The sequence below is a fragment of the Gordonia cholesterolivorans genome (genome assembly GCF_039531975.1).
GTDB lineage: Bacteria > Actinomycetota > Actinomycetes > Mycobacteriales > Mycobacteriaceae > Gordonia > Gordonia sihwensis.
Genome location: NZ_BAAARB010000007.1, coordinates 1 through 115343 on the forward strand (window position 1 = coordinate 1; position 115343 = coordinate 115343).

A 115343-nucleotide genomic window follows, 5' to 3' on the forward strand; every position below is an offset into this window, starting at 1 on the left:
TCTTCACCAGAAAGGTGCTCCTTGCCCTGCTTGTGATTGTCGTTTCGCAACAACAATTATTGCAGCTCAGAGCACCTTTCTTCATGAAAACGGCAGGTCAGGCGAATTCAGCGATGAAAGCCCGAGGCTAGGTCGACCGAATCTGCCGACGCAAGTTCGGCTGGGAGCTCATGCCCGATCGAAGGCTCGCCGCTAGCGTTGGTGAGGAGCGCAGCTTCGGACAAAGGAGTTGTGGGGCGAATTGAAGCTCGGTTTGTTAGGCCGGGATGCTCTGATTGGTAAATGCGGAGGAGCTGACGTGCAGGCTCCTCAACAGCGGCGCTCTCGGAGTCGAGACGACGGATGACGTCGTTGGCGGCATTCAACCGGTCCGATCGATCTTTGATCGCGGTGAGATGCCGGTAGACTACGTCGCTCACGTGCCGAGCGAGTAGATGCGGTTCGTCGACAGCATCGATGCGGGCTGTTTCGTAACGCCGTCCGCTGGACTCGAGTTCAGCGTGGAGCTCTTGGGTTACCAGCTGTTCGTAGATGCCTTCTTCCACTCGCACAGTGTTGCATCCGCCACCGACATTTCTCACGAACACCCCGGTTTGCGCTGTTAGCGACTACCCGAGGTCGGTCGGTGAAGGAGTCGCTGCGGGCAAACTGGTTTCTGGCGGCTCAGACGTGACGCCGCCCTCACCCACCTCCGGTCTCCGGACCACCTCGACACCCACTGCCACGACGACCAGCGCGACTACCAGCCAGGCCATCGCGGTGAATGTCACCGGCCGCGAGGCGAACAAGGCGGCCATGCCGAGTGCGAGGGCGATCCAGTAGATCACGGCGCGGTACTTGTCGACGGCTCGGCCGAAGCCACGGGTGTCGCCGCCGGCGCGGTCCAGCGCGCCACGCAGACCAGTGAACCCCGAGTCGAGGACCGACCGCACGGCGCGGGCGGGCCGCGCCGGGCCGGCGAACCAGCCGACCACCGCGATCAGCAGCCCGAGGAAGGTGAGGGCCCGCAGCGTCGACGCCATCATCGCGGTCACCTGGTCGAAGATCGCGTGCGCGACAGCGCTCGGCAACGGATTCGGGCTCATCGAGAAGACGAAGACGTTTCCACCGATCCAGACGCCAATCGACATCAGTGCGAAGATGACGGCCGCGGCCAACGACGACGCGACCGTCGCCCGTCGCCGGCGGTTGGCTACCAGGATCCCGCCGACGAGCAGTCCGACCGCCACCCACGACAGCCAGAGTCCGCCGATCACGGCCACCCGGTACGAGACGCGCGCCAGACCCAACGAGTCCGAGTGGAGGATCGTGACTGATCGGTTCGTCACCGGGATCCGGTTCACGAAGTCGAGGCCGCGGGCGGATAGACGCTGCTTCACCGCGTCGACCAGCGGGGCGAGCTGCAGGCTCAGGGTGCCGCTGTCGGAGAGCGCCAGCGCCGCGTCGGGCTGATCCTTGAGCAGCGCCGTCGCCTGTCTGTGGGTGACGCGCAGACTCTGCGCCCAGAGATCGGCGAACTGATCGGAGGCCACCAGCCGCTGGGCCGTCGACGCGACGAGCGACTGGATGCCGGCGACGGCGGGCCCCCGGAGAGACGAGATGGCAGCAGCGGCCCGCGGCGGAAGTCCGGACTCGGAGATTCCGTCGAAGGCCTGACCGATGATCTGGTCGAAATCGACCTGCTGGTTGATCTGATCGGTGATCTGGTCGGCGACGAAGTTCTGGACCGCCGGATCGTCCGCGAGCGGGGCGAAGGTCGCGACGAACTGGTCGCTGTCGACGAGCTGCAGGCGTACCCATGTCCCGACGGAGGCGACGGGCGCGAGGATCAAGGCGACGACGATCATGAGTGCGCTGACCACGGCGCGCAGCCTGGAGGTCGATCGGCCGGCGGCGGGTGAGGTCTCGTTCACCCGTCGATCCTCGCACCCGGGAGGGCCACCGATGATCGAAGTCGCCCCGGCCGGGCGAGGCGTCGATCGATCACACGACCGGCGGCTCAACCCGTGAGCGCAACCCGTCAGCTCAACCCGTCAGCCCAGCGGCGAGTCGAGCCAGCCGTAGTCGAGGCCGACCCAGCCCTGCGCCAAGTCGAGTGCCCCCGTCACCCACAGTGTCAGCAAGACGATGGCGCACGTACCGACGGCGAGCGCGAACTGCGCCAGCCGATTGCCGTCGATGTAATCGGAGTACATCGAGTTGAGTCTGGACATGATCCACTTGCGCAGGCGTGCCGCCCATTCCAGTTCCTGCGACAGAATGAGCAGTCCGAGGAAGACGATGGCCCATCCGGGCCCCGGATACGGGATCGTGATGACCCCGGCGGCGGTGACCAGAAAGCCGACCGCGATGGTGAGGTACCGCAGCACCCAGCCGAATCGAGACGTCCGACGGACGCGCGTGTACGCGGTTCCGAGTGATCTGATCCGGTCCATGGTCGTGGGCACGGCGGTGAGGTCCTTACGATTGTCCGGGGACGCTGCTACTTCTCGAACAGACGTTGTCCCCAGTATTCACCGGGACGCAGCCCCGGCGGGACGGCGAAGATCGCCGAACCGTTCGGTATCAGATATTCGGTCATCGCGTCCTTGCGTGACAACTGGTGCTGCATCGGCACGAACTGCTTGAAGCTGTCGCGGTTGAAGGCGACGAAGAAGAGTCCCGCGTCGAGATGGCCGAAACCGTCCGAGCCGTCGGTGAAGTTGTATCCGCGCCGCAGGATCTGCGCACCGTTGTTCATGTCGGGGTGAGCGAGACGGACGTGGGAGGTCAGCGGAATGATCGGCGTGCCGTATGAGGTGATCTGGAAATCGGGCTCGTCGAACTCGTCCTCGCCGCTGAGCGGCGCGCCGGACTGCTTGGTCCGGCCGATGATGTCCTCCTGCTCCTTCAGATTCGCTCGGTCCCAGGGTTCGATGTCCATCCGGATGCGCCGTGCGACGAGATAGGTGCCGCCGGTCATCCACTGTGCCGCCGGCGGGTTGTCGCCGGGAGCCACCCACACCCATTTATCGAGGGTCTCGGTGTCCTCGGCCCGGATGTTGGCGGTGCCGTCCTTGAAACCGAACATGTTGCGCGGCGTCTCCTGCGAGCGGGTCGTGGACGACGTGCGACCGAAACCGAGCTGCGACCACCGGACGGAGACGACGCCGACGCCGATACGCGCGAGGTTGCGGACGGCATGGACCGCGACCTGCGGATCGTCGGCGCACGCCTGGATGCAGATGTCGCCGAACGAGCGCGAGGGCTCGATCTTCTCCTGCGCGAACGCCGGCAGGTCGGCGAGGGCCGCGGGCTTGCGGTCGGCGATGCCGAACCGGTCCTTGCGGCCGGGGTCGGAGGCGCTCGGCCCGAACAGTCCGGGGCCGAAGCCGATGGTGAGGGTGAGGTGTGCGGGCGACAGGCCCAGTGCCTCGCCGGTGTCGGCGGGCGGGTGATACTCGCCCATGCCGGTGGCACCGCCGGGAACGGTCTCCTCACCGCGCGTCATCCGCTCGGCCGCGACAGTCCACTTCTTCAACATGTCGACCAGCGCTTCACGCGAGTCGGTGATGACGTCGAAGGCGGCGAAGTGCAGGCGGTCCTGAGCCTCGGTGACGATGCCGGCCTGCCTCTCGCCGCGGAATGCGACGACGCGGTCGGGCTCGGAGTCGCCACGACCTCCGACGGTCGCGCCGATCGCGGCTCCGCCGGCGAGACCGGCTGCGATGCCGACCCCCGCGGCACCGAGCACGGTGCGGCGGGACACACCGGGCTTGGGTGCGTCGGGTGCGGGGGTCTCGATACGCCCGTTGCTCGCTTCGCTCGCATCGGGCACTCGACCAGCCTCAGGGTCTCCGGTCGGCTGCGCTTCGCTGTCACTCACTTCGTATTCCCGCTCACTTCTGCAGAACCAGGCCGGGCACCTGCGACAGAGTCGCCGAGAGGGCGTCCACCTTGTCCGACAACTCCTTGCGCTGTGCCGGCGACACCTTGTCGTACGAGGCGTGGCCGTCGCCCTCGCGGAACTGGTCGATGAACGACCGGACGTCGGCGAACTGAGCGGTGATCTTGTCCATCAGCTTCGGGTCGCGCGCCGAGATCATCGGCTGCAGTTCCGCGATCAGCGTCTCGGAGCCGTCGATGTTGGCGGCGATGTCCCACAGGTCGGTGTGGCTGTAGCGATCCTCCTCGCCGGCCACCTTTGTCTTGGCGATCTCGTCGATCAGCGCCTGCGGGCCGTGGACGAACATCTGCGTCTCGAACTCGAAACCGGGGGCGGAGACCTCGTCGCGCAGTTGCGTCACGTCGGTCAGGAGCTGATCGGCGGCCTTGTCGATGGCGGCCTTGGAATCGGCGGTCTTCGCGGCGGCGGCGTCCGCGGGCGCCACCTGACCTTCGGCTTCGCCGACCTCATCGGCCTTCGGAGGGAAGAGGAAGCGCTCGATGCGGTGGAATCCGGTGAACTCCTGCTTGCCGTCCTCGGTGTCGTCCCAGCGCATGTCGATCTTGGGGTCGAGGTCGGGGAACGACTCGGCGACCGGCTCGATGCGCTCGTAGAACGTGCGAACCAGGCCGAAGCCGTTGCGAGCCGCATCCAGATCGCCGCTCTTGACGTCGCCGGTGAAGGTCTGCACCTGTGCGACCAATCCGTTGAGCTGGCCGCGGACGTACTCGAGGTAGCGCTGCTTGGCGGCCTCGACATCGGCCGGAGCCTGGCTCTTCTGCTTGGTCTCGCCGGTCACTTCGATCTTCTGTCGGATGCCGGTTCCGACCATGCCCGGTTTGCACGCGACGGTGTAGGTCCCCGGCTCGCTGAACTCCACGCTGAGCTTGCCCTTGAGGCCCGGACCGATGTTCTCCACCTCGGCGAGGACGCGATTGTTCTTGCCGTAGACGTAGAACTCGGTGACCTTGGATCCGGCGTTGCTGATCTCGAAGTTCGCGGTGCCGGTCTGCAGATCGGTGGTCGACAGTTCGCAGCCGTCGTTGGACGAGGTCACAGTCACCGCGCCGTCGCCGGACGATTTCGCCTCGCATGCGGCCAGTGCCAGCGGCGTGGCGGCCACAGCGCCGAGCACGACGACGTTCCGCAGAACGGGGGAGAGCTTGACCATGGTGTTCCTTTCACGGTGTCCACGCGGTGAGTCGGAGTCGGCGTGGTGGGGAGGACGGGAGTGCGCCCGGGCGATGCGGCTTATGAGGCCTCTTCCAGCGTGGCGGGGGCAGCCTCGGATCTGCGCGTCGACGACCGTCCGCGGGCGTAGAACAGCCCGCCCACGATGACGATGTATCCGGCCCAGGCGATCACCTGCAGGACGGTGGGCTCCGGGCGGAAGTTGAAGATGCCAGCCAGGATCACGCCGTACCAGGCGCTCTGGTCGTACCAGGACGAGATGTCGAAGGCGATTTCGCCGAGGCCGGGCAGCCAGCCGTACACCTGAAGCGCACCGACACCGTAGGCGAGGATGCCCGCGGCGACGACGATCAGGAAGTAGCCGGTGTAGGTGAAGAATCTGGCGAAGTCGATCGCGATGGCGCCCTTGTACAACAGCCACGTCAGCACCACCGCGACGAGCATGCCGAGCAACAGACCCACAAGCGGCCACACCCCGCCGGAGACGCTCTCGGCATACCCGACCATCAGCAAGGCGGTCTCGAAGCCCTCGCGTCCGACGGCCAGGAAGGCCAGTCCGAAGACAGCGGCGCCGCCGACCGCCAGAGCGTTGGTCAGCCCCGACTTCAGATCGCCCGATATATGTGCGGCGGCTTTGCGCATCCACAGAACCATGAACGTGACGATGGCGACGGCGACCAGGGACGCGATCCCTGCGAGCAGCTCGGCGCCCAGGGAGGAGATCGTCGACGAACCGAACTGAATGATGAGGAACGTCGCGATCATCATCGTGAGCGCCGCGGCGACGCCGAGCCAGATCCACTTGAGCGAGTCGCGGCGTTCGGACTTCACCGCGAAAGCGATGAGGACCATGACGACGATCCCGGCTTCCAGCCCCTCGCGCACACCGATCAGACCGCTCCCGACCATCTGGGTCACCACCGAGGGGGCGCCCTGTGCGATGAGCATCGTCACCGTCTTTTCCTTCCGCCGTGCGCCGCCGGTCAGGTTGGCCGGACAACCCGGTAAGGATAACCCACGTTGGGTGAGCCTCTCCTAATCGGATTCGTCCTCTAGCTGCATCGACGCCGGAAATGCGTAAACCGGATCAGCGGCGGGAACTCCCGCGGCGTTTTCGGAGTTGGTCTGGTGGTGTGCGAGGCTTGTGCGCGCCGTGACCCCCGGCCGTTCCGGCGAGCCGGTGCGGTGCGATCGAGTGGCAGTGACGAGAGATCCAGTGCAGTGACGAGAGATGAGGACCTGTGACCCGAGTTGTGCGATCGGTGACGACCAATCGGCGCCGGTGGTGGGTCGCTCCCATCGCGGTCGCCGTCGCGGTCTCGCTGTCGTCGTGCGGGATCCGGATGCCGTGGGACCGTCCGGACATCCCCGACGGGCTGCCGCCCGGGGTCGGAACCCAGCAGCCCTACATCGACATCAACTCGCCCGGCCGCACCGCGGACAAGATGCGTGAGTGGGCCATGCCCATCTCCGATGCGACGGCCATTCCGCTGACCGCTCTGGAGGCGTACGGCAACGCCGCCGAAATCCAGCGTCAACAGCATCCCGAGTGCGGGATCGGCTGGACCACGCTTGCCGGGATCGCCGCGGTGGAGACCAAGCACGGCAGGCACGGGGGCGCCACCGTCGCACCCAACGGCGACGTGCGCCCGGAGATCCGCGGTCCCGCTCTCGACGGCACCAAGGGCAACCGGGTGATCCGTGACACAGACAAAGGGCGGCTCGACGGAGACACGACCTACGACCGCGCGATGGGACCGTTCCAGTTCATTCCCGAGACGTGGATGCGCTACGGAGTGGACGCGAATGGCGACGGCGCGGCCGACCCGGACAACATCGACGACGCGGCGCTGTCGGCGGCGCGGTATCTCTGCGTGTACGCGGGCGGCGACATGACCACGCCCGAAGGCTGGGAAGCGGCCGTGCACGCCTACAACAATCACGACGAGTACGTGTTGAAGGTGCGCAACTACGCGAACGCCTACTCCGTGAACATCCGCTACTGATCTGCGTTTATCCTGGACCTCGGAATCTGTCGGCGTCTCCGCCGACCCGACGACATCGAACATCGAATTGGGGCTGACAAGTGGCAATTATCGAGCAGGTAGGCGCGCGCGAGATCCTCGACTCCCGCGGCAACCCGACCGTCGAGGTCGAGGTCGTCCTGGACGACGGCACCTTCTCGCGGGCAGCGGTTCCCTCGGGTGCCTCGACCGGTGAGCACGAGGCCGTCGAGCTGCGCGATGGCGGCGACCGCTACCTCGGCAAGGGCGTCAAGAAGGCCGTCGAGGCAGTCCTGGGCGATATCGCCCCCGAGGTCATCGGTATCGAGGCCGACGATCAGCGCGTCCTCGACCAGACCCTCGTCGATCTGGACGGCACCCCCGACAAGTCGCGCCTCGGCGCCAACGCTCTGCTCGGTGTGTCGCTGGCGGTCGCCAAGGCCGCGGCCGAGTCGGCCGGTCTGCCGCTGTTCCGCTACGTCGGCGGGCCGAACGCTCACATCCTGCCGGTCCCGATGATGAACATCATCAACGGCGGTGCGCACGCCGACAACGGCATCGACTTCCAGGAGTTCATGATCGCGCCGACGGGTGCGGCCACGTTCGCCGAGTCGCTCCGCTGGGGCGCCGAGGTGTACCACTCGCTCAAGTCGGTCCTGCACAAGCAGGGCATGAGCACGGCGCTGGGCGACGAGGGCGGCTTCGCTCCGGATCTGCCCAACACCGAGGCCGCGATCAGCGTGATCGCCGAGGCCGTCGAGAAGGCCGGTTACAAGTTCGGCAGCGACATCGTCATCGCGCTCGACTCGGCGTCGACCGAGTTCTACCGCGACGGTGCCTACCAGTTCCAGGGCAAGGCGCAGTCCGCCGACGAGATGATCTCGTTCTACGAGAAGCTGGTCACCGACTTCCCGATCGTGTCCATCGAAGACGGCCTCGCCGAGGACGACTGGACCGGATGGGCGTCGCTCACCGAGTCCATCGGCGACAAGGTGCAGCTGGTGGGCGACGATCTGTTCGTCACCAACCCGGAGCGCCTCGAAGAGGGCATCAGCAAGGGGATCGCCAACGCACTCCTGGTGAAGGTCAACCAGATCGGCACGCTCACCGAGACTCTCGACGCGGTCGCGCTGGCGCACAACAGCGGCTACAAGACCATGATGAGCCACCGATCGGGCGAGACCGAGGACACCACCATCGCCGATCTGGCGGTCGCGTGCAGCTCGGGCCAGATCAAGACCGGTGCGCCGGCACGCAGCGAGCGCGTCGCCAAGTACAACCAGTTGCTGCGTATCGAAGAGGGCCTCGGCGACGCCGCGCGCTACGCCGGTGACCTGGCGTTCCCGCGCTTTTCGTTCGGTGCGTGATTAGCTAGTAGGTATGGCAGAAGGCGAGACCGGGAGCGGGGGGAGCGGTGGCGCCGCCCGCCGGCGCAGCAGTCGCGGGCGATCCGATCGGCCGGCGAGTTCGTCGCGTCGATCGCGTCCCGACCAGCGGCGCACCCGGTCTCGCGACTCTGCTGTTCCGCCCCAGCCGACCGCGCCCCGCGAGTCGGCCGGTGACGGCGATCCGCGTGCTGATCTCGGCGGCGCGTCGGTAGGCGCCTCCCATGCCGGCGCTCGCCGTCGTCGCACCTCGGAGCGTCCTCGCGGCAATGCGTCCGGGGACCTCCCGGCGTCGCCGTCCCGGCTCGTCCTGTTCGCGCAGCGTCGCGGCGTCAGCGTGACGACAGTCGGCATCGCGGTCGGCATGGCGATCTTCCTGATGCTGACGCTCGCCGTCCCGGTGCGGACCTACATCGCCCAGCGCAACGAGTTCAACCAGCTGCAGGAGTCGAATGCGCAGCTGCGGCGGGAGACTCAGCAGTACAAGGACAAGCTGGCGCAGCAGAGCGATCCGGCGTACATCGAGGCGCAGGCGCGGCAGCGTCTGCAGTACGTGCCGAAGGGCGAGAAGCCGATCGTCATCATCAACCCGACGCGCCAGCAGCAAGAGGCGGAGCAGGCGGCGGAGCGTCAACGCAAAGCCACGCCGTGGTACGAGAATCTGATGGATGCGGTGTCGACGCCGCCGGAGACCCGAGGGTAAGTGAGCATCACCGAAGCCGACCTGCAACTGGTCGCGAAGCAGTTGGGACGTGAGCCGCGCGGGGTGCTGGAGATCAGTTACCGCACTCCGGACGGTCAGCCCGCGGTCGTGAAGACGGCACCCCGGTTGCCCGACGGCACCCCCTTTCCGACGCTCTACTATCTGACCGACCCGCGGTTGACGGGGGCCTGCAGCCGTCTGGAGTCGGGTGGCGTGATGCGCGAGATGACCTCGCGGCTGGCCGAGGACGCCGACCTCGCTGCCGGTTACCGCGCGGCGTACGAGAGCTACCTCGCCGAGCGTGACGCGATCGAATCGCTCGGCACCGACTTCGCCGGCGGCGGCATGCCCGATCGGGTGAAGTGCCTGCACGTGCTGGTGGCGCATTCACTGGCCAAGGGGCCGGGCGTCAACCCGCTGGGCGACGAGGCCGTCGCACTGCTCGCCGACATCGAGAAGCTCCGCGGCATCGCCGTGCCCGCCGACTGGCCGTTGCACGCACCGGATTCCGACGAGGCCGGCGCGTGACCCGGGTGGCCGCCGTCGACTGCGGCACCAACTCGATCCGGCTGCTGATCGCCGACGTCGACGAGAACGGAGCGCTCTCCGACGTCCGGCGCGACATGCTGGTGGTGCGGTTGGGGCAGGGCGTCGACGCGACCGGCCAGTTCGCCGACGAGGCGATCGAGCGCACCCGCGCGGCGCTGGCGGGCTACGTCGAGGCGATGGTCGCGGCCGGGGTGGAGCGAGTCCGCATGGTCGCGACGTCCGCGACACGGGACGCGGGCAACCGCGACGAGTTCTTCGCGATGACGGCCGAACTGCTCGGCAAGGTGCAGGAGGGCGCGGTGGCCGAAGTGATCTCCGGTGACGAGGAGGCACGGCTGTCGTTCCGGGGCGCCGTCGGCGGTCTGGACCCGGCGGACGGACCCTTCGTGGTCACCGACCTCGGCGGGGGCAGCACCGAAGTCGTCGTCGGCTCGGTGTCGCGAGGGCAGGCGGTCGTGGCCGGCGCATACTCCGCCGACATCGGCTGCGTGCGACTCACCGAACGAGCACTCGCGTCCGATCCGCCGACCCTGGACGAGCGCGCCCGTGCCGCGGCGATCGCGGCGGAGGAACTCTCAAAGGCGTTCGCCGCGGTCGATGTCGGCCCCGCGCGCACGTGGGTGGGGGTCGCCGGAACGTTGACGACGTTCGCGGCTCTTCACGCCGGTCTCACCGAGTACGACCCCGAGGTGATCCACCACTCGCGGATCCCGCTGGCGGAACTTCACGTTCTCTGCGGACGCATCGTCGCGATGACACGCGAGGAGCGGCTGGCGCTCGGACCGATGCATCCGGGGCGTGCCGACGTCATCGGCGGCGGCGCGCTCGTGACCCGTGAGCTGGCGCGACAGTTGGCCGACCGTGCCGCCATCACCGAGATGGTGGTCTCGGAGCACGACATCCTGGACGGGATCGCGTTGGGTCTGGCCGCTCGCTGAGGGAGGCGGCTCCAGAACCCCGCCTCTAGGCCCGATTGCGGCCGAAGTCGTTGCAGGCCTCGCAGACGCTGTCCGGAATGATTCCGGCGCGCTGGAGCAGTCCGAATCCGATGCAGCCGAGGCAGAGACCGAAGGCGAACTCGAGGAACGCCGCCACGATCAACAGCCCGACGACGATCTGTGCCGCGAGACCGAAACCGGCCGCTGACAGTACGAACGCGCAGCCGGAGAAGACCAGGCCGATGGTCTGAGCGAACCGCTTGGGCGGTCCGGGAACCATCTTCGTGCGTTTCCAGATGCGCGGCACGATGACATGCACGGCGAGCCTGCCGAACGGCGAGTACCGCGGGCCGCCCGCGACCCGCAGGGCGAAACCGAGGGCCAGGAGCCCGTACAGCCACGGCTTATCGACGGCGATGGCCACGATCGCGAGCGCGATGACGAGACCGGCGGTGGAGCGTGCCGCGTAGTCGTTGACCGGGTTGGGGAAGTCGAACACACCGCGGTGCCACGACGGCGTCTCCGCGACGGCGATCGACGAATCGACCTGGGTGAAGACGTCTGAGTCGGTCACGGGTACTCCAATCAAGCGATGACGCTTCACGATAAGGCCGGTGGACTTCGGATCCAAGATTTTGACTCACCGTGAGCCGAAGGCCTGCGGCGCGGTCGTGGCTCGACGACGGCGCGTGCCGGAACCGGTACGCGGGGGATCGCTGGTGCGTCTGCGGGCTGGGTGGTTCGCGCTCCCGGCTCACGACGAGAGGGCGGCTGCGGCGGTCCGTGACGGTGGAGTGCTCACCTGCGTCGACGCTCTCCGCTTTCACGAGTTGTGGGTGCCGCCGGGACACTGCGGTCTGCACTTGAGAAGGAGCACGAACCTGACCGGCGTCAACGTCGCCTGCCGGCCTTTCGGTGGCTCACTGCGGACGGCGACGCGGGCTGTCGATCCGGTTCCCGTCGCGTTGGCGTACGCCGCACGCTGCCTCTCCGACGAGGAATGGATCGCGGTCGGTGACTCGTACCTGAATCTCACGGGTAAGACGCGTGCGGATCTTCGATCCGAGCTGCGCGGAGCCGGGCGGACGGTGGAACGGCGGATAGCGAAGACTGATCGGCGGGCGCAGTCCGGGACGGAGAGCATCGCCCGTGTCCGGCTGCGGTCGGCGGGGTTCGATGTGACGGTCCAGCCGTATGTGGAGGGCGTCGGGTGGGCGGATCTGCGGATCGGGAGACTGTTGATCGAGTGCGACAGCGTGTTGCACCACGCCACCCGGACTGGGTACGCGAACGACCGCCGCCGCGACCGCCGCGCTCTGGTGGACGGGTGGCTCACGCTGCGCCTGACCTACGACGACGTGCTCTACGGCTGGGACGCGGTCCTCGCCGACATCAAAGCCGTCACCGCCAGGGACCGGCACCGGGCACGCTCGGCGAAGCACCGGGCGATGCTGCAAAGATCAGTACTTATGTCGACCGGCGAGGGAACATCGCCGGAGGACGGCAGTGACGGTACTGATCTCAGCACTGCGGTCGACTGACCGCTACGCGGACTCGAAATCGACCAGGACCTCCAGGACCTGGTCGCCGTACTTCTCGAGCTTGCTCTGCCCGATACCGGAGATCGCCAGCAGCTCTTCGTGATTGGACGGTTTCGCACGTGCGAGCTCTTCGAGGGTCTTGTTTCCGAGCACCGTGTAGGCGGGCAGCCCCGCGTCCTTCGCGACGGACGAGCGCCAGCGGCGCAGTGCCTCGAAGAGTCCGCGATCGGCGTCCGGCAGGTCCGGTGCGCTCGAGCGTGCGGCTTTCCGGGAGCGGGCCGGAGCCTTCGTGTCCTCGCGGAGCATCACCGTGGTCTCACCGCGCAGAACGGGGGCGGCCTTCTCGGTGAGGCGCAGCACTCCGTAATCGCCCTGCGGAGCGATGATTCCGAGAGCCACCAGCTGGCGGACCACGCTTCGCCATCCGCCGGCGTCGAGTTCGGTGCCGATGCCGTAGGTGGTGAGGCGATCGTGGCCCTGCTGCTGGATACGAGCGTTGTCCACACCCAGCAGGATGTCGATGAGATGACCGGCGCCATAGGCCGACCGGTTGAAGTCGCGGTCGAGCCGGAAGATGGTCGACAGGAGCTTCTGCGCCGGCACCGTGCCGTCCCAGGTCTTCGGCGGGTTCAGACAGGTGTCGCAGTTGCCGCAGGGTTCGATCCGCTGGTCGAAGTACCCCAGCAACTGCTGCCTCCGGCACGTCGCCGTCTCGCAGAGTGCGAGCATCGCGTCGAGCAGCTGCGACTGCACCCGGCGCCGTGCGGCGTCGCCGTCGGACTGGTCGATCAGGCGCCGCTGGTTCATGACGTCGGCGAGCCCGTAGGCCATCCACGCCACCGACGGCAGGCCGTCGCGGCCGGCGCGTCCGGTCTCCTGGTAGTAACCCTCGATGCTCTTCGGAAGATCGACGTGCGCCACGAAGCGCACATCGGGTTTGTCGATGCCCATGCCGAACGCGATGGTCGCGACCACCACGATCCCGTCCTCGCGCAGGAACCGGTGCAGCGTGTCCTCGCGCACCCGGCGGTCGAGTCCCGCGTGGTACGGCACCGCGTCGACGCCGTTCGCGCGGAGGAACTCGGCGATGTTCTCCACGCTGTTGCGGCTCAGCGCGTAGACGATGCCGGTCGCGGGCTCGCCGTCGACGACGCCTTCCGTTCGGATGAACTCCAGCAGTTGCCTGTTGGCTTGCGCCTTGGGCTCGATGCGGTAGGTGATGTTGGGCCGGTCGAAGCTGGAGACGAAGTGGCGTGCGCCCTCCAGGTGCAGCCGCGCGGTGAGCTCTTCGTGCGTGCGGCGGGTGGCGGTCGCGGTGAGCGCGATTCGCGGAACGTCCGGCCAGATGTCCGCCAGCTCTCCCAGCGCCAGATAGTCCGGCCGGAAGTCGTGGCCCCACTGCGAGACGCAGTGCGCCTCGTCGATCGCGATCAGCGACAGCGTGCCGCGCGCCAGGAACTCGCGAGTCCCCCGTTGGCTCAGCCGTTCGGGGGCGACGTAGATCAGGTCGAGTTCGCCTGCGAGGAATGCTCTTTCGACTTCCGCTCGCTCTTCGGGGAGCTGAGTGGAGTTCAGGTAGGCGGCGCGGACGCCCAGTTGGCGCAGAGCTCCCACCTGGTCGGCCATGAGCGCGATCAGCGGCGAGACGACGACGGCGCACCCCTCACGGACGAGCGCGGGCACCTGATAGCAGAGGCTCTTGCCGCCGCCGGTCGGCATGAGCACGACGGCGTCGCCTCCGCCGATCACGTGCGAGACGATCTGCTCCTGGTCGCCGCGGAACTCCGAGTAGCCGAAGACGTCCCGGAGGACTTGATACTGGTCGGGCACGATGTCGCTCAGTGGTCCTCTCGACCGGAGCCGCCGTCGTCGGCGTCCGCATCCTCGTCCGTGTCGTCGTCGTAGCCGTTCAGCGAGTCGAGTTCCTCCGGTGGGGTCTTCGGCTTCGCCTCCGGTTCGGAGTCGTTCCGTGCGGTTTTGGCCGCCTCGCGCATCTCGAACCCGTCGGTGACCAACTCGCCGATCTCTCGCGCGACGTCGGCGACGGCGGTGGTGATGATCGACGTGATGTTGCCGACCCGATGCGCGGCGCTCTCGACCACCTCCTGGATCAGATCCTTGTTCCGTTCTGCACGTCCGACCACTTCTCGTCCCTCCTGCCGGTGCCCTGCTGAAGACCAATGGTAAGCCTCACCGCCGAAGCGACTTCTCGACGAATGCCACGATCTCGCCTTCGACCTCGTCGCGGATCTCCGGCTCGTTGTGCACCTCGTGGCGGAAGCCGGTGTAGACGCGGGTGCGCACGTCGGCGTGGCCGGTCGCGACGAGCCGGTTGGCGACGTGATAGGCGCCCTCACCGTAGTCGGTGACGGGGTCCTGGTCGCCCGCGAGGATCAAGACGGGGAGGTCGCGGCGGATCTGCGGATACCACTCGTCGCTGTTCACCTGGTCGTAGAGGTCGATGAATCCCTGCAGGAACCGGACACTCATGGGCGCGCCGAAATTGTTGAACGGGTCCACCGAGTGATCGCGCACCACGTCGGGGTCGCGGGCCACCCAGTCGGTGGGACCGGCTCCGTCGCCGTAACGGGAGACGAATCCGTCGAACACGGCGCCGACGATCTCCGGGGAGGCGGCGGCGCTGCGGTCGGGCTCGGCGGCGAGCGCCCCGCGATCGACCACGGTCTCGATACCCCTGATCTGCGCGGCGATGCCGCAGAGGATCAGGGCGTCGAGATCGTCGCCGCGCTGTGCGGCCAGACCGCGGGCGATCATCGATCCCCACGAATGGCCGAACACCGCGTGCGGCAGGTCCGGATACTCGGCGCGTGCGATGTCCATGAGCGTGAGCTCGTCGGCGACGGCGGTCGCGGCCCCGTCGTCGCCGGTGTCGACCCAGAACCCCGACTCCATCGCGGTCTTGCCGTGTCCGGCGTGGTCGTCGGCGACCACTGCGAATCCGGCATCGAGGAGCCGGCCGATCAGATGCAGATACCGGCGGGAGTGCTCACCGAGACCGTGGATCAGCTGGACGACGGCCCGGGCCGGTCTGGTGGGCCGGTACATCCAGCCGTGCACGGTGTCGCGCCCGTTGTAGGAGGTGAAGGTCAATTCGGTGAGTGCCACGGGAGAGTCCTGACTGTCGGAGGACACCGGTCACGGCCGGTGGGGATGCGCCGAATGTATCCGCCGGCGACCGAAAACGTCCGGCAGACGGTGCACCGAGGGCATATTGCCCTCGGTGCACCGTCGACGGGACGATCTTAGGCGTGTCCGACCCTCAGGCGGCGTCGACGGCCTTCGAACGCTCGATGTTGACCACGATGTCGTTGTCGTCGCGGGTCATCCAGTTCGGCAGCGACAGCTTCGCGATCTTCATCCACGTGGAGCCGAGCTGCTTGCGGAGCGGACCGGTGTTGTACGGCAGACCGTACTTCTCGCAGATCGCGCGGACCTCGACCGCCATCTCCGGGTAGCGGTTGGCCGGGACGTCGGGGAACAGGTGGTGCTCGATCTGGTGGGAGAGGTTGCCGCTCATGATGTGGAAGAGCCGGCCGCCGGTGATGTTGGCCGACCCGAGCATCTGCCGCACGTACCACTGGCCCTTGGTCTCGTCGACGCATTCCTCAGCGGTGAAGGTCTGAGCGCCGGTGGGGAAGTGACCGCAGAAGATGATCGAGTACGCCCAGATGTTGCGGACCAGGTTGGCGCCGGCGTTGCCGACCAGGGTGGAGACGAAGAACGGTCCGGTGAGCGCGGGCCAGAGAATGTAGTCCTTGGCGACCTGCTTGCGTGCCTTGCGCCACATTCCGCCCAGCAGCCCCTTGACGTCGCTCCACTTGCGTTTGCCCTGGATGACGTTCTCGGCCTCGAGATCGTGGAGCATCACACCCCACTCGAACAGCACCATCAGCGCGGTGGCGTAGGCGAGGTTCCCGAGGAAGTACGGGTGCCACTTCTGGTCGCGTGCCATGCGGAGGATTCCGTAGCCGATGTCGCGGTCCTCGCCGAGCACATTGGTGAAGGTGTGGTGCAGGTAGTTGTGGCTGTGCTTCCACTGGTCACCGGGGCAGACGTTGTCCCAGTCGAATTCGCGCGAGTTGTAGGTGTCCTCCCGCATCCAGTCGTACTGGCCGTGCATCACGTTGTGGCCGATCTCCATGTTGTCCAGGATCTTCGCGATCCCGAGCGACGCGACGCCGGCGAGCCATACCGGCGGAAGGAACGGAACGAACATCGCCGCGCGGCCGGCGAACTCGAGCTTCCGCTGCGCGCGAATGATCGAGTAGATGTACTCGCGGTCGGACTCGCCGAGGTCGGCCACGATACGTGCGCGGAGTTCGTCGAGCTCCCGGCCCAACTGCTCCACCTGCTCGTAGCTGAGGTCGACTCGGGTGCCCGCCGCCGGGGCGGTCTCGGTGCGGAAGTAGTCGCTGATATTGATGGCCATTGCTGCTAAACCTCGATTTCCACGTCGCCGACGGGGGCGTTGACACAGATCTGGATGTGCTGATCGGGCTCGGAGTCGAGCTCTCCGGTCAGGATGTTTCGGGTGCACCCGGTCTTGCGGACCTTGGTGCAGGAGAAGCAGATGCCCATGCGGCATCCGTATTCGGGACGCAGCCCGGCCGCTTCGGCCTGTTCGAGCAGCGTGCGACCGTCGTTCGGTGTGGTGACGTCCGACGCGGTGTAAGTGACGTCGCCGGTGATCGGCTGGTCGGGGTCGAGCACCGGCGAGGTGTCGACGGTGAATGCTTCGGTGTGCAGTCGGTCGGCCAGGTCGCGCCGGTCCGCGTACTCGCGAACCGCGTTCATCAGGGCCGGGGGTCCGCACAGGAACACCTGTGCACCGTCGACGTCGGCGACGCCGTCCAAGTGGTCGTCGTGGAAGTGCTCGGGAGTATCCGTGCGGGTGTAGTGAAGTCGCACGTCAACGTGGTTCAGGGTGCGATCGAGCGCGTCGAGTTCCGCGCGGTAGGGAACGTCCTCCGGTGTGCGCGCATAGTGCACGAAGGTGACCGGGCGGTCGTGTCCTTCGACAATCAGTGTGCGCAGCATTGAGAGGACAGGTGTAATCCCGCTGCCGCCGCTGACGAGCACGGTCCGGTCGGGGCGGACGTCGGGGAGGACGAACTCTCCGGTGGCCGAACTCAGGGTGAGGACCGTCCCGGGGCGGGTCTGCTCGCGCAGGTAGCGGGAGATGAAGCCGCCGGAGTGCGCGGTCACGGTCAACTCGATCTCCGAGGCCTTCTGCTCGGCGTTGGCCGGGGAGAAGAACCGACGGTGGCGGACGCCGTCGACTACGACGCTGACCTCGATGTACTGCCCTGCGCGATGGCCTGACCACTGGCGGGTGGGGCGCAGGGTGAGGGTGACCGATCGGTCGGTCTGCAGGCGGACGTCGGTGACCTTGGCGCGTGTGTCGCGCCAGGTGATCATCGGATCGATCAGTTCCAGGTAACGATCGACGGGGTACGGGGTGGCGGTCGCCTCGACAATCGTCTCGACGAGGCGGGCGATCTTGCTGGCCATCGTTCCTCCTTTGAGGATCGTCGTTCACTTTCAGTGAACGTCTGTACACAAACGAGCATGACATATGACCGCGCCGGGGTGTCAAGGCATTGCCGGTGTGTCTGCCGTCACGTGCGCTCGCCCACCGCGGGACCGGGCGCCGATCCCGACCGCCTAGACTCGGGTTTGTGACTTCCTCTCCCGACTCACCAGGCACGACGCCGCGCAAGGTGCGCGCGAAGCGGTCGCGGCCGGGGTCCGGGGGCAGTCGTGCGGAGAAGAAGGAGCAGACCAGGCAGGCGCTGCTCGACACCACGATCGACTTGGTGGACGACCGTTCTTTCGGAAGCATCAGCCTGCGCGAGGTGGCGCGCGGGGCGGGCATCGTCCCCACCGCGTTCTATCGGCATTTCGCGTCGATGGAAGACCTCGGCGTGACACTCGTCGAAGACGCCATGCGGGTGCTGCGCGGCGCCTTGCGGGAGGCGAGACGGGATCTGGCCGGGCGAGGCATGCCGACCGCGCGCGAGTCGCTGTCGACCCTGCTGAAGAAGGTCCACGGCGACGAGGCGCAGTTCCGCTTCCTGGTGCGTGAACGCCACGGCGGCGTCGCCGAGGTGCGCCGGGCGATCGCGACCGAGCTGCGCTTGTTCTCGCGTGAACTGGCGATCGACCTGGCCCGTGTTCCCGCGCTCGCCGATTGGGGCGTGGACGATCTCGAAGTCGCCGCCGATCTGATCGTCACGATCATGATGACCACGGTGGCCGAGCTTCTCGACGGCGACGGCCGGGAGTCCACCGAGCGCGCGCTGGTCGAACGCGCCGAGAAACAACTGGTGATGGTCTTCCTCGGCATGTCGGCGTGGAGGCCCTCTCACTGAGATCCGGACCTTCCCGGCACGCCCTGTCGGAGGGATGAGGAAGGATGGTCCGCATGGCACAACAGGGTTCTCGGGTCGGCACGCAGTTCGGGCCCTACCGGCTCGACGCTCTTCTCGGGTACGGCGGCATGGGCGAGGTGTACCGGGCGTACGACACGGTGCGTGACCGCGAGGTGGCGGTGAAGCTGCTGCACGAGCGTTTCGCGGGCGACGAGACGTACGAGGAGCGCTTCCGGCGTGAGGCGCAGGCCGTCGCACGGCTCGGCGAGCCGCACATCATTCCGATTCACGACTACGGTGCCATCGACGGCGTCCTCTACCTGGACATGCGGCTCGTCGACGGCGAGGATCTGCGGTCACGGCTGCGTCGGACCGGCCCGATGGCGCCCGCCGACGCGGTGGGGCTGATCTCGCAGATCGCCGAGGCGCTCGACGCCGCTCACTCGGTCGGACTGGTGCACCGCGATGTGAAGCCGGAGAACATCCTCGTCACGGCCACCGACTTCGCCTACCTCGTCGACTTCGGCATCGCGCATCAGGCGGCGGACACGCGGCTCACTCAGGCCGGGACCGCGATCGGATCGCTCGCGTACATGGCGCCGGAGCAACTCGACGGTGTTCCGTCCGGTGCGATGTCGGATGTGTACTCGCTCGCCGCGGTGCTCTTCGAGACACTCACCGGCAAGCCGCCGTTCCCGGGGGCCACGGTCAGCCAGATCGTGCGGGCCACCGTGATGAACGAGGTGCCCTCGCCCCGGCAGTCGGCGCCTTCGGTGTCGCCGCAGCTCGACGCCGTGGTGGTTCGGGGTCTGGCGAAGGATCCCGCAGCGCGATTCGGTTCGGCGGGACAGATGGCCGCGGCCGCTCGGGCCGCGCTCGAGGGGCATTGGCCGGACAGTGCGTCCGCGCCGACCACGTCCGTGCAGACGGGTCCTCGAGCCTACGATCCGACGGTCCTCGGGGCCCGCCCGCAGACGGCGCCGCTGCCGGAATCGCAGGCCTACCCGGAGCCCCAGTTCTCCCAGCCCCAGTTCGCGCAGCCCCAGTTCTCCCAACCCCAGCAGTACTATCCGCCGCAGCCGAACGGCGACGGTCGCGCGCTGCCCGTCGTGCTCGGGGCGCTGATCGGTCTGCTGGTGCTGGCGTTGATCGGTCTGGGTGTCTACTGGTTCGGTTTCCGTGACTCCGGCGGCGCCGGCACGACCGCGACACCGTCGTCGACCACCATCACCACCACCGTGCCGCCGACCACTGTCGCGGCCACCCCTCCGCCGGGTACCACGAACTGCGATTCGGAGGTGGGCGTCGCCTCGAGCGTCACCAGCTGTGAGTTCGCGTTCAACGTGAAGTCGGCCTATCTCGCGGCCGGGCCGAAGGGACAGGCTCGCACCGTGGTGGCGGACAGCCCGGTGACCGGTCGCAGCTACACGATGTCGTGCAATCCAGAGGATGGAGTAGTGGTGTGCCGCGGAGGCAACAACGCAGTGGTGGTGATCTTCTGACTCGGCGGATCACGGTGACGAGGCGGACCGCGGTACGCCGGGCGGCCGCGGTGGCGGCTGCGGTGGCGTGCCTGGTCCCGACCGCGGCGTGCGGGACGTCCGACGGCGACGGACACGCGGTGGCCACCGTCGTGGTGACCGAGACCGCGGGCTCACCGGTTGCGTCGTCCGACCCGGTCGGCCCGGCGTCGCGCACCGAGGCGGCGACGACCGATGCGGCGTTGACCGCGAGCTTCGACGCGATGGCCAAGACGCTGGCCGCTCCCGTGGGGCTCGCTCTCGTTCCGGTCGGCGGCGGTGCGGCGATGACCTTCGGTGACCAGTCACCGCAGGTCGCGTGGTCGACGATCAAGGTGCCTCTGGCTGTTGCCGCGCAGCGGAAGAACGGGCCGAGTGACGCCGAGACGGCCGCGATCGTGGCCTCCGACAACGCCGCCGCTGAATCCCTGTGGGCGTCGCTGGGGTCGCCGGCGGAGGCCGCGGCGGCCGTGACGCGCGTACTGCGCGAAGGGGGCGACGAACACACCACGGTGCCCTCGCGCCGGTTGCGCCCGGAGTTCACGGTCTTCGGGCAGACCACGTGGCGTCTGGCGGATGCGGCGGTGTTCTCGGCGCATCTGCCGTGCCTGCCCGACACCGGGCGGATCGTCTCGTTGATGCGGAACGTCGCCGGTAACCAGCAATGGGGGCTCGAGTCCGTACCGGGCCGCCAGACCGCGGTGAAGGGCGGCTGGGGACCGAGTGTCTCCGGCGGCTACCTGGTCCGCCAGATCGGTCTGCTCACGCTGCGCGACGGCCGGCAGGTCGGGGTCGCGATGAGCACCCAGACGTCGGCGGGATCGATGGAGCCCGGAACCCAGGTGCTCGACGGTGTCGCCCAGTGGCTCTCGAAGCACCTCGGGGCGCTGCCCGGTGGACGGTGCCCCTCGTGACTTCCGCCGTCTGACACCGCCGCCCCGGTAACACGTCCGCAACGCTGCGATTGCGTCTGCGGTACGACGCTGTCGGTGGCGATTGCCCTGCACTAATGTGACTGAAGTTGTCAATGTTGCAAGAGGTGCTTGTGTTGCGAATGGTTCGATGGTGTGCGGCAGTCTGCGCGGCGGTTGCGGTGACGGCCGCGGGTAGCGGGGTGGCGCAGGCCGCACCGCCGCTGCCGTTGCCGAATGTGCTTCCGCCGTTGCCCGCGATTCCGGGGATTCCGAGTCCGCCGCCGCCGGTCGACCTGGGTAAGAGCTTCGACAAGCTCAGCAAGAGCATCGTCAAGGCGAATCCTGGGCGCGTGGGTCTCGCCGTCACCGCGACGGGAACCGGTGAGCCGCTGTTCTTCGGAACGGTGCGGACGGCGCGGGCGTGGTCGACGCTGAAGGCGCCGGTTGCGGTGGCCGCGGAACGGGCCCACGTCGCCGGCCTCGAGCCGATGGAGACCAAGTCGATCCGAGACTCGGATAACGCTTCGGCCGAGGCGATCTGGGACTCACTCGGCTCGACGCGACAGGCGATCGACGCCGTCAGTGCGGTCTTGCGCGAGGGCGGTGACTCTCGGACGCGGATCTCGTCCGAGCTGAGCCGCCCCGCGAGCTATCCCGGCGCCACCCAGTGGGCGACCACCGATCAATCGGTGTTCGCGGCGAATCTGCCCTGCCTGGCCGGATCAGATCCGCTCCTCGCCTATATGAGTTCGGTGGGACCGAATCAGCGGTGGGGGCTGGCGAACGGGAAGAAGGGCGTTCAGACGGCAGTGAAGGGCGGCTGGGGCCCGGTGTCGGACGCGACCGGCAAGTACGTCGTGCGGCAACTCGCGGTCGCGACCACGCCTCGTGGCCGGGTCGGCGTGAGCCTGGTGGCCGTCCCCGCGAGCGGACGTTTCGAGGACGGTGCCGCCATGCTGACTCGCCTGGGCGACTGGGTGCAGCGAAACCTGAAGAACATGCCGGCCGGGCAGTGCCCGCCGGCTGCGAATCCGGTGCGCTGAACCCGGCTGCGTCCCCGGCGTGTCCCCGGGCGGCTCAGCGACCGAACGAACTCAAGAGAATCGCCTCAGTGAGGGCCGTGCGACGGATCTCGCCGGGGTCGACGCTCTCGTTGGGAGCGTGGATCGCACACATCGGTTCCTCGACTCCGAGCAGCGCGATCTCTGCGCGCGGCACCGTTTCGGCGAGCACCGTGCACAGCGGAATCGATCCGCCCTGACCGGAGAACTGCACCGGCAGACCGTCGTACGCGGTCGACATCGCATCGATGAGTTGCCGGTAGCCCGGACCGGTCGGATCGGCGGAGAACGGACCCCCGAAGGCGTCCGGTTCGAACTCCACGCGCACACCCCACGGGATGTGCTTGCGCAGATGAGCGACGAGCAACTCGTACGACTCCCGCGGATCGGTGCCGGGCGGCACGCGCAGGTTGAGCATCGCCGCGGCGGTCGGCATGATCGCCGCAGCGCACTCGTCCGTGCTCGGAGCGTCGAGCCCGATCACGGTGACCGCGGGGCGGGCCCACGCCATGTCGGCAGGCGTGCCGCTGCCGAGGACCTCGGTGCCGGGCAGTGCGCCGACGGTCTCCTGGAACTGCTCGGGAGTGAATGCGAAGCCCTCCCACTTCTGGTCGCTGCGCAGACCGTCGATCGTGGTGTCGCCCGCAGCGTTGCGCAGCGACGCGAGTCCGGCGACGAGCGCCGCCATCGCGTCGGGCGCGGGGCCGCCCGCAGCTCCGGAGTGGACGCCGTTCTCCAGGGCGGAGACGGTCACCTTCACGTTCACGACGCCGCGCAGGCTGGTGGTGAGGGTCGGGACACCGACAGCGATGTTCCCGGTGTCGCCGATCAGAATCAGGTCGGCGTCGAACAGGTCCGGGCGGGTGCGGACGAGTTCATCGAGTCCCTCGCCCCCGGCCTCCTCCGAGCCCTCGATGATCAACCGCACGTTGCACGCGGCCCCGTCGCCGAGGGCGCGCAGCGCGGTGAGGTGAGCCACCACGTTTCCCTTGCAATCGGCGCTGCCGCGCCCGTACCACCGTCCACCGTCCTCGACGAGTTCGAAAGGCTTTGTCCGCCACAAGGATTCATCGCCCGCGGGCTGGACGTCGTGATGGCTGTAGAGGGCTACCGTGGGACTGCCTGCGGGGCCGGCGCGATGACCGACGATGGCGGGCGAGCCGTCGGAGGTCACAATGACCTCGGTGTCGAAGCCGAGCTCGGAGAAAGCCCGCGCCACCCATTCGGCGCTGGCCCGGCTCGCATCGGCGCGAGCGGGATCGATGTGGATCGAGGGGAACGCGACCAGTTGCGCCAGGTCGGCGCGAGCGCGATCCATCAGGTCGTCGACGCGGGAGGCCAGAGTTTCCGGGGTGAGGTCCACGAGGCTCATGTCCTCCAGGATGGCACGCGGGCCGTTCTCACGCCGGACGAGCCGCGTCGAAGCTCGCGTGCATCTCCCAGTACAGGATCTCGGCGTCGGTGCTCGCTTCCAGCGTGACCTCGCCGCCGTCGGTGAACCGCACGGCGTCGCCTTCGGCGATCGGGGCCCGGGGGAGCTCGCGGCTGCTCGTGGAGACCTCGCCGCGCACGACGAACAGGTGGGCGAACGGGGCGGCCGGCAGGGTGATCGCCCGTCCCGGACGCGGGCGCGCGACGTGCAGGGCGGCGTACCTGTTGGCGATCGTCAACGCGTCGGATCCGGCGTGCTGCGGTCGTCCGGACGCCACGACCACCGGGTCGCCCGCGGCAAGCCGGGAGCCGAAGTCGCGGTAGCCGTGGTCGGGTTCCAGTTCAGCGGCATGCGGTGGCACCCACATCTGGATCACCCGCAGGCGTCGCCCCGACGCGCGCGAGGCGGCGTTGCGCTCGGAGTGGGTGATGCCCCGCCCGGCCGTCATGGCTCCGGCCTGACCCGCTTCGAGAGTGACCGTGTGACCGTGCGAATCCCGATGGATGAGCGAGCCTTCGACCACCCAGGTCACGATCTCCATGTTCTGGTGATGATGGGCGTCGAGCCCTTCGCCGGGATCCACGACGTCGTCGTTGTGCATCGCGAGCACGCCGTGTGCGTTCGCGAAGATGTCGAAGTTGCCCGTTCCCGGGAACGACTGCCGGGAGCTGAGCCATTCGTTGGACCAGAAATGGCGATCGGCGGCGGGGATCACGGTGACAGTCATCGGTTCTCATTTCGGTCGAGGTGGTCGGCGAGACGGCGCATCACACCGGCGAGCGCGGCGGCGTCGCCGTCGCCGATGGCATGGAAGAACAGTTCGTCGACGTCGGCCGCGTGGACGCGGGCCGCGGCCTCGAATACCGCGGCACCGTCCTCGGTGAGGACCGCATAGCTGCCGCGACGGTCTTCGGCGGCGTTCTCCCGGCGCAGCCAGCCGCGACGGCAGAGGACGTCCACCTGATACGACAGCCGCGACGCGGAGAACACCATGCGCCGACCGAGTTCGTTCATCCGCAGTCGGCGGTCGGGAGATTCGTGCAGCAGGAGCAGCACGTGATAGTCGGCCAGACACATGCCCGCGGACGATCGCAGTCGCCGGTCGAGTTCGGTCTGCAGTCGAGCGGAGTTCTCGATGAACAGTCGCCACGCCGCCCGGGCGGCTGGATCGGTCATCGTGCGACGTGCGGCATCAGGGCGTTCGGCGGAATGAGGCCGAATCGTCCGGCCCGGTAGTCCTCCATCGCCTCGATCAGTTGCTGCCGGGTGTTCATGACGAACGGTCCGTATTGGACGACGGGTTCGCGGATGGGGCGACCGCCGAGCAGCAGGACCTCCAGAGCGGGGCGGTTCGAGTCCTGAGCGGCGTCCGCTGAGACGGCGATCCGATCGCCGGCGCCGAGCACCGCGAGTTGTCCGCCCTCGATGGGGCGTTGTTCGGCGCCGACCCGACCGCGCCCGGAGAGAACATAGACGAGCGCGTTGAAGTCGGTGCGCCAGGGCACCGACAGCCGAGCCCCGGGCTGGACGGTTGCGTGGGCGAAGGTGATCGGTGTGTGGGTGGACCCGGGACCGTGGTGGCCGTCGATCTCGCCGGCGATGATGCGCACCAGTGCGCCGCCGTCCGAGGAGGCGAGCAACTCGACTTGTCCGCCCTCGAGGTTCTGGTATTGCGGGGTCAGGAACTTGTCGGCTGCGGGTAGGTTCACCCAGAGCTGGATGCCGTGGAAGGCACCGCCGGACTCGACCAGCTCCGCCGGTGGGGTCTCGATGTGAAGGATGCCCGAGCCCGCCGTCATCCACTGGGTGGCGCCGTTCTCGATCAGCCCGCCGCCACCGGTGGAATCCTGGTGCTGGAAACGGCCGTCGATCATGTAGGTGACCGTCTCGAATCCCCGATGCGGATGCCAGTCGGTGCCGCGCGGCTCGCCCGGCTCGTACTCCACCTCGCCCATCTGGTCCATGTGAACGAACGGGTCGAGGCGATGCGCGGGCACTCCGGCGAAGGCGCGGACCACCGGGAAGCCCTCGCCCTCGTAGCCGCGGGGGCCGGTGGTGATGCCGGTGACGGTGCGGTCGGTGCTGGTCGGTGTGGTCTCCGAGAGTCGAGGCAGGGTCGAGGTGTCTGCGGTGACGGCGGGCATGGCGTCCTCCTGATCGGATGAGTAGTTCAGATTTGAACGACTTCACTCATCTGAAACGCCATCGTGCCGAGATTTGTTCCATCTCCGCGAAGAACCCGTCATACTCGCAGTCATGGCTATCAATCCGATCGTCGACCGCCCGTCCCGCGGCGGAGATCGTCAGCGCCTGCGGAAGTTGGCTCAGGCCGCTCTCAACGCAGATCAGACGGTGGATCAGGTAGAGGGCATCCTCGGCGATGTCGGGCCGGTGCTCGGCTCGATGGGCAAGACGATCGACGGTCTGGACTCCACGATCGAGAAGCTCAACGTGACCCTCGACGAGCTCAACACCACCCTCTCGAAGGTCGACGAGACCGTCGGCCGGATGGCCGCCGTGGTGGTGCGATTGGAGAAGGTCGTCGGACGTGTCGAGACCATCGTCGCCGTGGCGGAACCGGCGTTCCGGCCGATCGAGATGATCGAGAACGCGGGGCACACGATCGAGGCGATGGGCCGGGGCATCGCATCGCGAATTGGTCTCAGCTGAAACACGATTCGTCCGATTGTGGCCGAGATCTCGTAGTGTCGCCCGACAAGGGGACATCGAACGAGGAGGGCCCTATGACGGAATCCGTCTCCACTCCGGCCAAATGGCTGGCTGAACTGTTCGGAACATTCTGGCTCGTATTCGGCGGCGCGGGTACCGCGGTATTCGCCGCAAAACAGGTCGCGGACGCCACCAACGACAGCGGCGACGTGATGCAGATCCAGGTCGGCGTCGGCTTCCTCGGCGTCGCACTGGCCTTCGGTCTCACGGTCGTCACCATGGCGTACGCGGTGGGTCACATCTCCGGCGGGCACTTCAACCCCGCCGTCACTCTCGGGGCCGCAGTCGGCGGGCGACTTCCGTGGCGCGACGTCCCCGGATACTGGATCTCGCAGCTCGTCGGCGGTCTGATCGCGGGTGCCGCGATATTCGGTATCGCACAGGGCAAGCCCGGCTGGGACGCGACCGGAAACATGGCGGCGAACGGCTTCGGCGATCACTCTCCCGGCGGCTACTCTCTGGCCGCGGTCGCGATCGCGGAGGTGCTGCTCACCGCCTTCTTCATCATCGTCATCCTGGGCGCCACCGACGGTCGCGCGCCGAAGGGCTTCGGCCCGTTGGCGATCGGCCTCACGCTGACCCTGATCCACTTGATCTCGATCCCGATCTCGAATACCTCGGTGAATCCCGCGCGGTCGATGGGTGTGGCGTTCTTCAACGGCGACGGCGCGCCCGGCCAGCTGTGGGCGTTCTTCGTGTTTCCGCTGATCGGCGGCCTGATCGGCGGCGTGCTGTATCCGCTGCTGTTCGAGAACGGAAAGCTCGCGGTCGGCACTCGGCGTAACGCAGAATGATGGAGTGAGATCTCAAACGCTGTCCGTGGCAGGCGTCCACGGCGTCTCGATCGTCTACGACGTCCATCGTCCCGAGTCCGGGGCGGTGGGCGTCGTCATCATCTCGCACGGTCTCGGGGAGCACGCCGGACGTTATCGGCACGTCGCGCAAAGGCTCACCGACCTCGGCTACGTGGTCGTCGCTCCCGATCATGCGGGACACGGCAGATCGGGCGGGAGACGGCTCGGGGTGACGGACTTCCGCGACTTCACCAGCGACCTGCACACGGTCATCGAGCAGACCGACCGCGGCGACGGCCCCACCTTCCTGATCGGGCACAGCATGGGCGGCGCGATCGCACTCGACTACGCGCTCGAGCATCCCGGCGTTCTGGACGGGCTGGTGCTGTCGGGGGCCGCACTCGTGCCGGGCGACGATCTCCCCGGCTTCATGGTCAGGCTGGCCCCGGTGATCGGCAGGCTGGTGCCGCGACTGCCGGCTACCGCACTGCCCGCGTCGGCGGTCAGCCGCGATCCGAATGTGGTCGCAGCGTATGAGGCCGATCCGCTGGTATGGCACGGGAAGATCCCGGCGGGTCTCGGGGGCGCCCTCATCTCGACGATGGCCACATTCCCGGATCGGTTGCCGAGTCTGACGACGCCGACGCTCGCGCTGCACGGCGGCGGCGACAGGCTCGCGAATCCGGAGGGTACCCGAATGGTCGGGAGGCTCGCCGGCGGCGACGTCACAGTGAAGATCTACGACGGACTCGCACACGAGATCTTCAACGAGCCCGAGCACGACGCCGTTCTGCGCGATGTGACCGAGTGGATCGCAGCGCACCGTCCCGAGGGCCGGACGCCGCCCGACTGACCGACGCGGGCCGCGCGAGCCGTCAGATTCCGAGACCGGCGGTCAGCCGACCGGCCAGCCGCGGTGACACGGCGGCCACGGCGCGCAGCACCAGGGCGTACCGGGGATAGAGTTCCGCGGGCCGGGTGTCGGCGGCGCGGATCAGCCAGGCCGCTGCCTCATCGCTGGTCAGAGCGGGGGCGTCGGCGTAGTCGGCGGTCGGTGCGATCATCGGAGTGCGGACGAGCGGGAAACCGGCATTGGTGACAGCCACTCCGGTGCCCCGGCACTCGGCGTCGAGCGACCGGCCGAAGGCGGCCAGCGCGGCCTTCGACGCGTGGTACGCGCTGAACTTGGGCATCGCGCCGGCACTGACACCCCAGGTGACGACGTTGATGATGTGTCCGCGCCCGGCCTCGACCATCGCGGGCAGCAGACCGAGAACGAGTTGGACCGGCCCGAAGTAGTTGAGGGCCATCGTGCGCTGGTAGTCGTGGAAGCGCTCCACCGTGTCGAGGGCTGATCGGCGGATGGAGCGCCCCGCGTTGTTGATGAGGATGTCGGGGACGCCGAACCGCGCGAGGATCTCGTCGGCGAGGCGTTTGGCGTCGTCGGGATCCGAGAGGTCCGCGGTGACCGGGAAGGCCGTGCCGCCGTCGACGGTGATGGAGTCGCATACCGCGTCGAGAGCATCGGGCCGTCGTGCGACGGTGATCACCGTGGCGCCGCGCGCTGCGAACAGCCGCGCCGCGGATTCACCGATCCCGGAGGAAGCGCCGGTGATGACGACGGTGGCGCCGTGCAGGTCGCGCTGCCGCCCACCGAGCATGTGCCGGAGTTCATCGAGGGTCTGCGGCGGATTCAACAGGGCGCTACGGACGGCGTGCAACATCGGATTCACTTGTACTGCTTGATGACTCGGAGAGCTTCCTCGGCGTCGACATTCTTGGCCACGAGCTTGCCGTTCTTGACCTTTCGGATGCTGTAACGGTCACGTTTCTTCGCGTCGGCGACGTGGAGTCCGGCCTTCTTGGCCTTCTTGTTGAGATCTTCCAGCACAGCAGGATGGTAACGCCTCAAGGTGAACGCCTTCGACCGGTCGGCGACTCGAGTCGGGCCGGTGTGCATCGCCGCAGGTCGTGGCGGGTTCCGGTGAATCGGTGACGCGCTGACTCCTCAGCAGATGTCGGTACCGACGGGCGTCACGTCATCGAGACGTCGCGTGTATGCTCCGCCGCGCAGGCGCGAGGTGGTGGCGCATGCGGCGGCCGGTGACGAACCGGGGTAGTAGACGGCGTAGACGGGGTTCCCGTTCTCTGACTGTTTGAGCGATGCGCAGGAGTGATCGGTACGCAGATAGGAGGCACCCGGGTACCGGGCGAGCGCCGCGGCGATCTCAGCCGCATATGCACCCGGCGTGACCGCGTTGTAGACGACGGTGACGGCCTGCCCGTTGCACGACGGCCGGCTGATGGGTGTCGGCAGGCCCAGATCTCCGGCGCCGAGGCCGGGGACGGGACTGACTTCGTCGACCGGCGTCGGCTCCGCGTGAGCCGATTCGGTCAGTGTGGACTCCGATCGATCGCCCGTGCCGTCGACCGTCCCCGTGCCTCCGACCGTCCCCGTGCCTCCGACCGTCGCAGTCTGGGTGACCGGCGCGGGCTTGAGGGTGCTGGTCGCCGCGGCCGTATCGGGACCGCCGGTTCCAGACGAGTAGAGCCAGGCGATCGTCCCAGCGGCGAGGAGGACCACGGCGGCCACGCCGGCGGCGATGACGCCGTTTCGGGCGCGGTTCGATCGCGGTGCGGTCGTCGGTGTCGGCACCGGTTTCGGAGCGACCATTGTCGGCGCGTGCGCGGGAATGGGTGCCGCGGGAATCGGTGCCGCGGGGATCGGCGCCGCGGGGCGCTGCCCGGTCAGGGCCGCTCGGGCGGCAGCGGCGAACGCACCCGCGGACGCGATTCGGTCGGCCGGGTCTTTGGCGGTGCCCGCGGCGATGACGGCGTCGAACGGTGTGCCCGTCGGTGGCACCGGACGGCTCAGGTGGCCGGCGATGACCTGTTCGATGCTCGTCGACGGATAGGGCGTGGAACCGGTGAGGCACTCGTACAGGACACATGCCAAGGCGTACACGTCGCTGCGCGGGCTGACCGGAGTCTCGGAGCCGAACCGTTCGGGCGCCATGTATGCGAACGAACCGATCGCCATTCCCGTCGACGTGAGACGAGTCTGACCGGCGGCTTGGGCGAGTCCGAAATCGGCGAGGTACGCGAAGTCCCGGCCGTCGAGCAGGATGTTCTCGGGCTTCACGTCTCGATGCAGCAGACCGGAGGCGTGTGCGGCGTCGAGCGCCGCAGCGACCTGTTCGATCACATGGACGGCCAGGCCGGGATCGCGCAGACCGTCGTCGATCCGCGCGCGGAGGTGGCGACCGTGCACGATCCGCATGTCGAGGAAGAGCCGACCGTCGATCTCACCGAAGTCGTGGATCGGAATGATGTGCGGGTCGTTCAGCCTGGCGACGGTCTGTGATTCGCGCATGAAGCGCGCTCGGAAGGCGTCGTCGCCGGCGAGGCCGGGAGGTAGGAGTTTGAGTGCCACCGTCCGGTCCTTGACAGTGTCGATCGCCTCGTACACCTCGCCCATCCCGCCGCGGCCGAGGAGTCGGACGAGCCGATACGGCCCGATGGTCGAATCGGATCGGTCAGCACTGGTCATCGGCGTCCTCAACTGTCGGGGCGGGCCGGTCCCTCCAATGCGACGCGCAGCCGCTGCTCCAATTCCGCGGCGCCGGCCGCGGGGAGGTCGATCAGCCCGTCGAGTTCCCGCCGCGCCCGAGCATAAGCCTGCTGTCGTTCCTGCGGACTCGCAGCCTCGTCGCCCGCCAGATTCAGCAGCCGCTGGGCACGGGCGAGACGTTCCTGCTCGGCCGGATTGAAATCGCCGCGCCTGCGCCTGCGCGCCTCCTTCTCGGCCACGTCGAGTGCTGTCGCGTAATCGTGGACGGCGTCGCGATAGCGTTCGACGGCCTCGGGTGAGGTGTCGTCGGGAGACGGACGCAGCAGTTCGGCGCGGCTGCGCGCGCGATGGAACTCCGCGGTCAGCGGTTCGCGCAGGTCGACGAGCATCGGGTAGTCGAGGATGGTCGCCAGATCCGTCTCGTACCCGAACCATCGATCGTCGGTGGTCTGGTGCTCGGTGACCGCGCGACGCAGATCGCGCTCGAGCGATTCGGCATCCACCCGGGCCCGGCTCTGGGCCCGGGCGAGCGCGACCTTGGCCTCCTGCCGCAGGCGGTAGCGCTCGAGCCGTCGCTCGGCGCGACGCTCGTTCCATGCCCCGAGCGCACGTACGGCACCGCCGATCGTTCCGCCGAAGACGAAGATCAACCACCAGTAGTGTCCGATCGCACCCATCACGCCACCCACGGATTCAGCGTACTGCGGACGCGGCCGAGATACCGGTCTCGAGCGGGGCGCCGACCGCACCGGGTAGCCGGAGCCCCATCAGCCGACCCCCAGCCGACCCACAGCCGACCCGTCAGACCGGCAGCCCCTGCTCCATCAGGTCGAGGGCTGCGAGGCATTCGTCGAGTGAGGCCAGGCCGGTGCGGGTGATGTCGGTGAGATGGAACATCACTCCGGAGACTGCGGAGACGAACACGCGGAGCCGGAAATCGTCGTGCGCGACGCCGAGATAGTCGGCGAAGTAGTCGGTCGCCGCTGAGATCACGCGGTCGGACTCGAACTGGTACGTCGCGCGCAGGCTCGGCTCGCTGTGCAGAATCCGGAGCCGTTCGAGATTGGCCGCCCACTCGTCCTTCTCCGCGATCCGGTACATCCGCGTGATGAGTTCGCGGACGAGACCGAAGTGGCTCAGACCGGCGGGGATCTCCTGGAGGATCGCGTCGCGCTCGTCATCCAGGTCGTCGCTGATGATGACCTGTTCCTTCGACTGGAAGTAGCGGAAGAACGTGGTGTGCGAGACATTAGCCGCCTCGGCGATCTGCGCGACGGTGGTCGCCTCGTAGCCGTTCCGGTCGAAGAGCTCGAGTGCTGCCGCCCGGATGTCGGCCCGAGTCCGGGCCTTCTGGCGTTCGCGTAAACCGGGCCGCGGCCCCGAGGAGGTCCTCGGGGCCGCGGCGGTCGGATTGTCGTTCATGTCCGTACTCTATGCCGTCCCGCTCGGGCTCGGCTCGGGGCTGTTGCCGCCCACCGCCACCGGTGTCTCGGTCGAGGGCAGGCCGCGGTCGCGGACCTTCTCGCCTTCGATGTCGAAGTTGAGGACCAGCTTGTCGAGCCAGCGGGGCAGACCCCACGCGCGGTTGCCGAGCAACGCCAGCAGGCCCGGAACGATGACCATTCGGACGAGGAAGGCGTCGAAGAAGACGGCGATCGCGAGGGCGAAGCCCATCATCTTGGCGGTCGTGTCCGGCGACAGCATGAACGCGGCGAAGACGCTGATCATGATGACTGCGGCGGACACCACCACGCGGGCGCCGTGGCGGTAGCCGGCGACGATCGCGTCCTTCGCGCTCATGCCGTGAATGAACTCTTCACGCATGCGGGTCACCAGGAACACCTGGTAGTCCATCGCGAGGCCGAAGACGACGCCGATCAGGAAGATCGGCAGGAACGACAGCAGCGGCTTGGTGTGGTCGATCAGGCCGAAGGTGCCGTCGGTGAAGATGGCCGTGGTGATGCCGAACGTCGCCAGCATCGAGAACACGAAACCGATGGTGCCGATCAGCGGAACCCAGATGGAGCGGAAGACCCCGATCATGATCAGGAAGGCCAGACCCACCACGACGACGAGGTAGGGGATCAGTGCCTTGTCGAGCTTCGCCGAGAGATCGGACATGATCGCCGTCTGGCCGCCGACATGAATCTCCGCTCCCTGTGCCTCGACCGCCCCGGAGGTGTCGCGGATGGCCTCGACCAGGTCGTGGGTCTGCGGCGAGGACGGCGAACTGAGCGGCGTGACGATGATCATCGCCGAATCCGCGCCCGCGTTCGGGTTCTGCGGGGACGGGCCATTGCCGGTCCAGGACACCATTTCCGGCGCCGCGACGCCGGGCAGCGCCTTGATCTTGGCGACGGCGGTGTTCGCCGCCGCGTCGATGGTGCCCTCGTCGGTGTGCATCACCACCACCAGCGGACCTGCGACACCGGCGCCGAAGCCCTTCGCCATCAACTCCTGTCCGGCCACCTGGTCGTCGGTGACGGTGTCCATACCGAGGGTCATGTTCTTGATCGGGATGGCCGCGACGATCAGAATCGCGAGGCCGGCGACGACGAACGGAATCGGCTTGTTGACCAGAGTCCGGCCGAACTTGACTCCGAGGGAGTCGGAGTCCTTCGATTCCTCGGCGTGCCTGATCCACGGAATCCGGGGTGTGAAGGCGAAGCGACCGAAGGCGCCCAGCAGCGCCGGAATGAAGGTCAGCGCGGCCAGGACGGCGACGAGGATGGCCACGGCCGCGCCGAGGCCCATCTGGGTGATGATCGGGATACCGATGACCATCAGGGCGGCCACCGCGATGATCACCGTCAGGCCGGCGAAGACGACCGCAGATCCGGCGGTGCCGACGGCGCGGCCCGCGGCGTCGGCTCGGTCACCGCCTCGCGCGGCTTCGGACCGGTAGCGCGAGACGATGAACAGTGCGTAGTCGATCGAGACCGCGATTCCGAGCATGGTGATGATCGCCGTGGCGGCCTGATTGATGGAGAGGACCTCGGCTGAGAGAGTCACCAGCATCATCGTGAGTCCGACGCCGACGATGCCGGTCACCAACGGGATGAAGGCCGCGATGAGCGCGCCGAAGGCGATGATCATGATGACGAAGGCGATGGCGAAGCCGATCAGCTCGGCCTTGCCCGCGGGCTCCTGCGCCGACATGACGCCGCCGGTGGCCTCGACCTTCAGGCCGTCGCCGCGATGCTTCTCCAGCACGTCGAGCAGCTGATTCTTGGTCGCGACGTCCACGTCCATCAGATTGATCTTCTGGTGAACGCTGATCAGCCCGATCTTGCCGCCGTCGCCGATGACGGCGGAGGCCATCTCCGGTTTAGCGGCCGCGACGGCGAGCGGGTCGAAGACCGTCCCGGCGTCAACCTCGTCGAGCGTCTTGAGGTCGGCGACCAGCGACTGAATCTCGTCGGCATGGCGGGCGAGACCGTCGTCCGCCGCGACGACGACGATCGTCGACGGTTCCTCCTGCTGCTTGTTCTGCGCGGGGAAGTTCTCCTGCAGCTGCTCCATCGCGACGCCGCCGTCCGTGCCCGGCAGGTCGAAGTCCTGCGCGAACTTCGGCTGCAGTGCGCCGACGGCTCCCGCGACGATCACAAGCGCGGCCACCCAGGTGGCGAGCACCCACCATTTGTGCCGGAATGAGAACCGTCCGACGCGGTAGAGAATCGATGACATGCTAACGATTGTTAGTCAGTACCACTTTCCGTGCAAGGTGAACTCGTTCACTTCTCCGTTGCCTGTGCGCCCGGCCTCACAAGTGCGGCGGCGATCGCGGTGGTGAGCGGCACGCTGCCCGCGAGAGCGATGCCGCCGACGAAGGCGCGCGCCAGTTCGATCGCGACTTCCTCGCTGGTGATCAGTGAGCTGAAGGGCTGAGCCGCCACCGAGAACAACAGGAGCAGGGGCAGGGCGCTGCCCGCATAGGCGAAGACGAGCGTGTACACCGTCGAGGCGATGTGGTCCCGCCCGACGCGCATCGCCGAGCGGAATGCGCCGAGGCGGGTCTGTCCCGGAATCGCGGCGAGCTCGAAGGTCGCCGACGCCTGGGTGATCGTCACGTCGTTGAGGACTCCGATGGTGCCGATCACGAATCCGGCCAGCAGCAGTCCGTTGAGGGAGATGGTGCCCTGGTAGAACTGCAGATTGGCGGTTGATTCGGCAGACAGTCCGGTGAGACTCATCGTCGATATCGCCAGACGGCTCAGGACGGTCGCGAGGACGAGTGAGGCCAGCGTGCCGAGCAGAGCCGAACTGGTCCGCAGATTGAAGCCGTGCGCGAGATAGAGGACGGCGAACAGGATCGCGGCCGCCGAGACCACCGCCACGCCGACCACGGAATGCCCGTCGAGGATCGATGGCAGAGTGAAGAAGCCGAGGACCACGAAGGCCACGATCAGACCGACGATCGCGCGGGCGCCGCGCCACGTCGCGACGGCGATGATCGCGAGCACGAAGGCGATGGCCCAGACGATGATGCCGGTTCCCCGCTGGTAGTCGTAGAAGCCGTAGCGGGCGCGGCCGTCCGGGCCAGGCATCGCACTGACGCGGATCGCGTCGCCCTTCTCAAGCGTGGGCTGCCCGGGCTGTGGTTCGTCTGCGGTGGCTGGGTCGGCCGCCGGCGCACCGGGGACGTCCGCAGACTGAGCGGCGTTCGTCGCGATCATCAGGACCGTGTAGCGCCCGGAGTCAGGGCCCGACGTCAGCTTGAGGATCGACGCCCGGCACGGGCCACCGGTGGTCGGGACGGTGGGGAACTCCGCGGACGCCACGCCCGTCGCCGGTGACGAGCAGTCGGCCTTGATCTGCGAGATCACCTCGGCATCGGACACCTGGATCGGACCGCCCGTGGCGGATCGGAACTGCATGGGAATCGGGCGGTCGGCGTGGCCCGGCCACAGCACGATCATCCCGATGCCGACGGCGAGTGCGGCGACGGACAGCAGTCCGATCACCACCGGTTTCGCGTAGCGAGTCAGCTGGCCCGGGAGGTCGCCGCCGCCGTGATGATGGCCGTGCGAATGGCCGGAATGCGCCGCCGCGTGCGGAACGTCGGCCTTTCGGCGTCGCTCCGCACGCGGCGGTGGGTCGTCTCTCGGCTCCGGCTCGGGCAGTCGATGGCTCACGCGCCCGAGACTAGAGCGTCGGAGGTCGGATGTCCCCTTACAGACCCATGTCCTTGGCGATGATCGAGCGCATGACCTCGCTCGTACCGCCGTAGATCCGGTTGACTCGGTTGTCGGCGTACAGGCGGGCGATCGGGTACTCGTTCATGTAGCCGTAGCCGCCGTGCAGCTGCAGGCAGCGGTCGATCACGTCGGCCGCGGCTTCGGTGCAGAACAGCTTCGCGGACGCGGCATCGGCGGCGGTCAGCTCGTTCTTGTCGTAGGCCTCGAGTGCGCGGTCGACGACCGCTTCCATCGCGTCGACCTTCGCTTTGCACGCGGCCAGCTCGAACTTGGTGTTCTGGAACGCGGCGACGGGCTTGCCGAACACCTGACGCTCCTGCGTGTACTCCTTGGCGAAGCGGATCGCCGCCGCACCCTGCGCGTACGCGCCGACGGCGATCGAGAGGCGCTCGCGCGGCAGGTGCTGTCCGAGGTAGTAGAAGCCCTGGTTCTCCTCGCCGAGGAGGTCCTCCACGGGGACCTTGACGTCGGTGAACGACAGCTCCGCGGTGTCGGAGGTGCGCAGACCCAGCTTGTCGAGCTTGCGTCCGACGGCGTAGCCCTCCGACTTGGTGTCGACGACCAGGAGGGTGATGCCGAAGCGGCGATCGGTCTCGCTCGGAGCCGAGGTGCGTGCGCAGACGATCACGCGGTCGGCGTTGACGCCGCCGGTGATGAAGGTCTTGGCGCCGTTGAGGACGTAGTGGCTGCCGTCCTCGGAGAGCTTCGCGGTGGTGCGCATACCCGCGAGGTCGGAGCCGGTGCCGGGCTCGGTCATCGCGATGGCGAACATGGTCTCGCCGGACGCCATGCCGGGCAGCCAGCGCTTCTTCTGCTCCTCGTTGGCGTGCTTGAGGAGGTAAGGGAGACACAGCGGGATGTGTGCCGCGGAGCCGCCGAGGCTGACGCCGGCGCGGGCCATCTCCTCGGTCAGGACGGCCTCGTACTTGTACGAGTCCACGCCCGCGCCGCCGTACTCCTCGGGCACCTCGATGCCGAAGACGCCGAGCTCGCCGATCTTCAGGTAGAAGTCGCGCGGCACGATGCCGTTCTCGAGCCACTCGTCGTAGACGGGCACGATCTCGGATTCGATGAACGCCCGGATCGTCTCCCGGAAAGCTTCATGGTCCTCGGTGTAGATTTCGCGGCGCATCGCGCCACCTCCTTCTTCGATGGGTCACAGCGGGTAGGGCTGCGGGTGTTTCAGGACTTGGCTCCGGCTATGCGGAGTGCGGCGTCCGCGTAGAAGTCGGCCACCTGGGTCGTCGACCAGGTGCCGCCGTCGCGGAACCAACGGGCCACGTCGACGCTGCTGCCGACGATCGCAACTGCCGCCATCCGCGGATCGGGAGTGTCGAAGACTCCCTGGTCGATGCCGCGGTGGAGGATCGCCGCGAGCACGTCTTCGATCTGCTTGCGCAGGTCGACGATCTGCGCACGGTGGTCGGGCTCGAGTGCGCGGAGCTCGTAGTTCACCACGCGGGCGCTCACGTGCCGGTCGGCGTGGTACATCGCGAACTCGCGAATGAAGCGGCGCAACTGCTCGACGGGATCGTCCGTGCCCGCCGCGGCATCGCGCACTATCCGGAGGATCGCCTCGTGGCCGGCGAGCGAGATCTCGAAGAGCAGTTCCTCTTTCGAGCTGTAGTGCACGTAGACCGCGGCGGGACTCATTCCCGCGGCAGTCGCGATGTGCCGGGTTCCCGTGCCGTGGAAACCGAGTTCGGAGAAGGACGCCATCGCGCCCTCGCGGAGACGCTTGCGCGTCTGCTCGGACTTGGTCGTCGGTTCGTCGGGGTCGACGGCCGAGTGCTTCGCCATGGTTGACCTCCGCTCCGCCGGGAAATTTCTAAGCGATCGCTTATTTCTATCGCACTGTAGCACGGGTTACCGGCCGGTCACCTAATCGCCCGGTGGCTAGCATGGACGGCATGTACGTGAAGGTGTGCGGCCTGACGTCGGAGGATGCTGTCGGTGCGGCGGTCTCGGCCGGAGCCGATGCGATCGGTGTGGTGATGAACGAGACGAGTCCCCGTGCCGTCGATCGCGACCGGGCGCGCGCGGTGGTGCGCGCTGGACGAAGCGCGGGAGGGCCCGGCCTGGACATCGTTCTCGTCGTCAACGACAAGCCCGCGGTCGATGCCGCGGCCCTGGCCGTCGACCTCGGCTTCGACGTTCTGCAACTGCACGGGCGTCGCTACGGAGAAGCGGACTTTCGTGCGGCGGCGGAAGGGATCGGCCGGATCTGGCGCGCGACATCGCTGGTGCACGAGCCGCCGTTGACGGTCGGAGCGTACGGGGAGGAGCGGCTGCTTCTCGATGCGCCGAAGCCGGGGTCGGGGGAGCGCTGGGATCTGTCGATGCTCACTGACCGCGGACTGTCGGGCCAGTGGCTGCTCGCGGGCGGACTCACTCCGGACAACGTCGCGGACGCGATCGCTCAAGCGCACCCGTGGGGTGTCGATGTGTCCAGTGGCGTCGAGTCCGCGCCGGGCGTCAAGGATCTGGCCGCGATCAGCAGGTTCGTCGAGGCGGCGAAGTCGCGAAGGTGAGTCGTGCCGGCCGTCAGTGATCTCTGTCACGCCCGGGTGATAGCTTTCAGTTAGTCAGGTAAAGACGGCTTGACCACGGGCCCGATGCCGGACGCATGGCCTGGCGACCAGCCACCACCGACCACCCCTGGCGCCTGAACACCATCCACCACGCCGGACAAGCTCAGAACCTGCACCCGCCGCCGCGCATGATTCCAGCACGCGCGGCGGTCTCCGTCAGGTCAGTTCGACGGTCGCGGACTTGTCGTTCATGACGACCACCGGGGTCACGGTGGCGAAGCCCGCGGCTTGGATCTTGGCCAGATCGACGTTGAGAATCGGCTGTCCGGCGCTGACCGTGTCGCCGGCCTTCACGAGTGGTTCGAACCCGTCGCCTTTGAGTTTCACGGTGTCGAGGCCGACGTGAATCAGCACCTCCGTGCCGTCCTCTAGTCGGAGTCCGATGGCATGACCGGTGGGAAACACCGTCACGACGGTCGCATCTGCGGGGGCCACCACTTCGCCCGACGTGGGGACGACGGCCGCGCCCGGCCCCATCATGCCGCTGGAGAAGGTCTTGTCCGGGACCTCCGAGAGGTCGACCGCGTACCCCTGGAGCGGGCGCTGCAGAGTGATGACCTTCGCTGCCGGTTTCGTCAGGACGGCGGTCGAGCCGTCGTGCGCGGCACCCTCCTCGGCCTCCGCCTCGGCGACGGCAGCCTCGGCCTCGTCCACTGCGTCCACCGCGGCTTCGACCGCCGTCGGATCCACCTCGCCGGACATGATCTTCTCCATCGCGTCCTTGACGAACTGGACGTTGAGTCCATAGATGACCTGCACCGAATGGCCGCCGGGCTTCATGGTGCCGGCAGCTCCGGCCCGTTTGAGCGCGGAATCGTCGACCTTGCCCGTGTCGTCGATCTCCATGCGCAGACGGGTGGCGCAGTTGTCGAGTTCGAGGATGTTGGCCTTGCCGCCGAGAGCGTCGATGAACTTGGCCGCGGTGCCGATGAACCCGGCTGAGACGCCTCCCTCGTCATCGGCGTCGACGGGTTCGTCGTCCTCGCGCCCAGGCGTCTTGAGCTGGAACTTGAGGATCACCCACCGGAACACCAGGAAGTAGACGAAGAACCAACCGATGCCCAGCACGATGATGATCCAGGGATTCTCGGCCATCGGGTTCTTCCAGTTCAGCACCAAGTCGACGAAGCCGCCGGAGAAGCCGAAGCCCATTCGGACCGGAAGAAGCTGGCAGATCGCCATCGAGATGCCCATGAAGACCGCATGGATCACGAAGAGGAAGGGAGCCAGGAACATGAAGGCGAACTCGAGCGGTTCGGTGACGCCGACGAAGAACGACGAGACCGCGCCGGAGAGCAGGATGCCGTAGGCGATCTTCTTCCGCGTCGTCTTCGCGGTGGTGTACATCGCGAGCGCGGCGCCCGGAAGGCCGAACATCATGATCGGGAAGAACCCGGTCATGTACTGACCGGTCACGCCGAACGTGCCCTCACCCGAGAGGAAGTTGTTCAGGTCGTTGATCCCCGCTACGTCGAACCAGAACACCGAGTTCAGAGCGTGGTGCAGTCCGAACGGAATCAGCAACCGGTTGAAGAAGCCGTAGAGCCCGGTGCCGACGGCGCCGAGATCGACGATGTGCTCACCGAACCAGACGAGGCCGCTGTAGACGAGCGGCCAGATGAACAGCAGGATGAGCGCGACGATCAGGGAGACTCCCGCCGTCACGATGGCCACCGACCGGCGGCCGGAGAAGAACGACAGCGCGTCGGGCAGCTTGACGTCCTTGAAGCGGTTGTAACAGAGCGCACCGATGATGCCGCACAGGATGCCGATGAACGCGTTCTGGAACGCTCCGGGTGCGAAGGCCTCGTTGACGTCCGGGGTCTGGATCGCCAGATGGCCGTTCTCCATGATGAGCTTCTGGCCCTCGGTGATGGTCGCGCCCTCTTCGGCGATCGACGTCGTGTACCCGCGGCCGAGGAGTGTCATCACCGACGTGGGCGCCAGCAGACTGGTGACGACCAGCCACGACACCAGACCGGCGAGCGCCGACGTGCCGTCGGACTTGCGGGCCATACCGATCGACACGCCGACCGCGAACAGCAGAGCCATGTTCGAAAGCACCGCAAGGCCCGCGGTCTGCAGGAACGAGGTGACGACGTTCGGCTTGTCGTCGTTGATACCGATGATCCAGTTGGCGATACCGACGAGGATCGCCGCCACCGGCAGGACGGCCACCGGCAGCATGATCGATTTGCCGAGGTTCTGCAGGAATTTCATCATCTCGGTGGGCTCCCATTCGGTCGTGAGACATGCGAATTGACGGGGCGTTCGGATGGACCTTAACCCGAGTGTCGCGGGTCACGGGCCTGTTCTGAGCCAACGACCGGGCCTGTTACATTAGGGAAGCCTAGCCAATAATAGGCTGACCTAATTCGACAATTCGGAAGTGCTGCTGATGTCACCTCGCCGACTGCTCGGCCTCGTTCTCGCGACCGCCCTCACCGTCTCGCTGGCGGCCTGTTCTTCCTCCGGCGACGGGGCGGGATCATCGGGTGCCGGGGGCGCAGGATTCCCGGTGACGGTGGAGCACGTGTACGGAACCACGACCATCGAGAGCAAGCCGGAGCGTGTGGCGACCGTCGCGTGGGCCAATCACGAGGTGCCGTTGGCGCTGGGCGTGGTCCCGGTAGGCATGAGCAAGGCGGCGTGGGGCGACGATAACGGCAACGGTGTGCTGCCGTGGGTGGAGGACGAACTCAAGCGACTCGGTGCACCGACGCCGGAATTGTTCGACGAAACCGACGGCATCGACTACGAGGCGGTCGCCGACACGCGGCCCGACGTCATCCTCGCCTCGTACTCGGGGCTCTCGAAGGAGGAGTACGACAAGCTCTCGAAGATCGCACCCGTGGTGGCCTACCCGAAGACCGCGTGGGGCACGTCCTGGCAGGACATGGTCCGCATGAACTCCAAAGCGATCGGGCTCCAAGCAGAGGGGGATCGGTTGATCGAGAAGCTCACCGGTCAGGTGATCGGCTCCCTCGACAAGCATCCCGAGCTCAAGGGGCGCAAGGTGATGTTCGCGTACCTCGACCCGACCGATCTGAGCAAGATCGGCTTCTACACGACGCACGACACTCGGCAGGGCTTCCTCGACAGCGTCGGAATGGCGCCGCCGGCGGAGGTGGCCGCGAAGAGCGCGGGGACCGACGAGTTCTACGTCGAGGAGAGTGCCGAGCAGGCCGAACGGTTCCGTGACGTCGATTTGGTCGTGACTTACGGCGACGACTCCACGGTCGCGCGGCTGAAGGCCGACCCGCTGCTGTCGAAGATCCCCGCGATCGCTGCCGGGCACGTCGCGATCTTGAAGGACGCGACCCCGCTGGCCGCCATGGCGAATCCGTCGCCGCTGTCGATCCCGTGGGGCATCGACGACTACTTCTCCACTCTGGCCGCGGGACTGACCGACAAGTGACCGCGGTCGCGCCCACCCGACGGGACACTGTCCCGGACCGATCGGCGGCTCGCGGCGTCGGGGTGCGAATCGGGAGTCTGATCGCGGGCGCGCTCCTCCTCGTCATCCTGTTCGGTGTCTCGGTGGCCTTCGGTGTACGCGCGGTGAGTCCAGCAGAGATCTGGGGCGCGCTCACCGGCGGATCGGACGGCATCGCCGAAGCCGCGGTGCTCAAACGGATTCCGCGCACCGTATTGGCGATGCTGGTCGGCGCGGCCCTCGCTCTCTCGGGCGCGGGTATGCAGGCCGTGACTCGCAATCCGGTGGCCGATCCCGGCATCCTCGGGATCTCCACGGGCGCCTCGCTCGCCGTCGTCACCGGCATCGTGGCCTTCGGGATGTCCGACCCCTACTGGTACATCGCCGTGGCGATCGCGGGAGCGTTCGCCACCGCGGTCTTCGTCTACGCGGTCGGTTCCATGGGCTTCGGCGGTGCGACGCCGCTGAAGCTCGCCCTCTCCGGCGCGGCCACCGCCGCCGCGCTGACCTGCCTCATCAGCGCAGTCCTGCTCCCTCGCGTCGACGTGATGCAGAAGTTCCAGCACTGGCAGGTCGGCGGCGTCGGAGGCGCGGACTGGCACCGCATCGGTGTGGTCGCGCCCTTCCTCGCGGCGGGGGCGATCGTGATGCTCGGATGCGCTCGCGGGATGAATTCTCTGTCACTCGGCGACGATGTCGCGACAGCGTTGGGGGAGAACGTGTTCCGCACTCGTCTGGTGACCGGGATCGCGGCGGTCGTGCTCGCGGGTGCGGCCACCGCCATCGCCGGTCCGATCGCATTCGTCGGCCTGCTCGTGCCTCACGCATGCCGCGCGTCAATCGGCGCCGACCACCGATGGCTGTTGCCCTTCTCCGCACTCGCCGGCGCCGGGCTGCTGGTGCTGTCGGACGTCGTCGGCCGGCTCGTGGCCCGACCGAGCGAGGTGGACGTCGGCGTGGTGACGGCGCTCATCGGAGCGCCCGTGTTCATCTGGATAGTTCGTCGTCAGCGGGTGCGTGCGCTGTGACCGCCGCGACGGAATCTCCCGCCTTCGACCTCTTCGCCGGCCGTCGTGCACGGGTTCGGCGCGCCCGGCTCGTGACCGGGGTGTTGGCTCTTACTGTGATCGGGCTGTTGTTCGTCAGTCTGATGGTCGGCAAGACCTTCTATCCGCTCGGCGACGTCCTGCGCGTGCTGAGCGGGCAGACGGTTCCGGGCGCCTCGTTCACCGTCGGCGAGCTGCGACTTCCCCGAGCGGCGACGGCGTTGCTCACCGGCGCCGCCTTCGGTCTGGCCGGGGTGACTTTTCAGTCTCTGCTGCGCAATCCGCTCGCCTCGCCCGACATCATCGGGATCTCCTGGGGTGCGTCGGCGTCGGCGGTCGGCGCGATCGTGGTCTTCGGACTCACCGGACCGGCGGTGTCGGTGGCCGCGCTGGTCGGTGCACTGCTCACCGTGGGGGCGGTGTACGGGTTGTCGATCGCCGGAGGGTTCGCCGGAACACGCCTGATCCTCATCGGCATCGGCGTGGCGGCGATGCTCAGCAGCCTCGTCTCGTACGTGCTGGCCAAGGCATCGCAGTGGGATGTGGCGGCCGCGTTGCAGTGGCTCACCGGAAGCCTCGCCGACGCCTCCTGGCCGCAACTGGTGCCGCTGGCCGCCGCGATGGCGGTGCTGCTGCCGGCACTCGTCGTCAACTCGCGGAACCTGGCGGTGCTCACCCTGGGTGACGATTCCGCCGCAGGTCTCGGCACTCGCGTCGATGCCGCGCGTCTGGTCTTCATCCTCGGAGCCGTGCTGCTGTTGGCATTCGCAACCGCGGCGGCCGGTCCGATCTCCTTCGTCGCGTTCATGTCCGGCCCCATCGCGGTCCGGCTCGTCGGCCCCGGTTCCTCACCGCTGATCCCGTCGGCGCTGGTGGGGTCCACCCTGGTACTGGCGGGCGACCTGGTCGGTCAATACGCGCTCGGCCACCGCTATCCGGTCGGTGTCGTGACCGGTGTCCTCGGTGCGCCCTTCCTCATCTACCTGCTCATCCGTGTCAACCGCGCCGGCTCGTCGATGTAGCCGACCGCACCGATTGGAGATCCATGCCTGTCGCCGAGACCACCCCGCTGCCGCCGCTGTGCGTCACGCGTGCCGCCGTCGGCGCCGTGCAGCGGCTGTCGCCGAACTTCGTCCGTATCACGTTCACCGGGGCCGGCCTCACCGGGTTCGGCAATCCCGGCGCCACATTCGACCAGCGGATGAAGTTGATCTTCCCTCCGGCCGCCGGTGAGCTCCCGGAGTTGTCCGACTCCGACACCTGGTATCAGGACTGGCTGGCGATTCCCGAGGACCGGAGGGGAGCGATGCGCACGTACTCGATCCGTGACCTCCGGATCGACGACGGCGGCGCGACGGAGTTCGACGTCGACTTCGTCCTGCACTTGGCGCCCGACAAGACCGGACCGGCCTCGTCGTGGGCGGCAGCGGCGGCGGTGGGAGACGAGTTGCTGATCGTGGGACCGCGCCGCGGGCGACTCGACGGCGGCGGAGTGGAGTACATGCCGGGCGCGGCCGAACGTGTGCTGCTGGCCGGCGACGAGACGGCCGCGCCCGCGATCGCCCGCATTCTTGAGGACGCGCCCGCTGATCTGGCGGGAGCGGCCTACATCGAGATCCCCGAGCCCGACGACGCGCTGCCGATCGATGCGCCCGAGGGCGTCGCGGTGCACTGGCTCCCGCGCGAGGGAGCGGGACAGGGAGTGCGGCTGCATGCGGCTGTCCTGGGTCATCTGGGTGAGTCCGCGGGCGACCTGGACGGTGCCGTCGACGCACCCGACACGGACGCGCTGGTCTGGGAGACGCCGACCTTCTCCGGACTCGGCGAGGAGATCCATGCCGGTTCGGGCCATGACGGGACGGGCCATGACGAGACGGGTCGTGACGGGAGGGCGGCGCAGGCGTACTACTGGATCGCGGGCGAGAGTCGCGTCGTCACCACGCTGCGGCGCAGACTGGTCAAAGACCTGGGGATTCCGCGCGCGCAGGTCGCCTTCATGGGGTACTGGCGCGAGGGAGTGGCGATGAAGGGATGACGGGCGGAACTGCTCGGTCCGCCCGCGGATGGTCGGACAGACGGAACAGGCCAGCGGAACATCGGTCGAGACGGAGAGGTTGAACAGAACATGGCTGAAGACACTGGTGAGTACCGAATCGAACACGACACGATGGGCGAGGTGAAGGTCCCGGCCGATGCGCTGTGGCGTGCGCAGACGCAGCGGGCCGTCGAGAACTTCCCGATCAGCTTCCGTCCGCTGGAACGCACTCAGATCCGTGCGCTCGGACTGTTGAAGGCGGCGACCGCACAGGTCAACCGTGATCTCGGGCTGCTCGACGAGGCCAAGGCCGATGCGATCATCGCAGCGGCGCGGGAGATCGCCGACGGCCTGCACGACGACCAGTTCCCGATCGACGTCTTCCAGACGGGGTCGGGGACGTCGTCGAACATGAACGCCAACGAGGTGATCGCGTCGATCGCGGCGGCCGGCGGCGTGACCGTGCATCCGAACGACGATGTGAACATGTCGCAGAGTTCCAACGACACCTTCCCGACCGCCACGCACGTGGCCGCCACCGAGGCCGTCGTCCGCACCCTCATTCCGGCGCTGGAGCATCTGCGGGGCGCCCTCGCCGAGAAGTCGGACCAGTGGCGGTCGGTGGTCAAGTCGGGCCGCACACACCTGATGGACGCGGTCCCGGTGACGCTCGGCCAGGAGTTCGGCGGATATGCGCGGCAGGTCGAAGCCGGCGTCGAACGCCTCCGATCGACGTTGCCTCGCGTGGGTGAACTCCCGATCGGCGGCACCGCCGTCGGGACCGGGCTCAACGCGCCCGACCGGTTCGGGTCGCTCGTGGTGGCCGAACTCGTCCGACTGACGGGTGTCGAGGATCTGCGCCTCGCGCGCGACAACTTCGAGGCTCAAGCCGCGCGCGACGGGCTGGTGGAACTGTCGGGACAGCTGAAGACGATCGCCGTGTCGTTGACCAAGATCGCCAACGACGTCCGCTGGATGGGGTCGGGGCCGCTCACGGGGCTCGGCGAGATCGCGCTGCCCGACCTCCAGCCGGGGAGTTCGATCATGCCGGGCAAGGTGAACCCGGTGCTTCCCGAAGCCGTCACACAGGTGGCGGCGCAGGTGATCGGCAACGACGCCGCCGTCACCTGGGGCGGCGGCAATGGCGCCTTCGAGTTGAACGTCTACATCCCGATGATGGCGCGCAATGTCCTCGAATCGGTGACTCTGCTCGCCAACGTCTCCCGACTGTTCGCCGACCGGTGCATCAGCGGGCTGGTGGCACATGAGGACCGCCTGCGGACGCTCGCCGAATCGTCACCGTCGATCGTCACCCCGCTCAACTCCGCGATCGGGTACGAGGAGGCCGCCGCCGTCGCCAAGGAGGCGCTACGCGAAGGAAAGACGATCCGGCAGACGGTGATCGATCGCGGGCTCCTCGGCGACCGGCTGTCGGAGGAGGAACTCGATCGGCGGCTCGACGTCCTCAAGATGGCGAACCTGGAGCGGGAACGGTAGACGTTCCCCGCTCCCGGCGTCACCTGGGCGACCTACCGCTCCTTCGAGCGGATGCGCACACCGCTCAGCGGCACGCTGACCGTGCCGCCCGGATCGGTGAAGAAGTCGTTGCCCTTGTCGTCGACGACGATGAAGGCGGGGAAGTTCTCGACCTCGATCTTCCACACGGCTTCCATGCCGAGCTCGGGATACTCGATGACCTCTTGACTCTTGATGCAGTCGAGCGCGAGACGAGCGGCGGGGCCGCCGATCGATCCGAGGTAGAAGCCGCCGTGCGTATCGCACGCGGTGGTGACCTGCTTGGACCGGTTGCCCTTGGCGAGCATCACCATCGACCCGCCGGCGGCCTGGAACTGCTCGACGTAGCTGTCCATCCGGCCGGCCGTGGTGGGACCGAACGATCCCGACGCCATGCCCTCCGGGGTCTTGGCCGGACCGGCGTAGTACACCGGGTGGTTCTTCAGGTACTCGGGCATCGGCTCGCCCGCGTCGAGTCGTTCCTTGATCTTGGCGTGCGCGATGTCGCGGGCCACCACCAGCGGACCGGTCAGCGACAGCCGTGTCTTGACCGGGTGCTTGGTGAGCTCGGCCAGGATCTGGTCCATCGGTTGGTTCAGATCGATCTCGACCACCTCGCCGCCCGCGATGTCCTCGGCGACGCCGGCGTCCGGCATGTACTGCGCGGGATCGGTCTCCAACTGCTCCAGAAAGACGCCGTCGGCGGTGATCTTGCCGAGAGCCTGACGGTCGGCGGAGCACGAGACGGCGATCGCGACGGGCAGCGACGCTCCGTGGCGCGGCAGCCGGATCACCCGGACGTCGTGGCAGAAGTACTTGCCGCCGAACTGCGCGCCGATCCCGAACGACTGGGTCAGCTTGAACACCTCCTCCTCGAGTTCCGGGTCGCGGAAGGCGTGCCCGGAGAGGTCGCCCTCGGTGGGCAGGGTGTCGAGGTAGTGCGCGGAGGCGTACTTCGCGGTCTTCAATGCGAACTCTGCGGAGGTGCCGCCGACGACCACCGCGAGGTGGTACGGCGGGCACGCCGCGGTGCCGAGCGAGCGGATCTTCTCATCGAGGTACTCCAGCAGCCGCTTGGGATTCAGGATCGCCTTGGTCTCCTGGAACAGGAACGACTTATTGGCGCTGCCGCCGCCCTTGGCCATGAAAAGGAACTTGTACTCCGGTCCCTTGGGCCCCTGCTCGGTCGCGTAGATCTCGACCTGAGCCGGGAGGTTGGTGCCGGTGTTGCGCTCCTCGTACATGGTGATCGGAGCGTTCTGCGAGTACCGCAGGTTCAGCTTGGTATACGCGTCGTAGACGCCGCGCGAGATCCACTCGCCGTCGTCGACGCCGGTCAGCACGCCTTCGGACTTCTTGCCCATCACGATGGCGGTGCCGGTGTCCTGGCACATCGGAAGCACGCCGCCGGCCGAGATGTTCACGTTCTTCAGCAGGTCGAGGGCCACGAAGCGATCGTTGCCCGAGGCCTCGGGATCGTCGATGATCTTCCGCAACTGCCGCAGGTGCGCCGGCCGCAGGTAGTGGCTGATGTCGTGCATCGCCTCGGCGGTCAGTCTCTGGAGCGCTTCGGGTGCCACCTTGAGGAAGGTCTGGCCGTCGACCTCGATGGTCGAGACGCCTTCGGTGGTGACGAGACGGTACGGGGTCTCGTCGGCACCGATCGGCAGCAGGTCGGAGTAGAGGAATTCGGGGGCTGAGGCTGATTCACTCACGACTGGCATCGTAGCCCTCGCGATGTGCGCGGCTGACCGCCGCCGGGGGTGAGGGCGCCGCCGGCGGGCCGGGCGACCGGTGTGCAGGCGCGAGGTCCGTTCAGTGCCAATGCATGTCGATGTGGTCCGCGGGAGACGCGCGGCGGCCGCCGTCGACCCGGAGAGCGTCGACGGCCGACTCGTAGCCGCGGACGATCAACTCGTCGCCGCGCGAGAAGTCCATCGGGCCGATGTCGAGTGGGCACGGCGGCGGCAGCACGATCAGCTCCGCGTCGCCGGTGTACTCCCGGATGTCCCGAATCAGCCGCTTGTGGATGAGAAGGGTCATCGTGTGGATCAGCGTTCCCGCCACACCCGTGGGAGGTTCGGTCAACGCGCACGGATACCCGCAGGGAAGGACGTAGACGGTGTCCGCCCGTGCGGAGAGCGCCTGCGAGATCGCGGTGTTGTCGGCGACGCCGCCGTCGATCAGCAGCCGGCCGTTCCACTCGACGGGTGGAAGCAGTCCGGGGATCGCGGTGCTGGCCAGGACTGCCTCGGCCACGGGGCCGTGATCGATGTTCACCTCGTCGCCGGTCAGCAGGTCGGTCGCGACCACTGTCAGCCGAATGGCCGCGTCGTCCATCTGCTCGAAGTCGAGATACCGGTCGGTCAGGTTGCGCAGTCCCTGGTCGCCGAAGAGCGCGGGCTGATGCCCGAGGAGACCGCTGACGATGTGCCGTGGACTGGGCGGGAACAGTTGCCACGTGTGCAAGCCGCGCCAGATGTCGCCGAGTTCGTCGACGACGCGTGGACCGAACCCTCGGCCCGCCACGTACGCCGCGTTCAACGCACCCACCGAGGTACCGACCAGGAAATCGGGCTGCACCTCCCGTTCGGCGAGAGCGCGGAGCATACCGATCTGCATCGCCCCGAGGTTCGCGCCGCCGGACAGTACGAAACCCGTGGTCATCGCCCCACCTCCTCGACTCCACGATAGGTCGGGCGGCACGGGAGTGGGTGCGATCACTCGCGCGCGGGAAGCCCGACGTCGGTGCGGTGGTGTTCGAGTTCGTGCAGGACGTACATCGCGAAGGTCTCCACCGTGAACACGGTGCCGTCTCCGCGCAGTCCCTCGCGCGACCAATCGTCCTCTCGCACGAGCCGGTACATCTCGGCGAAGCCCGCCACCGCCGCGGTGAGTTGGCTGCTCACCGCGTCGGGACTCTGCGACCCGTAGTCGGCTTCCACCGCCGCGGCGTCCTGATCCCAGTCATCGAAGCAGACCGGCTGCGTGCGCAGCATCTCGTCGAGGCGTTCGGTCATCACGCTTCCGACGTCGCGGACGTGACAGGCGTACTCGAGCGCCGACCACGTGTGGTCGTCGGGCCGCACGCGCACGTCGGCACGAGCCAGAACGGTGTTCCATCCGGTGATCGACGCGGCGATCCGGTCGGCGACGTCCTCCCGCCGGACGGTGGCGGGATCGAATCCGCACGCGGGGCATCGCTGCCTCGTCACCCAGGTCCAATCCTTGCCGTCTGGCTCGAAAGTCATGAAATCAGACTAAGTCCACCGAGGCCGGAGAGGCGCGGCCTCCGACCTCCGTCCGCGTGGCGCCCGAGGCCGGCGGTTCGATCCGCGCTCACCGCGTCAGAGACCGTCGAGGATCTTCAGGCGCAGCCGATCGTGTTCCTCGCGCGAGATCCGCCCGCCGTCGAGCAGCCCGGCGAGTTCGTCGAGTCGCTGCGAAGTCGACCGGCCGTCGGCGGTCGCGGGTCGAGACGCCTCGTGCTCGGTGAGAATCGTCTGGATCTCGGAGCGGACCTCGGGATGGCTCCGGATGTCGAGCGTGGGGCCGAGTGCGACGCCGTGTCTGCTGAGCGCGTCGACGATCCGCAGCAGAGGTTCAGCCTGTCCCGTGAGGTCGTGGGTGCGACCGTCGTCCTCCGAGACGAACCGGGCCGGCACCGCACCCGTGTACAGCGCGGTGGCGTGCCAGTCGATCACGACCCGGCCGTCGGCGCCGACAGTCACGCCGACCAGCCCGCGGCCGAGCGAGCCCACCGAAGCGGTCGGTACCACGGTCTTGAGTTCGGTGGTGAACTCGTCGATCCGCGGCCCGCGGATCTCCAGTCGAAAGGCCATCACTCGGTGGCCGCCGATCTCGGTGGCGGTGTCGGCGACGTGCGCGATGGTGCCGATGCCGGGGACCCCGGGCTCGTCGAGCTCTTGGACCGGAGGATGCGACCTGTGGAGCTTGAGGGCGATGAAGGTCGCGATGACGACGACGTCGACCAGCCCGATGACGCCGACGATCAGCATCCACAGCGGCGGGCTCGGGACCACCAGGTAGACGATGATGAAGACAGGGAACACGATGCCGGCGAGGAGGGAGAAGCCGAGAACCCTCGCGAAGGTGCCCAGAAGAGTCGAACCGCGCATGTGCCAACCGTAAACGAGACGAACCGAGTCATCGCAACGGCGTGCTGGTCCGGGAAGCCGGGTTCATGGCCGGGTGTGCACTCGCGACGTAACCTCGTCTGTGTGAGCATTCGCGCAGGAATCGTCGTCACCGGCACCGAAGTCCTCAGCGGCCGAATCACCGACCGGAACGGTCCGTGGGTCTCGCAGCGACTCCTGGAGATCGGAGTCGACGTCGCGCACATCACCGTCTGCGGCGACCGCCCGCGCGATCTCGCCGCGCAACTCCGATTCCTCTCCGATGAGCGCGTCGATCTGATCGTCACCACCGGCGGGCTCGGACCCACCGCCGACGATCTCACCGTGGCCGCGGTCGCGGATTTCACCGGCCGCGACCTCGTCGCCGATCCGGTGATGCGACAGACCATCGAGTCGGTGATCCGCGGCTGGCGCAAGTACGACGACGTGCTCCCCGACGCAGTGGTGGCGGCGATCGACAAGCAGGCGCTGATCCCGGCGGGCGCGGAGGCGATTGCGCCTGTCGGCACCGCGCCGGGTGTGGCGGTGGCCGCCACCGACGACGTTCCGGCGATCCTGGTCCTGCCCGGCCCGCCGCACGAGGTGCACGGGATGTGGCCGGCAGCCCTCGCGACCTCCGCCGTCGAGGACGCGATCGCCGGGCGCGACTCGTACGACCAGCACACGATCCTCGCGTACGGGCTGTCGGAGGCGGACCTGGCGGTGTCGTTGCGACGCGCCGAGGGAGTGGTCGAAGGCTTCGACGAGCTCGAGATCACCACGTGCATGCGAGGCGGCGAACTCGAGATCGTCACCCGCTTCGAATGCAGTGCCGCGCAATCGTATCGGGATCTGGAAGAACTCATCCTGACCAGGCACGGCGACCGCGTGTTCTCGACCGACGGCGAGCCGATCAACGAGGTTCTCGCGCGGCTGCTCGGGTCACGCACCATCGGTACGGCCGAGTCGTGCACCGGCGGAATGGTGGCGGCGGCGCTCACCGACCGTGCGGGATCCTCGGCCTACATGCTCGGCGGCGTGGTCTCGTACGCGAACGACGTGAAGTCGGGCGTGCTCGGCGTCCCCGAAGACCTCATCGCCGAGCTCGGGGCGGTGAGCGAACCCGTCGCCGCTGCGATGGCCGAGGGCGCGAGGCGCGTCCTGCGCTCCGACATCGCCGTCTCCACCACCGGAATCGCCGGGCCCGGCGGAGAACGTCCCGGAAAGCCGGTCGGGACGGTGTGCTTCGGCCTGGCGATCGACGGTCGCCCGACCGTCACCGTCACGCGGAAGTTCCCAGGCGACCGCGGTGCGGTGCGGCGGCTCGCCACCTCCGCGGCGCTGCACATGGTGGCCGGCGCACTGCGCGAGTAGCGCCGACGAGAACCGCGGCCGGAACCGGCCCAGTCACGCACCCAACAGGGCGATCGCGACCAGAAGGTAGAACAGCGTGACGGCGACCAGGAAGACCCGCTCGGCCGTGCCGAAGAGTCTGCGACGCAGGGGTGTGATGACCAACGCCGCGATCGCCGCGATCAGGGCGACGAGCGTGACGATGTGAAGGACCTGTCCGGCGACCGCCAGGCTGCCGCCGACCGCGTCGGTCATCCAGCGGGAGAAGTTCCCGGTGAGCGAGTACGCGATGGCGAACCAGGCGATCGCCAGGACGTAGTGGACGATGCCGATACGCGTGATCGTCTGGCCTTCGACGTCGGTCGGGACCAGCGGAAGCACAGTGAAGATCGCCGTGAGAATCAGCAGGAGGACGACCGTCAGACCGCGGTCGGGCCAGTCGGTCAGGCCCCACCACACCGCGCCTGCGAGAGTGAGCCAGCCCAGGGCGGTGGTCCAGGTCATCGCGGCGGAGAGTCGCTTGGTGGGACCGACGGCGTAATCGCTGACCGCGTGCTCGATCGCGTTGTAGGGGCTCGCAACCATGTGCAGCCCGGCGAACATGCCGAGGCGCGCAAGCCACAGAATCACCGAGATGACGGCCAGTACGGAACTCATCTCTGCATTCTTGCGCGTCGGAGCCGACGCCGCTCGCCGAATCTCAGACGGTCGGTTGCCACGACCGCGCGAGCGCACGGTATCCGCGCTCGGACAACGCGTGTTCCGATGCGCGCAGATCGGCTAGCTGCGGATCGTCGTTGACCGCTCGTTCGACGACGGCGAGCTGCTGTGACAGCTCGTAGTGGAGAGCCACGCGCGCGCGATGACCGTCGGGCTCGAAGGCCCGGCCGGCACGGTTGACGGCGTCGACGGCGTCGATGGCTCGGGCGGTTCGCCGCGACTGGGTCAGCGCGAGCTTCCTCGGGAACCGGTACGAGGTGAGCCAGGTGACGACGAGCGCGGCGAGCGCGCCGACGATGGTGTCGAGGAAGCGGTCGGCGGACACGAGTTCGGCTCCGGCACCGGTGACCGACTCGACCATCACCAGTGCCATCGGCGTGATGAAGATGAGCGCGATCGCGTAGTTCAGCGCGAGCAGCGCGTACATGCCGGTCATGCACGCCAGAACGATCACGATCGACCACCACTCGTTCGGGTGCAGCAGCGAGAGCAGGTACGTCGCACCGACGCCGATCATGGTCCCGACGGTGCGTTGACCGGCTCGCCGGATCGACGTCGCGCGGTCGGACCACTGGTTCAGGATGATGACGCCGGTGAGGATCGCCCAGTACGGGTGTCCGGCGCCGGTGCTGAGCGCTACCAGTCCGCCGAGGGCGGCGACGAAGCCCATTCGCCATGACGTGAACCACTCCACCGAGGTCCAGTGCAACGCGTGGGAGGCGAGGTACGCAGTGGCGGGCCTGCGTTCGACGAGCGCGGCGCGGGGGACGTCGTCGCGCAGCGTCGGGTCCTCCCCGAGACGGGTCAGCATCTGTGAGTACAACGCTGACTGCGCCTCGTACAGCGTGTCCGCGAGTTCGTGGTGCCGTGCGTTGCGGGTCGCCGGCCATGCTGATCGGAGAGTGACGAGGGCGCTGTCGCACGCCGCGAAGGCGGTGTTCCGGATCTGGCGGCGCATCTCGTCCGGGACGTCGTCGGGCAGACCGACGTACGCGGCCACCGCTGCCTTCGCTCGCGCCACCGCACGCTCCTCAGGCCCGTGCGGCTCGAACAGGAGGGGGACGGTGAGCAATGCCGCCGTGATGGTTCCGGCCAGTGCGGTGAGACCGACCAGACTCCAGCCGAGGTGCTGGTCGACACCGAAGAACGCGCCGACGATGCCCGCGTACATCGGCAGCACCGGTGACGGTCCCCGGCCGAGCATGAAGGTGTTGTACAGCATCGAGAAGACCACCACGATGAGTACCGCCGCCGGAACGAAGGCCCAGCGGTGCGGCGCGATCGCCACACCGAAGGACATGGATCCCACGATCAGCGCCGTGACCAGAAGGGTGTTGCGCACCCGGGGCCACAGCGGGCGATCGGTCTCCCAGAACGTGACGAAGGCGCCGAGCATCCCGAAGATGCCGAGTTCAGGGCCGAAGAGCGCACAGCAGATCAGGACTGTCGTCGCGGTGATCGCGGCCTTGACGAGTGCCGGCCGGATGGTGCCCGGGATGTGCTGCACCGCGAAGAGGCCCAGTAACCCGCGGGTCACGCGACGCAGTGCGGGGGAGCGTACGGGACCGTTCTCATTCACACCGTTCGACGTTAGTCGAACGTTCGAGCCGATGACGCGGCGGGAGTGTCCAAGAAATCGAACAGTCGGCAACTCTCATACGGCCCTAAATTGACGTTCATGAGAATCCGTGTAGCACTCGTCGCACTGTGCGTCGCCGCCGCATCCCTCGTCGGGAGCGGAAGCGCCGCGGGGCCGTCGATGGCCGATCCGCCCCCGTCGGGCGGCGTCTCCGGGTCGAAGCCGTACAACCTGTACACGCACGGCTTCCTGAGTTCGCCGACCGTGGGCTACCGGGTCACCGACCACGGGCCGGTGCGCAAGATCGGCGGCAACCCCGTCGCGGGAATGGGCTCGTGGCCGAAGACAGCGTCGCCCGACGGCAGGCATCTGCTCGTCGCATCCGGTGTGCCCGCGGTCCTGCGCAACTACGACATCGACAACGTCGGCCGACTGCACCTGCGGCAGGAGACGCCGCTACCGGACATTCCGGTCGGTCTCGAGTTCACTCCGGACAGTAAGAACTTCTATCTCACGATGGGCGTCGCCAACGCCACGATTCAGCCGTACCGCATGACGGACGACGGCTCGGCGCGGCCGTTGGGCCGGCGGGTTCCGGTGGGGCAGCCGCTCGACGGTCTCACGACGGTGATGGTGACGCCGAACACCCGCCATCTCATCGTCGGCAGCTACCTGCGCCACGAGTTGCTCCGCTTCGACATCAAGGCGGACCGCACCCTCACCCCGGTGCGGCAGCGCGTGCCGACGCAGTCGGGCCCGATCTTCCCGGTCATCACGCCCAATGGCCGGCACGTGTACATCATGAACGAGACCGGCAACAGCGTGTCCGGCTACAACATCCTGGGTGACGGGCGACTGGTGCCGACCGGGCAGGCTCCGATGCCGACGGGTCTGTTCCCGCATGTGGCCAGCGTGACTCCCGACGGCCGATTCATGTACGTCCCGAATCTGGCGTCGACGTTCATCAGCGTGTTCGCGATCAATTCGAACGGCACACTCCGCGCGCTGCCGAATGCGCAGACCGGCACCAGCCCGCTCGGGCCGATGCCCGAGTCCTCCACGCTCTCGCCGAGCGGCAAGGTGCTGTGGACACTCGGCCAGGACATGGCGCGCGGCAACGAGTGCATCATGCAGCGGTTCTTCGTGATGCCCAACGGCACGCTGCGCCACGACCGCTCCACCTATGTGCGAACTGGAACGCTGATCTCCGACGGAAAGATCATCACAATGGCCCCCGGCCGGTAGTCACCCCCGGCCGGTGACCACGGTCGCGGTGGACCGTGGACGCGACGTCGGGGCAGGCGACAGCCTGCGCCGACGTTGTCGTTCGGTCGGCCGGAGGTGTGCGTACTGATCTCTGCAACTGCGGATGTGACCGCGAATATCGGGTGCCCCCACCGGGATTCGAACCCGGACTGAGCGGATTTTAAGTCCGATGCCTCTGCCGTTGGGCTATGGGGGCGCGTGACAAGCATGCCAGGCCGCCGGAGGCCGGGTGTCTGCCGGTCTCCGCCGAACCGGTGGAACCGGACTTCAACCGTGGCGCCTGCCGCAGAAACGGAGTACGCTCATTAATGAGCGTGATCGACGATTGCGGGAGGTGGCAGGTGGTCGAGAACGAGACGGCTGCCGGCGGGCGCCGCGACCGCAATATGCGTCAGAAGCGCGACCGCATCTTCCGCGCGGCGACGGAACTGTTCGCCGAGAAGGGATACGACGCCGTCACCACGCGCGAGATCTCCGAACGTGCCGACGTCGCCGCCGGGACCCTGTTCCGGTACGCGTCGTCGAAGGTCGAACTGCTGCTGATGGTCTACAACGAGCAGTTCCGTCGATCACTGGAGTCCGGCGTCGAACGTTCCGCCGAGTCGGACGACGTGGTCGACGCGCTGCTCGCGGTGGTCGCGCCCATACTCCGGAGCGCCGCCGTGCGGCCGGAGAATGCGGCCGCCTACCAGCGGGAGTTGGTCTTCGGAACCCGATCCGAACGATATCGAGCAGAGGGCGTCGGCCTGGTTCGACAGACCGAGGCGGCGCTGGCGGACGTGCTCGCCGCGGAGGCGCGCCGACGGGGCGTCGTCACATCCGCGGACGCGGTGCGCGCCGCCGGCCGCTCGGTCTTCGCCGCGGTCCACCTCGACGTCGCGCGCAGCGCCGCGACACTCGACGACCCCGAGTCCGACGCCCCCTCCGACCCCGCCGATCTGCGCAGGCAACTCCGGCAGATCGTCGATGGATTCTTAGCCGATCACGATGAGAGGAACTGACAATGTCCGACATCAAGAAGGTAGTGGTACTGGGAACGGGCGTGCTGGGATCGCAGATCGCGTTCCAGTCGGCCTACAGCGGGTTCGAGGTCACCGCTTACGACATCGACGACGACGCCCTCGCCAAGGCGAAGGAGCGGTTCGCCGGACTGGTCGAGACTTACAAGAACGAGGTGCCGGGCGCCGCGGACGGGAAGGCCGAGGCCGCCCTGGCCGAGCTGGCGTACTCCTCGGATCTGGCAGAGGCCGTCGCCGACGCCGATCTGGTGATCGAAGCCGTTCCCGAGGTACTCGACCTCAAACGCGACATCTATCAGAAGCTGTCCGCCGTGGCGCCGGAGAAGACCATCTTCGCGACCAACTCGTCGACCTTGCTGCCCAGCGACATCGTGGGGTCCACCGACCGCCCGGACCGGTTCCTGGCATTGCACTTCGCCAACCGCGTGTGGCAGTTCAACACCGCCGAGGTGATGGGCACCGCACAGACCTCGGCGACTGTCTTCGACACGATCGTCGAGTTCGCGGGCGAGATCGGCATGGTGGCCATCCCCATCCACAAGGAGAAGGCCGGCTATGTGCTCAACTCACTGCTCGTTCCCTTCCTCAACGCGGCGCTCGAACTGGCGGCGGGCGACTACGCCGAACCCAAGGACGTCGACAACACCTGGCGGATCGCAACCGGAGCACCGATCGGGCCGTTCCAGATGTACGACGTGATCGGTTTGAACACGCCGTACAACATCATGGCCAACGGTGATGAGCACGCCCAGCAGCTGGCCGCCTGGCTCAAGGAGAACTACATCGACAAGGGCAAGCTGGGGATCGCGGCGGGCGAAGGCTTCTACAAGTACCGGTGACAGGTCCGCACCGGCTCGCGTCGCTTGCCACGGTGGCGTCTGCTCTACCGTGAATGTGATCGGATGTGCGCGAGCCGGTGAGGAGCGGACGAATGGCGGACGATACTTCAGCAGCTGCGATCTCGCCGGAGGCCAAGCGGGTGGCGATCGCGGTGATAGCCGGACTGATCGCCCCGATCCTCGATACGACGATCGTGACGATCGCGTTCGATCGCCTCACCACGGCCCTGCACACCACCGTCGACATGGTGCAGTGGGTCAGCACCGGCTACCTGCTGGCGCTGGCGGTGGCGGTGCCGCTCGCCGGTTGGGCGTCGACGAGGTTCGGTTCACGGATCGCCTGGCGGACGGGCATCGTGCTCTTCCTGCTCGGGTCTGTTCTCTGTGCAGTCGCATGGAACATCCACGCGCTCATCGTCTTCCGTGTGCTCCAGGGGTTCGGCGGTGGGCTGTTGTTCCCGCTGATGACGTCGATTCTGGTGGCGGCAGGCGGTGGTCGCGCGATGGGCCGGCTCGTGGCACTGGTGAGTCTGCCGACGGCGCTCGGCCCGATTCTGGGTCCGGTGATCGGCGGCGTGATCCTGCACTGGCTCGACTGGCAGTGGCTCTTCGTGGTGAACGTCCCGGTCTGTCTGGTCGCGCTGGCGCTCTCGCACCGGATCCCGGACGACCGTGCGCCCGACTCCGACCGCGCCCGTCTCGACGTGATCGGCCTGTGCCTGCTCGCACCCGGTCTGGTCGGAGTGCTCCTCGGCCTCTCGAACACCCACCGCGGTGTGATGCGAACCGACGTCCTGCTCCCGATGCTCGCCGGTGTCGTGCTCCTGGCCGTCTTTGCGTTCCGCTCCGCTCACGCCACGGGAGCCACGCTCGTCGACGTGCGGGTGCTGGCCCGGCGCGCGGTGTCGGCGTCGTCGATCGGGCTGTTCTTCTTCAGCGTGGTCTCGTTCGGTGCGATGCTCGCGCTGCCGTTGTATCTGCAGAGCGAACGTGACGAGTCGGTGCTCATGGCCGCCCTCGTCCTCATTCCGCAGGGAGTGGGTGCCCTGATGTCTCGGTCCCTCGCCGGTGCACTGACCGATCGCATCGGGGCTCGCTGGATCGCTGTTGCGGGCTTCGGCATCGTCGCCGTGGCCACCGTCCCGTTCGCGCTCGCGGACGCCTCGACGAATCTGGTGTGGCTGATGGTCGCGCTCTTCGTTCGCGGTCTGGGGCTGGGAACACTGCTGAGTCCGCTGATGGCGGCGGGCTTCGTGGGGGCCGACGGTTCGGAACGCAACGACATCAGTGTCGTCACGCGGTCGTTCCAGCAGGTCGGCGGCTCATTCGGGACGGCGGTGATCGCCGTCGTCCTGACCGCCGGCGCCACCATGACCATCGGGTTCCGCTACTCGTTCTGGTGGGCCACCGGCCTGGCGGTCGCGGGCGGTGTGCTGGCGCTGCTGCTCCCGGGCCGGGCCTCGGTGCCGGCGTCCAACGTCCGGCGCGAAGGTGTCCGGGCCTGAGGCACGAAGGAACATCGACGCCGGCGCTGGTGTTGGACCGAGACGACATCAATTCTTGGAGGCGCGCTCATGCAGGTCGAGATCTGGACCGACGTCAACTGTCCCTTCTGCTATCTGGGAAAGAAGCGATTCAACGACGCGTTGGCCGAGTTCGACCACGCCGAGCAGGTGCAGGTGGTGCACCGCTCGTTCGAACTGGACCCGACGGTGCCCGCGGGAACCTCGGGCGACGTAGTGCAGCATCTGGCGGAGAAGTACGGGCGCACCCTGGAGCAGGCCGCGGAAGGCGAGCGACGGCTCGGCGACGCGGCGAAGGAGGCCGGGCTGGAGTACGTCACCGACGGGCGCGACTACGGCAACTCCTTCGATATGCACCGGCTCCTTCACTGGGCGAAGGAACTGGATCGGCAGGAGGCGATGCTGGACGCGCTGTACCTGGCCAATTTCGCGGAGAGCGAGCCGTTGTTCGGCGACACCGAGCGCCTCGTCCGGGTCGCAGTCGGTGCCGGTTTCGACGAGACGAGTGTGCGAGAGGTTCTCTCCGACGAGCACCGATACGCAGACCTGGTCCGCGCCGACGAACGGCAGGCGCAGGAGTTCGGCGTCAACGGAGTGCCGTTCTACGTCTTCGACCGCAAGTACGCGGTGTCCGGGGCGCAGCCGGCGGAATTGTTCACCCAAGTCCTCAACAGGGCATGGGACGACCGTCCTGCTCCGACGGTGCTCGCCGACGGCGACGCCTGCGGTCCCGAGGGTTGTGCCGTCCCACAGGACTGATCTGGTCTGTGCCGTCGTCTACGGCGCCACATCCGTGTAGTCGGTGAATCCGTACTGATCGTGCGGACCGATGACGGAGAACTCGAACAAGCCCTCGCCCCGCACGGTGCGATCCCCCTCCGACAGTTCGAAGGTCGCGAGATGGTCGGCAGGACAGAACAGCTTCATGGTCGCGTCGAGTTCGGAGACCTTCAGGTGCAGCGACTCCACCTTCTCCTCGCCCTGCCACATGCCGTGCCGCCAGTCCTGTTCCAGTCCGTAGCCCGTGCCGAATCCGATGAAGTTCGCCAGCCGTGGCGCGCAGCGCACCACGATCTCCTCGCCTCCGGGGCGGATGAACCGCAGGATGGCCGACGCCGGCTCGCGCCCGCCCGAGACGAACGTGACGTCGTGCTCCACGCGGCCGAGCCATTCCGGCTCGCGCGCCGGATCGTTCCAGATCCGTCGCGCATCGCCCATGACCCGCTCGCCGGTGCGCAGTTCCTGCACGATCACCGTGACCGCGTAATCGTCGAACCGCATCACCGAGTAGATCCAGAAGAACGACGCGGCATCGGTCTCGGCGGCGCGTCGCCCCGGCGGCTCCGCTTCGCCGACCGGGCGCACACCCCACGACCGGTCGCGGTTGCCGCGCCAGGTGTGCGGCTCCACCGCGAAATGAGTGCCGTCCACTGTCATCGATCCGGTCCATCGGCCGGTCTGGACGAATCGCATGGTGTCGAAGGTGACGCGTTCGAGCTGTCGCTGAAAGTGGCGCGGCTCCAGAGCAGCAGGAGAGTCGGCGTCGAAGACGAGATCGAAGGAGAGGTCTCCGTGACCCGGCGCGAGTCGCACGTGCAGCTTCTGCAGACCGTCCACCACCTCGACGAGGAAGGGGCCCACGCGCAGGTCGTTGCGGTTGGCGCCCAGCGCCCGTGATCCTCGCACCACGATGTGCTCGTCGCGATACCGCACCACGGCGAAACAATCGGTGACGCCGAGATTGGGATACACGCCGAGTCCGACGATCAGCCACGGGTCGTCGGGATCGCCGTGATGGCAGTTGAAGTAGTAGCGATCGTAGAAGTTGCGGTCGGAGGTGCCGACGTGACGGATCACCTCGGCGACCTGGTGAATCGGGTAGTCGTCCATCTCCGAGAGCATCATTTCACCTGTTCCCAGTAGGTACCGGCCAGCATCGCTTCGAGCGTCGCCCGGTGCATGATCAGTTCGTCGGGATCAGCGGGTTCGGCTGCTTGACCGAAATGGATCGCGCGACATTGGATTCGGAACATCACCACCGCGTGGATCAGGGCCGCGTACGTGGTGTAGAAGTCCAGATCGGCGGGTGCGTGTCCGGTCTGCCGCCGGTATTCGGCGGCGACGTCCTCGCGTCGCAGGAAGTCGGGCAGTCCCTCGATTCCCGCCATCTCCGCGAGGTCCTGAAAGAAGCGGTGGAGAAAGATCATCCACCCGATGTCGAGTTCCCTCGGGCCGAGGGCGGCCATCTCCCAGTCGAGAACGGCCACCGGTTCGAAATCGCGGTACATGATGTTGCCGATGCGGGCGTCTCCCCAGGTGAGCACGTTCTCGGCCGGCTCCGGCCTGTTCTGCTCGACCCAGGCGAAGGCGCGTTCGATGAGTGGCGACCCCGCCCGGCCTGCGCTGGCCCAGCGGTAGAAGTCGCGAAGGCGCCGGATGTGTGCGGCGAGCGGAGACTCGCCGGCGGCGGGCTGCGCGATGAACACGTCCGGCACCGGTACGCGGTGGATCTCGGCGAGGACTCGGACCGTCGCACACATCATCGACGATCGCTGTTCGGGCGTGGCCTCGGTGACCCAGGAGCCGAAGTTGTACGGCATGACATCCGGCGGCACCTGTCCGTCCACGCGGTCCATCACGAAGAACGGTGCGCCCAGCGCCGCCGATCCCGTCTCCGACCACCAGAGCCGGGGCAGCGGAATGTCGGAATGAGTGCGGACGTGATCAATGAGCCGGTACTGACCGTCGAGGTCGTAGGAGGGGAAGACCGGATCGCTCTCGGCTTGCGGCGCCACGCGGATCACCAGGGACCGCTCCTGACCTCCCCACGACGCTTCGGCGAGGAGCGTCTCGCTCGACATCCCGTTCGACTCCGGCACCGTCACGGCCGTGACACGTGCATCGGGACCCTCCTGCCGACGCAACCAGTGACCGAGTCGTTCGCGGAGCCAGTCCGGATCGCGCCGGGATTCGCTCGGTCGTGCCACCTGCGCGCTGCCTTCGTGATCGATCGCATCCGCCATATGTCGATTGAAACACGTTCTATTTCAAACGTGTGGTGAATCACTCGGCGGCGGCCGGGGCTTCCTCGAATGGACGCCCAGTTGCTAACTTAACGCTGATAAGTGATCGCGATCAGGGGACTCGGAGATGCTCACTGGATTGACACGACGTGTGGTCGGCGCGCCCAGACTGGTACTGGGAGTAGCGGTGGTGCTGCTCGCGCTGTGCGGCTTCTACGGGCTCGGTGCCGCGGACAAGATGCTCGCCGGCGGATACGACGACCCGCATGCGGAGTCGTCCCAGGCCCGCGACGTCCTCGATCGGGAGTTCCATCGGGGCGGTGCCGACGTGGTGGTGAAGATCGACGGGCCCGCGGGTACCGATATGGCGACGAGCGGCGCGGCCGCGGAGGTCGGCCGGAAGATCGTCGGTGAGCTCGAGGCGGCGGGCTACGTACAGAAGCCCATCCTCTCGATCTGGTCGAATCCGGGGCTGGCCGGAGAACTCCTCAGTAGGGACAAGTCCTCCACGCAGATCATCGCGGGCCTCGACGGCGGTGACGAACTGGCTCCGAAGCACGCGGCCGAACTGTCCGATCGGCTCACCGGGAAAATCGACGGCTTCGAGGTGAAGGTCGGCGGCCAGGGGTTGATGTACAGCCAGGTGAATCAGCAGACGTCGAAGGATCTCGCGGTGGCGGAGGCCATCGCGATCCCGATCAGCTTCCTGCTCCTGATCGTGGTGTTCGGCGGGGCGGTGGCCGCGGCACTGCCGATTCTGGTCGGCGTGGCGGCGATCGCCGGAACTATGGCGTTACTGCGGGTCATTGCGGGATTCGCCGACGTGTCGATCTTCGCGCTCAACCTCACCACCGCGATGGGGCTGGCGCTGGCGATCGACTACACCCTGTTGATCGTCACCCGATACCGCGAGGAGGTCGATCGCGGGTTGAGCCGTCGCGACGCCGTGCTCCGAACGATGGACACCGCCGGGCGCACGGTGTTCTTCTCCGGCATCACGGTCGGACTGTCGCTCGCGGCGCTGGCGATCTTCCCGATGTACTTCCTCCGTTCGTTCGCCTATGCGGGCGTCGGTGTGGTGGTCGTGGCGGTGGCCGCGGCCCTGATCATCACGCCCGCACTGTTGGTGGTTCTCGGCGATCGTGTCGACGCGCTCGACGTCCGGGCGTGGATCCGGCGGCGGCGCGGCCGTCCCGAGCCGGAACCGAAGCCGATCGAGCAGACGGGCTGGTACCGCATGGCGACGGTGGTGCTGCGACGCGCCGTCCCCGTCGCGATCATCGTTCCCGCAGTGCTGCTGCTCCTCGGAGCACCCTTCCTCGGCATCAAGTTCGGCTTCCCCGACGACCGCGTGCTGCCGTCGACGGCCACCGCCCACTCGGTGCAGCAGGAGATCCGGGACGAGTACGACCAGGACTCGGGCGGCACGGCGACCGTGGTGGTCGAGGGGGCGGTCTCCGACCACGCGATGTCGGACTACGCGGCGGCACTGTCGAGAGTCACCGGGGTCGGCGCCGTCACAGCCCCGGTCGGCGTATTCCTGGAAGGGCGTCAGGTGGCGCCCGGCGACCCCTCGGCCGGGTCGGGCGAGTACTCGGTGGTGACGGCGTCGAGCGACGTCGATCCGCTGAGCGAGGCAGGTCAAGATCAGGTGTCGGCGCTGCGCGCGGTCCCGGCCCCGCAGGGTTCAGTGGTCCAGGTGACCGGCCTCGCCGCACTCAACCACGATGTGGTCGCGGCGTTGCTCACCTATCTGCCGTGGGTGCTCGGTGTGATCGCCGTGCTCACGTATGTCCTGCTGTTCCTGTTCAGCGGGAGCGTGGTGCTACCGCTCAAGGCCGTCGTCCTGAACGTGCTGTCGCTGTCGGCCACGTTCGGCGCGATGGTCTGGATCTTCCAGGACGGTCACCTCGGGGGCCTCGGCACCACGTCGACCGGCTACCTGGTGGCGACGATGCCCGTGCTGATGTTCTGCATCGCCTTCGGGCTCTCGATGGACTACGAGGTGTTCCTGCTCGGCAGAATCAGGGAGGAGTGGCTCAAATCCGATCGGACCAGAGCAGCCAACGACCACGCCGTCGCCGTCGGCATCGCCCGAACCGGGCGCGTGGTCACGGCAGCTGCCCTGCTGATGAGCATCGTCTTCGCCGGGATCGCCGCGTCGGAGGTGTCGTTCATGAGAATGTTCGGAGTCGGTCTCACCATCGCAGTGTTGATGGACGCGTCGTTCATCCGCATGCTTCTGGTTCCCGCGTTCATGCGGATCATGGGAGTGGGAAACTGGTGGGCGCCGGCACCGCTTCGTGCGCTGCACGACCGGTTCGGATTCAAGGAGGAGTGAACTGCGGTCATGAACGATCATGTGTCGCCCCGTCCGCGCTCACCGCGAGGATCGGGCGATCAGCTCGCCGAGGAGATCATCTCGGCCACCACCGACCTGCTCATCGAGTCGGGCAGTGAGGAGAAGGTGTCCATCCGGGCGGTCGCGGGCCGTGTCGGGGTGACGCCTCCGTCGATCTACTTGCACTTCGAGGACAAGGAAGCGCTGCTCGACGCCGTATGCGCCCGATTCTTCGAGCAGTTCGACGAGGTGATGATGCGGGCGTCGGAGGGGATCGACGACCTCTTCGACCGCGGCTTGGCGCAGGGGCTGGCCTACGTCCGGTTCGCCATCGACAGTGCCGTGATGTACCGCATCACCTTCGCCCGCGTCACCCCGCCGGGGGAGCCGACGCTCACCGACGAGGTCTTGCTCTCGTCGGCGTTCGTGCACTTCTCCGACACCGTCGAAGAGATGATGGACCAGGGACTGATTCCACGTGCGGACACCGTGCAGACGGTCCTCACGCTCTGGGCCACTGCGCACGGTCTCGCATCGCTGATGATCGCCAAGCCGGGCCTGCCGTGGGGTGAGGGATACGAGCTGGCGGAGTCGGCGCTGCGCGCCGTGTGCAACGGCCTCGGTCAAGAATAGGTAAAGTCGGAACCGAATCGGCTCGAGGATCGTTGAACCCGTGAATCAGCCAAGTCAACTGATGCGCACAACTTTCTAAAGGAGCACCAGTGCGAGAGAGCAGTAACCCGATCATGCGTGGCGTGGTCCGTGACAATAAGAAGGAGGCGGGCGGTTACGCCTCCTTCGGTCAGGGACTGGCGGGCGCCGGCCAGGCGTCGATGGCGACCGGCCAGCAGCAGTACACCGACCAGTACACCCAGGGATACGTGCCTCAGGCCGACACCCGCCCGATGACGATCGACGACGTCGTCACCAAGACCGCAATGACGCTCGGCGTCCTGATCGTCGTCGCCGCCGGCGCCTACTTCGCGATCTCGCAGCAGGCCTCGCTCGCCGCGCCGCTGATGGCTGTCGGTGCGATCGGCGGTCTGATCCTCGTCCTCATCGCGAGCTTCGGCCGCAAACAGGACAACCCCGCGATCGTCCTCACCTACTCGGCATTCGAGGGACTGTTCGTCGGTTCGATCTCGTATGTGTTCGGTAACTGGGTCATCAGCGATGACACCTCGGCCGGTGCGCTGATCGGGCAGGCGGTCCTCGGCACCCTCGGTGTGTTCGTCGGCATGCTGGTGGTCTACAAGGTGGGCGCCATCCGCGTCACCCCCCGATTCACCCGCATGCTGATGGCGGGCATGGTCGGTGTGCTCGTCCTGATGCTCGGCAACCTGGTCCTCGGACTGTTCGGCGTCGACAGCGGCCTGCGGAGCGGCGGACCGATCGCGATCATCTTCTCGCTGGTCTGCATCGCCCTCGCGGCTTTCTCGTTCCTGCTCGATTTCGACCAGGCCGACGAGCTCATCCGCGCCGGCGCGCCGTCGAAGGCGGCATGGGGTGTGGCGCTGGGGCTGACCGTCACCCTGGTCTGGCTGTACGTCGAGATCCTGCGACTGCTGAGCTACTTCAACAGTGACTAGTCAATAGACTTGGCTGGTCGGCTCAGAGCCCGGTGTGCACCGAGAGATCGGTTGCATCACCGGGCTCTTTGTTGTTCGGTGGATACAGGCGCGACGACGGGAGTCGGACATGATCGAACAAGGTCTACGGCGGCGGTTGACGCTTGCGGCGGCGGTCGCGGGCTCGGTTGTGGCGGCGACGGTGGGCGCGGGGACCGCCTCGGCGGCGCCGGTACAGCCGTTCGCGATCCAGCCGGCATCCTTCGGGAACCCGAACGGCAGTTTCGATGTGCCGCCCATCCACTGCGGGCTCGAGAGCGGCCCCGGGGCGGGCCAGGTGACCGTGACCGGAACCCTCTCCGAACGGTGGGGCTGTCTGCCGTTCGGGCGCGTGTGGTGGCTGAACACGGCGACCGGCGCGACCGGCGCCGCACGGATGTCGGCCGGGCTCAACGACCACCCGGCGCAGGCGGTGCTGCACACCGGGCGGGGCCGGATCGTCGTCACGCTGATGGCCGCGGGCGGGGTCGTCACACCGGGATTCGCGACGGTCGACGTTCGCTGAACTGCGAGCGGCCCCGCGGACGCAGAACGGGCGGGTCCGAAGAAGATCTCCGGACCCGCCCGTTCGCGGTCGTGTGAGGGCTCGCCGTCAGAGACGCTCGAGCACCATCGCCATGCCCTGGCCACCGCCGACGCACATGGTCTCGATGCCGAACTGACCGTCGTAGGTGTTGAGGTTGTTCAGCAGGGTGGTGGTGATCCGGGCGCCGGTCATGCCGAACGGGTGACCCAGGGCGATCGCGCCGCCGGAGACGTTCAGCTTGTCATGGTCGATGCCGAGCTCGGCCGCCGAACCCAGGACCTGGACGGCGAATGCCTCGTTGATCTCGAACAGATCGATGTCGGAGATCGACATGCCTGCGACGCGGAGAACCTTGCGCACGGCCTCGATCGGGCCCAGCCCCATGATCTCGGGCGACAGGCCGGTGGCCGCGGTCGCGACGATGCGGGCCAGCGGCTTGAGACCGAGCGCCTTCGCTTTGTCATCGCTCATGACGACCAGCGCGGCGGCGCCGTCGTTCAGCGGGCACGCGTTGCCCGCCGTCACCGTGCCGTCCGGACGGAAGACCGGCTTGAGCTGCGAGATCTTCTCGTAGGTGGTGCCGGCGCGCGGGCCGTCGTCAGTGGTGACCTGGGTGCCGTCGGCCAGCGTGACCGGGTCGATCTCGCGGGCGAAGAAGCCGTCGTTGATGGCCTTCTCGGCACGGTTCTGGCTCAGGACGCCCCAGCGGTCCTGATCCTCGCGGGAGATGCCGGTGTACGAGGCGACGTTCTCGGCGGTCTCGCCCATCGCGATGTAGACGTCGGGGAGCAGCCCGTCCTCGCGGGGATCGTGCCACTTTCCCGCGCCGCCCTCGGAGGCCTTGGCCGTACGAGCGATGGCCTCGTCGAAGACCGGGTTCTTCGAGTTGGGTGCCCCGTCGGCGCCGCCGGAGACACCGAAGCTGGAGACGCTCTCGACGCCGCCGGAGATGAAGACGTCGCCCTCGCCGGCCTTGATGGCGTGGAACGCCATGCGAGTGGTCTGCAGCGACGACGAGCAGTAGCGGTTGACGGTGACGCCGGGGACGTGGTCGAGACCGAGCTCGACGGCGACCACGCGGCCGATGTTGTAGGCGCCCTGGCCACCGGGCTGGCCGATGCCCATGTGGATGTCCTCTATGTCGGCGACGTCGAGTTCGGGAACCTTGGCGAGTGCGGCGGCGACCATCTGGCGAGCGAGCTCGTCCGGACGAACGTCCTTCAGAGAGCCCTTGCCGGCGCGGCCGATCGGGGAGCGTGCGGTGGAGACGATGACAGCTTCAGACATGTGCGCCACGTTACTCCAGGGCGTCACTGCGCATTTCGGACGATCCATTGACCGCCCGATCGGGCGGGGCGCGGTCGTAGATGGGACCATGGACGGTATGCGCATCGCCAATCACGTTGTAGACCTGGTCGGGAACACTCCGCTCGTCAAGCTCAACAAGGTCGTGCAGCCGGGGTCCGGCCTGGTCGCCGCCAAAGTCGAGTACCTCAACCCGGGCGGCAGTTCCAAGGACCGCATCGCCACCCGCATGATCGACGCGGCCGAGGAATCCGGCGAGCTCAAGCCCGGCGGCACCATCGTCGAGCCGACGTCGGGCAACACCGGTGTGGGTCTCGCGTTGGTCGCGCAGCAGCGCGGTTACAAATGCGTCTTCGTCTGCCCGGACAAGGTGGCCGAGGACAAGCGCAACGTGCTGCGCGCCTACGGTGCCGAGGTGGTCGTGTGCCCGACCGCCGTCCCGCCGGAGCACCCCGACAGCTATTACAACGTCTCCGATCGCCTCACCCGGGAGATCCCGGGAGCATGGAAGCCGAACCAGTACGCGAATCCGAACGGCCCGCTGAGTCATTACGAGACCACCGGTCCGGAGATCTGGCGCGACACCGAGGGCAAGGTGACCCATTTCGTCGCAGGCGTCGGCACCGGCGGCACCATCACCGGAACCGGCCGCTACCTCAAGGAGGTCTCCGACGGGCGCGTGAAGGTGGTCGGCGTCGACCCCGAAGGCTCGGTCTATTCGGGTGGATCGGGGCGTCCGTACCTCGTCGAGGGCGTGGGCGAGGACTTCTGGCCGGACGCCTACGACCCCACCGTCCCCGACGAGATCGTCGCGGTGTCCGACGCCGACTCGTTCGAGATGACCCGGCGGCTGGCGCGTGAAGAGGGCCTGCTGGTCGGCGGCTCGTGCGGTATGGCGGTGGTGGCCGCGCTGAAGATCGCCGAGCGTGAGGGGCCGGACGCCGTGGTCGTGGTGCTGCTTCCGGACGGCGGTCGCGGCTACATGTCGAAGATCTTCAACGACGATTGGATGAGCAGCTACGGGTTCCTGCGCACGCCGCTCGACGGCACTCCGCGCACGGAATCGCGTGTCGGCGATGTGCTCCGAGGAAAGGGCGGCACGCTGCCTGATCTGGTGCACACGCATCCCCAGGAGACGCTCCGCGACGCGATCGAGATTCTTCGCGAGTTCGGCGTGTCGCAGATGCCGGTTGTCGGCGCCGAACCGCCCATCACCGCCGGCGAGGTCGCAGGCGCGGTGTCCGAGAGGGACCTGCTCAGCGCGGTCTTCGAGGGGCGCGCCAATCTGGCCGACCCGGTGTCGGCGCACATGGGCGAGGCGTTTCCGCTCATCGGTGCGGGCGAGCCCGTCTCGGCCGCGATGGAAGCTCTCAGCACCTCCGACGCGTTGATGGTGGTGGACGACGGCAAGCCGGTCGGCGTCATCACCCGGCACGACCTGCTCGCCTTCGCGAGCACGCACCCGATCGCCATCCGTCAGCAGGAGGAGAAGTAGTGTCCGAGCAGGGATTTTCGACCAAGGCAATTCACGCGGGCTGGGATCCGGATGAGCGCACCGGTGCGGTGAACGTGCCGATCTACGCGAGCTCCACGTTCGCGCAGGACGGGGTCGGCGGGATGCGCGACGGGTTCGAGTACGCGCGTACCGGCAACCCGACCCGACGGGTGCTGGAGGCCAATATCGCGGCCATCGAGGCCGGACGGTTCGGTCGCGGGTTCGCGTCGGGCATGGCGGCCACCGACGCGCTGCTGCGCGCCACGCTGCGTCCCGGCGACCACCTCGTGATCCCGAACGACGCGTACGGCGGCACCTTCCGGCTGATCGACAAGGTATTCACCGAGTGGGGTATCACCTACTCGGTGGCGCCGGTCGTCGACGTCGAGGCGATCCGTGCGGCGATCACCCCCGCGACCAAGCTCGTCTGGGTCGAGACGCCCACCAATCCGCTTCTCAACGTCGGCGACATCGCGGCTGTCGCTGAGGTCGCGCACGCGGCCGGCGCCAAGCTCGTCGTGGACAACACCTTCGCGACTCCGTACCTGCAGCAGCCGCTGACGCTCGGTGCCGATGCCGTCGTGCATTCGACGACCAAGTATCTCGGAGGACACTCGGACGTGGTCGGCGGAGCGATCGTCACCAACGACGAGCAGCTCGACTCCGACATCGCCTTCCTCCAGAACGGCGCGGGCGCAGTTCCGGGGCCCTTCGACGCCTACCTGACGATGCGAGGCATCAAGACACTCGCCGTGCGAATGGACCGGCACTGCGACAACGCCGAGAAGCTCGTCGAGTTCTTCTCGGCGCATCCGAAGATCGAGAAGGTGCTCTATCCGGGGCTGGCCGACCACCCGGGGCATGCTGTCGCGGCCAAGCAGATGCGGCGCTTCGGCGGCATGATCTCCGTTCAGCTGACCGGTGGTCGTGAGGCTGCGCTCGACTTCTGTGCGCGGACGAAGGTGTTCACCCTCGCCGAATCGCTCGGCGGCATCGAGTCGCTGATCGAGCATCCGGGAGCGATGACCCACGCGTCCACCGCAGGCTCTCTGCTCGAGGTGCCCGACAACCTCGTCCGACTGTCGGTCGGAATCGAGGACGCCGACGATCTTCTCGAGGACGTGCGCCAGGCGCTCGCGTAGCGGGGACGACGCCGTGAGCCGTGGCGAACGGCTCGCGGTGTCAGCCGTGGAAGGTCGCGAAATGCTTGACGGTGTCGGTCTTCACCGTGCCGAAGGCGCCGTTGGCGATGGGACCGGACAGGAACGGCGGCAGCCCGGTGCCGCCGAGTTCCATCGCGAACTTCCAGACAAGGCGTGAGCCGTGCTCGGTCGGCGACACCTCGGTGTATTCGCCGAACTTCCTGAGTCCGGGGATGTTCGCCCGCACGCCGTGGAAGCCGTGTTTGTACGTCGACGTCTCGGAGTCCTCGTCCCACAGGAAGAAGTACTCGTCCATCTTCACGACGCCCGGGGCGAGGGCCACCGAGCGTGTGGTGCCCACGCCGTACGGCGCGGGCGATGTGTACGTGACCGAGTTCAGTGCACGGCACCAGTCCAGGGTGTTCTGGCGCGTGAACTCGGCCCACGCGGTCTCGGGAGCGACGGGGATGTGCACATCGATGGTGTACTTCATCGGCGCGGTGTCGAAATAGGACTCGTCGAACGGTTGCAGGTCGTAGGCCATGGGTACGCAGTGTAGCCGTGCGCCGACACGCCGGTGCGGTTCTGGCTGGTCTCTTGACCAGCGAAAACGGTTGCTGGAAAAGAATTCTCGCGCAAAGTGGAACCGATCGGGCGTTTGGTGCGTCTAATTCATGAACACGAAAACAGACTTGATGGCGAAGGGGATTCCGGAGCGGAGACCGTCTCGATTTGGGGGGTGACGGTCTCCGCTACGGAATGTCGTTCCATCGCGTCGGCGCACCGGAGGGCATAGTGAGCGAACTCGTCTACGTGCAGGAACTCTGGCGAAAACGGGCGGAGGTCGCGCAAGAGTGCGCCGATGAGTTGGGGGAGTTGGGGTTTAGCCTTGGCTCAGTCGTATCGCGCAACTATTTTGGAAGTGGTTGCGTTGAGGGAGCCGAGCTCTACCGGCGATTGCGCGACGTTGTAGCAGCTGGCGCGGCAGAGCTCACCCGCTTGGGCCAGCGAGCCAGTGTAGTGTCCTCAGTGGCACTGAGTGCTGTGAACAGAATTGAGAGCGCAGACGACTCAAGTGCTGACGATGTTGGGTAGAAGGTCTGCAATCGTCGTGCTCTTGGGATTGGCGTGCGCACTCTCTGCTTGCCAGGCCTCGCCTCAGCGCGATTCCCAGGGTACAGACGTAGACGGGCATGTGCAGCAAACGAACAGAGTGGGCACTCAGCTGCCATTCCCGAACGTTCATCCGCATCGCTGGAATCGAGCGAACTCAGGTACAGATTACGAGCCCTGCACGGCATTGTCTGGCCGGGATCTCCGTACACTCAATGTCGATGCAGGGAGTGTTAAGGACGCTGCGGGTACTGATGGCCAAACGCTCCGCGGTTGCAGATGGACGTATCTGGGCCGTCAGCAGAATGAGAAGTGGCGGGTTGGGCAATTCGTAGGTAACTCGATAAGCCTGCAAGCGGACAAACAGTCAAAGTCGGCGGAAATCGATATCTGGCTGCCTGACGCGGTCATTCGTGGTCGGGTCGTAGGGGTGCATCGGCTGCGCGGAGACCACGCCTGCGACACATATGTTCAGTCGCGCGCGGCGGCCGTGACAACTCTCGTCACTTACGTCGGGCCCACCCCGCCGCCTCCCTCCGAGATCTGCGACCGTGCACTGGCCTTCACTCGCGCGACGATCTCGAAAATGCCTTTGTGACAACCAATTTCGCCGCGTAGCCGCAGGTCACGGCACTCGCACACGGTGGTGTGCGGACATTCTGGTGTGCAGTCGTCAGATTGGTTGTTGTGCTGTCGGCCGACCGTGGATCCCTCGAGTGGGATACCTATGCGTTCGCGTTCGGTCATCGTCTGGTGACCGTCCGGAAGGCGCGCGGCCTGTCCCAGGAAGAGCTCGCGGAGCGGTGCGGGTTGCACCGGAACGCGGTATCGAATCTGGAGCGAGCGACCAGCAACAGCGCGTCGGGGATCGCCGACCCGCTGATGTCGACGGTGTACCGCCTCGCGCGGGCGCTCGACGTTCCACCGACCTACCTGATGCCCGGCGCTGATACGCGGCCGGGGATGCGGGCGGCCGAGCAGGAGACCAACCACGCGCTCTCCGACGTCGAGGCGGAGCTACTGAGGCTACTGGCGGATGAGTTCGCGCAGTCGGATGAGACGACGCCCGACCGGCCTGATGAGCCCCGCCCAGACGACTTTCCGGGCCGGCGGTACTGACGTTCCCTCGGAGTGGGTCCAGACATGAGAAAGGGCCGATCCGCTGTGCGGATCGGCCCTTTCCGGCCTGAACTTACGGCTGGTACGGCTCTGCGCTGACCAGCGTCACGCTGATCTCGGCGCCGCTGGGGACCGTGTACGTCCGAGTCTCTCCGACCTTCGCGTCGATGAGAGCCGCGCCCAGCGGGGAGCTCGGCGAGTAGATCTCGATGTCGCCGGAACCCTCCTCGCGGGTGGCGATGAGGAAAGTCTCCTTGTCCGACTCGTCGCCGTCGTAGTAGACGGTCACGACCGAGCCGGGGAGCGCCACACCCGACTGCTTCGGAGCTTCGCCGACCTTCGCCTTGTTGAGCAGATCCTGCAGCTGGCGAATACGCGCTTCCTGCTGGCCCTGCTCCTCGCGCGCTGCGTGATAGCCGCCGTTCTCCTTGAGGTCGCCCTCTTCGCGGCGCTCGTTGATCTCGGCGGCAATGACCGGCCGATTCGCAATAAGCGAATCGAGCTCACCCTTCAAGCGCTCGTACGACTCCGGCGTCAACCAAGTCACACCCGCATCGGTCATTGTGGTCTCCTTTGCTGTCCGCTACTGGACGATCTGACCGCTTGGACTGCTCTAAATGCAGCAACACGGCCCCTCGCGGAGCCGTGCACAGCCAATGATAGCAGCGCCTGTGTTCTAAGGCACATCCGAGGTGACTCGGCTAACATCGGCGAGCGCTTCGGCATAGCTCGGCTCGGCCCGCTTGAGGTAGCGGACCACGGCGTACGTGATCGGCATGACAACCACTTCCACCAGCGTCTTCCACACGAAACCGATGACGACGTAGTTGATGAAGTCCGACCACGTGCTGATTCCGATCGCCGTGGCGGCAATGGAACAGAACACGAGCGTGTCGAAGAACTCGCCGACCACGGTGGACCCGATCAGCCGGGCCCACAGGTGCCGCTCCCCGGCCCGCTCTTTCATCTTCACGAGCACGAAGGAATTCAGCAGCTCGCCGACGACGTAACCGGCGAGCCCGGCGGCGACGATCCGCGGAACCGTGCCGAGGACCGACTCGAACCCGGACTGGCCGTCGTAGAAGTCTGCGGCGGGCAGTTCGATCGCCACCCAGAAGCACAGGGACGCGAGGACGATCACAGCGAAACCGGAGGCGATGGTCCGGCGCATCGCGCGGAACCCGTAGACCTCGCTGATGACGTCGCCGATGACGTAGCTCAGCGGGAACAGGAAGAAGGCCCCGTCGGTCACCAGGCCGTTGACGTGAAGAGGGCCGAGGTCGAAGTGCAGCCAGTCGTCGAACAGGACGACGGCCTTGGTGGCGGCGATGTTGCTGATCAGCATGATGCCGACGAACAGCGCCGTCAGCGCCGGGTAGTACGGACTGGCGAGTTTGGCGAAGACCGCCTTCCCGGCGTGCGTCATGCGTTCGGGGAGAGGTAGGGGGGTACGTTGAGCGTGCAGCCGAACACCTCGCCGATCACCGGCGGCCGAGACGTCGCGACCTCGGTGCGGGCGCCGACCTGCACCTCGGTGCCCGCGGGGACCAGCACCTCGCGGCGGCCCACTTCGGCGCCGTCCTTGGCGCGCGCGCGGACGATGCAGACGACGGCGTCGTCCGGGCTGTTGCGGTTGACGGTGTACTGAACGGCGACGCGGTCGGACGAGAGGAGCTCGTAACCCGTCGCCTGTCCAGAGACGTCCGGATCGCCGAACTGACGGAAACCGAGGTATGCGATCCCGACACCCGCGACGACGACGAGCACGGCGAGCCCGTAGAACCAGCGGCGCTTGCTGCTCCGCGACCGATCTGCCGGATAGGTCGCCCGCGGGCCACTGCGCGGCTTCTGCTGGTCGGCGCCCCCGTCTGATGTGCTCACGCGTCAATACCTACCATGTTGGGTAGGAGCTAAGCGAAGGTGAGGAAGCGTGACCGAACGCGCGAACGGGCTGCGGCTCATGGCTGTGCACGCACATCCCGACGACGAGTCGAGCAAAGCGGCGGCGACTCTGGCCAAATACGCAGCGCAGGGGCACGAGGTGATGGTCGTCACCCTCACCGGCGGGGAGCGCGGCGACATCCTGAACCCGGCGATGGACCGCCCGGGAGTGATGGACAACATCACACAGATCCGGCGTGACGAGATGGCTGCCGCGGCCAAGGCGCTCGGCGTGCAGCACCGGTGGCTCGGCTTCGTCGACTCGGGTCTGCCCGAGGGCGACCCGCTGCCTCCGCTGCCGGAGGGATGCTTCGCGCTGGTACCGCTCGAGGAGGCCAACGAGCGCCTGGTGAAGGTGATCCGCGAGTTTCGTCCGCACGTGATCATCACCTACGACGAGAACGGCGGCTACCCGCATCCCGATCACATCAAGTGCCACGAGGTGTCGATGGCGGCGTGGGACTCGTCCGGTGATCCGGAACAGTTCCCCGAGGCCGGCGATCCGTGGACGCCGCTCAAGCTCTATTACACGCACGGTTTCATCCGCGATCGGATCCTCGCGTTCTCGGACGAGTTCGAGAAGGCCGGTCAGGAGAACCCGTTCAAGGAATGGCTCAGCAAGTGGCGCCGTAACCAAGGCGACATGATGGGCCGCGTCACCACCCAGGTGGAGTGCAGCGACTACTTCGTGCAGCGCGACGACGCACTCCGCGCACACGCGACGCAGATCGACCCCAACGGCTTCTTCTTCGCTGTCCCGCTGGAATGGCAGCAGCGACTGTGGCCGACCGAAGAATTCGAGCTGGCGCAGACCCGGGTGCACACAGACCTCCCGGAGAACGATCTCTTCGCCGGAATTGAGCAGCAATGAACGTCCTGTCCCTGTCCTCTGACGCGGTGATGCTACTGGCCGACGAGCCGGCGAAAGGCCCGGAATTCGGCAAGGCGTCGCCGATCGGCCTGCTGATCATCATCCTGCTGCTGATCGCCGTCTTCTTGCTGATCCGGTCGATGAACAAGCAGCTCAAGAAGCTGCCCGAGAGTTTCGACGCCGACAATCCTGCACCGGACCAGGCCTTCGACGACGGCACCGACCGAGTCGACGACCCGGCCGGGCTACCCGAGTCGACGACACCGGCCGAGGCCGAGAACGGCGCCGGTGACGGACACCGGAACAACACGGGCCACGACAATGGAGGCCAGAACAGTGGAGGATCCACAGACCGCGGATAGCGCTCGTAATCGGCTCGGTGAATCGTCGAGCCCCTATCTGCGCCAGCACGCCGCCAACCCGGTTCACTGGCAGGAGTGGGGTGAGGAGGCCTTCGACGAGGCGCGCCGCCGCGACGTCCCGGTGCTGCTGTCGGTGGGGTATGCCGCGTGCCACTGGTGTCACGTGATGGCGCACCAGACCTTCGAGAACGAGACGCTGGCCGCGCAGATGAACCGGGACTTCGTCTGCATCAAGGTGGACCGAGAAGAACGTCCCGACATCGACGCGATCTACATGGCCGCGACGGTCGCGATGACCGGCCAGGGCGGGTGGCCGATGACCTGCTTCCTGACACCCGACGCCGATCCGTTCTACTGCGGCACCTACTTTCCACCCACACCCCGCAACGGGCAGCCCGGATTCTCCGAGGTGATGGACGCGATCACTCGGACCTGGGATCACCGGCGCGACGAGGTGATCGTCGCAGGAACCAAGATCGCAGAACACCTGCGCGCCAACGCGGCCTCACTGCCGACCGGGCCGCCGCCGGACGCACAACTGCTCGCCGACGCGGTCCGCGCGATCTGTTCCGACGAGGATCCGCGCTCGTCCGGATTCGGCGGTGCGCCGAAGTTCCCGCCCACCGCCCTGCTGGAAGCACTGTTGCGCGCCGACGAACTGCTGGGTCTCGGCGAAGCAGGTGCCGTGGCCACGCGCACCGCCCACGCGATGGCGCGCGGAGGCATATACGACCAGCTAGCGGGCGGTTTCGCCCGCTATGCCGTCGACGCAGACTGGGTGGTTCCGCACTTCGAGAAGATGCTCTACGACAACGCTCTGCTGTTGCGCGCGTACGCCCATCTAGCGAGGCGCGGTGACGCGCTGGCGCTGCGGGTGGCGGAGGAGACCGCCGACTTCCTCGACGAGCACCTGTGGACCGGGTCGGGATTCGCCTCGTCGCTCGATGCCGACACCGAAGGCGTCGAAGGGCTCACCTACGTCTGGCGCCCCGGCGAACTCATCGACGTGCTCGGACCCGACGACGGCGCGTGGGCCGCGGCGCTGTTCACCGTGACCGATCGGGGGACGTTCGAGCAGGGGGCTTCCACGCTGCAGTTGCTCCGCGACCCGGGCGACCGGATCCGTTACGCCTCGGTGCGGTCGCGTCTGCGCGCCGCACGGGACCGGCGACCGCAGCCCGACCGGGACGACAAGGTGGTGACCGCGTGGAACGCGATGACGGTGACGGCTTTGGCCGAGGCCGGCGCCGCGCTGGCAAGACCGCGGTGGGTGGCGCGAGCCGCCGAATGCGCGCGGGTCCTCGCCGAGGTGCACTTGGTCGGGGACGAGTTGCGACGGTCGTCGCTCGACGGGACGCCGGCGGCGCCCCTCGGCGGTCTCGACGACTACGCGGCCTTCGCGACGGCGCTGCTGACGCTGCACCAGGTGACTGGTGAGATCGGCTGGCGCACAACGGCGTCGGCGGTCATCGAGAAGATGATCGAGGTCTTCGCCGACCCGGATTCGTTCGGCGCCTGGTACGACGCCCATCCGACCGGCCTGCTGCTCCGTCCGCGCGATCCGGTGGACGGGGCCACCCCGGCGGGTGCCTCGCTGGCCGCCGAGGCGTTGCTTCTGGCGTCGACTCTCGTCCCCTCCGTCGACGATGCCGCACGCTACGGGGAACTGCTCGACGCGACCCTGAGCCGCTCGGGACTCATTCTCGCCAAGGCGCCGCGCTCGGCCGGGCATTGGCTTTCGGTGGCGATCGCGCGAGTGGCCGGGCCCGTCCAGGTGGCGGTGGCTCAGTCCGCCGACAGCGCGGGCGAACTCGCCGCGCAGATCCGGCGCGGCGTGCCGGGCGGCGTGGTGGTGGTCGCCGGCGAACGGGATTCGCTGCCGCTGTTGGAGGATCGAGGACCGGTCGGCGGGTTGGACGCCGCCTACGTGTGCCGCGGAACCGTCTGCGATCTGCCCGCCGTCGACGCGGAGACCGTGCTGGCCGCGATCCCGTGACCCCCGACCGCCGATTTGGCGGCCGGGGAAGCGGTTGTGCTAGCCTCGGTCGCGTGATGCAGTCCGCACGCTATTGGCGTTTCTTTATCAAGGCTCCGGGTGGGGCCGAGATGAAGCGATAACGCGCGCACGCATCAACCTTCCCGGAGCCTGAGCAGTGACCTGATGGTCGCTGCTCTCGTCGTTTCGGGAGTATCTCAGAGCGCCTCAGGCGTGAATCCGGAAGCGGCGGACCAGCCCGATTCGCGGATGACACCTGAAAGGCATTTCCTTGACTACCACCACCGACGCCGCAACCACCGACAGTGGGCAGAGTTCGTCCACCTCCGACCGGCGGGTGACGGCGTTCTCGCCGATCCCGTCTCCGGAGGCTCTCCGCAGTGAGCTTCCGCTGACCGCGCGTCGCGCCGAAGCCGTGCAGCGCGATCGGGAGGAGATCGCGGCGATCCTCGCCGGCCACGACGATCGGATGATCGTGGTGGTGGGGCCCTGCTCGGTCCACGATCCGGTCGCCGCGCTCGACTACGCCCGTCGCCTCGCGCCGCTCGCCGAGCAGTACCGCGACGCGCTGAAGATCGTGATGCGCGTGTACTTCGAGAAGCCGCGCACCACCGTGGGATGGAAGGGACTGATCAACGATCCCGGGATGGACGGATCGTTCGACGTCGAGCGCGGACTGCGGACGGCCCGCGCGCTGCTGCTCGACGTCATCGATCTGGGACTGCCGGTGGGCTGCGAATTCCTCGAGCCGACCAGCCCGCAGTACATCGCGGACACCGTCGCCTGGGGCGCGATCGGCGCCCGCACCACCGAATCGCAGGTGCATCGCCAGCTGGTGTCGGGACTGTCGATGCCGGTCGGTTTCAAGAACGGGACCGACGGCAACGTCCAGGTCGCGATCGACGGCGTCAAGGCCGCGGCGGCCGAACACGTCTTCTTCGGGGTCGACGACTTCGGTCGCGGCGCCGTTGTCCACACCTCGGGCAACGAGGACTGCCACATCATCCTGCGCGGTGGCACGCCCGGCCCGAATTACGACGCGGCTTCGGTGGACTCCGCGGTTCAGACTCTCGCGGAGGCCGGTCTGTCACCGAAGGTGATGGTCGACTGCTCTCATGCGAACTCGGGCAAGGATCACGAGCGGCAGGCGGAGGTCGCGGTGGAGGTCGCGGAGATGTTCGCCGAGGCTCGTCGTGCGGGCGAGGACCAGGTGCTCTCGGGTGTGATGCTGGAGAGCTTCCTGGTGCCGGGAGCGCAGTCGCTCGGCGGCGACCTGGTGTACGGGCAGTCGGTCACCGACAAGTGCATGGGGTGGGACGCGTCGGCCGAAGTGCTCGCCCGGTTGGCGCGCGCCGCGCGGTAGGGGTGCCGAGCGGCACCCCTACCCTCAGCGGCGACTACCCGGAGCGGGGTACGGGCGCGCCATGCCTCGTCGCCTTTCGCCCGTTCCGGGTAGACGGAGAATCAGCCTACTTGGCGGCTGATTCGAGACCGCGCGTGCGGACGGCGCCGATCACTGTGTCGACCACCAGGAATGCCAGCAGTGGCCAGCCGAGCAGCGGGATGAACCAACCGATGGCCACCGCTGCCACCGCGATCGCGAGCGTGAGGGGCAACGGGAGCTCCCGCAACGCGCCACGTGCCGGGGGCGCACCGATCCGGCGGGTGCGCGACCGCCGCTGCCACCACGACCGGTAGCCGAGCACGATCGCGACGATGAGCGCGATCATCACCGCGAACAGCAGGAGCTGATTGGCCAGGCCGAACAGCAGCCCCATGTGCAGCTGGATGCCCCACGCGGACAACTTGGCGGCCAGCGGCCAGTCGGAGAAGTCGTTGACGTCGACCACGGCGTCGCGCGACGGATCGACGGCGATGGAGCTGGTCGACATCCGCCACGGGACGCGATTCTGGGCCACGACGAAGGCTGTCGAGGCGTTGTCGGGGATCGTCACCTCCACCGGCCCGCCGATGCCGTTGGCGCGCGCGATAGCGATGGCGCCGTCGATTCCCGCGACCTCGTCGGCCGAGGGCATGGCACCGGACATGGAGCCCGATCCGCTCATCTGATGATCGGCGTGCTCGCCTCCGGCGGCCTGCGGTGTGCCGGTGAGGGACGAGTCGACGGTCGGAGTGGTCCAATTCAGCGCCGACCGCAGCTCGGTGACGTGTTCGCCCGCGTAGGTCGACCAGGTGAGGCCGGTGGCCGACAGGAACAGCAGCGCCACGGCGATCCAGGTGCCGATGACGCCGTGTCTGCTGATGGTTCGGCCTCGGCCGCGCATGCGGGGAAGGCCGCGCAGCATGGAACCACTGCCGGTCGCACGGCGGCGCTTGCGGACCTGGACCGCCCACATGACCAGACCGCCGAGCGCGACGACCCACAGCCACGACGCGGCCAGCTCGGAGTACATCCTGCCCGGTTCGCCGAGGTGCAGACTGCGGTGGAGTTGGTCGATCCACGTACGGACCGGGAGCGCGCCGGACGACCCGTACGACGCGAGCTGGCCGAGCGACTCACCGGTCACCGGGTCGATGAAGACGGCGAGTCGCTCCGACTCGCCGAGCGACGGGTCGGAGAAGAGCACACGGGTGGTGGCACCGGGTTCGGTGGCTGGCTGCACCGCCGTGACCTGGAGATCGGGGCGTACGGCCTGGGCGGCGCGGACCTGCTCGGCGACCGACTTGGCCGGACCGGACGAGTCCGTGTGCAGTTGGTGCCGGTAGATCAACTGCTCGGCCGACGGGGAGACGGCGTAGAGAGCGCCGGTGACGGCGGCGATGAGCAGGAACGGAGCGATCAGCACGCCGGCGTAGAAGTGCAGTCGCTGAACGAGGCGGATGAGGGTCGCGCGGGTGGATGCGGGTCTCGGCGGCGAGTCCGGTGTTTCCGGGGTCGCCGAAGACAGAGTGGTGGACAACGGTGTGCCTTTCGGTCAAGCAGAAGTCATCGCGCGCCGTCGACGGCACGCGATGTGATGACGTGGGTTGCTAGACCGAAAAGGGCGGGCCTCGGCGTCCGACGGCGCCGAGGAAGACGAGCGCGGCCGGTGCGGCTTGCGGGGGAGCGGGAACGACGACGGCGGCGTAGCCGGTCCGGGGCCGCAGCCGCAGACTGCTCGCGCGAACGGCGAGCGCAGAGACGGCCCGCACCAGGATCTCGGCTCCGCACAGCAGCAGCAGTGCGGCTATGGTGCCCGCGGTGTGCATGACGGCCATCGGCGCGGTGAACAGGTCGTGGTGATGACCCGAGGTGAGCACGAGCAGCAGGTGGACCAGTGCCTGGCCGGCCACGAGTGCGGGCAGCGCCCGAACGCTGGGCGCGGCGCGGACGCCGATGCCCACGGCCACCGCGGCCGCTCCGACCATCAGAAGTACCGACGTCTCGGGGAGCATGCCCTGCGCGGTCGCGTGGGCGAGCGCGCCGGTGACGGCGGACGTTCCGCCGACCACTGCGCCACGCAGGCGCGAGAGGCGGATCGGCGTGTTCACCCGCTCAGATTAGCCCGGCGGCCTCAGCCGATCACCACCAGCCAGACGGCGATGTAGTGCAGGGTCGCTGCGATGGCGGTACAGGCGTGGAACACCTCGTGATGGCCGAATACTCCGGGCCAGGGTTCGGGCCAGCGCAGGGCGTAGAGAACGCCGCCGAGGCTGTAGAACACGCCGCCGACGGCGAGCAGCACGATGACCGCGACGCCGGTGTTGTGGACCAGCATCGGCGAGACTGCGATGATCACCCACCCGAGCACGATGTAGAGCACCACTCCCAGCCAGCGCGGCGAGGCGGGCCAGATCATCTTGAGAGCCACTCCGGCGACGGCGCCGGCCCACACGACGCCCAGCACCCACCAGCGTGTCGGCGAATCGAGACCCATCACGCAGAACGGGCTGTAGGTGCCGGCGATGAAGACGAAGATCATCGAATGGTCGGCGCGTTTCATGGCGATCCTCGCCCTGGGGTTCCGCCAGTCGATCCGGTGGTACACGCTGCTGGTGCCGAACAGCCCGCAGATGGTGATCACGTACACGACCACTGCCACCACCGCGGGGGCGCTCCGGTGCATCGCCGTGCCGACGATCAGCACGACGCCGACGGCCGCCGCGACGAAGGCGGCGTACGTGTGGATGACTCCGCGCAGCACGGGCTTGACCCCGGCTGCGGGGTCTGCGGGCCTGGTAGGCGTCGAGGAGTCCGTCATGAAACCTACGGTACCGTAAGTTTCGCTCCGGTAACTTACCGGCGGAGTAGGATCACGGCTGTGAAACTGCTCCCAGACCGGCTACGCGGAGGCATGCTGCGCGTCTACGAGCATCGGCTTGTACAGCTGATGGATCCCGAGCGCATTCCGCGGCACGTGGCGATCATCTGCGACGGCAACCGGCGGTGGGCGCGGGAAGCCGGCTTCGAGGACGTCAGCCACGGGCACCGGGTGGGTGCACAGCGCATCGCCGACATGCTCGGGTGGTGCTCGGAACTGGGCATCGAAGCGGTCACCATCTACCTGCTCTCGACCGAGAACCTCACGCGCGACTCGGACGAGCTCGATGCGCTCATGGAGATAGTCCCCGACATCGTGGACGAGATCTCCGACGTCGACGCCGACTGGCGCGTCCGGATCGTCGGAAACCTCGATCAGCTCCCGACCGCGGTCGCCCAACGGCTGCGCGAGGCGTCCGATCGCACCGAGGGCGCGGCCGACATGACCGTGAACGTGGCCGTCGGCTACGGCGGACGGCAGGAGATCGTCGACGCGGTACAGCAATTGCTGATCGAGGCCCTGGCGGCGGGCGCGTCGTCCGAGGAACTGGTGGACGCGGTGACCGTCGAGGGCATCGACTCCCACCTCTACACCAGTGGGACGCCCGATCCAGACCTGGTGATCCGGACTTCGGGCGAGCAGCGCCTCAGCGGATTTCTGCTCTGGCAGTCCGCGTACTCGGAGATCTGGTTCACCGACGCCTACTGGCCTGAGTTCCGGCGCGTCGACTTCCTGCGCGCCTTGCGGGACTACACGGCACGTAACCGCCGCTTCGGCAAATGAGGTCGATCGGCGGCGAGAATCCACGAGAGGGCTGAGAACATGCGAGTCACCGTCGTCGGCGCCAGCGGAGAGTTCGGTTCGGTGCTCAGCGAGATACTGCAACGCCGCGGTGCGCAGGTGACCCGAGCGCATCGGGCGACCGGCGTGGACGCGGTCACCGGTTCGGGCCTGGCGCAGGCGTGCGAGGGCGCCGATGTCGTGGTCGACGCCACCAGCCTGCTGTCCCGAAGCGCCGACGAGTCCGTGCGATTCTTCGGTGCCGTGGCCCGGAACATCTCGATCGCCGCGGAGGCTGCGGGCGCGGCAGTGGTGTTCCTGTCGATCTACGGTGCGTCCGACCCGGTCGTCAACAGGAAGATGGGGCACTACCGCGGCAAGGCGGAGCAGGAGACGGTGTACGCCGAGACCCTCGGCGGCACGGCCACCGCGGTGCTGTCGACGCAGTGGTACTCACTGGCGCAGAAGTTCCTCTCGATGCTCACCTTCGGTCCGATCGGTGCAGCACCCCGGATGCTCAGCCGTCCCGCGGCGGTCGAGGATGTGGCCGAGGTGTTCGCCGACGTCGTGCTGGACACTGCGCGACCGGCCCGTGTGACGGTGGCCGGACCGGCCGTCATGGATCTGGCCGACGCCGCCAAAGCGATAGCCGCGCAGAAGGGTTCGCCGAGATTCGTGTTCGGCGTCAACTACGGCGGACCCGGTCTGCGCTCGGGCGGACTGGTCCCGGACCACCCGGATGCGATCACCGAGACGACTTTCGATCAGTGGCTGGCGAGGCGCTGATGGCAGCGGCGACGCCGGCCATCGCGGCGCTGGAGCGCGCGGGCCTGCCCTTCGAGGTCCACCGGTACAAACACGACCGCCGACGCGGCGACTACGGCGACGAGGCGGTCGCCGTCACGGTGTCGACCCTCGGCGTCGACGCCGCGCAGATCCTCAAGACCCTGGTGGTGGACCTCGGCGGCGAACTCGGTGTGGCGATCCTGCCGGTGCCGGAGAAACTGTCGTTGAAGGCGGTGGCCAAGGCGTTCGGAGCGCCGAAGGCGGAGATGGCGCAGGCGGCGAGAGTGACCCGCTCCACCGGCTACGTCCTCGGCGGTGTGTCGCCGCTGGGCCAGAAGACCGCGCTGCGGACCGTCGTCGACGAGTCTGCGCTGCAATGGGATTCGGTGCTGTGCAGCGGGGGCCGCCGCGGCCTGGAGATCCGGCTGGCGCCCGCCGACCTGGTGACCGCGACGAACGCGGAGATCGCGCCGATCACGGCCTGAGGCCGCGCTCGTCGGCATCGGGCCGGCGTCAGAGTTTGCGCAGCCGCACCCGGTTGATCGCGTGGTTGCCGTCTTTGCGCAGCACGAGGGTGGCCCGCGGTCGCGTCGGCAGGATGTTCTCGATCAGGTTCGGGCGGTTGATGGAGGTCCAGATATCGCGCGCCGCGATCGTCGCCTGCTCGTCGGTCAGCGACGAGTAGTAGTGGAAATGCGACTCGGGGTCGGCGAACGAACCGGTGCGCATCTGCAGGAATCGGGAGATGTACCACTTCTCGATGTCGGAGGTCTTCGCGTCGACGTAGATCGAGAAGTCGAACAGATCCGAGACGGTCAGGGTGGGACCGGTCTGGAGGACGTTGAGGCCCTCGACGATCAGGATGTCGGGCTGGCGCACCGAGTGCACCACGCCGGGCACGATGTCGTAACTGACGTGGTCGTAGACCGGTGCCGTGACCTCGGGTGTGCCCGACTTCACCTCGGTCACGAAGCGCAGCAGCGCGCGGCGGTCGTACGACTCGGGAAAGCCCTTGCGGTGCATGATGCCCCGCCGCTCCAACTCCGCCGTCGGCAGTAGGAATCCGTCGGTGGTGACGAGGTCGACCTTCGGGTGGGTCTCCCACCGCGACAGCAGCGTCGCCAGGACGCGGGCGGTGGTCGACTTGCCGACGGCCACCGAACCGGCGATGCCGATCACGAAGGGCACCTGTCGATTCCGCTGACGTTCGCCGAGGAAGGTCGACGTCGCCGCGAACAGTCGCTGTCTGGCCTCCACCTGCAGGTGGATCAGACGGGACAGCGGAAGGTAGACCTCAGCGACCTCGTTGAGATCGACTTGCTCACCGAGGCCGACGAGTTTGTCGAGTTCAGACTCGTTCAGCACCATGGGCATCGACTGCCGCAGCTCACGCCACTGCTTGCGGTCGAGTTCCAGGTACAGGCCGGGGTCGCGGTCGTGGGATAGACGCGCCATGGAGGGTAAGGCTACAGGGACGCCGATGTCGCGGAGACGATAGCCGGGCGTCGCCGGTAGCGTTGGTCACATGACAGGTGGCATGTCCGCGGATCCGGTGACCGAGTACCTGCGGCTGGGGCTGGCGTTCGACCGCCTCGAAGAGGGATTCGTCGACGCCTACACCGGCGATCCCGCATTGCGCGTGGAGGTCGAGAACGCGCCCGCGCCGCACCCGGCCGAGCTGGCGGACCGCGCCCGCGCGCTGCAGCGCGAGTTGCCGGCCGGTCTGCCCGCCGAACGGGCCGAGTTCGTCGGGGCCCACTTGCGTGCACTCGAGTGCTCGGCCCGCAAGTTCGCGGGCGAGGAGGTCGGGTTCGTCGACGAGGTCCAGGCGTACTTCGACGTCCGGATCGAGCCCGGCGACGAGGCCGTCTACCGCGAGGCCCACGCCGGGATGGCCGAGGCGCTCGGGGTGCCGGGGGCGACCGGCGACCGGCTCCGCGAGGCGTACGCCGCCTACCGTCGGGCCGACGAGATCCCCGCCGCCGCGGTGGCGCAACTGATCGCGGAGTTCTCGGGCAGTCTGCGCGAGACGGTGCGCACCGCCTTCCCGCTGCCGGATGCGGAGACCGTCGAGTTCGAAGTGGTCGGCGACAAACCGTGGTCGGGCTTCAACTACTACCTGGGCGGTTACCGTTCCAAGGTCGCGGTGAACACCGACCTTCCGCAGTACATGTCCTCATTGCCGGGGCTGATCGCTCACGAGGCCTACCCGGGACACCACACCGAGCACTGCCGCAAGGAACAGGGTCTGGTCGGATCGGGACAACTCGAACACACCGTGTTCCTGGTCAACACGCCCCAGTGCCTGATGGCCGAGGGGCTCGCCGACCACGCGCTCGCGGCGGCCAAGGGCACCGGGTGGCACGAGTGGGCCGCGGAGATCTACGCCGACTTCGGGCTGCGTTTCGACCCCGAGCGGGCGCGCGCGGTCGGTGCCGCGGCCGCCGGTCTGATCCGGGTGCGTCAGGACGCGGCCCTGGCGCTGCACGATCGCGGCGACGACATCGACGATGTCGCTGCCTTCCTCCAGCGCTGGCTGCTCGTGGCTCCCGACCGGGCCCGCCAGATGCTCCGGTTCCTCACCTCGCCGCTCTGGCGCGCGTACATCTCCACCTACGTCGAGGGCTACGCCTTGCTCGAGACCTGGCTCGATCGGGCCGGCCCCTCGGGTCCGGAACGTCTGGCACGGTTCGGCCGACTGCTGGACGAGCCGCTGATCCCGGCGTCGCTGCGCAGGGAACTCGCCGCGTAGCGGGCCGCCGGTTCGCCCGTGAACCCGACGCGGTGGAGAGCGGAGACACGCAGGTAGAATCGGGCGCCATGAGCCTGTTTTCGCAGTCCCTTGCCGACCTGGATCCCGATGTAGCCGCCGCCATGAACGGCGAGTTGTCGCGTCAGCGCGACACCCTGGAGATGATCGCGTCGGAGAACTTCGTTCCCCGGGCCGTCCTGCAGGCGCAGGGCAGCGTGCTGACCAACAAGTACGCCGAGGGCTACCCGGGACGCCGCTACTACGGCGGCTGCGAACACGTGGACGTGATCGAGGACATCGCCCGCGACCGCGCCAAGGCTCTCTTCGGCGCCGATTTCGCCAACGTCCAGCCGCACGCGGGTGCGCAGGCGAATGCCGCGGTGCTGCAGGCTCTCATGGAACCGGGGGAGACGCTCCTCGGACTCGATCTGGCGCACGGGGGCCACCTGACCCACGGCATGCGGCTCAACTTCTCCGGCAAGCTCTACGAGAACGCCTTCTACGGCGTCAGCAAAGAGGACTTCCGCGTCGACATGGACGAGGTGCGCAAGATCGCGCTCGACACCCGTCCGAAGGTGATCGTCGCCGGATGGTCGGCGTACCCGCGCACCCTCGACTTCGCCGCGTTCCGCGAGATCGCGGACGAGGTCGGCGCGCACCTCTGGGTCGACATGGCGCACTTCGCCGGTCTGGTCGCGGCCGGGCTGCACCCGAGCCCGGTGCCGCACGCCGACGTCGTCTCCACCACCGTCCACAAGACTCTCGGCGGTCCGCGCTCGGGCATGATCCTCGCCAAGCAGGAGTGGGCCAAGAAGCTCAACTCCGCGGTGTTCCCCGGCCAGCAGGGCGGACCGCTGATGCACGTCATCGCGGCCAAGGCCGTCGCGCTGAAGATCGCCGCGAGCGAGGAGTTCGCCGAGCGCCAGCGGCGCACCCTGTCGGGCGCCAAGATCCTCGCCGAGCGCCTGACGGCCGACGACGTGACCAAGGCCGGCGTCTCGGTCCTGACCGGCGGCACCGACGTCCACCTCGTGCTGGTGGATCTGCGCAACTCCGACCTCGACGGCCAGCAGGCCGAGGATCTGCTGCACGAGGTCGGCATCACGGTCAACCGCAATGCCGTGCCGTTCGACCCCCGCCCGCCGATGGTGACCTCCGGGCTGCGCATCGGCACTCCGGCGCTCGCGACCCGCGGATTCGGCGACGCCGAGTTCACCGAGGTCGCCGACATCATCGGCACCGCGCTCGCCGCGGGCAAGGGCGCCGACGTCTCGGCCCTTCGTGCACGCGTCAGCAAGCTCGCTCTCGATCTGCCTCTGTACGAGGGCCTCGAGGACTGGGGTCTGATGAGCGCGCAGGCCTGATCCGAGCCGAAATCCAGGCGACGCCGGTCCCGTAGCGGCCGGCGTCGCCTGGTTTCGGTGGGGGCCATCCGTCGTTTAGGGTGGGTGTCGTGGCTGTACTGAGCAATGACGAGTTGATCAACGCGCTGGAGAAGGCGCTCCCGGAGATCGCGGAGGAGCACGCCGAAGGTGCCATCTCGTGGACGCCGTCGGATTGGATCCCCTGGGACCTGGGCCGCAACTTCGCCTTCCTGGGCGGTGACGACTACGTGCCGTCCGATTCCACGCTGCCCGAGACCGCCGCGGCCGGACTCCAGGCGCTGCTGCTCACCAAGGACAATCTGCCCTCGTTCCATCGCGTCCTCGCGATGCACTTCCCCGCGTTCTCCGATTGGCGACAGCTGGTCGGCGTGTGGACCGCCGAGGACAATCGTCACTCGATCGTCCTGCGCGACTACCTGGTGGTGACCCGGGCGGTGGATCCGGTGGAGGCCGAGAACCGTCGTCGCATCCATGTGGTCGCCGGCTGGCGGCAGTCGCCCGAGGCCATCGAGAACCTCGGACCGATGGACGTCCTGGCTCTGCTCGCGGTGCACGAGAACCAGTGCGTCACGTTCATCGAGAAGCTGCTGGGCTACGTCGACGACGAGAACCTGACTCAGATCCTGACCAAGATCCAGACCGACGACGCCGTGCAGGCCGCTACGTTCCAGGCCTTCCTGATGGCGGGCGTGGTAGCGGACCAGGAGGCCACCGTCCTGGCCGTCGATAAGGCGCTCGCCGGGATCGAGCACATCGGTTCCGACATCGCCGACTTCGACGCGCAGCGCGATTTCATCTCGGACTTCGAGGACGTCTCGACCGACGCCGCGATCGCGGCGAAGCTGGCCTCGGAGCTCAAGCTGGAGAGCCTTCAGGAGCTCAGCGCCGAGGCCGAGGCCGCGCGTGCCCGGATTCTCGCGAAGGCTGCCGGGCACTGACTCCCTGCAGGCCCCGGAATCGGGTCCGGGAGATCGTCGTTCCCGGCCCGAGCCGATTCACAGACACCCGCGTCCGTAAGGCGTCGCGCGGCGAACCGCCCCGCACCTCCCGGCGGCGGTCGATCCACCATTGGTGACCGGTCGACGGGTGCGACGCCCGTCGACCGCTGTCGTGGTGCTGAAGTTGCCGCTGATCGGTGGTGTGACGAGAGATCGCTCGGCGTCGTCGTTCGGTAACTCAACCTTCACCGACGCGCCGACTGCGCTTGGCCACTCGGAGATGTGACGCAGCGTACGTTGGGCCTTAACGGGCCGCGGGGAAGCGGTTCGTTCGGGAGGTTCGATTCGTGAACGACACAGGTGTCACGAGAGGGCCGGCCCCGGCTCTCGCCGACTTCGGTTGACCGCCGGCAGGTGGAGATCGAGCAGGCACGAGCCGACCGGCTGCTCAGACAAACTCGTTCCGTGCGGGGCTGCACGGGCGACTAGGAGTCCGACGTGACCGTTCGCACCTACGTCCTCGATACCTCCGTCCTGCTGTCCGACCCGTGGGCGGTGACCCGCTTCGCGGAGCATCACGTAGTGCTCCCGCTGGTCGTCATCAGCGAACTCGAGGGCAAACGCCACCACAGCGAACTCGGCTGGTTCGCGCGTCAGGCACTTCGCCTGCTCGACGACCTGCGAGTCAGACACGAACGTCTCGATCTGCCGATCTCGATCGGCGACGAGGGCGGAACCGTGCAGGTGGAGCTCAACCACACCGACCCGACAGTCCTGCCCGCCGGTTTCCGCAACGACACGAACGACTCGCGGATCCTTGCCTGCGCGCTCAATCTGCGTGCGGAGGGCCGCGACGTCACGCTGGTCTCGAAGGACACCCCGCTGCGCGTCAAGGCGGGCGCGGTCGGCCTCGCCGCCGACGAGTACCACGCCCAGGACGTGGTGGTCTCGGGATGGACCGGAATGGACGAGATCGACGTCGCCGACACGGCGATCGACGCCCTGTTCGCCGACGGGCTGATCGATCTCGACGAGGCGCGGGAACTGCCCTGCCACACGGGCGTGCGGATGGTCGGCAACGGGCAGAGTGCGCTGGGCCGCGTCACCGAGACCAAACAGGTACAGCTCGTCCGCGGCGACCGCGAGGCGTTCGGCCTGCGCGGCCGCTCGGCGGAACAGCGCGTGGCGCTCGACCTGCTGCTCGACGAGTCCGTCGGGATCGTCTCCCTGGGCGGCAAGGCCGGCACCGGCAAGTCGGCGCTGGCCCTGTGTGCGGGTCTGGAGGCGGTGCTCGAGCGTCGCACTCAGCGCAAAGTGGTCGTCTTCCGCCCGCTGTACGCGGTCGGCGGTCAGCAACTGGGCTACCTGCCCGGAGGCGAGGCCGAGAAGATGGGTCCGTGGGCGCAGGCCGTCTTCGACACGCTGGAGGGACTGGTGTCGACCGAGGTGGTCGACGAGGTCCTGTCGCGGGGCATGCTCGAAGTTCTGCCGCTGACGCACATCCGCGGACGGTCGCTGCACGATTCCTTCGTGATCGTCGACGAAGCGCAGTCGCTCGAGCGCAACGTGCTGCTCACGGTGCTCTCGCGGCTCGGGTCGGGGTCGCGCGTGGTGCTGACGCACGATGTCGCGCAGCGCGACAACCTGCGGGTCGGCCGCCATGACGGCGTCGCCGCGGTGATCGAGAAGCTCAAGGGCCATCCGCTGTTCGCACACGTGACCCTCACCAGGAGCGAGCGGTCGCCGATCGCCGCGCTGGTGACCGACATGCTGGAGGAGTTCGCGCCGGGCGCCGGGGTGTGACTCCGGGCTCGCGCACAGCATTGACCGATTCGGCGGCTTCCGGCCGAGAAGTTCGGGCGACACGCGTGAGCGGTCAATGCTGTGCGCGCTGCGCCGGACGCATGTGAGTGCCGTTGCGGACGGCCCGGATGATCTTCGCGAGGGTTGCCGTCCATCGGAAGACGATGTCGTCGTAGGTGAAGCGGAGCGTGTGATAGCCGAGGTCGAAGGCGGTCGCGTCGCGCGTCCGGTCGGACTGGAAGTGCGGCCGGTCGCCGTGGATCTCCCAGCCGTCGATCTCGATGATCAGGTAGTCGCCGATGAGGAGGTCGACCCGGCCGACTCCGTCGATCCTCACCTGCGTTCGCACGGGGACGCGGTGAGTGCGCAGTCGTCGGCGAGCCATCGACTCCGGGCCGGACTCGGCGTTCGGATCGCACTCATCGATCAGCAGTCGGACGGACTTCGGAGCGTCGCGGAACAGGTACTCGAGCTCCTCGATGTGCATCAGTCGCAGGTTCAGCACCGAATCGCAGACGACCACAAATCCCTCCGCATCGAGGCAGCGAGCCGCGTGTCGCAGTGCGGTCGGGAGGTCGTCGACTGCGCCGGCCTCCGGAACGGGCCGCCCGAACTGCCTGCAGAACGGTCCTCGAAGGTGCTGCACCGCCCACGAGTTGCCGCGGACGTGGAGCCGGTCGTCGGCGGGAACCCAGACGCCGTGGCGTCTGAGGGCCGACATGCAACTCACTACACCGCCGCGGCGGACCGCGGCGACGTCGTCACTGCGCGCCTCGCCGATTCGGTACCAGCCCCGACGGAGCTGTTCGGCGTGGCCGCGCCGGATCAGGTCGTTCAAGCGGGCGCGGCCGATCATCCGTTCGATCTCTCGGTACGGGTACACCCCGGATCTGATCGCGTTCATGCGCAGATGATGCGCACTTCGGGAACTGCATTCCGGGTTTCCTCCGCGAGGGAGCGCGAGTGTGGATCGATTGCTCCTCGTCTACAGGCGTCAACCTCATGCGCGCCGCAGAATCGACACGGCGAAGTCGGCGTCGTCGTGCCACGGGCGGACGTCCCAGGTCGACAGCCGGAGGTCGAGCGACAGGTCGGTCTCGGTCAGGGCGGCGTCGAAGGTCTCCACCGCCAGTTTCGCCGTATGGAACCCGACGGCGACGAAGCCGTCCGGCAGCAGATGGTCGGACAAGCGCTGCAGCACGACCGCCTCGGTGTTCGGCGCCACGAAGGCCAGCACATTGCCCGCGCAGACGATTGCGTCGAACTGCTCGCGCGTTCCGTCCGGCCGGCGGAGATCGAGTTCGGCGAGATCGGCGACGCGCCAGCGGGGGCCGCGGTAGTCGGTCTGCGCTGCCTCGATGAGCTTCGGATCGACGTCGACGCCGGTGACCCGGTGACCGACGCCGTGCAGGTAGCCGCCGACCCGGCCGGGTCCGCAACCGGCATCCAGGACCCGCGCCGAGCGGGCGACCATCGCATCGATGAGTCGACCCTCCCCGAACAGATCGTCGCCGTTCGCCGCCATCTCACGGAATCGCTGGATGTACCACTCACTGTGGCCGGGCGCGGTGTCGGTGATCCATCGGGGAGCAGGGGTCATGGCCTCCACGGTAGCCGGAGCCACAGGTCAGCGGCATGGATGTGGGGCCGGGCCTCGGTGCGGACGCCGTCGGCGAACCCTCCGCAGGCAGCTCACAGAACAGTTGCGGAAAGGTGACGATGGTCTCCAGGTGTGGCAGCCACGAGCGAACGACTGGCACACTGGCATGGTGCTGAAGTTACTGATGAGGCGAATGTTGCAGGTGGGGTTTGCGCTTACTGCGCTCCTCGGAGCACTCGTCGTGGGTGCCGGACAGGCGTCCGCGGTCCCGCAGACCGCGCCGCAGACAGGGTCTCCGCAGACCGGATCCGACAGCATCACGACGTTGATCGACAACCTGCTCAAGGGGATGAAGGAACCGGGTGCCCCCGCCGTGCCCGGCGCGCAGGAGACGAGCCAGATGATCGTCGTGACGGCGCCGGTGGCGTCGTCGCAGACCGCGACGCTGACCGCGTTCGAGAAGGATGCGGCAGGTCAGTGGAAGCCGGTCATCGGCCCGACCAAGGCCTTCCTCGGCGAGAAGGGCATGGGCAAGGCGCAGGACAACGTGTACCGGACTCCGGAGGGCACGTTCGGACTCGACCAGGCCTTCGGTCGCCAGGCGAATCCCGGGACCAAGATGCCGTACTTCCAGGCGACCACGCAGGACTGGTGGGACTCCAACGAGAAGTCGCCGACCTACAACACGCACGTCAAGTCGGCCACCAGCCCGGGCGGCGACAGCGAGAACCTGTACAACAGCGGACCGGTGTACGACTACGCGGTCAACATCAACCACAACCCGACCAACACACCGGGCGACGCGTCGGCGATCTTCCTGCACGTGACCAACGGCGAACCGACGCAGGGCTGCGTCGCGATCGACCGCGACAAGATGGTCGAGATCCTCAAGTGGCTCGACCCGGCCAAGAACCCGAAGATCACCATCGGCGTCAACGTCAACGCGCCGAAGGAGGCTCCGGCCGAGCAGAAGATGCCCGGTGCCGATCTCATCGGCGGAGTCCTGGGCAATCTCGCCACGCTGATCCCGAACCTGCTCAGCGGCGCGATGCGCTGACACGCACCCAAGCCACATCGGTTGGACCCGGGGCCGCATGCGACGACGCGTGCGGCCCCGGCGCTTGTCTCGGGGGCACCACAGGCCAGTTCAGCGGGGCCGGACCTGTTCGAAACCCGTGGCGTGCGCGGCGTCGAACCCGTCGATCGCGGCGGTGAACGACTCCACCTGATTGCGGGCCTGATCGGCCACCGGTGTCGACGGATCGAGCACCTCGAGGTACACGCGGTGGCACGACAGCGACTCGACCGCCGCCTCGACGAAGCCCGTCACGTCCACCGCGTGCGTCGGGTGCGGGCCGTTCCAGAACAATCCCGAGGGCGGGTCGGCGAGCTCGTCGTAGGCGTCGACCACCGCCGCCGCGAACTCCATGTGATCGCGCTGATTGGGGAAGCCCGGCGCCCACTCGGGGCCGCCGTACGTCGCCAGGACGACGTCAGGCGACACGCGCTCGATCGCCTCGGTGATCTTCGCGCGCAGCTCCGGAGTGTTGCGCAACTCGCTGTCCGGGAAGCCCCAGAACTCCACCTCGTCGACGCCGACCACGGCGGCCGAGGCGATCTGCTCACCTTCTCGCAGCGGCCCGGCCTCGGCCGCGGCCATCCCCTCGATGCCGACCTCTCCGCTGGTCGCCAGGCCGTAGACCACGCGTCTGCCTTCGGATGTCCAGCGCGCGACGGCCGCGGCCATCCCGTACTCCGGGTCGTCGGGATGTGCGACGAGCACGAGGGCGGTGGACCAGTCCGTGGGAAACGTGGTGAGGCTCATGCGGGTCACGGTACGCGGAACCGGCGATCCCGTCCGGCGGGTGCGCTCAGCCGATCAGTCCGCGCTGACGTGCGACGGCAACCACCTTGCTGCGGCTCGAGACGCCGAGCTTGTCGAAGATGTGCACCAGATGCGACTTGACGGTGGCCTCCGAGATGAACAGACGCTTGGCGATCTCGCGGTTGCTGAGGCCGAGGTCGAGATGCTCCACGATCTCGAGCTCTCGTGCCGTGAGCGCCGGCCTGCTGTCGGTGACGCGGGTCAGCAGCCGCGCCGCCACCGCTGGGCCGAGGACCGTCTCGCCGGCGGCAGCCGACCGGATGGCGCTGATCAGGGTCTCGGGCGCGGCGTCCTTGAGCAGGTAGCCGACGGCACCGGCACTGACCGATCGGACGATGTCGGCATCGGATTCGTAGGTGGTGAGGATCAGTACCTGAGGCGGATCGGCCAGCCGGCGGATCGATTGGGTGGCGTAGACGCCGTCCGCATCGTGCGTCTCGGTCCCGTGCAGGCGCAGATCCATCAGGACGACGTCGAGGGAGAGTTCGCCGGCGAGGGCGATCGCCTCGTCGGCGGTACCGGCCTCGGCCACCACGTCGAGATCGGGGGAGGCGCCCAGGACGGCGCGCAGACCTGCGCGGACCACGGGGTGGTCGTCGACCAGCATGATGCGGATCACGGTTGCCCTCCGATCGGGAGCCGGGCGTGGATCACGGTGCCGTCGTCGGGCTCCGATTCGACGCTGACGCTCCCGCCCGCCTCCGACACCCGATTCTGCATGGCGCGCAGGCCGAAGCCCGAGCCGTCGGACCTGCGCGGGGGTCGCCGGCTGGCCGGGAAGCCGACTCCGTCGTCGACGACGTCGAGATGCACCTCGTCGGGCAGATAGGTCAGGGTCACGGTGGCCCGGGTCGCGTGGGCGTGGCGGGCGGCGTTGGTGAGCGCCTCCTGCGCCGTTCTCAGCAGCGTGTTGCGGGTCTCCGGCCGGAGCGCGACGCTGTCGCCGTGCACTCGCAGTTCAGCCGGCAACCCGCTCTGTGAGACCCGATCCACCTCCTCGCGCAGGGCGTCGGTGAGGCCGTCCGGGCGCAGGTCCGGCCCGTCGAGCCCGCGAAGGAAGCGGCGCGACTCGGTGAGCGCCTTCTGTGCGGTGTCGAGCGCGGTGCGGACCTGGACGTCGCGCTGATCGCCCGGGGTCTCATCGTTGGTGGCCGAGCGCAGCAGCAGCACGATGCTCGCCAGGCTCTGCCCGGTGCCGTCGTGGATCTCCCCGCCCAGGCGCTCCCGCTCGGCGAGGATCCCGGCCTGACGTTCCTTGGCGGCCAAAAGTTCTCGGGTTGCGAGGAGATCGGCGACGAGCTCGTCGCGCTCGTCCACCATCGCGATGATCCGACGGAATATCTCAGTCACGGCGACCGCGGTGGCGATGCCGAACGCCGGACCGATGATGCCGCCGACCATCAGCTCGGGACTGTGGAGCAGCGTGGAGCCGATCGACGTCGTCACGATCACCACCTCGGCGACCACCGAGACCGGCGGTTCGAGGAAGTACCAGCACAGCATGGCCAGGACGAAGGCCAGCCAGACGAACCCGGGGGAGAGCAGCACCAGTGCGACCCACAGCAGGGTGAGGATCACCACCCAGATGCCCGTGTCGAGGCCCCGGCCGCGCGTGTGCGACCACACGCCGAGCAGGTACCACCCGCCGACGACGGCGACACCGGCGATCACCGCGGCGGCCCCGCCGAACACGATGGGCGCCGAGCCGGCCAGAGCTTGAGCCATTCCGGCGAGCAGAAGCGCCAGGAACAGGATGTGGCCGCCCCATTCCGCATAGCGCTCGGCCGGTCGATCGTGCGTCATAGCCTCCAGTATCACCGCCCCGCCGCCACCGACCATGTCGTCTACAACTTTCGATGGATGCCCGCGCGCCGCCGGATGGATGCAGATCTGAGGTGCCCAGACGATGTTCCGGCGCCCGGTTCCCGACAGGCTGGAAGCACGTTGGTCGAGCGGTTTCGCACCGCTGTTCACAGGAGGACGCATGTATCTGGGATTGCGGGAGTTCCGCGCTGCAGCAGGGCGGTTCGCGCTCGTCGTCGGGGTGGTGACACTGCTCGCGTTCATGGTGGTCGCGCTGTCGGCGCTGACCGAGGGGCTCCGCCAGCAGTCGGTGTCGGCCGTGGAGAAGCTCCCAGGAGCCGCGTTGCTGGTGCAGGAGGACGGCGACAAGCCCGCGCTGCTGTCGGACAGCGAGATCACCCGCACCGCCGGTGAGGGCACCGAACTGGGTGTGGCGACGCTGCGTGCCAGCCATGACGGAGCCAACTCCACGGTCGCGGTGTTCGGCCGCGGCGACGTTCACGAGGTGGCGGTGTCGCCGGACATCGCGAAGACGCTGGGCGTGGTCCCCGGCGGCTCGATCCAGCTCGGATCCACGACGGTGCGGGTCGACCGCGTGGCCGACGTCGGTCAGTACGCCCATCAGCAGGTGATCTCCATGCCGGTCGGCGAATGGCGCGAGGTGACGCACCGCGATTCGGTGAACGCACTGATCGTCGACTCCGACAGTGCGGCTCCGGCGGGCCTGGTCCGGGTGGCGCACGCCGATCTGCCCGACCTGGTCCCGGGCTTCTCATCCGAACACATGTCGCTGCTGTTGATCCAGGGGCTGCTCGTGGTGATCTCGGCGGTCGTCGTCTGCGGATTCTTCGCCGTGTGGACCGGTCAGCGCATCGGCTCGCTCGCGGTGGTCCGGGCGATGGGCGCGGGACGCTGGTACCTGCTGCGCGACGGCCTCGCCCAAGCCGGTTCGGTCCTGGTGGTCGGCCTGGCACTCGGCGCGGCACTGGCGGTCGGTTTCGCCTCGCTGCTGTCGGGCAAGGCGCCGGTGGTCGTCGACCCGGCGGCCGGGGCGACGGTCCTCGCAGGCATGGCCGTCCTGGGACTGGTGGGCGCGGCGCTGGCGCTGCGGCCCCTGGTGAAGGTGGACCCGCTGGTCGCCCTCAACCGCTGATACTTCTCCGATCCGACCGATGACTACTGATGGGAACTGACATGGGATCTGCAACTGACACGGGATTGACACTCACCGACATCGATCTGACCTACCCCGACGGCGACAGCGTGGTGCGCGCGGTGCGCGGGGTGAGCCTGCACGTGGAGCCGGGCACCACCGTCGCGCTCACCGGCCCCTCCGGATGCGGGAAGTCGAGCGTGCTCGCGGTGGCCGGCGCACTGATCCGGCCCGACTCGGGGACGGTGCGGATCGGCGACCGATGCCTCGACGGCCTCGACGCGGAGGCGCTGGCCCGCGTCCGGCGCGAACGGATCGGACTGATCTTCCAGAACGACAACCTGGTACCCGGACTCACCGCCGAGGAACAACTGCTGCTCGCGGCGCATGTGGCCGGTCGCCGGCCGTCGCGGCACCGCGCCCAGGCCCGCGAACTCCTCTCGGCCGTCGGGCTCGACGGAGCGTTCGGACGCCGGCCCGGACAGCTCTCGGGCGGAATGCGGCAGCGCGTCAACATCGCCCGGGCGCTGATGAACGGACCGCAGGTGCTGCTGATCGACGAACCCACCTCCGCGCTCGACTCGACGCGGGGAACGCAGATCGTCGAACTGCTCACCGAACTGGCGCGAGACCGCGGCATCGCCTCCCTGCTGGTGACGCACGATCTGCAGACGGTGACCGGGGTGGACGGAGTGCTGGAGATGAAGGACGGCGCCCTGCTGGCCGGTGTCGGGGTCTGACGCCGCTGCCGTTCCCCACCGAACGCACCGATGCCCCTCGACTCATGGAGTCGAGGGGCATCGTCGGTCCTCGGTGCGAGGCCGGGGTCAGTCGATCGCGGGGGTCGATCGCGGGGATCAGATGTCCAGGCGCGCGTACTCGCGCAGCTTGGACGTCTGGTGGACCGCCTCGATGGTCCGGATGGTGCCCGACTTGGAGCGCATGACCAGCGAGCGGGTGGTGGCCCCGTTGGGACGGTAGGTGACGCCGCGGAGCATGTCGCCGTTGGTGACGCCGGTCGCGCAGAAGAAGGAGTTCTCTCCGCGCACCAGGATGTCGTTGGTCAGGACCATGTCCGGGTCCAGGCCCGCGTCGACGGCCTTCTGGCGTTCGGCGTCGTCCTTGGGCCACAGCTTGCCCTGGATCTCGCCGCCCATGCACTTCATCGCGACGGCGCTGATGATGCCTTCGGGGGTGCCGCCGATGCCCATGAGCATGTCGACGGTGCTGTAATCGCCGGCGGCGGCGATGGCGCCGGCCACGTCGCCGTCGGAGATCAGCCGGATCTTGGCGCCGGCCTCACGGATCTCGTGGATCAGCTCGGCGTGGCGGGGACGGTCGAGGACGACGACGGTCAGGTCGGCGACGTCGATGCCCTTGGCCGCGGCGACCGAATTGATGTTCCACTCGGTGGACTGGTTGATGTCGATCGCGCCCTTGGCGGCCGGGCCGACGGCGATCTTGTTCATGTAGAACACCGCCGACGGGTCGTACATGGTGCCGCGTTCGGAGACCGCGATGACGGCGATCGAGTTCGGACGTCCCTCGGCCATCAGCGTGGTGCCGTCGATCGGGTCGACGGCGACGTCCACCTCGGGGCCCTCGCCGTTGCCGACGATCTCGCCGTTGTACAGCATCGGGGCCTCATCCTTCTCGCCCTCGCCGATCACGACGGTTCCGCGCATCGACACGGTGGAGAGGAGTTCGCGCATCGCGTCGACCGCGGCGCCGTCGCCGGAGTTCTTGTCGCCGCGCCCGACCCACCGACCAGCGGCCAGCGCCGCGGCCTCGGTGACACGGACCAGTTCCATGGCCAGGTTGCGGTCGGGTGCTTGCTTGGTCATGCGGACTCCACTTTCGTTGCGAACCTTGATGAGGTCTAGACCTCGATTCTTTCATGGCCGGGACCGGCGATTGGCTGGGGGCGGCGCCCGACTGCGATAATCGAAGCCATGGCCCAGAAACCCCGGATCCTGCAAGACGGACGAGACCTCGTCTGGTCGCTCATCCCGCTGCTGGTGATCGCGCTGATCGTGGCCGGGGTCAGCGGCAGTTGCTCCTGGGGCTTCGGCAACTCGGCGACCGAGCAGAAGATTCCCAGTTTCAACGTCAGTGCAGGTCTGCACGCCGATGCGGAGTCGATGCCGTTCCCGATCCGGGAGCCGAAACTGCCCGCGAACTGGAAGGCCAATTCGGGTTCGACTCAGGAGATCGGCGCCACTCTCTCCAGCAACGTCGGCTGGATCACCCCCAACGGCGTCTACATCCAGCTGACGCAGACCGCCGCGACCGAGGAGCAGCTGGTTCCGAAGCTGCTCGGCGACGGCGCGAGTGGCGGTGGCGTGCGCGAGATCTCGGGCCAGCGCTGGGTCACCTACTCCGGCGACGATCACCGCAAGGCATGGATCGCCGACATGGGCGACGTGCGAGTGGGCGTGGTGAGCCGCGGCGCGGACTCCGACATGCAGACCCTCGCGAAGGCGGTCACCGAGGCCGAACCGCTGCCGTCCAAGCGTCCCTGACCCGAGCCGGTCGCCGGATCGGCCACGGGGCCTGCGGGGTAGTTAGTCTGCCAGTCCTCGTCCGCCAGCCCTCGTCCCTCAGTCCTCGTCGTCGGTGTCGGCGTCGTCGTTCAGTGCGGCCTCGATCCGTGATCGAGCTCCCTCGAGATGCTCGGTGCACCGCTTGGCCAGCGCCTCGCCGCGCTCCCAGAGCGCCAGCGACTCGTCGAGACCCAGTCCACCCCGCTCGAGTGCGGTGACCACCTCCGACAATTGGTCACGAGCCTGCTCGTAGTCGAGTTCGCCGACGGGCGTGAAATCGGCTCCGGGATCGGTCACTGTCGGCTCTCCTTCGTGGTCGGCGAGATCACTGCCGCGGCCGATCCGTCGGCGACGCGGATGCGCACGGCCGCTCCGGCCGGCAGGTCGTCCACCGAGCGGACCGCGTGCGGCTGGTCGGAGTCGGTGCGCTGCACCACGGCGTATCCGCGGGCGAGCGTCTGCGCTGGTCCGAGGGTCGACAGCTGCGATGCGAGACGTTCGGTGCGATGCTCCTCGACAGTCACCAGGTGCCGGACACTGCGGCGGATGTCGCGTACTGCGCCGTCGACACGGTCCTGCCGGTCGTCGACCATGCGCAGCGGGTTCGCGAGCACGGGCCGGGCCCGGAGCCCCTCGACCACCCGTTCCTCCCGGTGCACCCAGTTGCGCAGCGCGTGGGCACTGCGCCGGCGCAACTCGGCGATTCCCTGCAGTTCGGCCGAGACGTCCGGCACCACACGCTTGGCGGCATCGGTCGGCGTCGCGGCGCGGACGTCGGCCACCAGGTCGAGCAGCGGACTGTCGGGTTCGTGGCCGATCGCGCTCACCACGGGGGTCCGGCAGGCGGAGACGGCGCGCAGCAGCGTCTCGTCGGAGAAGGGGAGCAGGTCCTCGACGCTGCCGCCCCCGCGCGCGATGACGATGACCTGGACGTGCGGTGCGGCGTCCAGCGCCGCGAGGTGCTCGACGATCGCAGGCACCGCGGTCGGTCCCTGCACGGGCGAATCCCGGACCTCGAACCGCACCGCGTCCCACCGGGCGGTCGCGACGGCGATCACATCGCGCTGTGCGGCACTGGCGCGGCCGGTGATCAGTCCGATCGTGTGGGGGAGGAACGGCAGCGGCCTCTTCCGGCGGGCGTCGAAGAGCCCCTCGGCGGCGAGCAGGGCCCTGACGCGTTCGATCCGGGCGAGGAGTTCGCCGATGCCGACCGGCCGGATGTCGGTGATCCGCAGCGACAGAGTGCCCCGGCCGGTGTAGAAGTTGGGCCGGCCGTACACCACCACCCGGGCGCCCTCGGTGAGCGGCACCGGACTCCGCTGAAGCAGACCCGGGTCGCAGGTCACCGAGATCGAGATGTCGGCGGCGGGATCGCGCAACGTCAGAAAAGCGGTGCGCGTGCCGCGGCGCAGGCTCAGCTGGGTGATCTGACCTTCCACCCACACCTGCCCGAGCCGGTGGATCCAGTCCGCGATCTTGAAACTGAGCGTGCGCACCGGCCACGGATTCTCGGCGGTGTTCCCCTGCTCGGGCGTCATCGCGGAACCCCGGTGCAGAGCCGGGCCGGGTCGATCACTGCGCCGGTTGTCACTGCGCGGTTGCTCACTGCGCGGATTCGGCCTTCTTCTGCTGGCTGACGATGCGGTTGTCGAGCATCGTGACGAAGGGCGTGCGATTGCGGTTCGCCTTCTCGAACTCGAGGATCTCGGTGAGTTCCTCGGTGCCGAGCCCGCGGACCTTGGCGCGCAGCTGGGCCAGCGTCAGCGTCGGGTAGTCGAGGGCGGCGACGGCGGCCGGGAGATGCTCCGGCGACGCTGCGGCATCCGGCGTCGTAGAGGTGGGGCCCGCGGCCACGTCGGCCGGAGCCGAGCTGTAGAGCGCGAAACGTCCGGCGTTGGCCGGGGGCGCGGCGCTGTCGGCGGCGGACTCGTCGGGGCTCGCAGCGGAGGCCTCGGCGGCGCTCGTCTCAGCGTGGTTTGTCGCGGAGTTCATCTCAGGGGCGCGGGCCGGGGCTTGCGGAACAGTGGCCGGCGCGTCGGCACGCAGCGGCCGGCTCGCCGCCTCCGCGTCGTCGTCTTCGTCGAACCGCGCCCACTCGGGCTGTTCCTGAGACTTGTCGCACAGCGGCGCGAGCAGCTCGTCGCCCTTGATGGCGAGCTCGGCGATGTTCTGCTGAAGTCGCATGCCGGCCTGCAGACTCCGGCTCACCGCACCCATCGGCAGAGTGATGACTCGCGTCGGCAGTTTGCGGGTTTCCTCGATGGTGGTGGCGACCAGACCGGCGACCACGCGGGCAGCGTATGGAGGACGACTCATGTACTAACTCTCTCACAGCCGTACCCTGGAGTTCATGGCTGATAGTAAGCGCGTCCTTCTCGCGTCGCCCCGTGGATATTGTGCAGGCGTCGACCGGGCCGTGGAGACTGTCGAGCGGACCCTCGACAAGCACGGTGCGCCGGTGTATGTCCGCAAGGAGATCGTGCACAACCGGCATGTGGTCGACACGCTGACCGAGCGTGGCGCGATCTTCGTCGACGAGACCGACGAAGTGCCCGAGGGTGCGATCGTGGTCTTCTCCGCCCACGGAGTCTCTCCCGAGGTGCACCAGAGCGCTGCGCAGCGCAGCCTCAAGACCATCGACGCGACGTGCCCGCTGGTCACCAAGGTGCATCAGGAGGCGAAGCGGTTCGCGCGCGACGATTACGACATCGTGCTGATCGGCCACGAGGGCCACGAGGAGGTCGAGGGCACCGCCGGCGAGGCCCCGCAGCACATCCAGGTGGTCGACGGACCCGACGCCGTCGACGACGTGCAGGTGCGCGACGAGTCGCGGGTGATCTGGCTGTCGCAGACCACGCTGTCGGTGGACGAGACGATGGAGACGGTGTCCCGGCTCCGGGAACGGTTCCCGCTGCTGAACGACCCGCCGTCGGACGATATCTGCTACGCCACCCAGAACCGCCAGGTAGCTGTCAAGGCGATGGCGCCGCGGTGCGAGCTGGTGATCGTGGTCGGTTCGCAGAACTCGTCCAATTCGCAGCGGCTGGTGGAGGTGGCGCTGCAGAACGGCGCCGAGGCGTCTTACCTGGTGGACTACGCCCGCGACATCGACCTGGCCTGGCTCGACGGCGTCACCACGGTCGGCGTCACCTCGGGTGCCTCGGTCCCGGAGGTCCTCGTCCGCGGGGTGGTGGATCTGCTCGCCGAGCACGGTTACGCGGACGTCGAGACCGTGACCACCGCCGAGGAGACGCTCACCTTCGCGTTGCCGCGCGAACTGCGGCCCGCCCGCAATCCCCGCTGACCGCGGCGCCCATCGCCTCGGCAGCGATCATCGGCGGCGGCGCAGCAGGCGTCCGCCCACGACGGCGACAGCCGCGAAACCCGCACCCGCGAGGATGACGCCCGCACCGGAGCCCGACTCGGGCTCATCGTCGGGGAGAGCCAACGGCCGCAGACCCGGAGCGGCGCGCACCTCGGGGTCGTCGGTGAGTGCGGCGAGCGGATCGATCACCCCGCTGCCGACGGCGTCGTCCCGGCCGCCGCCGTGCGCCGTGTCGACGATGCGGTCGATCACCTCAGCGGCCGACAGTCGCGGGTACCGGGACCGGATCAGCGCCGCCAGGCCCGACACGTACGGCGCCGCGTAGCTGGTGCCGGCGAGCGGGGCCACCCCGTCGCCGGTGCGCAGGCCGCCGGCGAGCCGCGGGCCGCCCGAGCCCGGCATCACGCTGACCACATCGGTGCCCGGCGCCGCCACGCTCACCCACGGCCCGCGCAGGCTGAAGTCCGCCGCTGCGCCGTCGGCGGCCGCGACGGCGCCCACCGTCAGCACCAGCGGCGCGAATCGCGCCGGGGTGACGGCCGTGCGCAGTCGCGCCCACGCCTGCTCGACCGAGGCCGCACCCGACGGGTTCTGCTCCCGACACGCCGTGGTCTCGGTCAGGTTCCCGGCTGCCACGACCACCACCACGTCCCGCTCACGCGCGTAGGCCAGCGCGGTCCCGACGAGACCGTCATCGAGCGGACCGGCGGCGGGTGCGCATGCCACCTCTGAGATGTTGATCACCCGTGCACCCAGGTCGACGGCCCGTACCACCGACCGCGCGAGAGTGGTGAGCGGGCCGTATCCGGCTCCCACCACGGCGTCGTCGGCTCCGCTGCCCCGGGCGCTGAACGCTCCGCTCGACTGCCGAATCGAGATGATGGTCGCCTCGGGCGCCACACCGACGAAGTCGTCGTCGGCGGAGGGCTGTGCTGCGATGATGCCCGCGACCAGCGTTCCGTGGGCGTCGCAGTCCGACAGTCCGTCGCCGGTCCCGACGTAGTCGCCGCCGGCGACGAGGCGCGGCAGCCTGGTGTGCGGGCTCACACCCGTGTCGATGACCGCCACGGACACGCCGGCGCCGCGACTGAACCGATGGGCCGCTGCCACGTCGAGCAGTCGGTGGCCCGCGGGTTCGCCTGCGGTGTCCGCGTCGGCGGTGGTCGCGCAGCGGGCGCGCTGCTCGGTCGGCTCGGGCGGGCCCAGCGGTGCGGCCGAGACCGTCGCCCGGGCGATCACCGGCGCCGGGACCGCCACGGCGGCACCCGCGCCGGAGAACCAGACGACCGCCGCGACCGCCGTGATCGCGCCGATCCGCCGGATCACAGGGTCCGGACCGCCTGATAGACGTCCAGGACCCAGAGCAGCAGCGGAATCACCGCGGTCAGCGCGGCGTATTCGGCGATCTCGACGGCGCGCACGGCGGGCGGAGAGTAGTCGCGGCCGGATGCGACCGTGCCCAGCAGCAGAGCGCCGACCGCCCAGCCGATCGTCCCCGCGAACACCCAGACCGGTTCCGGGCCGGACCCCGCGACGGCGGCGAGCGCGGCGACGACTCCGATGATCCCGGCCGCCCCGACCAGCAGAGCCGACTGCAGCCGGTCGGCGTGCGTCCGGCCGCGGGCGGCGAGTGCCACCACGATGCACGCGCAGTAGCCCAGCGCCACCGGCGATCCGCACGCCGCAGCGGCGACGGCCGCGGTCGCGACCCCGGTGACCAGGACGGCACCGGCGAGTGCGCCCGTCAGAATCGATGCGGTCACGGCGGCGCGGCGCGCGAGCGCGTCGAGGTCGCCCAGCGCGAGGTCGGCGATTGCGCCGAGCGGATCGCGGGTCGAGAGCCGGACCGCGTCCACGCCGTCGACCACCGCGGGATCGGTCCCGTCGGGTGCCGCCGGCGCAGTGTTCGGCACCGACGGCAACGGCAGACGTCCGGCGGCGATCGCGATTCGCGGCGCGCAGAGCACCAGGCCGACGCCCGCCGCCGCGACGACTGCGGCCAGATCCCGCACTGACGGCGCCCACACCGTGGCGAGCAGCCCGGTCGCCGCGGTTGCGCCGCCGACCACGGCGATCGCGGTGTGGGCCGCCGCGGCCCGGCCGGTGCCCTGGTATCCGATCACCGCACCGGCCAGGGCAGCGATGCCCGCTAACGCGAGCTGGACTCCGCCCGCCGCGCCGGGCACGACGAGCGAGGCCGCGACGGCGCCGAGGACGCAGCCCGCGATGCTGAGGACGGCGGAGGTCCGCGGGTCGCTCTCCAGGCGACGGCCGGACAGTGCCGCCCCGAGTGAGACCGCCGCACCCAGGGCCGAGACCGCGAGGACCACCGGAGCGTCGCCGGCGGCCGCCGCCCAGCGGCCGGCCGGGACGGCCCCGACCACCGCGACCAGGAAGACCAGATAGCTCACCATGCGTGAGGCGTCCGACGACCAGCCGAAGCGGTCCCGCTGCAGAGCCGCCGCCACACCGTCGGCGACGTCGTCGATCAGCACCGTCCCGGCATCGGCCGGCGCAGTGCGGATCACCAGCAGATCGCCGTCGCACACCCCGCACTGCGCGAGAGTGTGCTCGGCGGCCAAGGCGGTTCCGTCGATGCGGGCGAGTGTCCAGTTCGCGGGTTCAGCGCTGTCGTCCACCCGGACCCGCAGAGCGTCGAGAAGATCGGGCATCAGCGCCGCGATCGGCACGCCGGCCGGAAGGCCTGCGTCGAGTTGAGTGCTCCCACCCACGATCGATGTCCGGATCATGTCCGGTTCGGTCAACACGGTCATTCGGCAAACCTTCCCCCAAGGTTCCTGATACAACCTCTTCCATCGCCCGTGAGGCGAGGACGTCGTCGAGATAACCATGTCGGGAGTCGTCGCGGTCAGCGATTGGGGGAAATCGCTCAACCGGCCTCACGCGGCGGCCGAATCAGAGCTGGGGGGCTCGAATGGGCAGTGCAACAATCGGTTTCGCGCGTCGTCCGCGGATCGTCGTGGAGGCTCCGCCGGACGGGGAGATCGAGCTGACCGCGCCGCCGGAGCTGTCGCGCGCAGTGCCGCCGAATCTGCTGGTGCGGCTTCTGCCGGCGGTCATGGTGGTCGCCGTCATCGGCATGGTCGCCATGATGGTGATGACCGGAGGCGCTGGGGCACTGGCGAATCCGATGTTTCTGATGTTCCCGCTGATGATGGTGATGTCGATGGTGGGAATGCTGGCATCCGGCGGGCGCGGCGGTCCCGAGCGGGCCTCCGAGGTGAATGAGAACCGCAAGGACTATCTGCGCCATCTCGGTCAGCTTCGCGACGATGTCGCCGAAACGGCTGCAGCGCAACGAGAATCGGCGCAGTGGCGGCATCCGGATCCGGGAGCGTTGATCGGCCTGGTCGGGGGCCGCCGGATGTGGGAGCGCAGATTCACCGACGACGACTTCGGCCATGTCCGCGTCGGCCGCGGGACACACCGCCTCGCGACCGCGTTGGTGCCGCCGGAGACGCCGCCGGGCGACGACCTGGAGCCGGTGTCGGCGGTGGCGCTGAGACGTTTCGCTGCCGCGCATGCGGCCGTCGACGGACTGCCGACGGCGATCGCGCTGCGCGGATTCCCGGCGGTCAGCCTGCTCGGGGATCCGGTGCAGGTGCGCGCCCTGCTGCGGTTCATGCTGTGCTCGCTGGCCGTACTGCACGGTCCGGACCACCTGAGGATCGCGGTCGTCGCCGACGATCCGCTCGACGCCGAATGGGATTGGGTCAAGTGGCTGCCGCACATCGGCCATCCGGCTCGTCGGGACGGGCTCGGTGCCGTGCGCATGGTGTACCCGACGCTCGGCGCCCTCGGCGACGACCTCGCCGCCGATCTCGCGGCCCGCGCGGGTTTCAGCCGGACGGCCGACTCTCCGGCGACGTCCCATCTGTTGATCGTGGTCGACACCGATCGCGTCGATGTGGACGACGAATTGATCGGCGGCGTAGGCCTCGACGGCGTGACAGTGGTGAGTCTGGGCACCGCACCGAGCCCGCTGGCGGTGCGTCGCGGGCTGCAGCTGACGGTGTCCGGCGGTCGTGTCGCCGCCCGCACCGCCGCCGGACTGGAGGAGTTCGCCGTCGCCGACCGGCTGTCCGGGCCGTGCGCCGAAGCCGTCGCGCGCAGGCTCGCCCGGTACCGCCCGGCGTCGCTCGACGCCCTGCTCGATCTCGACACGCCGGTTCTCGCGAGCGATCCCGGACTGCCCGCACTGCTGGGTCTGGGAGACGCGGGCCGCGTCACCCCGGAGTCGGCCTGGCGCGGGCGCCTCGGTGCCGAACGACTGCGCGTGCCGATCGGCTACACCCCGGAGGGCGCTCCCGTGCACCTTGACCTGAAGGAGAGCGCGCACGGCGGAATGGGGCCGCACGGGCTGTGCATCGGCGCCACCGGCAGCGGCAAGAGCGAACTGCTGCGCACCCTCGTCCTCGCGCTGATCGCGACGCACTCCCCGGACGAGTTGAACCTGGTCTTGGTCGACTTCAAGGGCGGGGCCACCTTTCTCGGTCTGGAGCAGGCCAAGCACACGGCCGCGGTGATCACCAACCTCGAGCAGGAACTCGCGATGGTGGACCGGATGGGCGACGCACTCTCCGGCGAACTGAACCGCCGTCAGGAACTGCTGCGCGCCGCAGGCAACTTCGCCAATGTCACCGACTACGAACAGGCCCGCCGGGCGGGGGCGCCGCTCGACCCGCTGCCCGCCCTCTTCATCGTCGTCGACGAGTTCTCCGAACTGCTCGCGCAGAAACCGGAATTCGCGGACCTGTTCGTGGCGATCGGCCGGCTGGGGCGCTCCCTGCACATCCACCTGCTGCTCGCGTCCCAGCGTCTCGAGGAGGGCAGGCTGCGCGGGCTCGACAGTCATCTCTCGTACCGGATCGGATTGAAGACCTTCTCCGCCAACGAGTCCCGGACTGTGCTGGGCGTCCCCGACGCCTATCACCTGCCGAGTGCGCCCGGCGCGGCCTACCTGAAGTGCGATTCGTCGGCGCCGACACGCTTCAACACGTGCTTCGTCTCCGGCCCCTATCGACCACCGGCGGGGCCGTCTGCCGGTTCCGCGTCGTGTGCGCAGACCCGGCCGGTCGCGTTCACCACCGCGGAGGTCCCGCTCGCCGAACCGGCCACGGAGCAGCCGGACGGCCAGGCCGACGAGGGTCCGTCCGCGACGGTGCTCGAGACGGTGGTCGCGGCACTGGCCGGGCACGGCCGCACCCCGCATCGGGTGTGGTTGCCGCCGCTGGAGCGGGCGATCACCCTCGATGCGCTGGCACGCGACACCGCACCCGGCACCTTGACCTTTCCGTACGGGGTCATCGACCTGCCGTTCGAGCAGCGGCGCGACACCGCATGGCTCGACGTCGCGGGTGCGGCCGGGCACGTCGCTGTCGTGGGCGGTCCGCAGTCGGGCAAGTCCACCACGCTGCGCACCCTGATCTGCGGAGCCGCCACGACCCACACCCCCGAACAGGTGCAGTTCTACTGTCTGGACTTCGGCGGCGGCACGCTCGCCGCACTCGATGGTCTGCCGCACGTCGGCTCGGTGGCCACCCGAGTCCAGCACGACCGGATCCGCCGCACGCTCGCCGAGATCCTGGCGGTGAAGACGAGCCGGGAGGCGTGCTTCGCCGAGGACGGCATCGAGTCGATGCGGGAGTACCGCGCGGCGCGCGCTGCGGGCCGCTTCGCCGACGACCGGTACGGCGACGTCTTCCTGGTCATCGACGGGATCGGCGTGCTCCGGGCCGACTTCGAGGCGCTGGAGGAGAAGGTCGACGCCCTCGTCTCGACGGGGCTGGCGTACGGCGTGCACGTGGTGGTCAGCGCGTCGCGGTGGGGCGAGATCCGGCCCGCCATGAAGGACCTGATGGCCGGTCGCGTGGAACTGCGGCTCGGTGACGCCCTCGATTCCGAGATGAGCCGCCGCGCCGCGGCCGGAGTGCCGGAGGGACGGCCGGGCCGCGGGCTGACCGCGCAGGAGAAGCACCTGCTGGTGGCGCTGCCGCGGGTGGACGGCGTCGCCGACGCGACCGATGTGTCCGCCGGAACGGCGAAGCTGGTCGAGGCCGTCGCGCGGGAATACGGCGATCGCCGGGCTCCGGAGGTGCGGACTCTCGCACGAGTGGTGGACGGTTCCGTGCTCGCGGAGACCGTCGCCGCGCAGGGAGCCGGGACGCGGGCCGGTACGGTAGCGCTCGGGCTGTCGGAGACCGACTTGGGGCCGTGCGTCCTCGACTTCGACGCCCAGCCGCACCTGCTGGTGTTCGCCGACGTCGAATCGGGCAAGACCGAGACGCTTCGCACGCTGGTCCGCGGACTGGTGGCCGGCGGAGATCCGGACGAGGTCAAGCTCGTCCTCGTCGACTACCGTCGCGGACTGCTCGGAGAGGTGCCGGAGACGCATCTGGGCGGCTACGCCAGTTCCGAACGCACGGCGCGGCCGATGATGGCGCAACTCGCCGAGTACTTCGCCGCGCGGCTGCCCGGCGACGACGTGACACCGCAACAACTCGTCGACCGCAGCTGGTGGTCGGGGCCCACCGTCTATCTGGTGGTCGACGACTACGACCTCGTCGCCACGGCGTCCGGGAATCCATTGTCGCCATTGATCGAGTTGCTCGGGCACGGTCGCGACATCGGTTTCCGGCTGATCCTCACGCGCCGATCCGGCGGTGTCGGCCGAGCGCTGTTCGATCCGCTGATCGCCTGTCTGCGCGACCTCTCGTGCGATGTCCTCCTGATGAACGGCGACCCCGACGAGGGCTACGTGGTGGGCAGGCACCGCCTGCAGCGGCTGCCGGCCGGCCGCGGCGAACTGGTGTCGCGCAACCGGTCGCCGGAGATCGTCCAGGTCGCGCTGGGAGAACGGGCGTGAGCGGCCCGGTGATCGATCTCGCGTACGGACGTGTGACCGGTCCCGGCGGCACCGTGGACCTGACGACGCTGCTGGAGGACATCGACTGCGCCGAACGGCGGGCCCTCGCCCGGCAGGCGCTGCGCGAGGTGATGCGGCGCGCCGCCGGCGCCTCCCGGATCCTGCTGCCCACCGTATGGGGACCGGTCCGCACCGAGGCTCTGGTCGGCGAACTCGCCTCCGTGGGCGCCGCCGCCGAACCCGTTCCACGGGCGGTGGCGATCGCCGCTTCGCACGCCGACGCGACCGTGCACCGCTGCGCCGTGGTGGAGACCCGGATGCTGCCGGCCACCGGCGGACACTGGAGCGTGCACACGGTGACTCGCACCGACGGCCGGTGGTCGCTGGGGCGGGGCGCGGTGGACCTCCCGCGCCGGATATCGGCCGAACCCGGGTGGTCGGCTCCGTTGCGCGCCGCCGACGCGGTCTTCGTCGACGGTCCCGATCCGGAATCGGTCGCCGCCGCCCAGCGGTTGCTGCTCGAAGCCTTCGGTGTCCGCGCGATGGCCGTCGACAGAACGGTTCTGACCAGGCACGGAGGTCGGCTCGGCCCGGTGAGTGCCGCGGAGTTGCTCGCCGGCCTGCCCGCGCCGCCGATCGCCGCGTCGCGCCGGGGACTGCGCGCGCCGGCAGCCGTCGCCGCGGTGCTGGTGCTGGCCGCAGCCGCGACCGCCGGGTGGGCGCATTGGCCGCGGCCGGAGCGGTCCGTGCAGCAGACGGTCCGGGTGGGCCGGGCCGAACTCGCCGTTCCGGGCCAGTGGCGGCGCAGTGACGGGGACGATGCGACCGCCGGAAGCCGCACGGTGTTCGCGGCCCCCGACGACGGCAGGCGGCTGATCGTCGTCGTCTCGCGGCTGCGGGGCGGTTCCACCGTCGCGACAGTCGCGGAGAGCCTGCGGAACCGCATCGCGCAGCGCGGGGACGACGCGGTGGCCGAGTTCGCGGCCGACGTGAGCTATGCGGGCCGTCGCGTGATCGGGTATCGCGAGACGCCGGCGTCGGGTTCTCCCGTGGCCTGGTACGTGGCCGTCGAGAGCGGCACGCAGATCAGCATCGGTTGTCAGACGGGCACGGGGGAGGAGTCGGTGGACGGTCCGTGCCGCGGGGCCGTGGGTTCCCTGCGTGTGGTGAGCGATTAGGAGACGGTGACCGACGCCTCCAGCGTCACGACCACCTCGTCGGCCACCTTCAGGGCGCCCATCATCAGCGAATACGGCTTGATCCCGAACGCCGTCTGCGTCACCGCGGACTGCCCGGAGACGGTGCTGCCGTCCACCGCCACGTCGACGGTGTGGGGCTCGGTGACTCCACAGATCGTCAGATCGCCCGACAACCGGTAGCCGTCGCCGCTCGCCGACACGCCGCCGGCCCGGAAGACGATCTCGGGGAAGGCGGACGATTTCAGCGACTTGAGAGCGTTGGCGCGCGCGACCAGCCGTTCCGGACCGGTCATCGGAGTCAGCCCGCCCTCGCCCGAGAGCACCTGCAGGGAGTCGACGTCCACCCGCAGCGCCACGGAGACCGGAGTGTCGCCGTCGAAGGCGATGTCGGCTCGCCACGCGTCGAACCCGATCGTCAAGCTGTGGCCGGTCCGCGACGCCCGCCCGGCGACGCCGGTGCGCAGGGTGAGGGCGCCGTCGCCGGGACCGATGCTGATCACTGAAGTCATGCTCTCGACGATACGGACCCAGCCGGACGCGCGTTTTGACCCGCGTCGACGAGCCCGCGTAAGCTAGATCGCTGGTGCCCTGCGTCAACAGAGTGCCCGGGTCCCCACTGGTCGCCGGGAGCACGCTCTGCAGAAGTGCCTGACCAGCAGCAAACGAGTTCAAAAGAGGACTACTGTGCCTACCTACACCCCGAAGGCCGGTGACGTGACCCGCGAGTGGTACGTCATCGACGCCACCGACGTGGTGCTCGGCCGCCTCGCCGTCGCGAGCGCCAACCTGCTCCGCGGCAAGGGCAAGCCCACGTTCGCCCCGCACGTCGACGGCGGCGACTACGTCATCATCATCAACGCGGAGAAGGTCGCCGTCAGCGGCAACAAGCTGACCGACAAGCGTCTCTACCGCCACTCGGGTCACCCGGGCGGCCTGAAGTCCCAGAGCATCGGTGAGCTCCTGGCCACCAAGCCCGAGCGCGTCGTCGAGAGCGCCGTCAAGGGCATGCTCCCGAAGAACAAGCTGGGCAACGCCATCGCAGGCAAGCTCAAGGTCTACGCGGGCCCCAACCACCCGCACACCGCGCAGAAGCCGGTCAACTACGAGATCAAGCAGGTGGCCCAGTGACCAACGAGAACCTGAACGACGTCGACGTCGAGGTCATCGAAGAAGAGACCCTGAACGAGGACGGCAGCTACACCACGGAGTCCGTCGAGGTCGTCGAGACCGAGACCGCCACCCGCGGACCGGTCGTGCTCGACCGCCCGATCCAGACCGTGGGCCGCCGCAAGGAGGCCATCGTCCGGGTCCGCCTGGTGCCCGGCACCGGCGAGTTCACGCTCAACGGCCGCACCCTCGAGGACTACTTCCCGAACAAGGTGCACCAGCAGCTCATCAAGGCTCCGCTCGTCACCGTCGAGCGCACCGACGCCTTCGACATCCACGCTCGCCTCGTCGGCGGCGGCCCGTCGGGTCAGGCGGGCGCGCTGCGTCTGGCCATCGCGCGCGGCCTCATCGAGGTCAGCCCCGAGGATCGTCCGGCACTGAAGAAGGCCGGCTTCCTGACCCGCGACGCGCGTGCTGTGGAGCGTAAGAAGTACGGCCTGAAGAAGGCCCGCAAGGCCTCGCAGTACAGCAAGCGCTGATCGCTTCGGCTACTGTGGCTCGCCTTTTCGGCACCGACGGCGTCCGAGGCCGGGCCAACGACCAGCTCACCGCAGAGCTGGCGTTGGCCCTGGCCTCGGCCGCCGTTCGCGTTCTCGGTGCAAACGCTCGTTCCCGTCCGCGCGTCGTCGTCGGACGTGACCCCCGCGCCTCCGGCGAACTCCTGGAGGCCGCGCTGTGCGCCGGTCTGGCCGCGGCGGGCGCCGACGCCATCCGGGTGGGAGTGGTCCCCACCCCGGCCGTCGCCTTTCTGACGGCTGACTATCGGGCGGATTTCGGAGTGATGATCTCCGCCTCGCACAATCCCATGCCCGACAACGGCATCAAGTTCTTCGCCGCGGGCGGCCACAAACTCCCCGACGACGTCGAGGACGAGATCGAGGCGGCGATGCACGCCGACCAGCCCCGTCCCACCGGCGCCGGTGTGGGCCGGATCCGCGACGCCCAGGACGCCGCCGAACGCTACCTCGCTCATCTGGCCGAGTCGGTCCCGACCTCGCTCGACGGGTTGACGCTCGTGGTCGACTGCGCACACGGTGCGGCGTCCCATGTGGCTCCCCGCGCGTATGAGGCCGCCGGCGCCAAGGTCATCGCGATCCACGCCGAGCCCGACGGCCTCAACATCAACGACGGGTGCGGCTCCACGCACATGGACAAACTGCAGGCCGCCGTCCTGGAGTACGGCGCCGACCTCGGCCTGGCCCACGACGGTGACGCCGACCGCTGCCTGGCGGTCGACTCGACCGGTTCGGTGGTCGACGGCGACCGGATCATGGCGATCCTGGCGCTGGCGATGCACGAGGCGGGCCACCTGACCGACGGCGTCCTCGTGGCCACCGTCATGAGCAACCTCGGCCTGCACCTGGCGATGAAGAGCGCGGGAATCGAGCTCAAGGTGACGGGCGTGGGCGACCGTTACGTCCTCGAGGAACTGCGCTCGGGCGGTTACGCCCTCGGCGGTGAGCAGTCCGGCCACATCGTGGTCCCGGCCGTCGGAACCACCGGCGACGGAGTGCTCACCGGCCTCATGCTCGCCGCGCGGGTGGCGCAGACCGGACAGCGCTTGGCCGATCTGGCCGGGGTGATGACGGTTCTGCCGCAGGAGCTCATCAACGTCCCCGTCTCCGACAAACACGCCGTCGCGGTCGCCGAAGAGGTGCTCAGCGCGGTGGCGGCCGCCGAGTCCGAACTGGACGGATGCGGGCGCATCCTGCTGCGTCCGTCGGGAACCGAGCAACTCGTCCGGGTGATGGTGGAGGCGCAGACCCCCGAGTCGGCGCGCGGAATCGCCGAACGCGTGGCCGCTGTGGTCGCGGGCGTCTGACCAGCACCCCGCGATAGACACGCCCGACCCGGTCGGGGACGCGACGTTTTCGGCGTGTCGCGGAACCGTGCGGGCGGCGCGTGCGTCCAATAGGCATGGACGCCGGAAGCAATGACTCGATCCACGTCGATCTGGACCAACTCGCGGACTTCACCGCCGCCCAGCAGCACATCGTGACGACGCTCGCGGAATGCGCCGCGGAACTCGACGGCGGCGGGATGTGCGACTGGGCCGATCATGGTCCGCCGCGTCGTGCGGCGGACGCGACGCTGGACCGGCTCCTCGATCTCGCCGCCCGGCTCCGTGGCTGCGGAGTCGCGGTGGACGCGGTGGCCGCGGATCTGGGGCGGGCCGGTGCGGCGTTCGCCGACGCGGAGTCGGCCGCGGCGTCGTGGGCGACGGGCCGGCCGGCATGACGGGCTCGTGCGCGGACGGTTTCGCGACGGTGATCGCCGTCTGCCGGGAACTGGGCCTGACCGCGGTGGACGAGGCGGCCGTACGCCGGCCTCATTCAGCGGTGGACGAGTTCCGGATGCCGGCATTCGTGGCGGATGCGCAACGGTTGAGCGACCTGGCAGACCGCCTCGCCCGCGCGGCGGGAGCAGCGGGTGCGACGGCGACGACGGTCGGGGAATGGTCCGGCAGATCCGGACACGCGGCGGGCAGCGCGGTACGGGTGGTGGCAGGCGACGTCGCCGATCTGCGGAGCCGGCTGACGCAGGGGGCGGCCGTGACCACCCACGCAGCTCAGGTCCTCGAAGAGGTGCTCGCACGCCACGCAGCGGTACTGGAGACGGTGTCCCGTCCCAGGCTGGGCGGGGTGGACCTCGACGCGGTACCTGCCGCTCTGAATGCCGGCGCGGTCACCGAAGGCGAACTGCGAGCCGAAGTGCATGCGCGTCTTGACTACGCCGACTCCGCGGGGTCGCTGGCCGCCGACGCCATCGCCGCAGCCCTCGCAGAGGTGGCCTCGGCATGGACGACCGACACCGGTTCGGCAGGCGAGCTCGTACTGGCGGATCTGCGGTGACGTCCCCGGAGAACCGACTCGAGGCATTGTCCGCCGAATCCGCGAGCGGGTTCGAACAGGCCGGCCGACGCTACCGCGACCGTTTGGCAGCGGCGGCGCCCGCACCGCGCGAGGATCCGGTGCGCGTCCAGCGGCTCCGCGCCCGGCTGCGCGCCGACGCCGATGCGGCCGACGCCGTGCTCGGGCGGCTGATGCTGGCCGCAGGACTCGACGCGGCGCGGCCGCGCACGCGCGGACGGTGATCGCTCGGCACCGAGTCCCTATCCGCGATCGATGTCATAGGGTGGGAGCCGTGTTCGGGAACAACAAGGTCGTGGCGCCTCCGCCCGACAAGCTGATGAAGGAACTCGCGCGCCGCGGACCCAACAAGGTCGATCGCGGCGATCTCGGGATAGTCGGCATGTCCGGTCAGATCTTCGCACCGCGCACCGGCAGCGACCTTCCGGCAGTGGCGTTC

113 protein-coding genes and 1 tRNA gene (1 of these 114 running past the window's edge) are annotated in these 115343 nt (G+C 68.2%); 58 read left to right on the top strand and 56 right to left on the bottom strand.

The genetic code is table 11. The features are described from left to right. Positions 1–107 precede the first annotated feature (107 nt). The 6 genes from ABFX36_RS08165 to efeU form a co-directional block, all read right to left on the bottom strand. Entirely contained in the window at positions 108–545 is a 438-nt protein-coding gene (locus ABFX36_RS08165; protein ID WP_346075854.1) for a hypothetical protein, read from the bottom strand. Between the two features lie 63 nt (positions 546–608). Next, entirely contained in the window at positions 609–1913 is a 1305-nt protein-coding gene (locus tag ABFX36_RS08170) for a hypothetical protein (protein ID WP_346075856.1), read from the bottom strand. Positions 1914–2033: 120 nt separating this feature from the next. After that, positions 2034–2447, bottom strand: coding sequence for a TIGR02611 family protein (locus ABFX36_RS08175; protein ID WP_006897581.1), 414 nt, complete (start codon positions 2445–2447; stop codon positions 2034–2036). A gap of 35 nt (positions 2448–2482) precedes the next feature. Then, positions 2483–3784 carry an iron uptake transporter deferrochelatase/peroxidase subunit gene (efeB, locus tag ABFX36_RS08180; protein WP_372452502.1) on the bottom strand — a complete coding sequence of 434 codons (1302 nt, stop codon included), beginning with the start codon at positions 3782–3784 and terminating at the stop codon, positions 2483–2485. Between the two features lie 94 nt (positions 3785–3878). After that, positions 3879–5096, bottom strand: coding sequence for an iron uptake system protein EfeO (efeO, locus tag ABFX36_RS08185; protein ID WP_062368083.1), 1218 nt, complete (start codon positions 5094–5096; stop codon positions 3879–3881). An 80-nt stretch (positions 5097–5176) separates the two neighbouring features. Further along, the gene (gene efeU, locus ABFX36_RS08190; protein ID WP_062368084.1) at positions 5177–6070 is read right to left on the bottom strand and encodes an iron uptake transporter permease EfeU; all 894 of its coding nucleotides are present in this window, start codon (positions 6068–6070) and stop codon (positions 5177–5179) included. Between the two features lie 308 nt (positions 6071–6378). Between efeU and ABFX36_RS08195 the strand changes: the two genes are divergently transcribed. The 5 genes from ABFX36_RS08195 (at position 6379) to ABFX36_RS08215 (ending at position 10694) form a co-directional block, all read left to right on the top strand. Next, entirely contained in the window at positions 6379–7122 is a 744-nt protein-coding gene (locus ABFX36_RS08195) for a lytic transglycosylase domain-containing protein (RefSeq protein ID WP_428832049.1), read from the top strand. Between the two features lie 80 nt (positions 7123–7202). Beyond that, positions 7203–8486: a phosphopyruvate hydratase gene (gene eno, locus ABFX36_RS08200; RefSeq protein ID WP_006897576.1), complete on the top strand. Its 1284-nt coding sequence runs from the start codon at positions 7203–7205 to the stop codon at positions 8484–8486. A 355-nt stretch (positions 8487–8841) separates the two neighbouring features. Beyond that, entirely contained in the window at positions 8842–9207 is a 366-nt protein-coding gene (locus ABFX36_RS08205) for an FtsB family cell division protein (RefSeq protein WP_006897575.1), read from the top strand. Next, positions 9208–9735, top strand: a complete 528-nt coding sequence (locus ABFX36_RS08210; RefSeq protein WP_006897574.1) for a DUF501 domain-containing protein — start codon at positions 9208–9210, stop codon at positions 9733–9735. Next, positions 9732–10694, top strand: coding sequence for a Ppx/GppA phosphatase family protein (locus tag ABFX36_RS08215; protein ID WP_062368085.1), 963 nt, complete (start codon positions 9732–9734; stop codon positions 10692–10694). The genes ABFX36_RS08210 and ABFX36_RS08215 overlap by 4 nt, the downstream gene beginning before the upstream one ends. Before the next feature lie 25 nt (positions 10695–10719). Here the strand turns inward: ABFX36_RS08215 and ABFX36_RS08220 are convergent, their stop codons facing one another. Next, positions 10720–11229 carry a DUF4395 domain-containing protein gene (locus tag ABFX36_RS08220; protein ID WP_346076008.1) on the bottom strand — a complete coding sequence of 170 codons (510 nt, stop codon included), beginning with the start codon at positions 11227–11229 and terminating at the stop codon, positions 10720–10722. Positions 11230–11383: 154 nt separating this feature from the next. On the opposite strand from ABFX36_RS08220, the gene ABFX36_RS08225 reads away from it, so the two are divergent. Next, entirely contained in the window at positions 11384–12235 is an 852-nt protein-coding gene (locus ABFX36_RS08225) for a hypothetical protein (protein WP_346075861.1), read from the top strand. 3 nt (positions 12236–12238) lie between these two features. Here ABFX36_RS08225 and recQ read toward each other — a convergent pair whose 3' ends face one another. From recQ to ABFX36_RS08250, 5 genes are all read right to left on the bottom strand, one after another. Then, complete coding sequence (gene recQ, locus ABFX36_RS08230) at positions 12239–14065, bottom strand: DNA helicase RecQ (RefSeq protein ID WP_346075863.1); 1827 nt, start codon at positions 14063–14065, stop codon at positions 12239–12241. 8 nt (positions 14066–14073) lie between these two features. Then, positions 14074–14379, bottom strand: coding sequence for a hypothetical protein (locus ABFX36_RS08235; protein WP_006897569.1), 306 nt, complete (start codon positions 14377–14379; stop codon positions 14074–14076). Positions 14380–14425: 46 nt separating this feature from the next. After that, positions 14426–15361 (bottom strand): alpha/beta fold hydrolase, encoded by a 936-nt coding sequence (locus tag ABFX36_RS08240; RefSeq protein ID WP_346075865.1) that lies wholly within the window; start codon positions 15359–15361, stop codon positions 14426–14428. A gap of 154 nt (positions 15362–15515) precedes the next feature. Continuing rightward, positions 15516–16685, bottom strand: a complete 1170-nt coding sequence (locus ABFX36_RS08245; RefSeq protein ID WP_006897567.1) for a fatty acid desaturase family protein — start codon at positions 16683–16685, stop codon at positions 15516–15518. Between the two features lie 5 nt (positions 16686–16690). After that, positions 16691–17767, bottom strand: a complete 1077-nt coding sequence (locus tag ABFX36_RS08250) for a ferredoxin reductase (protein WP_062368026.1) — start codon at positions 17765–17767, stop codon at positions 16691–16693. A gap of 167 nt (positions 17768–17934) precedes the next feature. Between ABFX36_RS08250 and ABFX36_RS08255 the strand changes: the two genes are divergently transcribed. The 4 genes from ABFX36_RS08255 to ABFX36_RS08270 all read left to right on the top strand — a co-directional run bounded on the left by ABFX36_RS08255 (position 17935) and on the right by ABFX36_RS08270 (position 22104). Then, positions 17935–18627 carry a TetR family transcriptional regulator gene (locus ABFX36_RS08255; protein ID WP_006897565.1) on the top strand — a complete coding sequence of 231 codons (693 nt, stop codon included), beginning with the start codon at positions 17935–17937 and terminating at the stop codon, positions 18625–18627. Positions 18628–18671: 44 nt separating this feature from the next. Further along, positions 18672–20129 (top strand): serine/threonine-protein kinase, encoded by a 1458-nt coding sequence (locus ABFX36_RS08260; protein ID WP_006897564.1) that lies wholly within the window; start codon positions 18672–18674, stop codon positions 20127–20129. Between the two features lie 14 nt (positions 20130–20143). Further along, a complete protein-coding gene (locus tag ABFX36_RS08265; RefSeq protein WP_222111297.1) occupies positions 20144–21061 on the top strand; it encodes a serine hydrolase in 918 nt (305 codons plus the stop codon). A 179-nt stretch (positions 21062–21240) separates the two neighbouring features. Further along, positions 21241–22104: a serine hydrolase gene (locus tag ABFX36_RS08270; RefSeq protein WP_006897562.1), complete on the top strand. Its 864-nt coding sequence runs from the start codon at positions 21241–21243 to the stop codon at positions 22102–22104. Positions 22105–22138: 34 nt separating this feature from the next. On the opposite strand, the gene ABFX36_RS08275 is transcribed toward ABFX36_RS08270, so the two are convergent. From ABFX36_RS08275 to ABFX36_RS08290, 4 genes are read right to left on the bottom strand one after another with little or no spacing between them, the layout of a single operon-like run. Then, positions 22139–23494, bottom strand: a complete 1356-nt coding sequence (locus ABFX36_RS08275; protein WP_346075869.1) for a dipeptidase — start codon at positions 23492–23494, stop codon at positions 22139–22141. A 28-nt stretch (positions 23495–23522) separates the two neighbouring features. Continuing rightward, positions 23523–24281: a pirin family protein gene (locus ABFX36_RS08280; RefSeq protein WP_346075871.1), complete on the bottom strand. Its 759-nt coding sequence runs from the start codon at positions 24279–24281 to the stop codon at positions 23523–23525. Then, the gene (locus tag ABFX36_RS08285) at positions 24278–24730 is read right to left on the bottom strand and encodes a MarR family winged helix-turn-helix transcriptional regulator (protein WP_346075873.1); all 453 of its coding nucleotides are present in this window, start codon (positions 24728–24730) and stop codon (positions 24278–24280) included. The genes ABFX36_RS08280 and ABFX36_RS08285 overlap by 4 nt, the downstream gene beginning before the upstream one ends. Next, the gene (locus tag ABFX36_RS08290) at positions 24727–25698 is read right to left on the bottom strand and encodes a pirin family protein (protein ID WP_006897558.1); all 972 of its coding nucleotides are present in this window, start codon (positions 25696–25698) and stop codon (positions 24727–24729) included. The genes ABFX36_RS08285 and ABFX36_RS08290 overlap by 4 nt, the downstream gene beginning before the upstream one ends. Positions 25699–25810: 112 nt before the next feature. Here ABFX36_RS08290 and ABFX36_RS08295 point away from each other — a divergent pair, with 112 nt between their 5' ends. The 3 genes from ABFX36_RS08295 (at position 25811) to ABFX36_RS08305 (ending at position 27931) form a co-directional block, all read left to right on the top strand. After that, the gene (locus ABFX36_RS08295) at positions 25811–26224 is read left to right on the top strand and encodes a hypothetical protein (protein WP_006897557.1); all 414 of its coding nucleotides are present in this window, start codon (positions 25811–25813) and stop codon (positions 26222–26224) included. Between the two features lie 74 nt (positions 26225–26298). Beyond that, positions 26299–27078: an aquaporin Z gene (aqpZ, locus tag ABFX36_RS08300; protein ID WP_006897555.1), complete on the top strand. Its 780-nt coding sequence runs from the start codon at positions 26299–26301 to the stop codon at positions 27076–27078. A gap of 4 nt (positions 27079–27082) precedes the next feature. Beyond that, complete coding sequence (locus ABFX36_RS08305) at positions 27083–27931, top strand: alpha/beta hydrolase (protein WP_006897554.1); 849 nt, start codon at positions 27083–27085, stop codon at positions 27929–27931. Between the two features lie 22 nt (positions 27932–27953). Here the strand turns inward: ABFX36_RS08305 and ABFX36_RS08310 are convergent, their stop codons facing one another. The 9 genes from ABFX36_RS08310 to ABFX36_RS08350 form a co-directional block, all read right to left on the bottom strand. Continuing rightward, positions 27954–28811, bottom strand: a complete 858-nt coding sequence (locus ABFX36_RS08310) for an SDR family NAD(P)-dependent oxidoreductase (RefSeq protein ID WP_082781352.1) — start codon at positions 28809–28811, stop codon at positions 27954–27956. Further along, complete coding sequence (locus tag ABFX36_RS08315) at positions 28808–28969, bottom strand: hypothetical protein (protein ID WP_006897552.1); 162 nt, start codon at positions 28967–28969, stop codon at positions 28808–28810. The genes ABFX36_RS08310 and ABFX36_RS08315 overlap by 4 nt, the downstream gene beginning before the upstream one ends. 117 nt (positions 28970–29086) lie before the next feature. Next, positions 29087–30628, bottom strand: coding sequence for a serine/threonine-protein kinase (locus ABFX36_RS08320; protein WP_346075887.1), 1542 nt, complete (start codon positions 30626–30628; stop codon positions 29087–29089). 8 nt (positions 30629–30636) lie between these two features. Then, positions 30637–31326, bottom strand: a complete 690-nt coding sequence (locus ABFX36_RS08325; protein WP_006897550.1) for a hypothetical protein — start codon at positions 31324–31326, stop codon at positions 30637–30639. A gap of 124 nt (positions 31327–31450) precedes the next feature. Then, positions 31451–32071, bottom strand: coding sequence for a TetR/AcrR family transcriptional regulator (locus ABFX36_RS08330; protein ID WP_346075889.1), 621 nt, complete (start codon positions 32069–32071; stop codon positions 31451–31453). Positions 32072–32080: 9 nt separating this feature from the next. Beyond that, positions 32081–34336: an MMPL family transporter gene (locus ABFX36_RS08335; RefSeq protein ID WP_006897548.1), complete on the bottom strand. Its 2256-nt coding sequence runs from the start codon at positions 34334–34336 to the stop codon at positions 32081–32083. A gap of 47 nt (positions 34337–34383) precedes the next feature. Further along, a complete protein-coding gene (locus tag ABFX36_RS08340; protein WP_006897547.1) occupies positions 34384–35784 on the bottom strand; it encodes a YibE/F family protein in 1401 nt (466 codons plus the stop codon). A gap of 37 nt (positions 35785–35821) precedes the next feature. Further along, the gene (locus ABFX36_RS08345) at positions 35822–36979 is read right to left on the bottom strand and encodes an acyl-CoA dehydrogenase family protein (RefSeq protein ID WP_006897546.1); all 1158 of its coding nucleotides are present in this window, start codon (positions 36977–36979) and stop codon (positions 35822–35824) included. A 50-nt stretch (positions 36980–37029) separates the two neighbouring features. Continuing rightward, a complete protein-coding gene (locus ABFX36_RS08350; RefSeq protein WP_006897545.1) occupies positions 37030–37647 on the bottom strand; it encodes a TetR/AcrR family transcriptional regulator in 618 nt (205 codons plus the stop codon). A gap of 110 nt (positions 37648–37757) precedes the next feature. Between ABFX36_RS08350 and ABFX36_RS08355 the strand changes: the two genes are divergently transcribed. Further along, entirely contained in the window at positions 37758–38378 is a 621-nt protein-coding gene (locus tag ABFX36_RS08355) for a phosphoribosylanthranilate isomerase (RefSeq protein WP_039867849.1), read from the top strand. Between the two features lie 216 nt (positions 38379–38594). Here ABFX36_RS08355 and nagE read toward each other — a convergent pair whose 3' ends face one another. Then, positions 38595–40661, bottom strand: coding sequence for an N-acetylglucosamine-specific PTS transporter subunit IIBC (gene nagE / locus ABFX36_RS08360; protein ID WP_346075893.1), 2067 nt, complete (start codon positions 40659–40661; stop codon positions 38595–38597). A gap of 175 nt (positions 40662–40836) precedes the next feature. On the opposite strand from nagE, the gene ABFX36_RS08365 reads away from it, so the two are divergent. From ABFX36_RS08365 to ABFX36_RS08385, 5 genes are all read left to right on the top strand, one after another. After that, complete coding sequence (locus tag ABFX36_RS08365; RefSeq protein ID WP_039867848.1) at positions 40837–41856, top strand: iron-siderophore ABC transporter substrate-binding protein; 1020 nt, start codon at positions 40837–40839, stop codon at positions 41854–41856. A 62-nt stretch (positions 41857–41918) separates the two neighbouring features. After that, a complete protein-coding gene (locus ABFX36_RS08370; RefSeq protein WP_231650041.1) occupies positions 41919–42902 on the top strand; it encodes a FecCD family ABC transporter permease in 984 nt (327 codons plus the stop codon). Beyond that, a complete protein-coding gene (locus ABFX36_RS08375) occupies positions 42899–43942 on the top strand; it encodes a FecCD family ABC transporter permease (RefSeq protein ID WP_006897540.1) in 1044 nt (347 codons plus the stop codon). The genes ABFX36_RS08370 and ABFX36_RS08375 overlap by 4 nt, the downstream gene beginning before the upstream one ends. Positions 43943–43965: 23 nt before the next feature. Further along, positions 43966–44955, top strand: coding sequence for a siderophore-interacting protein (locus tag ABFX36_RS08380; protein ID WP_006897539.1), 990 nt, complete (start codon positions 43966–43968; stop codon positions 44953–44955). Positions 44956–45045: 90 nt separating this feature from the next. Continuing rightward, positions 45046–46452 (top strand): class II fumarate hydratase, encoded by a 1407-nt coding sequence (locus tag ABFX36_RS08385; RefSeq protein ID WP_006897538.1) that lies wholly within the window; start codon positions 45046–45048, stop codon positions 46450–46452. A gap of 32 nt (positions 46453–46484) precedes the next feature. Here the strand turns inward: ABFX36_RS08385 and ABFX36_RS08390 are convergent, their stop codons facing one another. The 4 genes from ABFX36_RS08390 to ABFX36_RS08405 all read right to left on the bottom strand — a co-directional run bounded on the left by ABFX36_RS08390 (position 46485) and on the right by ABFX36_RS08405 (position 50609). Next, complete coding sequence (locus tag ABFX36_RS08390) at positions 46485–48185, bottom strand: fumarate hydratase (protein WP_006897537.1); 1701 nt, start codon at positions 48183–48185, stop codon at positions 46485–46487. Between the two features lie 100 nt (positions 48186–48285). Beyond that, positions 48286–49137: a patatin-like phospholipase family protein gene (locus tag ABFX36_RS08395; protein WP_006897536.1), complete on the bottom strand. Its 852-nt coding sequence runs from the start codon at positions 49135–49137 to the stop codon at positions 48286–48288. A gap of 53 nt (positions 49138–49190) precedes the next feature. Next, positions 49191–49721 (bottom strand): DinB family protein, encoded by a 531-nt coding sequence (locus ABFX36_RS08400; protein WP_006897535.1) that lies wholly within the window; start codon positions 49719–49721, stop codon positions 49191–49193. A gap of 96 nt (positions 49722–49817) precedes the next feature. Then, a complete protein-coding gene (locus ABFX36_RS08405; RefSeq protein WP_346075898.1) occupies positions 49818–50609 on the bottom strand; it encodes a hypothetical protein in 792 nt (263 codons plus the stop codon). 102 nt (positions 50610–50711) lie between these two features. On the opposite strand from ABFX36_RS08405, the gene ABFX36_RS08410 reads away from it, so the two are divergent. Next, positions 50712–51980, top strand: coding sequence for a competence/damage-inducible protein A (locus tag ABFX36_RS08410; protein WP_346075900.1), 1269 nt, complete (start codon positions 50712–50714; stop codon positions 51978–51980). 33 nt (positions 51981–52013) lie between these two features. On the opposite strand, the gene ABFX36_RS08415 is transcribed toward ABFX36_RS08410, so the two are convergent. Then, positions 52014–52616, bottom strand: coding sequence for a DUF998 domain-containing protein (locus ABFX36_RS08415; RefSeq protein WP_222111288.1), 603 nt, complete (start codon positions 52614–52616; stop codon positions 52014–52016). A gap of 43 nt (positions 52617–52659) precedes the next feature. Beyond that, the gene (locus tag ABFX36_RS08420) at positions 52660–54258 is read right to left on the bottom strand and encodes an FUSC family protein (protein WP_346075903.1); all 1599 of its coding nucleotides are present in this window, start codon (positions 54256–54258) and stop codon (positions 52660–52662) included. A 99-nt stretch (positions 54259–54357) separates the two neighbouring features. On the opposite strand from ABFX36_RS08420, the gene ABFX36_RS08425 reads away from it, so the two are divergent. Then, complete coding sequence (locus tag ABFX36_RS08425) at positions 54358–55503, top strand: lactonase family protein (protein WP_346075905.1); 1146 nt, start codon at positions 54358–54360, stop codon at positions 55501–55503. Positions 55504–55647: 144 nt separating this feature from the next. On the opposite strand, the gene ABFX36_RS08430 is transcribed toward ABFX36_RS08425, so the two are convergent. Beyond that, positions 55648–55720, bottom strand: a tRNA-Leu gene (locus ABFX36_RS08430). 112 nt (positions 55721–55832) lie between these two features. Here ABFX36_RS08430 and ABFX36_RS08435 point away from each other — a divergent pair. The 4 genes from ABFX36_RS08435 to ABFX36_RS08450 all read left to right on the top strand — a co-directional run bounded on the left by ABFX36_RS08435 (position 55833) and on the right by ABFX36_RS08450 (position 59664). Then, positions 55833–56525 (top strand): TetR/AcrR family transcriptional regulator, encoded by a 693-nt coding sequence (locus ABFX36_RS08435; RefSeq protein ID WP_346075907.1) that lies wholly within the window; start codon positions 55833–55835, stop codon positions 56523–56525. A 2-nt stretch (positions 56526–56527) separates the two neighbouring features. Further along, positions 56528–57382 (top strand): 3-hydroxyacyl-CoA dehydrogenase, encoded by an 855-nt coding sequence (locus tag ABFX36_RS08440; RefSeq protein WP_346075908.1) that lies wholly within the window; start codon positions 56528–56530, stop codon positions 57380–57382. Between the two features lie 92 nt (positions 57383–57474). Next, the gene (locus tag ABFX36_RS08445; protein ID WP_346075910.1) at positions 57475–58887 is read left to right on the top strand and encodes an MDR family MFS transporter; all 1413 of its coding nucleotides are present in this window, start codon (positions 57475–57477) and stop codon (positions 58885–58887) included. A gap of 69 nt (positions 58888–58956) precedes the next feature. Beyond that, positions 58957–59664 (top strand): DsbA family oxidoreductase, encoded by a 708-nt coding sequence (locus ABFX36_RS08450; RefSeq protein WP_346075912.1) that lies wholly within the window; start codon positions 58957–58959, stop codon positions 59662–59664. 18 nt (positions 59665–59682) lie between these two features. On the opposite strand, the gene ABFX36_RS08455 is transcribed toward ABFX36_RS08450, so the two are convergent. Both ABFX36_RS08455 and ABFX36_RS08460 read right to left on the bottom strand, forming a co-directional pair. Then, positions 59683–60807: an Rv3169 family protein gene (locus ABFX36_RS08455; RefSeq protein ID WP_045537338.1), complete on the bottom strand. Its 1125-nt coding sequence runs from the start codon at positions 60805–60807 to the stop codon at positions 59683–59685. Continuing rightward, positions 60807–61928 carry a phosphotransferase family protein gene (locus ABFX36_RS08460; protein WP_006898064.1) on the bottom strand — a complete coding sequence of 374 codons (1122 nt, stop codon included), beginning with the start codon at positions 61926–61928 and terminating at the stop codon, positions 60807–60809. The genes ABFX36_RS08455 and ABFX36_RS08460 overlap by 1 nt, the downstream gene beginning before the upstream one ends. 127 nt (positions 61929–62055) lie before the next feature. On the opposite strand from ABFX36_RS08460, the gene ABFX36_RS08465 reads away from it, so the two are divergent. The 4 genes from ABFX36_RS08465 (at position 62056) to ABFX36_RS08480 (ending at position 66402) form a co-directional block, all read left to right on the top strand. Continuing rightward, a complete protein-coding gene (locus tag ABFX36_RS08465; RefSeq protein ID WP_346075914.1) occupies positions 62056–64269 on the top strand; it encodes an MMPL family transporter in 2214 nt (737 codons plus the stop codon). 9 nt (positions 64270–64278) lie between these two features. Beyond that, entirely contained in the window at positions 64279–64902 is a 624-nt protein-coding gene (locus ABFX36_RS08470; protein ID WP_006898062.1) for a TetR/AcrR family transcriptional regulator, read from the top strand. Positions 64903–64991: 89 nt separating this feature from the next. After that, a complete protein-coding gene (locus ABFX36_RS08475) occupies positions 64992–65858 on the top strand; it encodes a Bax inhibitor-1/YccA family protein (RefSeq protein WP_006898061.1) in 867 nt (288 codons plus the stop codon). Positions 65859–65967: 109 nt separating this feature from the next. Next, positions 65968–66402, top strand: coding sequence for a hypothetical protein (locus ABFX36_RS08480; protein ID WP_006898060.1), 435 nt, complete (start codon positions 65968–65970; stop codon positions 66400–66402). A gap of 87 nt (positions 66403–66489) precedes the next feature. On the opposite strand, the gene ABFX36_RS08485 is transcribed toward ABFX36_RS08480, so the two are convergent. After that, complete coding sequence (locus ABFX36_RS08485) at positions 66490–67710, bottom strand: acetyl-CoA C-acetyltransferase (RefSeq protein WP_006898059.1); 1221 nt, start codon at positions 67708–67710, stop codon at positions 66490–66492. 97 nt (positions 67711–67807) lie between these two features. Between ABFX36_RS08485 and ABFX36_RS08490 the strand changes: the two genes are divergently transcribed. Both ABFX36_RS08490 and ABFX36_RS08495 read left to right on the top strand, forming a co-directional pair. Then, a complete protein-coding gene (locus ABFX36_RS08490; RefSeq protein ID WP_006898058.1) occupies positions 67808–69223 on the top strand; it encodes a cystathionine beta-synthase in 1416 nt (471 codons plus the stop codon). Continuing rightward, the gene (locus ABFX36_RS08495) at positions 69223–70365 is read left to right on the top strand and encodes a cystathionine gamma-synthase (protein WP_006898057.1); all 1143 of its coding nucleotides are present in this window, start codon (positions 69223–69225) and stop codon (positions 70363–70365) included. The genes ABFX36_RS08490 and ABFX36_RS08495 overlap by 1 nt, the downstream gene beginning before the upstream one ends. 40 nt (positions 70366–70405) lie before the next feature. Here the strand turns inward: ABFX36_RS08495 and ABFX36_RS08500 are convergent, their stop codons facing one another. Beyond that, positions 70406–70909 (bottom strand): SRPBCC family protein, encoded by a 504-nt coding sequence (locus ABFX36_RS08500; protein ID WP_006898056.1) that lies wholly within the window; start codon positions 70907–70909, stop codon positions 70406–70408. 540 nt (positions 70910–71449) lie between these two features. On the opposite strand from ABFX36_RS08500, the gene ABFX36_RS19055 reads away from it, so the two are divergent. Both ABFX36_RS19055 and ABFX36_RS08505 read left to right on the top strand, forming a co-directional pair. After that, on the top strand, positions 71450–72076 hold the full coding sequence (locus ABFX36_RS19055; protein ID WP_428832050.1) for a DUF3558 family protein: 627 nt from the start codon (positions 71450–71452) through the stop codon (positions 72074–72076). An 89-nt stretch (positions 72077–72165) separates the two neighbouring features. Continuing rightward, positions 72166–72597, top strand: coding sequence for a helix-turn-helix domain-containing protein (locus ABFX36_RS08505; protein ID WP_006898053.1), 432 nt, complete (start codon positions 72166–72168; stop codon positions 72595–72597). A gap of 73 nt (positions 72598–72670) precedes the next feature. Here ABFX36_RS08505 and greA read toward each other — a convergent pair whose 3' ends face one another. The 3 genes from greA to ABFX36_RS08520 form a co-directional block, all read right to left on the bottom strand. Beyond that, positions 72671–73159, bottom strand: a complete 489-nt coding sequence (greA, locus tag ABFX36_RS08510; RefSeq protein WP_006898052.1) for a transcription elongation factor GreA — start codon at positions 73157–73159, stop codon at positions 72671–72673. A gap of 114 nt (positions 73160–73273) precedes the next feature. Beyond that, positions 73274–74023 (bottom strand): queuosine precursor transporter, encoded by a 750-nt coding sequence (locus tag ABFX36_RS08515; RefSeq protein ID WP_006898051.1) that lies wholly within the window; start codon positions 74021–74023, stop codon positions 73274–73276. Continuing rightward, on the bottom strand, positions 74020–74478 hold the full coding sequence (locus tag ABFX36_RS08520) for a DUF4307 domain-containing protein (protein WP_006898050.1): 459 nt from the start codon (positions 74476–74478) through the stop codon (positions 74020–74022). Before ABFX36_RS08520 ends, ABFX36_RS08515 begins: the two co-directional genes overlap by 4 nt. A 79-nt stretch (positions 74479–74557) precedes the next feature. On the opposite strand from ABFX36_RS08520, the gene mca reads away from it, so the two are divergent. The 4 genes from mca (at position 74558) to ABFX36_RS08540 (ending at position 79130) form a co-directional block, all read left to right on the top strand. After that, positions 74558–75409 carry a mycothiol conjugate amidase Mca gene (mca, locus tag ABFX36_RS08525; RefSeq protein ID WP_045537340.1) on the top strand — a complete coding sequence of 284 codons (852 nt, stop codon included), beginning with the start codon at positions 74558–74560 and terminating at the stop codon, positions 75407–75409. Beyond that, positions 75406–75771, top strand: coding sequence for a hypothetical protein (locus ABFX36_RS08530; RefSeq protein ID WP_006898048.1), 366 nt, complete (start codon positions 75406–75408; stop codon positions 75769–75771). The genes mca and ABFX36_RS08530 overlap by 4 nt, the downstream gene beginning before the upstream one ends. Beyond that, positions 75731–77767 carry a thioredoxin domain-containing protein gene (locus ABFX36_RS08535; RefSeq protein WP_346075921.1) on the top strand — a complete coding sequence of 679 codons (2037 nt, stop codon included), beginning with the start codon at positions 75731–75733 and terminating at the stop codon, positions 77765–77767. Before ABFX36_RS08530 ends, ABFX36_RS08535 begins: the two co-directional genes overlap by 41 nt. A 271-nt stretch (positions 77768–78038) precedes the next feature. After that, the gene (locus tag ABFX36_RS08540) at positions 78039–79130 is read left to right on the top strand and encodes a 3-deoxy-7-phosphoheptulonate synthase (RefSeq protein ID WP_045537326.1); all 1092 of its coding nucleotides are present in this window, start codon (positions 78039–78041) and stop codon (positions 79128–79130) included. A 106-nt stretch (positions 79131–79236) separates the two neighbouring features. On the opposite strand, the gene ABFX36_RS08545 is transcribed toward ABFX36_RS08540, so the two are convergent. The 3 genes from ABFX36_RS08545 to trhA all read right to left on the bottom strand — a co-directional run bounded on the left by ABFX36_RS08545 (position 79237) and on the right by trhA (position 81969). Beyond that, a complete protein-coding gene (locus ABFX36_RS08545; RefSeq protein ID WP_346075923.1) occupies positions 79237–80688 on the bottom strand; it encodes a PepSY-associated TM helix domain-containing protein in 1452 nt (483 codons plus the stop codon). Between the two features lie 70 nt (positions 80689–80758). Next, positions 80759–81259 (bottom strand): hypothetical protein, encoded by a 501-nt coding sequence (locus ABFX36_RS08550; protein WP_346075925.1) that lies wholly within the window; start codon positions 81257–81259, stop codon positions 80759–80761. A 23-nt stretch (positions 81260–81282) separates the two neighbouring features. After that, the gene (trhA, locus tag ABFX36_RS08555) at positions 81283–81969 is read right to left on the bottom strand and encodes a PAQR family membrane homeostasis protein TrhA (RefSeq protein WP_222111279.1); all 687 of its coding nucleotides are present in this window, start codon (positions 81967–81969) and stop codon (positions 81283–81285) included. 60 nt (positions 81970–82029) lie between these two features. On the opposite strand from trhA, the gene ABFX36_RS08560 reads away from it, so the two are divergent. Genes ABFX36_RS08560 through ABFX36_RS08570 form a run of 3 tightly spaced genes read left to right on the top strand, consistent with a single transcriptional unit; the run spans position 82030 to position 84080 of the window. Then, a complete protein-coding gene (locus ABFX36_RS08560) occupies positions 82030–82812 on the top strand; it encodes an isoprenyl transferase (RefSeq protein WP_006898042.1) in 783 nt (260 codons plus the stop codon). A 39-nt stretch (positions 82813–82851) separates the two neighbouring features. After that, positions 82852–83595, top strand: coding sequence for an SDR family oxidoreductase (locus ABFX36_RS08565; RefSeq protein ID WP_045537335.1), 744 nt, complete (start codon positions 82852–82854; stop codon positions 83593–83595). Then, positions 83595–84080: an aminoacyl-tRNA deacylase gene (locus ABFX36_RS08570; protein ID WP_062367179.1), complete on the top strand. Its 486-nt coding sequence runs from the start codon at positions 83595–83597 to the stop codon at positions 84078–84080. The genes ABFX36_RS08565 and ABFX36_RS08570 overlap by 1 nt, the downstream gene beginning before the upstream one ends. A 28-nt stretch (positions 84081–84108) precedes the next feature. On the opposite strand, the gene coaA is transcribed toward ABFX36_RS08570, so the two are convergent. Further along, positions 84109–85050: a type I pantothenate kinase gene (gene coaA / locus ABFX36_RS08575; RefSeq protein WP_006898038.1), complete on the bottom strand. Its 942-nt coding sequence runs from the start codon at positions 85048–85050 to the stop codon at positions 84109–84111. 70 nt (positions 85051–85120) lie between these two features. Between coaA and ABFX36_RS08580 the strand changes: the two genes are divergently transcribed. The 4 genes from ABFX36_RS08580 to phoH2 all read left to right on the top strand — a co-directional run bounded on the left by ABFX36_RS08580 (position 85121) and on the right by phoH2 (position 90473). After that, the gene (locus tag ABFX36_RS08580) at positions 85121–86347 is read left to right on the top strand and encodes a hypothetical protein (protein WP_062367136.1); all 1227 of its coding nucleotides are present in this window, start codon (positions 85121–85123) and stop codon (positions 86345–86347) included. A gap of 68 nt (positions 86348–86415) precedes the next feature. Then, complete coding sequence (gene glyA / locus ABFX36_RS08585) at positions 86416–87711, top strand: serine hydroxymethyltransferase (RefSeq protein WP_006898036.1); 1296 nt, start codon at positions 86416–86418, stop codon at positions 87709–87711. 89 nt (positions 87712–87800) lie between these two features. Beyond that, on the top strand, positions 87801–88670 hold the full coding sequence (locus tag ABFX36_RS08590; protein WP_045539657.1) for an acyl-ACP desaturase: 870 nt from the start codon (positions 87801–87803) through the stop codon (positions 88668–88670). Between the two features lie 498 nt (positions 88671–89168). Next, complete coding sequence (gene phoH2 / locus ABFX36_RS08595) at positions 89169–90473, top strand: RNA 5'-3' helicase PhoH2 (RefSeq protein WP_006898034.1); 1305 nt, start codon at positions 89169–89171, stop codon at positions 90471–90473. Between the two features lie 73 nt (positions 90474–90546). Here the strand turns inward: phoH2 and ABFX36_RS08600 are convergent, their stop codons facing one another. Both ABFX36_RS08600 and ABFX36_RS08605 read right to left on the bottom strand, forming a co-directional pair. Continuing rightward, the gene (locus ABFX36_RS08600; RefSeq protein ID WP_346075930.1) at positions 90547–91377 is read right to left on the bottom strand and encodes a hypothetical protein; all 831 of its coding nucleotides are present in this window, start codon (positions 91375–91377) and stop codon (positions 90547–90549) included. Positions 91378–91473: 96 nt separating this feature from the next. Beyond that, the gene (locus ABFX36_RS08605) at positions 91474–92073 is read right to left on the bottom strand and encodes a class I SAM-dependent methyltransferase (RefSeq protein WP_346075932.1); all 600 of its coding nucleotides are present in this window, start codon (positions 92071–92073) and stop codon (positions 91474–91476) included. A 193-nt stretch (positions 92074–92266) separates the two neighbouring features. On the opposite strand from ABFX36_RS08605, the gene ABFX36_RS08610 reads away from it, so the two are divergent. Continuing rightward, a complete protein-coding gene (locus ABFX36_RS08610; RefSeq protein ID WP_346075934.1) occupies positions 92267–93130 on the top strand; it encodes a L,D-transpeptidase family protein in 864 nt (287 codons plus the stop codon). A gap of 90 nt (positions 93131–93220) precedes the next feature. Here ABFX36_RS08610 and ABFX36_RS08615 read toward each other — a convergent pair whose 3' ends face one another. The 3 genes from ABFX36_RS08615 to ABFX36_RS08625 are packed head-to-tail and all read right to left on the bottom strand — an operon-like array spanning position 93221 to position 95761. After that, complete coding sequence (locus tag ABFX36_RS08615; protein ID WP_346075936.1) at positions 93221–93898, bottom strand: PIG-L deacetylase family protein; 678 nt, start codon at positions 93896–93898, stop codon at positions 93221–93223. A 46-nt stretch (positions 93899–93944) separates the two neighbouring features. Then, positions 93945–94577, bottom strand: a complete 633-nt coding sequence (locus ABFX36_RS08620; RefSeq protein WP_006898029.1) for a response regulator — start codon at positions 94575–94577, stop codon at positions 93945–93947. Continuing rightward, positions 94574–95761 (bottom strand): sensor histidine kinase, encoded by a 1188-nt coding sequence (locus ABFX36_RS08625; protein ID WP_052692444.1) that lies wholly within the window; start codon positions 95759–95761, stop codon positions 94574–94576. Before ABFX36_RS08625 ends, ABFX36_RS08620 begins: the two co-directional genes overlap by 4 nt. 181 nt (positions 95762–95942) lie before the next feature. On the opposite strand from ABFX36_RS08625, the gene ABFX36_RS08630 reads away from it, so the two are divergent. Both ABFX36_RS08630 and ABFX36_RS08635 read left to right on the top strand, forming a co-directional pair. Then, complete coding sequence (locus tag ABFX36_RS08630) at positions 95943–96914, top strand: ABC transporter permease (RefSeq protein WP_045539652.1); 972 nt, start codon at positions 95943–95945, stop codon at positions 96912–96914. A 41-nt stretch (positions 96915–96955) separates the two neighbouring features. Further along, positions 96956–97654, top strand: coding sequence for an ABC transporter ATP-binding protein (locus ABFX36_RS08635; RefSeq protein WP_222111268.1), 699 nt, complete (start codon positions 96956–96958; stop codon positions 97652–97654). A gap of 117 nt (positions 97655–97771) precedes the next feature. On the opposite strand, the gene glpX is transcribed toward ABFX36_RS08635, so the two are convergent. Further along, entirely contained in the window at positions 97772–98758 is a 987-nt protein-coding gene (glpX, locus tag ABFX36_RS08640; protein WP_006898025.1) for a class II fructose-bisphosphatase, read from the bottom strand. Between the two features lie 108 nt (positions 98759–98866). Between glpX and ABFX36_RS08645 the strand changes: the two genes are divergently transcribed. Then, positions 98867–99436, top strand: coding sequence for a DUF4245 domain-containing protein (locus tag ABFX36_RS08645; protein WP_006898024.1), 570 nt, complete (start codon positions 98867–98869; stop codon positions 99434–99436). A 78-nt stretch (positions 99437–99514) separates the two neighbouring features. Here the strand turns inward: ABFX36_RS08645 and ABFX36_RS08650 are convergent, their stop codons facing one another. The 3 genes from ABFX36_RS08650 to ABFX36_RS08660 all read right to left on the bottom strand — a co-directional run bounded on the left by ABFX36_RS08650 (position 99515) and on the right by ABFX36_RS08660 (position 101773). Beyond that, complete coding sequence (locus ABFX36_RS08650) at positions 99515–99754, bottom strand: exodeoxyribonuclease VII small subunit (RefSeq protein WP_346075940.1); 240 nt, start codon at positions 99752–99754, stop codon at positions 99515–99517. After that, positions 99751–100995: an exodeoxyribonuclease VII large subunit gene (xseA, locus tag ABFX36_RS08655; protein ID WP_006898022.1), complete on the bottom strand. Its 1245-nt coding sequence runs from the start codon at positions 100993–100995 to the stop codon at positions 99751–99753. The genes ABFX36_RS08650 and xseA overlap by 4 nt, the downstream gene beginning before the upstream one ends. A 64-nt stretch (positions 100996–101059) precedes the next feature. Then, the gene (locus ABFX36_RS08660) at positions 101060–101773 is read right to left on the bottom strand and encodes a lipid droplet-associated protein (RefSeq protein WP_006898021.1); all 714 of its coding nucleotides are present in this window, start codon (positions 101771–101773) and stop codon (positions 101060–101062) included. A 34-nt stretch (positions 101774–101807) separates the two neighbouring features. Between ABFX36_RS08660 and ABFX36_RS08665 the strand changes: the two genes are divergently transcribed. Continuing rightward, entirely contained in the window at positions 101808–102761 is a 954-nt protein-coding gene (locus ABFX36_RS08665) for a 4-hydroxy-3-methylbut-2-enyl diphosphate reductase (RefSeq protein WP_081598154.1), read from the top strand. A gap of 27 nt (positions 102762–102788) precedes the next feature. Here the strand turns inward: ABFX36_RS08665 and mycP are convergent, their stop codons facing one another. Next, complete coding sequence (gene mycP, locus ABFX36_RS08670; protein WP_006898019.1) at positions 102789–104108, bottom strand: type VII secretion-associated serine protease mycosin; 1320 nt, start codon at positions 104106–104108, stop codon at positions 102789–102791. Further along, entirely contained in the window at positions 104105–105556 is a 1452-nt protein-coding gene (gene eccD, locus ABFX36_RS08675; RefSeq protein WP_278126547.1) for a type VII secretion integral membrane protein EccD, read from the bottom strand. The genes mycP and eccD overlap by 4 nt, the downstream gene beginning before the upstream one ends. Positions 105557–105717: 161 nt before the next feature. On the opposite strand from eccD, the gene eccCa reads away from it, so the two are divergent. Next, positions 105718–109668: a type VII secretion protein EccCa gene (gene eccCa / locus ABFX36_RS08680; RefSeq protein ID WP_346075943.1), complete on the top strand. Its 3951-nt coding sequence runs from the start codon at positions 105718–105720 to the stop codon at positions 109666–109668. Further along, positions 109665–110846 carry a type VII secretion-associated protein gene (locus ABFX36_RS08685; protein WP_346075945.1) on the top strand — a complete coding sequence of 394 codons (1182 nt, stop codon included), beginning with the start codon at positions 109665–109667 and terminating at the stop codon, positions 110844–110846. Before eccCa ends, ABFX36_RS08685 begins: the two co-directional genes overlap by 4 nt. On the opposite strand, the gene ABFX36_RS08690 is transcribed toward ABFX36_RS08685, so the two are convergent. After that, positions 110843–111376 carry a YceI family protein gene (locus ABFX36_RS08690; protein ID WP_346075947.1) on the bottom strand — a complete coding sequence of 178 codons (534 nt, stop codon included), beginning with the start codon at positions 111374–111376 and terminating at the stop codon, positions 110843–110845. The genes ABFX36_RS08685 and ABFX36_RS08690 overlap by 4 nt on opposite strands. Positions 111377–111551: 175 nt before the next feature. Here ABFX36_RS08690 and rplM point away from each other — a divergent pair, with 175 nt between their 5' ends. The 7 genes from rplM to ABFX36_RS08725 form a co-directional block, all read left to right on the top strand. Next, positions 111552–111995, top strand: coding sequence for a 50S ribosomal protein L13 (rplM, locus tag ABFX36_RS08695; RefSeq protein ID WP_006897159.1), 444 nt, complete (start codon positions 111552–111554; stop codon positions 111993–111995). After that, positions 111992–112513, top strand: a complete 522-nt coding sequence (rpsI, locus tag ABFX36_RS08700; RefSeq protein WP_006897160.1) for a 30S ribosomal protein S9 — start codon at positions 111992–111994, stop codon at positions 112511–112513. Before rplM ends, rpsI begins: the two co-directional genes overlap by 4 nt. 14 nt (positions 112514–112527) lie before the next feature. Continuing rightward, positions 112528–113856: a phosphoglucosamine mutase gene (gene glmM, locus ABFX36_RS08705; RefSeq protein WP_062367114.1), complete on the top strand. Its 1329-nt coding sequence runs from the start codon at positions 112528–112530 to the stop codon at positions 113854–113856. Positions 113857–113951: 95 nt separating this feature from the next. Beyond that, the gene (locus ABFX36_RS08710) at positions 113952–114272 is read left to right on the top strand and encodes a hypothetical protein (protein WP_006897162.1); all 321 of its coding nucleotides are present in this window, start codon (positions 113952–113954) and stop codon (positions 114270–114272) included. Further along, the gene (locus ABFX36_RS08715) at positions 114269–114886 is read left to right on the top strand and encodes a hypothetical protein (protein ID WP_346075951.1); all 618 of its coding nucleotides are present in this window, start codon (positions 114269–114271) and stop codon (positions 114884–114886) included. The genes ABFX36_RS08710 and ABFX36_RS08715 overlap by 4 nt, the downstream gene beginning before the upstream one ends. After that, positions 114883–115128 carry a hypothetical protein gene (locus ABFX36_RS08720; RefSeq protein WP_006897164.1) on the top strand — a complete coding sequence of 82 codons (246 nt, stop codon included), beginning with the start codon at positions 114883–114885 and terminating at the stop codon, positions 115126–115128. Before ABFX36_RS08715 ends, ABFX36_RS08720 begins: the two co-directional genes overlap by 4 nt. Positions 115129–115178: 50 nt before the next feature. Next, positions 115179–115343: the 5' portion of an alpha/beta hydrolase family protein gene (locus tag ABFX36_RS08725; protein WP_006897165.1), read on the top strand. It continues 738 nt past the right edge of the window; 165 of the gene's 903 nt are visible here — the first part of the coding sequence; it begins with the start codon at positions 115179–115181; the stop codon falls past the right edge of the window.

Coding starts and splice junctions, on each gene's coding strand:
- eccD (WP_278126547.1), bottom strand. CDS start 105,556: ATGACCGTGTTGACCGAACCGGACATGATCCGGACATCGATCGTGGGT.
- ABFX36_RS08615 (WP_346075936.1), bottom strand. CDS start 93,898: ATGAGCCTCACCACGTTTCCCACGGACTGGTCCACCGCCCTCGTGCTC.
- nagE (WP_346075893.1), bottom strand. CDS start 40,661: ATGATGAAATTCCTGCAGAACCTCGGCAAATCGATCATGCTGCCGGTG.
- glpX (WP_006898025.1), bottom strand. CDS start 98,758: ATGACCAAGCAAGCACCCGACCGCAACCTGGCCATGGAACTGGTCCGT.
- ABFX36_RS08490 (WP_006898058.1), top strand. CDS start 67,808: ATGCGCATCGCCAATCACGTTGTAGACCTGGTCGGGAACACTCCGCTC.
- aqpZ (WP_006897555.1), top strand. CDS start 26,299: ATGACGGAATCCGTCTCCACTCCGGCCAAATGGCTGGCTGAACTGTTC.
- ABFX36_RS08330 (WP_346075889.1), bottom strand. CDS start 32,071: ATGAACGACAATCCGACCGCCGCGGCCCCGAGGACCTCCTCGGGGCCG.
- ABFX36_RS08535 (WP_346075921.1), top strand. CDS start 75,731: ATGGAGGCCAGAACAGTGGAGGATCCACAGACCGCGGATAGCGCTCGT.
- ABFX36_RS08690 (WP_346075947.1), bottom strand. CDS start 111,376: ATGACTTCAGTGATCAGCATCGGTCCCGGCGACGGCGCCCTCACCCTG.
- ABFX36_RS08320 (WP_346075887.1), bottom strand. CDS start 30,628: ATGACCAGTGCTGACCGATCCGATTCGACCATCGGGCCGTATCGGCTC.
- ABFX36_RS08295 (WP_006897557.1), top strand. CDS start 25,811: ATGGCTATCAATCCGATCGTCGACCGCCCGTCCCGCGGCGGAGATCGT.
- ABFX36_RS08630 (WP_045539652.1), top strand. CDS start 95,943: ATGTATCTGGGATTGCGGGAGTTCCGCGCTGCAGCAGGGCGGTTCGCG.
- ABFX36_RS08260 (WP_006897564.1), top strand. CDS start 18,672: ATGGTCCGCATGGCACAACAGGGTTCTCGGGTCGGCACGCAGTTCGGG.
- glyA (WP_006898036.1), top strand. CDS start 86,416: ATGAGCCTGTTTTCGCAGTCCCTTGCCGACCTGGATCCCGATGTAGCC.
- ABFX36_RS08440 (WP_346075908.1), top strand. CDS start 56,528: ATGTCCGACATCAAGAAGGTAGTGGTACTGGGAACGGGCGTGCTGGGA.
- ABFX36_RS08605 (WP_346075932.1), bottom strand. CDS start 92,073: ATGACCCCTGCTCCCCGATGGATCACCGACACCGCGCCCGGCCACAGT.
- ABFX36_RS08625 (WP_052692444.1), bottom strand. CDS start 95,761: ATGACGCACGATCGACCGGCCGAGCGCTATGCGGAATGGGGCGGCCAC.
- ABFX36_RS08450 (WP_346075912.1), top strand. CDS start 58,957: ATGCAGGTCGAGATCTGGACCGACGTCAACTGTCCCTTCTGCTATCTG.
- ABFX36_RS19055 (WP_428832050.1), top strand. CDS start 71,450: ATGTTGGGTAGAAGGTCTGCAATCGTCGTGCTCTTGGGATTGGCGTGC.
- ABFX36_RS08665 (WP_081598154.1), top strand. CDS start 101,808: ATGGCTGATAGTAAGCGCGTCCTTCTCGCGTCGCCCCGTGGATATTGT.
- ABFX36_RS08405 (WP_346075898.1), bottom strand. CDS start 50,609: ATGCGCGGTTCGACTCTTCTGGGCACCTTCGCGAGGGTTCTCGGCTTC.
- ABFX36_RS08435 (WP_346075907.1), top strand. CDS start 55,833: ATGAGCGTGATCGACGATTGCGGGAGGTGGCAGGTGGTCGAGAACGAG.
- ABFX36_RS08365 (WP_039867848.1), top strand. CDS start 40,837: ATGTCACCTCGCCGACTGCTCGGCCTCGTTCTCGCGACCGCCCTCACC.
- ABFX36_RS08380 (WP_006897539.1), top strand. CDS start 43,966: ATGCCTGTCGCCGAGACCACCCCGCTGCCGCCGCTGTGCGTCACGCGT.
- ABFX36_RS08285 (WP_346075873.1), bottom strand. CDS start 24,730: ATGACCGATCCAGCCGCCCGGGCGGCGTGGCGACTGTTCATCGAGAAC.
- ABFX36_RS08565 (WP_045537335.1), top strand. CDS start 82,852: ATGCGAGTCACCGTCGTCGGCGCCAGCGGAGAGTTCGGTTCGGTGCTC.
- trhA (WP_222111279.1), bottom strand. CDS start 81,969: ATGACGGACTCCTCGACGCCTACCAGGCCCGCAGACCCCGCAGCCGGG.
- ABFX36_RS08425 (WP_346075905.1), top strand. CDS start 54,358: ATGAGAATCCGTGTAGCACTCGTCGCACTGTGCGTCGCCGCCGCATCC.
- ABFX36_RS08290 (WP_006897558.1), bottom strand. CDS start 25,698: ATGCCCGCCGTCACCGCAGACACCTCGACCCTGCCTCGACTCTCGGAG.
- ABFX36_RS08515 (WP_006898051.1), bottom strand. CDS start 74,023: ATGACGCACGCCGGGAAGGCGGTCTTCGCCAAACTCGCCAGTCCGTAC.
- ABFX36_RS08385 (WP_006897538.1), top strand. CDS start 45,046: ATGGCTGAAGACACTGGTGAGTACCGAATCGAACACGACACGATGGGC.
- ABFX36_RS08455 (WP_045537338.1), bottom strand. CDS start 60,807: ATGCTCTCGGAGATGGACGACTACCCGATTCACCAGGTCGCCGAGGTG.
- ABFX36_RS08570 (WP_062367179.1), top strand. CDS start 83,595: ATGGCAGCGGCGACGCCGGCCATCGCGGCGCTGGAGCGCGCGGGCCTG.
- ABFX36_RS08415 (WP_222111288.1), bottom strand. CDS start 52,616: ATGAGTTCCGTACTGGCCGTCATCTCGGTGATTCTGTGGCTTGCGCGC.
- ABFX36_RS08660 (WP_006898021.1), bottom strand. CDS start 101,773: ATGAGTCGTCCTCCATACGCTGCCCGCGTGGTCGCCGGTCTGGTCGCC.
- ABFX36_RS08485 (WP_006898059.1), bottom strand. CDS start 67,710: ATGTCTGAAGCTGTCATCGTCTCCACCGCACGCTCCCCGATCGGCCGC.
- ABFX36_RS08635 (WP_222111268.1), top strand. CDS start 96,956: ATGGGATCTGCAACTGACACGGGATTGACACTCACCGACATCGATCTG.
- ABFX36_RS08275 (WP_346075869.1), bottom strand. CDS start 23,494: ATGAGCCTCGTGGACCTCACCCCGGAAACTCTGGCCTCCCGCGTCGAC.
- ABFX36_RS08715 (WP_346075951.1), top strand. CDS start 114,269: ATGACGGGCTCGTGCGCGGACGGTTTCGCGACGGTGATCGCCGTCTGC.
- efeO (WP_062368083.1), bottom strand. CDS start 5,096: ATGGTCAAGCTCTCCCCCGTTCTGCGGAACGTCGTCGTGCTCGGCGCT.
- ABFX36_RS08445 (WP_346075910.1), top strand. CDS start 57,475: ATGGCGGACGATACTTCAGCAGCTGCGATCTCGCCGGAGGCCAAGCGG.
- ABFX36_RS08710 (WP_006897162.1), top strand. CDS start 113,952: ATGGACGCCGGAAGCAATGACTCGATCCACGTCGATCTGGACCAACTC.
- greA (WP_006898052.1), bottom strand. CDS start 73,159: ATGACCGATGCGGGTGTGACTTGGTTGACGCCGGAGTCGTACGAGCGC.
- ABFX36_RS08500 (WP_006898056.1), bottom strand. CDS start 70,909: ATGGCCTACGACCTGCAACCGTTCGACGAGTCCTATTTCGACACCGCG.
- ABFX36_RS08610 (WP_346075934.1), top strand. CDS start 92,267: ATGTTGCAGGTGGGGTTTGCGCTTACTGCGCTCCTCGGAGCACTCGTC.
- ABFX36_RS08470 (WP_006898062.1), top strand. CDS start 64,279: ATGAACGATCATGTGTCGCCCCGTCCGCGCTCACCGCGAGGATCGGGC.
- ABFX36_RS08350 (WP_006897545.1), bottom strand. CDS start 37,647: ATGGCGAAGCACTCGGCCGTCGACCCCGACGAACCGACGACCAAGTCC.
- eccCa (WP_346075943.1), top strand. CDS start 105,718: ATGGGCAGTGCAACAATCGGTTTCGCGCGTCGTCCGCGGATCGTCGTG.
- xseA (WP_006898022.1), bottom strand. CDS start 100,995: ATGACGCCCGAGCAGGGGAACACCGCCGAGAATCCGTGGCCGGTGCGC.
- ABFX36_RS08355 (WP_039867849.1), top strand. CDS start 37,758: ATGTACGTGAAGGTGTGCGGCCTGACGTCGGAGGATGCTGTCGGTGCG.
- ABFX36_RS08465 (WP_346075914.1), top strand. CDS start 62,056: ATGCTCACTGGATTGACACGACGTGTGGTCGGCGCGCCCAGACTGGTA.
- ABFX36_RS08580 (WP_062367136.1), top strand. CDS start 85,121: ATGACAGGTGGCATGTCCGCGGATCCGGTGACCGAGTACCTGCGGCTG.
- ABFX36_RS08245 (WP_006897567.1), bottom strand. CDS start 16,685: ATGGCCATCAATATCAGCGACTACTTCCGCACCGAGACCGCCCCGGCG.
- ABFX36_RS08335 (WP_006897548.1), bottom strand. CDS start 34,336: ATGTCATCGATTCTCTACCGCGTCGGACGGTTCTCATTCCGGCACAAA.
- ABFX36_RS08280 (WP_346075871.1), bottom strand. CDS start 24,281: ATGACTGTCACCGTGATCCCCGCCGCCGATCGCCATTTCTGGTCCAAC.
- mca (WP_045537340.1), top strand. CDS start 74,558: ATGGCTGTGCACGCACATCCCGACGACGAGTCGAGCAAAGCGGCGGCG.
- ABFX36_RS08600 (WP_346075930.1), bottom strand. CDS start 91,377: ATGAACGCGATCAGATCCGGGGTGTACCCGTACCGAGAGATCGAACGG.
- ABFX36_RS08395 (WP_006897536.1), bottom strand. CDS start 49,137: ATGACCACGGGTTTCGTACTGTCCGGCGGCGCGAACCTCGGGGCGATG.
- ABFX36_RS08345 (WP_006897546.1), bottom strand. CDS start 36,979: ATGCGCCGCGAAATCTACACCGAGGACCATGAAGCTTTCCGGGAGACG.
- ABFX36_RS08460 (WP_006898064.1), bottom strand. CDS start 61,928: ATGGCGGATGCGATCGATCACGAAGGCAGCGCGCAGGTGGCACGACCG.
- ABFX36_RS08325 (WP_006897550.1), bottom strand. CDS start 31,326: ATGGGTGCGATCGGACACTACTGGTGGTTGATCTTCGTCTTCGGCGGA.
- ABFX36_RS08645 (WP_006898024.1), top strand. CDS start 98,867: ATGGCCCAGAAACCCCGGATCCTGCAAGACGGACGAGACCTCGTCTGG.
- ABFX36_RS08400 (WP_006897535.1), bottom strand. CDS start 49,721: ATGACTTTCGAGCCAGACGGCAAGGATTGGACCTGGGTGACGAGGCAG.
- coaA (WP_006898038.1), bottom strand. CDS start 85,050: ATGGCGCGTCTATCCCACGACCGCGACCCCGGCCTGTACCTGGAACTC.
- ABFX36_RS08250 (WP_062368026.1), bottom strand. CDS start 17,767: ATGGCCAGCAAGATCGCCCGCCTCGTCGAGACGATTGTCGAGGCGACC.
- ABFX36_RS08530 (WP_006898048.1), top strand. CDS start 75,406: ATGAACGTCCTGTCCCTGTCCTCTGACGCGGTGATGCTACTGGCCGAC.
- ABFX36_RS08480 (WP_006898060.1), top strand. CDS start 65,968: ATGATCGAACAAGGTCTACGGCGGCGGTTGACGCTTGCGGCGGCGGTC.